Origin of the sequence: Klebsiella sp. w6 (assembly GCF_033100215.1) — a bacterium.
Classification (GTDB): Bacteria; Pseudomonadota; Gammaproteobacteria; order Enterobacterales; family Enterobacteriaceae; genus Klebsiella; species Klebsiella variicola.
Genome location: NZ_CP136907.1, coordinates 2,453,065 through 2,564,720, shown reverse-complemented (window position 1 = coordinate 2,564,720; position 111,656 = coordinate 2,453,065). Strand labels below are relative to the sequence as shown.

Sequence of the window (111,656 nt, the reverse complement as noted above, 5' to 3'; positions counted from 1 at the left end):
CCCGACGGCAGTTTCCTCCATACAACGGCCTGATTCGTTCATGCTCGCCGCCCGCACGGCCGGCCATCATCGAGCCGGCGACGGCGTGGCTTAGCAATGACCCTCCCCTATTAAAATCAGTGGGCTCAAAGCGATAAACGCCCAATTGATCTCAACTTAACTTGAGGTTGTAAAGTCTCCCCATCATTCACCTCTGGAGAATCATCGATGCACACTGTTGATGTCGGTTTTACCCATGTCGCCTTTACCGTCCGCTGTCTGGCCAGCAGCATTGATTTTTATACCCGCTATACCGCGATGACCGTCATTCACCAGCGCGAGCTCAGCGCGTAAGGTGGCGTGGCTCAGCGATCGCACCCGGCCCTTCGCTCTGGTGCTGGTGCAGAGTGACGATCCGGCCGACACGCCGCTGGGCCCGTTCGGCCATCTCGGCGTCGCCTGCGCCACCCAGGCGGAGATCGATGAGAAGGTCGCTCAGGCGCGGCGGGAAGGCGTTTTGCGGCGGGAACCGGAACAGCTGGGCGATCCGGTGGGATACTTCGCCTTCTTTGCCGACCCGGACGGTAACACCCTCGAGCTGTCATGGGGGCAGCGGGTGGGGCTGGAAGTCATTGCGGCGGGGAACGCCAGCTAGCCCGTCCCCTGCACGAATATTTTCCACCGCCTCGCCGGCGAAGGATTACACTTCAAAGGGATACCTCGGCAACACGGAGCATGGCGATGGGTAATAAGAAAAACGGTAATCCGGTCGACGCGGCGGTGAAGACCGCCCCGCTCGACAATAAAGCGTATGAGAAGGCGTTGCGCAAACTCCATGTTGAGCTGGTGAAACTGCAGCGCTGGGTGGTGCATAAAGGGCTGAAGGTGTGCATCGTCTTTGAAGGCCGGGACGGCGCCGGCAAAGGCGGCACCATTAAGGCGATCACCGAGCGCGTCAGCCCGCGTATCTTCCGGGTCGTCGCCTTGCCCTCACCCACCGAGCGTGAGAAAAGCCAGCTCTATTTTCAGCGCTATATCAAGCACCTTCCGGCTGCTGGCGAGATTGTGATTTTCGATCGCAGCTGGTACAACCGCGCCGGCGTCGAACGGGTGATGGGCTTTTGTACGCCGGAGGAGGTGCAGAAGTTTCTCGACGGTGCGCCGATGGTGGAGCGCGGCATGGTCGAATCGGGCATAATTCTGCTCAAGTACTGGCTGGAGGTCTCTCCGCAGGAGCAGGAGCGCCGCCTGCGGGATCGCATCGACGATGGTCGTAAAATCTGGAAGCTCTCGCCGATGGACATTAAGTCTTTCAACCGCTGGGATGAATATACCGCCGCCCGCGACGCCATGTTCGCCGCCACCGATACCGCCTGGGCGCCGTGGTTCGTCGCCCGCTCGGAGGATAAAAAGCGCGTACGTCTGAATATCATCACCCATCTGCTGTCGCAGATCCCCTATGAAGCTTTACCGGTGGAGCATGTGACGCTGCCGAAGCGCAAAATTGGCAAAATGAAACAGACCAATTTCCCCTTCCGCTTTATTCCCGAGAAGTTCTGATTATTCCTCGCCGCGCTGGTTAATACCAGCGCCAGGTTTATTACCACAACCATGAATATTTCAGGCTATTACTTTCCTCTGGAAGCGGCCTCGCAAAATAAACATTAAAGTTGCTGCTGGGATTTATTTTTTAGTGAGTAAAGTGAATAATCACAGAACCAACCGCAAGGAGCCGATGATGAAAAGTAATACGCTACGTAAAAGACCCACTGACGTACCCGTCCAGAAGGCGTCAGCACAGCCAGGTAAGGATTTACGAGAAGCAGATAAACAGCGACAGCACAAGGAATTCATTGCCGCAATGAATGAATTTATTGCAAAAGGAGGCACTCTTACTGATGATGAATTTTTCAGGGTACTATGATGCTTGAACAATTCAATGTTTATCGAAATTGTTCTGCTCAGACAAATAAAACCCTGCCGTATTATATGATCGTGCAGAATGATTATTATGCAGACCTGGTCACGAGAGTCATTATTCCTTTAATGCGAACACAACAGTTACCACGCTGGCATCAGCATGTCGTACCAAGGATAAATATAGAATTTGACAGCTTTTTACTTTGTACGCCAATGATCAGTAACTTAAATAATAAACGGATCCAGCCACAGGATTTCGTCTGCAATCTGAGTCATGCGCGCCAGGGCGTTATCGATTCAATCGATACACTTATCACGAACTGCTGACTGCCGGGAACCCGCTCCGACATCTCCGGAGCGGGTTTTGCGCCGTGAAGGCTTACTTCATCCCTTCGCGACTCTCTTTCATCGCCTCCAGGCGTTCGACATCGCGATACCAGCGCGGGTGATGTTTCTTCGCCCAGCGGCGGCTCACCTTGCCTTCGATCATGCCTTTAATCGACCCTTTCACCCAGAATGCCATATACATATGGATGAGGATCGCGTGGATCAGGATAATCGCCGACGTCGCATGAATCAGCAGGCTATAGCGAATCACCTGAATCGGGAAATATGCCGCGAAATACGGCCGCCAGATAATCACCCCGGTCACCAACAGCACGAAAATCATGCTCATAATGGTCCAGAACATCATCTTCTGCCCGGCGTTATATTTCCCGACGCGCGCGACCTTATGTTCGTTGCCTTTCAGCACCTCCACGATACCTTTCAGCCAGGGGATATCCTGTTTATCTGGAATATTGTGGTGGACAAAACGCACAAACATAAACATCAGCGCGACAAAAATCAGCACCCCAAAGAACGGGTGCAGGATACGCCCCATCTGCGGGGTGCCGAAGGTTTCCGTTAGCCACTGCAGCGTCGGGAAGAAAAACGATATTCCCGACAGTGCCACGAGGAAGAAACAGATAACCACCGTCCAGTGACAGGCGCGATCGATAAACGTCGTGCGCACAATCATCTTCGATTTACTCATCATGCTCCTCCTCGTCGTCATCAACTTCCTTGTTCGGCCCGATACCGATGTAGTGGTAGATAAGCCCGGCGAAGGTGGCGATAAAGCCCGCCGCCGCCAGCGGTTTCAGCGCCCCCTTCCACAGACTGATACTGGTATCGATCTGCGGTTCCTTCGGCAGCTTGTGATACAGCTCCGGCTGGTCGGCATGATGCAGGACGTACATCACGTGGGTGCCGCCTACGCCCTGCGGGTTGTAGATCCCGGCGTTGGCATAACCGCGTTTTTTAAGCTTATCCACCCGCTCCTCGGCCACCTCCAGCATCTCTTTTTTCGTGCCGAAGTGGATCGCGCCGGTAGGACAGGTTTTCACGCAGGCCGGTTCCTGACCGACGCTGACCCTATCCACACACAGCGTGCATTTATAAACCCGGTTATCCTCTTTATTGAGGCGCGGAATATTAAACGGACACCCGGCAATGCAGTAGCCGCAACCAATGCAGTTTTCCTGCTGGAAATCGACGATGCCGTTGGCGTACTGAATAATCGCCCCGGCGGAGGGGCAGGCTTTCAGGCAACCCGGCTCCTCGCAGTGCATACAGCCATCCTTGCGGATAAGCCACTCCAGCTTGCCGTTCTGTTCGGTCTCGCTAAAGCGCATGACCGTCCAGGACTTGGCGCTGAGATCCGCCGGGTTGTCATACACGCCGACGCAGTGCCCCACTTCATCGCGAATGTCATTCCACTCGGAACAGGCCACCTGGCAGGCTTTACAGCCTACGCAGGAGGAGACATCGATAAGCTTGGCGACTTCGGCCTTATAGTCCCGCGCGCGTGGCGCGGGAGTTATCGGGTTGGTCGCGGAGCGTTTAATAATGTCTTGTGTTTCCATCGCCATTGAATCGCTCCTTACGCTTTCTCGATGTTGACCAGAAACGCCTTATACTCCGGCGTTTGCGAGTTGGAATCGCCGACGTTAGGCGTCAGGGTGTTGGCGATATAGCCTTTACGGGCCACGCCTTCAAAGCCCCAGTGCAGCGGGATCCCGACGGTTTCGACCTGCTGGCCGTTGACGTTCAGCGTGCGCAGTCGGCGGGTCACCACGGCAACCGCGCGAATAAAGCCGCGTTTGCTGCTGACTTTCACCCAGTCGCCGTTGGCGATACCTTTGCTTTTCGCCAGCCCTTCGCTGATTTCGACAAACTGTTCCGGCTGCGCGATGGAATTGAGCAGCGCATGCTTGGTCCAGGTGTGGAAATGCTCGGTCAGACGATAGGTGGTGCCGACATACGGGAACTTATCCTTCTTACCCAGGCGGATGGCGTCCTCTTCATACAGACGCACCACCGGGCTGGAGACCACCTTCGGGTGCAGCGGGTTGGTGCCAAGCGGGGTTTCCATCGGCTCGTAGTGCTCCGGGAACGGCCCTTCCGCCAGTTTATCGAGCGCAAACAGGCGGCCAAGTCCCTCCTGCTGCATGATAAACGGCCCGGTGTTGCTCCCCGGCGGCGCAGTATTGAAGTCCGGAATATCATTTCCGACCCACTTGCTGCCGTTCCACTGGATCAGCATCCGCTTCGCATCCCACGGCTTGCCGTTAATATCAGCCGAAGCGCGGTTATACAGCACCCGACGATTGAGCGGCCACGCCCAGGCCCATCCCAGCGTATTGCCCAGGCCCGAAGGATCGGCGTTATCACGATTCGCCATCTGGTTACCCTGCTCGGTCCAGCTGCCGGTATAGATCCAGCACGACGACGCGGTGCTGCCGTCATCGCGCAGCAGCGCGAAGCTATTGAGTAGTTGGCCTTTTTTCGCCAGCAGAGCGCCATTTTGATCGTAGAGATCCGCCAGCGCGTAGCCGTTGTTCTCTTTAGCCACTTCTGCCGATTCCGGGTGATCTGGCTGCTTATAGCTCCAGCTCATTTTCAGCAGCGGTTCCGCGCCCTTCCCGCCTTCGCGACGGTACAGCTCGCGCAGACGATGATAGATCCCAGCCAGGATTTCGCCATCGTTGCGCGCTTCCCCCGGTGCGTCCTGGCCTTTCCAGTGCCACTGCAGCCAGCGACCGGAGTTGGCGATCGAGCCATCTTCTTCAGCAAAGCAGGTCGACGGCAGACGGAAGACTTCGGTCTGAATCGCGGCCGGGTCGACATCATTAGACTCGCCGTGGTTCTGCCAGAAGGTCGAGGTTTCGGTCACCAGCGGATCGATAACCACCAGATACTTCAGCTTGCTGAGACTGCGGACCACTTTGTTTTTGTCCGGGAAGGACGCTACCGGGTTGAAGCCCTGACAGATATAGCCAGTGACGTTGCCGTTATCCATCATATTGAAGTACTTGATAACGTCGTAGGCCTGATCCCATTTCGGCAACCAGTTGAAGCCCCAGTCATTCTCTTTCTGCGCCGCCTCGCCATAGAACGATTTCATCAGGCTGACGAAGAATTTCGGGTAGTTGCTCCAGTAGTTCACCTGGTCGGGCAACGTCGCTTTCGGCGTGTTGGCGCTAAGATAACTTTGCAGATCGCTCTGTTTATCGGATGGCAGCGTCAAATAACCCGGCAGACTGGTCGACAACAGGCCCAAATCGGTCAGCCCCTGAATATTGGAGTGGCCGCGCAGCGCGTTGACGCCGCCGCCGGCCATGCCCATATTGCCGAGCAGCAACTGGATCATCGCCATGGTGCGGATGTTCTGCGCGCCGACGGTGTGCTGCGTCCAGCCCAGGGCATACAGGAAGGTGGTGGTGCGGTCCGCGGCGCTGGTTGACGCCAGCACCTCACACACTTTAAGGAAGTCCGCTTTCGGCGTACCGCAGATATTCTCCACCACTTCCGGCGTGTAGCGGGAAACATGCTGCCTGAGCAGATTCCACACGCAGCGCGGATGGCTGAGCGTTTTATCGCGTTTGGCGTAGCCGTTTTCATCGAACTGGTAGTTCCAGGACGATTTATCGTACTGACGTTTTTCGGCATCGTAGCCGCTGAACAGGCCCTCTTCGAAGGCAAAATCATCCCGCACCAGCAGACTGGCATTGGTGTAATGCTTCACGTACTCGGCATTGATCTTATTATTTTCGATCAGGTACAGCAGCACGCCCGACAGGAAGGTAATGTCGGTACCGGAACGAATCGGCGCATAGATATCGGCCACCGACGCGGTACGCGTAAAGCGCGGGTCGACGACGATAAGCGTGGCATCGTTATTGTTTTTCGCTTCCATCGCCCAGCGGAATCCCACCGGATGCGCTTCGGCGGCGTTGCCGCCCATCACCACCACGACGTTAGCGTTTTTGATATCAACCCAGTGGTTGGTCATCGCACCGCGACCAAATGTTGGAGCAAGACTTGCTACCGTTGGTCCGTGTCAGACGCGTGCCTGGTTGTCTACCGCCAGCATGCCGAGCGAACGCACAAATTTTTGCGTCAGCATGCCAGTCTCATTGCTTGCCGCCGAGGCGCACAGCATGCCGGTGGAAAGCCAGCGGTTAACCGTCACGCCCTGCTCGTTCTTTTCAATAAAGTTGGCGTCGCGGTCGGCTTTCATCAGTCTGGCGATGCGGTTAAAAGCTTCATCCCAGGAGATGCGCTGCCATTTATCCGAGCCCGGGGCGCGGTATTGCGGATAACGCAGGCGGTTTTCACTGTGGACATAGTCCAGCAGGCCTGCGCCTTTCGGGCACAGCGCGCCGCGGCTCACCGGATGGTCCGGGTCCCCTTCAATATGGTAAATCGCTTCTTTGGCGTTTTTCGCGCCGTCGCCGAGGCTATACATTAATAGCCCACAGCCCACGGAGCAGTAAGTGCAGGTGTTGCGGATCTCTTTCGCACGCAGCAATTTGAAATTGCGTGCCTGAGCCAGCGCCATTTTAGGGGCAAAGCCCAGGGCGGCGGCTGTGGTTCCGGCCATACCGCCTGCGCAGATCTTAAAGAACTTTCTGCGGCTGACGTCCATTGCATTCCTCCATGCAGGATGTTGATTCATCGCGCGGAGGAAACTAACAGCAATACCTTTGTTTTATTTGCGTCAAATCAAGGTCGAAAACGCTCGCCCCCTTAATAGTCAGCGGCGACGAGTTTGACTAATACCAAAGAGTTAACGCCGGCGGGAAATATCGACCATCGACCGGCAAAAGATGTTATAAATTCCGGCTGCGTTTGCGTCACTATCAGGTTAAATATGCAAAAAAAGAGAGCGACATCAATCGGCTTCGCCGCCATTATCTTATGGAGCACGATGGTCGGATTGATTCGCGGCGTCAGCGAAGGGTTAGGCCCGGTTGGCGGCGCGGCGATGATTTATAGCCTCAGCGGCCTGCTGCTCATTTTTACCGTTGGCTTTCCCAACCTGCGCCAGATCCCGCGCCGCTATCTGCTGGCTGGCAGCGTGCTGTTTGTCAGCTATGAAATCTGCCTCGCCCTGTCGCTGGGGTTTGCCGCCACTCGCCAGCAGGCCATTGAAGTGGGGATGGTCAATTACCTGTGGCCCAGCCTGACGATTTTGTTCGCCATTCTCTTTAATGGCCAGAAAAGCAGCTGGCTGGTGATCCCCGGCTTATTGCTGGCGCTGTTCGGCGTGAGCTGGGTACTTGGCGGCGAGCACGGGCTCAACCCCGAGGAAATCATCAATAACGTGGTGTCCAGCCCGCTGAGCTACATTCTGGCATTTGTCGGGGCGTTTATCTGGGCGGCGTACTGCACGGTGACCGCGAAGTACGCCAAAGGTAAAAATGGCATTACCCTCTTTGTCCTGTTAACCGCCCTGACGCTATGGCTGAAATTTCTCGCCAGCGACCAGCCGCCGATGCTCTTTAGCTGGCCGGTAGTCATTAAGCTGATCACGGTCTCCGTGGCGCTGGGGCTGGCTTACGCGGCGTGGAACGTCGGCATCCTGCACGGCAACGTCAGCCTGCTGGCGGCCGCGTCGTACTTCACGCCAGTGCTCTCTTCCGCGCTGGCGGCAGTCCTGCTCAGCGCCACGCTATCGTGGTCCTTCTGGCAGGGCGCCGGGATGGTGTGTCTCGGCTCCCTGCTCTGCTGGTACGCCACCCGCCGCTAACCGAGATCGCCCCCCGCCACCGGTAGCGTCACGCCGGTGATATAGCTGGCTTCATCGCTGGCGAGAAACAGGATCGCGTTCGCCTGTTCCGCCAGCGTGCCGTACCGGCGCATCAGACTGCTCGCCACCGTCTGATCGACCACCTGCTGATACCACGCCTTTTCCTGCTCGCTCGGCTGCTCATCGTTGCGCGGCGTCAGGCGCGGCGGCGCCTCCGTCCCGCCTGGCGCGACGGCGTTAATCCGAATGCCGCTGCCGCTGTACTCCATGGCAATCGACCGGGTCAGCGCATTCACGCCGCCTTTCGCCGCCGAGTAAGGCACCCGGTTCACTCCTGCCGTCGCCACCGACGAGATATTGACGATGCTGCCTTTCCCCTGCTTCAACATCCAGGGGAGCGCCGCACGGCAGCCCCACAGCGTGGGGAACAGCGAGCGGCGGATCTCTTTCTCAATTTGTTCTGGCTGATATTCAGCGAAAGGTCGCGCCCAGATGGTGCCGCCGACATTGTTGATGAGCACGTCGAGGCGGCCAAAATGAGCGACCCCGGCGGCAAACGCCTGTTCAGTACTCTGCCACTGCTCAAGGTCAGCCTCCAGCGCCAGTACCTGACTTCCGGCCTGGGCTAAAACGGCAGCCAGTTCGTGCACGTAAGGCGAGCGGTCAATCAGCAACAGGGCGGCGCCTTCAGTTGCCGCCTGCTCCGCGGTCTGGCGACCAATGCCCTGCGCCGCGCCGGTAATAGCGACGACTTTATCGGTAAAACGCATCATGCCTCCTTATGCCGCCGCGCTCTGGCTGGCGATAAATTTCTCATACCAGAACCCTGCCGGGGAAATTCCTCTGTCGCGCAGCGCCGTGGCGACCGCGTTCACCATCGGCGGCGGCCCACAAAGATAGATATCGACGTCGCCGTTATTCAGCATGGCGTCATCCAGATGGTCGGTCACAAAGCCGCGCTGCGGGCAGGTACTGTTTTCATCCGCCACCACCGGCAGCCAGCGATATCCCGTCAGTTGTTGGTTAAACGCATCCAGCGCGTCGGTTTTCACCAGATCGCAATCGCGGGTCACGCCGTACAGTAGCGTTACCGGGCGCTGACTGCCCTGTGTTTGCAGGGTATGTAACATGGAGAGCAGCGGCGCCAGCCCGGTGCCGCCCGCCAGCATGAGCAGCGGGCGTTCGCCGCTGCGCAAATAGAAGCTGCCCATGGGGCCGCTGAGGGTCAGGCGATCGCCGGGCCGCGCCTGCTGGGTTAACCACTGGCTCATCATGCCGCCAGGCACGTTACGGATCAGAAAACGCCCTTCGAGAGAACCCGGCAGCGAGCTAAATGAGTAGGCGCGCACATGAGGCGTGCCCGGTACCTGAATGTTAATGTACTGTCCCGGCAGAAAAGCCAGCGGCTCATCCAGCGCGACCACCAGTTCGATGGCGGTATCGGACAGACAATTCACCTGTCGTACCTGCGCCCCGGTGTTGGTCAGCGCGGTTTTGCACTGGGCGGCGGCCACCGGCACGTCGATCACACAGTCGCTGGTCGGGACCATCTGGCAGGTCAGCACCTGGCGGGCCTGCGCTTCGTCGTCGCTTAACGCCTCGTCGAGATAATCCTCCCCCAGATCGTATTCACCGCTGGCGCAGTGGCATTTGCAGGTGCCGCAAACGCCGTCCGAGCAGTCCATCGGCAGATTCACCTTCTGGCGATAGGCGGCATCCAGCACCTTCTCCCCGGCATGGCATTGAATAAAGCGGGTAATGCCGTCCTCAAAATTAAGAGCAATATTGAAGGTCATAAGCGCCTCTTAAATGTGGTAAACGTCAATCACCTGACGGATATAATCGTTATTCAGGCGCACGGTTTTGCGCACGATCTGCGGTCTGCCGTCCTGCTCAATTAGCGTGCAACAGGTAGAGCCGAAATAGGTATCCGTGTGTTGATAGCGGTGGCTCCAGGTGACCCAGTTGTAGCGCACCTCCAGCCCCTCGTCGCTTTCGCCCATCAGTTCAACATTGCTGATGATGTGGGTGGTGCGCGGCTCCGGCGTACTGGCGCCGGAACGTTCGGTTTTAATGCGATAGACGCGATCTTCCAGGCCTTCACGGTTGGGATAATAGATAAGGGAAATCTCTTTTTGCGGGTCGCGCGTCAGCTGGTCATCGTCGCCCCACGCCGGCATCCAGTAGACCACCTGCGGACTGTAACAGCTCAGCCATTCGTCCCACTGACGATCATCCAACAGGCGGGCTTCGTAATAGAGAAACTGGCGAACGTGTTCGAGATTCAACATCAGGCCACCTCCACGCGCTGGGTAATCGACTGGTCGTAACGCTGCTGTTCCTGTTCCAGCGCCGCCAGCATGACCGTTTGCCAGTGATGGTGATGGGCGATGTACAGCGCTTCATCTTCTGATTTCACCCCGCTGAGTCGTGGCGTGAAACCGGCATGTTTGGCGTGCTCATCCGGGCCGTCGACCCAGCGCAGCGCACCGCGGCTCAGATCGCTCCATGGCAGATTTTCGCCGAGATAGCCGCGCTGACAGGCGCTGAACTCTTCCAGATCGTCCGGCGTCCCCATCCCGCTAACGTTAAAGAAATCTTCATACTGGCGGATGCGTAGCGCCCGCGCCTGGTCTGATTCACCTTTTGGCGCAAAACACCAAATGGTGACTTCGGTTTTATCGACCGCAATCGGGCGGATCACGCGGATCTGGGTAGAAAACTGATCCATCAGGTAGACGTTGGGGTACAGGCACAGGTTGCGGGTTTCATTGACCATCTGGTCGGCGCGTCGTTCGCCAAATTCCGCCTGCAGACGCTCGCGGTGGGCATACACCGGGCGCACTTCCGGGTTCAGCGCCCGGGTCCACAGCAGCATGTGGCCATTGTCAAAACCGTAGCCGCCGCCGACGCTCTTTGACCAGCCGTTGGCGTCAACCGCATGCGTCCCCTCCGCTTCATAGTTGCGGCGCGACATGGTTGAGGCATAGTTCCAGTGCACCACGCTGACGTGATAGCCATCGGCGCCGTTCTCCGCGCCCAGCTTCCAGTTGCCTTCGTATACATAGCTCGACGAGCCCTTCAGCACTTCCAGGCCGTCCGGCGCCTGATCGACGATCAGATCGATGATTTTGCGGGTTTCGCCGAGATAGGCCTCCAGCGACTGCACGTCCGCATTGAGGCTACCGAATAAGAAACCGCGGTAAGACTGAAAACGCGGCAGTTTTTGCAGATCGTGAGACCCTTCCTGTTTGAAGGTGTCAGGATAGGCGCCGGTGCTCTCATCTTTGGCTTTTAATAATTTGCCGTTATTGCTGAAGGTCCAGCCATGAAACGGACAGGTAAATGAGTTTTTATTTCCGGTTTTGCGTCGGCATAACATAGCCCCGCGGTGGGCGCAGCTATTAATTAATGCATGCAATTCATTCTTTTTATCGCGAGTAATAATAACCGGCTGCCGTCCCAGCGTCAGAGTATAATAATCTCCCGGCTCGGCAATCTGGCTTTCATGGGCGAGAAAAACCCAATTTCCTTCGAAGATATGTTTCATTTCAAAATCAAATAACTGCTGGTCGGTAAATATAGAGCGGTGGCAACGGTAAATATGATTTTCACGGTCGACAATTAACGCGTTGTTAATTTTGTCTTTAAGCGCTGATAGCGTTTTTTGCATGAGTCAGTCCCTCCTGCAGGATTCAGGATGAAAGAAACAGGGTGAATTTGTCGTTTTCGGGTGCAATGTCTGGCCCGGGCAGCGGCGTGCCCGGGGCCGATAATACCGGTTACTCTTTGGCGCGCAGGCGCGAGCCGCGGTGCTCTTCGTCGGCGTTCAGGGCTTTACACAGGGTGAAATCAAAACAGACCTCGGTGTGCTCTCCCTCAAGATCGCGCTGCGCGATGGTCTCGCGGTCGCTCACTTTTACCGGGTCGGCAATCAGACCGTCGCGGGTAGCAAAGGCAAAATCATCCCACAGATATTTATCGCCGCTGAGGTTAATCTGGCTGGTCAGATGCTTATAGCCCGGGGCGGAGACGAAGAAGTGAATGTGCGCCGGACGGTTGCCGTGGCGGCCTAACTGATCCAGCAACTTCTGGGTTGGACCATCCGGCGGGCAGCCGTAGCCGGACGGCATGATGCTGCGCACGCTGTAGCGGCCATCGGCGCCAGTGCGGATCCGGCGACGGAGGTTGTAGTCGCTCTGGCTTTTATCGAAAAACGAGTAGTTACCCAGGGTATTGGCGTGCCAGATATCAACGATGGCGTTAGCGATCGGCTGGCCCTGATTATCTTTAACCTGACCATGCAGCCACATTACTTCCCCGGCATCTGCGCCATCATCCATCCGGGCGTGGCTGTCGGCCAGCGGCGCATTGGCCACATACAGCGGCCCTTCGATGGTGCGCGGGGTGCCGGTTTCCCGGCGCGCCGCCGCATCAATGGCGTCCTGACGCAGGTCGAGGAAGTGCTCAAGACCCAGCCCGGCCGCCAGCAGCGCCGCTTCCTGACGCCCACCCAGCTCGTGTAGATAGTTCACCGCGTGCCAGAACTCTTCTTCTGTGACGTTATAGTCATCGATCAGCGTGCAGATATTCTCCAGCAAACGGTGGACAATGGCTTTAAAACGTTCATTACCGCCAGGGACATTTAACCCCGCGCCTTCACGTAATAATTTCTGCACGGCTTCTTGTTGTACGAAAGCATTACTCATAATTATTCTCTCTTATCGTTGTAGGATATTTGCCGGGTGTTCCCGGCATGAGGTCAGATGTTATTATTATTAGCTATCGTCTTCACGAACAGACGAGGGATGACGGCACAGCGCCTCGACGCGAATATCCATAAAGGGATACAGCGGCAATCCCATTAAAATTTGATGTAACTCTTCGGCATCTCGAACATCGAAAATGCTGACATTGGCGTAAAGACCGGCGACGCGCCAGATATGTCGCCATTTGCCTTCACGCTGTAATTGTTGCGAATAGGTTTTTTCGCGTTGTTTAATTTCATCCGCTTCGGCGGCAGGAAAACCGAGCGGAATATTAACGGTCATCTCCACTTTAAATAGCATTATTTTCTCCTGTTATGCTTTACGGGAATAGAAGCGCAGCTTGTCTTCATCCAGCTCCACGCCGAGCCCTGGCGTCTGCGGGAGCGCTACCTGACCATCGGCAAAGGTGAGTGGCACGCTGACAATATCGTCTTTGAGGAGCAGCGGGCCGAACATCTCGGTACCCCACTGCAGCGGCAGCGTCGACCAGGCGTGCAGAGACGCAACGGTACCGACGGTCCCTTCCAGCATCGTGCCGCCATACAGGCCAATCCCCGCCGCCTGGGCGACGCGGGCCAGCGCCAGCACGCTATTCGGTCCCCCGGCTTTGGCGATTTTCAGGGCATAAGCGCCGGTAAAGCCCTGCTGCGCCAGTTGATAACCATCGTAGGCAGTCGCGACCGCTTCATCCGCGAGGATCGCGGTTTCGATTTGCTGGCTCAGGCGCACCAGTGCAGCATTGTCGTGGGCGCTGACCGGCTGTTCGATAAGATCGACGCCCATCGCCGCCAGCTCGCGACAGCCCTTCGCGCCGGTCGCGGCGTCCCAGGCCTGATTAACGTCAACGCGAATGCTGGCGCGATCGCCTAAGGCTTCCACAATGGCCCGGGTATGACGCAGGTCGGTGGCTAATTCCCGTGCGCCAATTTTCAGCTTGAACGCCTGATGACGGCGCTCGGCTAACAGCTTTTCCCCTTCGGCGATATCTTTCGCGGTATCGCCGCTGGCTAAGGTCCACAGCACCGGCAACGACGTTTGCAGCGCCCCGCCGAGCAGCGCCGATACCGGTAGCCCTAAAGCTTTGCCCTGGGCATCAAGGAGTGCGGTTTCAATGGCAGACTTTGCGAAAGTATTGCCTCTAATGGCGCTGTTCATACGCGCCGTCAGCGCATTCAGGTTATCGGCCGGCAGCCCTTTCAACAGCGGCGTCAGATAATGGGTTATCGCCGACGAGATAGCCTCCGGGCTCTCGACGCCATAGCTCAAACCACCAATGGTGGTGGCTTCGCCGATGCCGCAGATGCCGTCGGAGCGGGTAAGCCGCACGATCACCAGCGTCTGGCAGCCCATGGTGGTCATCGATAACTTGTGTGGCCGGATGGTCGGGACATCCACTATCCAGCTCTCAATACGTTCTACGGTGGCGGTCATTTTCGGTTCCTGATGAGATGTATAACTTTTTGTACCCACATCCATAACGGGGAGGTGTGTGCCATTGACAATAGGGTTCAGCCTGGCGGCTGGTCAACGGCGATAATCGAAATGTTGTGCGATTATCGGCACGTTTGTTAAAAGGCAGTTAATAATGTGATCGCGGTGGTAAAACCGGCACAATTCAGGACGGTGCAGTTTGCGCACGGTATAGTGATGCCCCGTGAGCTTTGCATTGCAACGGAGAGGGAATCAATGCGTGACCATACCCCCACCACCTTGAGCGCCAGGCAGGCCGAGCACGACCCCAATTTTATGCTGTCTCTGGCCCGCGGGCTGGAGGTGCTCAATGCTTTTACTCCCCAGCGCCAGCGGCTGACCATTTCTCAGTTGAGCCAGAAAACCCAAATCTCCCGCGCGGCGGTACGCCGTTGCCTGTATACCCTCGCCGCGCTGGGCATGGTGCACAGTCCGGATGGCCGCAGCTATGAACTGCTGCCCCGGGTGCTGGCCGTCGGCCACGCCTATCTGGCCGGCACGCCGCTGGCGAAAGTCGCGCAGACGGCGCTGGATAGCCTTGGCAAAGCGCTCGGCGAATCCTGCTCAGCGGCGACGCTGGACGGCGACAACGTGCTCTATATCGCCCGCGCGGCGGTCAATAATTTACTGAGCATCGACCTGGGGCGCGGCAGTCGCCTGCCGGCGTGGGCGACCTCTATGGGACGGGTGTTGTTGAGCGCGCTGCCGGAGGAACAGCTTGAGGTGACACTGTCACGAGCAGCGTTAATCCGCTACACCCCGCACACTCTGTGCGATATGGCCGGGCTACGCGCGGAGATTGCCCGGGTGCGCATGCAGGGCTATGCCCTCGCCGACCGGCAGATTGAGGTGGGGTTGTGTTCGCTGGCGGTGCCCGTGCTGTCACGCCATGGCCAGGTGGTGGCCGCCCTGAATGTCGGGGTCCCCGCCGCGACGATCAGCGCCGCGGCGTTAAAAGAGAAGGCCCTCGCCCCGCTACGACGCGCGGCGATGGACCTGTCGCTACAGCTATAGCGCTGACTGCGGTTTCGCCACGCTCGCCAGGCTGCGCCAGATGCCGGCCGCCAGCAGCAGAAGCAGTACGCCCGCCGTCGCCAGCACCAGGCTGTGAGCCTGGGTAAAGGCCGCCTTCGCCGCCGCCATCAGCGCCTCAGCCATCCCGGCGGGCAGCGCCTGCGTCAGGCTGACCGCCTCGCCGATTGACGACGACGCCTGCTGCGCCATGGACTCACTCAGCCCGGACGGTAGCACAATGGTGGCGCTGTAGCTGCGGGTCAGGATCAGGCCAAACAGCGCAATACCGAGACCGGCGCCCAGCTCATAGGCCATGGTTTCGATGGCCCCGGCCGCCGCCGCTTTCTCCTTCGGCGCCGCCGCCATAATCGCGGAGCTGGAGGCCAGCAGCGCGCTGGCGACGCTGAAGCCCAGCAGCGTCATCAGCCCCCATGCCTGCCACGGTTGTGTGCTGAAATCGGTCAGCGCGAGGCCCAGAAAACTGAAGGCGCTAAGCAACATTCCGCCCGTCGCCACCTGCCGCAGCCCCAGTTTCGACACCAGCATTCCGGCAATCGGGCCGCTGAAGCCGCTGGCAACCATCACTGGCAGCATAAACATCCCCGCCTCGAACGGCGTTTTCTGATGCACAAACTGCAGCTCCTGCGCCATCAGCAGTTCAAAACCGACCAGAGTAATCAGGGCCGTCATCGCCATCATCACCCCGCTTAAAATAATACGATGGGTGAACAGCCGCATATCCACCATCGGGCGGGTCGCCGACAGCTGCTTGCGGATAAACCAGGTGAGCATCGCCGCTCCGCCGATCGCCACCAGTGCGGTGAGCCACAGCGCCAGCTGGCCCTTCAGCGCCGATTTCGCGCTAAACACCAGCATCAGGATCGAGGCAATTAAAATGAGCGCCTGCAGCAGATTGAGCGGTTGTTCGCGGCGCGCGGGCTGACGCGGCACCACTTTCGCGTTAATCGCGATAACCACCAGCACGATCGGCACGTTGATCAGGAATACCGACCCCCAGTAGAAATGCTCCAGCAGCATGCCGCCCACCAGCGGGCCAAAGGCCGCGCCGCCGGAGCCCACCGCCGCCCACAGACCCAGCGCCATATTGCGCTGGCTGGCCTCAGCAAAGGTGCTGCGGATCCCGGCCAGCGTCGCCGGGACGATCATCGCCGCCCCCACCGCCAACAAAGCGCGTGAGGCAATCAGCGTCAGGGCCGTCGGCGACAGCGCGGCGCACAGCGAGGCGACGCCAAAAATGGCGCTGCCGAGCAACAGCAGGCGCTTGAAGCCGATTTTATCGCCGAGGGCGCCCATCGGCAGTACCATCCCGGCCATCACTAATGAGTAGATATCAATGATCCACAGCAGCTCATTGCCGCTGCTACCCAGCGCGACGCTGAGCGTCGGCGCGGCCACATGTAACACCGTGGCGTCAATCGCCACCGGAATATAAACCAGCAAAATCGCCATCAGCGTCATCCATTGCCGTGACATAGCTTGTACCTCAATGTTGGAAATTGGACACACGTCCAGGATGGCGATCCTGCCGGAATGTTGAACGCATGTCCAACTTTTTGTTACACTCGGCCAAAGCCAGATGACAGCGGGGTTCTATGCACTATTTACAGCGGGATGCACGACGGGAAGGGATTATGCAGGCCGCCATGCGCCTGGCGCTGCGCGGCGGCTTTGCCGCCATGACCGTGCGACAGATCGCCCGCGAAGCCCAGGTGGCCGCCGGGCAACTACACCACCACTTCGCCTCCATCGGCGAGCTGAAATCACAGGTTTTCATCCGTCTGATCCGCGAGATGCTCGATATGCCGCTGGTGGCCGAAGACGCCAGCTGGCGCGAGCGGTTATTCTCGATGATCGGCAGCGAAGATGGCCGGCTGGAGCCCTATATCCGCCTGTGGCGCGAAGGCCAGGTGCTGGCCGACAGCGACCCGGACATCAAAGCGGCCTACCTGCTGACCATGAACATGTGGCATGAAGAGACCGTCGCCATCATCGAGCAGGGCCTCGCCTGCGGCGAATTTCATTCGTCTGAACCACCGGCAGATATCGCCTGGCGTTTTATCGCCCTGGTGTGCGGCCTCGACGGGATTTATGCCCTTGGTACCCAGGCCCTGGATGATGCGGCGTTTAGCCGTTATTTGAATAAGATGATTACTCTGGAGTTATTTTAGCTATCTTTACATTTAGTAACAATTAATTCCACTACGCTTACCACGTGCTCTCTGTCAGCACGTTTTTTTTATCTACGCTTCATAGATAACGCAGATTAAGCGTTATTCACCATCCCCTTGTATTCAGCTGTTGACCTTATTTATTTACTCCTTTCCGGGCAAGTAGAGGGCAATATGTCGGTACAGAATGAGAAAGATAATCATTACCTTTTGATGAATTGGCGGCCTGAAAACAAGGCATTCTGGGAAAATAAAGGTCAAGCCATCGCGAGAAGAAATCTATGGATATCAGTAACCTGCTTACTGCTTGCTTTCTGCGTATGGATGTTATTCAGCGCCGTGGCGGTCAATCTCAATAAGGTCGGTTTTCATTTCACTACCGACCAGCTTTTTTTATTAACCGCCCTCCCTTCACTTTCCGGCGCGATATTACGGGTGCCCTACTCCTTTATGGTACCCCTTTTGGGAGGGCGCAACTGGACCGTATTAAGTACCGTGATCCTGATTGTGCCTTGTATTTGGTTAGGGGTGGCGATCCAGAATATTACTACTCCGTTCTGGGTATTTATTGTTATTGCACTGCTATGCGGTTTTGCCGGCGCGAATTTTGCTTCCAGCATGGGAAATATCAGTTTCTTTTTTCCCAAAGCCAAACAGGGCAGCGCGCTGGGGGTCAATGGCGGCCTTGGCAATCTCGGCGTCAGTGTGATGCAGATGGTCGCCCCGGCGGTGATCTTCCTGCCGCTCTTCACCTTCCTCGGCGTCCATGGCGTCACCCAGCCCGATGGTTCGACAATCACCCTGAGTAATGCGGCGCTCGTCTGGGTACCGCTGCTGCTGCTCGCCACCGTCGCAGCCTGGTTCGGCATGAACGATATCGCCGGTTCAAAGGCCTCGATTCGCGATCAGCTTCCCGTACTCAAGAGACCGCATATGTGGCTGTTAAGCCTGCTCTATCTGGCGACCTTCGGCTCGTTTATCGGCTTTTCCGCCGGCTTTGCCATGCTGGCGAAAACCCAGTTTCCCGCAGTCGATATCCTCAAACTCGCCTTCTTTGGGCCGTTCATCGGCGCGCTGGCGCGCTCGTTCGGCGGGATCATCTCCGACCGTCTGGGCGGCGTGCGGGTGACGCTGGTCAACTTCGTCCTGATGGCGCTGTTTACCGGCCTGCTGTTTCTGACCCTGCCAGGCAGCGGCTCCGGCAGCTTTCTCGCTTTCTACGTGGTGTTTATGGGGCTCTTTTTAACCGCCGGTCTGGGAAGCGGCTCCACCTTCCAGATGATCGCCGTCATCTTCCGCCAGCTCACCATCGACAGCGTAAAGCAGCGCGGCGGCAGCGATGAAGAAGCGCAGCACGAGGCGGTGACCGATACCGCTGCCGCGCTGGGCTTTATCTCGGCGATCGGCGCCATCGGCGGCTTCTTTATTCCAAAAGCCTTCGGCACCTCGCTGGCGATGACCGGCTCGCCGGTCGGGGCCATGAAGGTCTTCTTTGTTTTTTATGTGGTTTGCGTGCTGGTGACCTGGCTGGTCTACGGCCGCCGTAAACCCGCTTAACCATAACGATTTATCTGCCGGATGGCGGCTTACGCCTTATCCGGCCTACGAGTTCGTTCGCTCATCCGGCCGGGTGGCACGATGCCGGACATCATCGGAGCAGGAGAAATGTCATGAGTAAATTACTGGATCGCTTTCACTACTTTAAGCAGAAAGGCGAGACCTTTGCCAACGGCCACGGCCAGGTCTACAACAACAACCGTGACTGGGAAGATAGTTACCGTCAACGCTGGCAGTTCGACAAAATTGTCCGCTCCACGCACGGTGTGAACTGCACCGGCTCCTGCAGCTGGAAAATTTACGTCAAAAACGGCCTCGTTACCTGGGAAACCCAGCAGACCGATTATCCGCGCACCCGGCCAGATCTGCCAAACCACGAACCGCGCGGCTGCCCGCGTGGCGCCAGCTACTCCTGGTATCTCTACAGCGCCAACCGGCTGAAGTACCCGCTGGCGCGTAAACGGCTGATTGAGCTGTGGCGCGAAGCCCTGGCGCAGCATCCCGACCCGGTACAGGCCTGGGATAGCATCATGCAGGATCCGCTAAAAACCCGCAGCTACAAACAAGTCCGCGGCAAAGGCGGCTTTGTTCGCTCCAGCTGGAAAGAGTTAAATCAACTGATCGCCGCCGCCAACGTCTGGACCATCAAACACTACGGCCCGGACCGCGTCGCGGGCTTTTCGCCGATCCCGGCGATGTCGATGGTCTCCTACGCCGCGGGCACCCGCTATTTATCGTTGATCGGCGGCACCTGCCTGAGCTTTTATGACTGGTACTGCGATCTCCCCCCCGCCTCGCCGATGACCTGGGGCGAACAAACCGACGTGCCGGAATCCGCCGACTGGTACAACTCCAGCTACATTATTGCCTGGGGCTCCAACGTCCCGCAGACCCGAACCCCGGACGCCCACTTCTTTACCGAAGTACGCTACAAGGGCACCAAAACCATCGCCATCACGCCGGACTATTCGGAAGTCGCCAAGCTCTGCGACCAGTGGCTGGCGCCAAAACAAGGCACCGACAGCGCGCTGGCGATGGCCATGGGCCACGTGATCCTTAAAGCCTTCCACCTCGATAACCCGAGCGATTACTTTCTTAACTACTGCCGGACCTACACCGACATGCCGATGCTGGTGATGCTCGAGCCGCGCGACGACGGCAGCTATACGCCGGGCCGTATGCTGCGTGCTTCCGACCTGCTTGACGGTCTCGGGGAAAGTAATAACCCGGAATGGAAAACCGTCGCCTGTAACGCCGACGGCGAACTGGTGGCGCCGAACGGCTCCATCGGCTTTCGCTGGGGCGAAAAAGGCAAATGGAATCTCGAACAACGGGCAGACGGCAAAGATGTCGAGCTGAAGCTGTCGCTGCTGGATATTCGCGACAGCGTAGTGTCGGTGGGCTTCCCCTACTTTGGCGGCAACGAAAACCCGCATTTTCGCAGCGTAGCGCAGTCACCGGTGACCTTTCACCCGCTACCGGCGAAACAGCTGACGTTGGCCAGTGGTGACAGCGGCCTGGTGGTCAGCGTCTATGACCTGATTCTGGCCAACTACGGTCTGGATCGCGGGCTTGACGATGTCAATGCGGCGAAGGATTTCGCCGAGGTCAAAGCCTATACCCCGGCATGGGCGGAGCAGATCACCGGCGTACCGCGTCAACATATCGAACAAATCGCCCGCGAGTTCGCCGAGACGGCGCATAAGACCCATGGCCGCTCAATGATTATCCTCGGCGCCGGGGTGAACCACTGGTACCACATGGATATGAACTACCGGGGGATGATCAACATGCTGGTATTCTGCGGCTGCGTCGGCCAGAGCGGCGGCGGCTGGTCGCACTATGTCGGTCAGGAGAAACTGCGCCCGCAGACCGGCTGGCTGCCGCTGGCGTTCGCCCTGGACTGGAGTCGTCCGCCGCGGCAGATGAACAGTACCTCTTATTTCTACAACCACGCCAGCCAGTGGCGCTACGAAAAACTGACCGCGCAGGAGCTGTTGTCGCCGCTGGCCGACGCCAGCAAATTCAGCGGCAGCCTTATCGACTTCAACGTCCGTGCGGAACGGATGGGCTGGTTACCCTCTGCGCCCCAGCTCAACGTCAACCCGCTGACCATTAAGCAGCAGGCCGAGGCTACCGGGCTCTCCCCCGCTGAGTTCACCGTCCAGTCCTTAAAATCAGGCGATATTCGCTTTGCCGCCGAGCAGCCGGATAGCGGCAAAAACCATCCGCGCAACCTGTTTATCTGGCGTTCTAACCTGCTGGGATCGTCCGGTAAGGGGCATGAGTACATGTTGAAATACCTGCTCGGGACCGACAGCGGTATTCAGGGTGATGAACTGGGCGCCAGCGATGAGGTAAAACCTGAGGAAGTCGAGTGGCAGACCGCGGCGATTGAGGGCAAACTCGATCTCCTGGTGACCCTCGATTTCCGCATGTCCAGTACCTGTCTCTTCTCCGATATTGTCCTGCCGACCGCCACCTGGTATGAAAAAGACGATATGAACACCTCGGACATGCACCCGTTTATCCACCCGCTCTCCGCCGCCGTCGACCCGGCCTGGGAGGCAAAGAGCGACTGGGAGATCTACAAGGATATCGCTAAATCCTTCTCGCAGGTCTGTGTTGGCCATCTCGGGAAAGAGACCGATGTGGTGCTGGTCCCACTGCAGCATGATTCCCCCGGCGAACTGTCGCAGCCGTTCGAGGTGCTTGACTGGCGCAAAGGCGAATGCGATCTCATTCCAGGCAAAACCGCACCGTCCATTGCCCTGGTGGAACGCGACTACCCGGCCACATGGGACCGCTTCACCTCTCTCGGCCCGCTGCTCGATAAGCTCGGCAACGGCGGGAAAGGCATTGCGTGGAATACGCAAAGCGAAGTCGATTTCCTCGCCAAGCTTAACTACGTCAAGCCCGACGGTCCGGCCAAAGGCCGGCCGCGGATCGACAGCGCCATTGACGCCTCTGAAGTTATTCTCAGCCTCGCGCCGGAAACCAACGGCCAGGTGGCGGTGAAAGCCTGGCAGGCGCTGGGAGAGTTTACCGGCCGCGATCATACCCATCTGGCGCTGAATAAAGAGGATGAGAAGATCCGCTTTCGCGATATTCAGGCGCAGCCGCGCAAAATTATCTCCAGCCCGACGTGGTCCGGACTGGAAAGCGAGCACGTCTCCTACAATGCCGGTTATACCAACGTGCATGAGCTGATCCCCTGGCGCACCCTCTCCGGCCGCCAGCAGCTGTATCAGGACCATCCGTGGATGCGCGCCTTCGGCGAAAGCCTGGTGGCCTATCGCCCGCCCATTGATACCCGAAGCGTCAGCCAGATGAAGGCCGTGCCGCCAAACGGTTTCCCGGAAAAAGCGCTGAATTTCCTGACGCCGCACCAGAAGTGGGGGATCCACTCCACCTATAGCGAAAACCTGTTGATGCTGACGCTGTCGCGCGGCGGGCCGATCGTCTGGCTTAGCGAAACCGACGCGAAAGAACTGGGCATTGAAGATAACGACTGGATTGAAGCGTTCAACGCCAACGGGGCTCTCACCGCGCGGGCGGTGGTGAGCCAGCGGGTGCCGCCGGGGATGACCATGATGTACCACGCTCAGGAACGGATTATGAATATCCCGGGTTCGGAAGTGACCGGTCGTCGCGGCGGTATTCATAACTCGGTAACCCGCGTCTGTCCGAAGCCAACGCACATGATTGGCGGCTACGCCCAGCTGGCCTATGGCTTTAACTACTACGGCACCGTCGGTTCGAACCGCGACGAGTTCATCATGATCCGCAAAATGAAGAATATTGCCTGGCTGGATGACGAAGGTCGCGATCAGGTACAGGAGGCGAAAAAATGAAAATCCGTTCTCAGGTTGGAATGGTGCTGAATCTGGACAAATGCATCGGCTGTCACACCTGCTCGGTCACCTGTAAAAATGTCTGGAGCAGCCGCGAAGGCATGGAGTACGCGTGGTTCAATAACGTGGAGACCAAACCGGGCATTGGCTACCCAAAAAACTGGGAGGACCAGGATCAGTGGCAAGGCGGCTGGATCCGCGGCATTAGCGGTAAACTGACGCCCCGTCTCGGCAATCGGGTCAGCGTATTATCGAAGATTTTCGCCAACCCGGTGCTGCCGGCGATCGACGATTACTACGAACCCTTTACCTACGACTACCAGCATCTGCACAACGCGCCGGAGGGCAAATATCTGCCGACCGCCCGCCCGCGCTCGCTGATCAGCGGCGAGCGTATGGATAAGATTAACTGGGGCCCTAACTGGGAGGAGCTGCTCGGCGGCGAATTCGAGAAACGCGCCCGCGACCGTAACTTCGAAGCCATGCAAAAAGAGATGTACGGCCAGTTCGAAAATACCTTCATGATGTATCTGCCGCGCCTGTGCGAGCACTGCCTCAATCCGAGCTGCGTGGCCACCTGCCCGAGCGGCGCGATCTACAAGCGTGAGGAAGATGGCATCGTACTGATCGATCAGGACAAATGCCGCGGCTGGCGGATGTGCATCAGCGGCTGTCCGTATAAAAAAATCTACTTTAACTGGAAGAGCGGCAAGTCGGAAAAATGCATTTTCTGCTATCCGCGTATTGAGTCCGGGCAGCCAACGGTCTGCTCAGAAACCTGCGTTGGCCGCATCCGCTACCTTGGCGTGCTGCTGTACGACGCGGACCGTATCGAAGAAGCGGCCAGCACTGAACATGAAACCGACCTCTATGAGCGCCAGTGCGAGGTGTTCCTTAATCCAAACGATCCGGCGGTCATTGAGGAAGCGCTAAAACAAGGGATCCCGCACAACGTCATTGAGGCTGCGCAGAAGTCGCCGGTCTACAAGCTGGCGATGGACTGGAAGCTGGCCCTGCCGCTGCATCCGGAGTATCGCACCCTGCCGATGGTCTGGTATGTGCCGCCCCTGTCGCCGATCCAGTCGGTTGCCGACGCTGGCGGCCTGCCGGGCAACGGCAACATCCTGCCAGCGGTTGAGAGTCTACGCATCCCGGTGCAATACCTGGCGAATCTGCTGAGCGCCGGCGATACCGGCCCGGTCTTGCGCGCGCTGAAACGGATGATGGCGATGCGCCACTACAAGCGCTCGCAAACCGTCGAGGGCGTCACCGATACCCGGGCCATTGAAGAGGTGGACCTCAGCGTTGAGCAGGTCGAAGAGATGTATCGCTATCTGGCGATCGCCAACTACGAAGACCGCTTCGTGATCCCCACCAGCCATCGCGAACTGGCGGAGGATGCCTTCCCGGAACGCAACGGCTGCGGCTTTACCTTCGGCGATGGCTGCCACGGGTCAGATACGAAATTCAACCTGTTTAACAGCCGGCGGATCGACGCCATCGACGTCAGCGGCGTGCGTAAGCATGGGGAGGGCGAGTGATGCGGATCCTGAAAGTGATCGGTCTGCTGCTGGAGTACCCCGACGAGTTACTGTGGGAGAACCGCGACGACGCCCTGGCGCTGGTCAGGGCCGATGTCCCTTCCCTGACGCCGTTTGTCAGTGAGCTGCTGACGGCTCCGCTGTTGGATCGCCAGGCCGAGTGGTGCGAGGTGTTCGAGCGCGGGCGCGCCACCTCGCTGCTGCTGTTTGAACATGTGCATGCCGAGTCGCGAGACCGCGGCCAGGCGATGGTCGACCTGATGAATCAGTATCAGCAGGCGGGTCTGCAGATCGATTGTCGCGAGCTGCCCGATCATCTGCCGCTGTATCTGGAGTACCTCAGTATTTTACCCCCCGCGGAGGCGCGCGAAGGGCTGCAGAATATCGCGCCGATTCTGGCGCTGATCGGCGGCCGCCTGAAGCAGCGAGCCTGTCCGTATTATCAGCTGTTTGACGCCCTGTTGGCGCTGGCTAAAAGCCCGCTCACCAGTGACAGTGTCACAAAACAGGTGGCGGGAGAAAAGCGCGACGATACCCGTCAGGCGCTGGACGCCGTGTGGGAAGAAGAGCAGGTGAAGTTTATCGAAGATAACGCGACCGCTTGCGACAGCTCGTCGATGCAAGCTTATCAACGACGCTTTAGTCAGGATGTGGCGCCGCAGTACGTTGACATCCGCGCCGGAGGCCCGAAATGATCCAGTATCTGAACGTCTTCTTTTATGATATCTACCCTTACCTGTGCGGCACCGTGTTTCTGGTGGGCAGTTGGCTGCGCTACGATTACGGGCAGTATACCTGGCGCGCCTCATCCAGCCAGATGCTGGATAAGCGCGGGATGGTGCTATGGTCGAACTTATTTCATATCGGCATTCTCGGCATCTTCTTCGGCCATCTTTTTGGCATGCTGACCCCGCACTGGGTCTACTCGTGGTTCCTGCCGATGTCGCAGAAGCAGCTGATGGCCATGATCCTCGGCGGCATCTGCGGCGTGCTGACCCTGGTCGGCGGTATCGGCCTGCTGATGCGCCGCCTGACCAACCCGCGCATTCGCGCCACCTCCACGACCGCGGATATTTTGATCCTGTGCATTCTGCTGATTCAGTGCGCGCTGGGGCTGACGACCATCCCCTTCTCCGCCCGGCATCCGGACGGCAGCGAAATGCTCAAGCTGGTGGACTGGGCGCAGGCGGTGGTCACCTTCCACGGCGGCGCCTCAGCGCATCTGGACGGCGTGGCGTGGATTTACCGCGTCCACCTGGTGCTGGGGATGACTATCTTTCTGATCTTCCCCTTCACCCGTCTGGTTCACGTCTGGAGTGCGCCGGTGGAGTATTTTACCCGCCGTTACCAGGTGGTACGCTCCCGCCGCTGAAGGCTGGCGGCCCCAGCCATGCCCGTTTACCGGTAGCCCGGACGAGGCGCTCGCGCCGACTCCGGGTCATATTTTTCAGCCCCGGTTCCAGCCTTTATGCCGGATGGCGGCTACGCCTTATCCGGCCTACAGGGGCCTCTCAAAGGCTCATACCTCCCAGGCCCGCGCAAGCGCAGCGCCGCCGGGCAAGATATCAGGCACGGCACCTGTAATTTCGCCGGGTGGCGGCTGTCGCCTTGCCCGGCCTACAGGGTCGTCTCACAGGCCCGGTCAGCGCAGCGCCACCGGGTATCAGGAAATTTACTTCCCGGCTTCCGGATGGGTATCGAACGCCGCCATTACCGCCGCCAGCGCCGCTTCACTAAAGCCATGTTTAGGATCGTCCACGCCCAGCCCGAAGCGGGTCTGCAGCCCTTCATATAGCGCGGAGACATCGGCAAAATCGACCTTCTCCACCACATGGTTATTCTCCCAGTGGGTAAAGTGGAAGTTGGTGAGGGTCATTTTGCCGCCGTCCGGCAGATGACGGCACATCAGCAGATGGTGACGGAAGTGGGACTGCGGCCAGTGCGCCGACCAGAAGTTGCCCATCACATAATCAGACGCATACTGGCGGCCTAAATCGAAATGGTACATCGACTGCCAGTGTTCGTGATGGTTGAACTGCAGCGTCCACTCATCGCCCTCATGCACCAGACGATAGCTGCCATGCGGCGTTTGCTGCGGGATATCGGCCAGCAGTTTGATCGGCGCGGTCAGCGTCTGGCCGCCGAAGCCGACGTCGGCGATCCAGCGCTCGCCCGCCACTTCCACCAGCAATAAACGGTGAGTACGCGGCGGCATCTGCGGCGGATTGGCCAGCACCACGCGGCCCAGCAGGCTGCGGACGTTAAAGCCTATCTCGCGCAGCGCGCGCTCCAGCAGGCCATTCTGTTCAAAACAATACCCCCCGCGGCGGGCGGCGATCAGCTTTTCTTCCAGCGCCCGATCGTCAAGGTGGATCTCCCGCGGCAGCAGGACGTCGAGGTTTTCAAAGGGGATGGCGCTGTTATGCTGCAGATGCAGTTCCCGCAGGGTATCAATGGATACATCAGGCTCACCCGTCCAGCCCAGACGGGAAAAATAGGCGCGTAAAAAGGGACTCATCAAGGCCTCCAGCTGTAGGTGTCCGACATTTATAGCCTATTTTTCCGCGCCGACCGTCTTTTTTGTGCGCTTGTCGTTAACCGCGCGTGCTGCGCTGCATCAGCGCCAGCGCCGTCAGCATCACGACCAGACCGGTCAACAACGTCAGGCTGGCCATCGCCATGCCCTGACCGACGGAACCCTGTTCGAACTGGCGCCAGATAAACACCGCCACGGTTTGCGTACCGGCTGGAGAGAGCAGCAGCGAGGTCACCAGCTCCCGGGAGGCCACCGCGAACACCATCAGCATCGCCGCCAGCAGCGCCGGAAAGACCAGCGGCAGGACAATCAACCGCAGCGCCTGCAGTGGCGACGCCCCGTGCACCCGGGCGGCGGACTCAAGATTGGGGCCCAGCTGGCGCAGCGCGCTGCCGACATAGCGCACCGGCCAGGGCAACAGCAGGCAGCAATAGGAGAGCAGCAACATCCACAGCGTGTTATAGGGCGAGCGCGGCCAGAAAGGCTGATTCCACAGCAGGATCAAACCGACGCCTACCACCACGCCCGGCAGCGCCGCCGGCATCAGCGACAGCGCGTCCACCATCCCGCGCCCTTTAATCTTCTGCACCATCACCAGCCAGGCGGCCAGCAGGCCCAGCACGCCGACGATCAGCGCCGAGCCCAGGGCCAGCGACAGGCTGGTGCCGAGGGCCGACAGGGCATCCCCCTGCTGGTCAAACAGCGCCGCGAAATGACGTAGCGTGACATTCTCAACACTCACGCCCCCTGAGAGCGTGCCCATCACGCTGGTGAGCATCATCGAGGCGGCAGGGACGCCGACCGCCAGGCCGCCGACGGCCGCCATCACCAGCACGGCGGGCAGCGTCATCCAGCCCAGCGATGCCCCGCGGTTTTCTCCCGGCTTACCGGTGACGCTGGTGACCTCTTTCTCCCCCACCAGCCGCTTTTGCAGCCACCAGGCGAACAACGCCACCGCCATCAACAGCAGCGACAGCAGCGCGGCGCCGGTAAGGTCCACCGGCCAGTCGGCCAGCTTTTTCTCAATACCGACCGTCAGCATCACCACTCCCGCCCGGCTGCCCAGCGCCGCCGGTACACCAAACTCCTCGATAGCGAGGGTAAACGCCAACAGCGTGCCCGCCGCCAGCGCCGGGGAGAGCATCGGCAGTGTCACGTGCCAGAAGGCGCGCCAGGCGCTGGCGCCATGGACGCGGGCGACCACCGCCAGCCGGGTCCCGCTCGCCAGCAGGCTGCGGGAGACGGCAAAGTACACCACCGGGAAAATATTAAAGGTCATCACCAGCACGATACCGCTGCGGCTGAACAGCAGATCGTTCAATTGCCAGCCGGTCAGCTGCTGCAGATAGCCCTGGCTTTGCAGGGCCAGCATCCAGGAGAGCGCCGAGATATAGGGCGGCGTCAGAAAGGGGATCAAAAACAGGAGATCCCACAGTCGGGGCAGCGGCAGCGAAAACATACCGCGCAGGATGCCGAGCGGCAGGCCAATCATTACGCTGACCAGCGCCACGCCGGCGGCGATCCACAGCGTACCGCCGAGCATCGCCGGTAACTGGGGATCGGCCAGCAGCACTGAGACGCCGCCAAAGGCGTCCCCGAGCGAACCGGCGCTAAAATGGGGAAAAATCGCCTGCAGCAGAATAAATACTAACGGCAACGCGACCAGCATCACCAGGGCGGCGAGGGTCGCGCCGGAAAGGAATGTTTGTTTCACAACCGGTTCCTGAAGCTGAGGGGTCCCCCGGCGGCCAGCGCCGGAGGAACAGGAGCAATTACTGCGCGTACAACTGACTGAAGCGGGCGAGCACGGCCCCCCGTTCGCTGCTGCCTTCGCTGGTGGTGGGCAGCACCTTCAGCGCGTCCAGTAGCGGACGTTTGGCCGCCACGTCGCGGCGGGCGGGCATCAGCCAGGCATCGGCAACCCTCGCCTGACCTTCCGGCGACAGAACATAATCGATAAAGGCTTTGGCATCGTCGGCATGCTGGCTGGTTTTGAGGATCATCATCGGGCGCGGGGCAATCACCGTTCCGCTGGCCGGGAAGATCACCTTCAGCGACTCGCCCTGCTGAATATTGCCGTAGGAGACATAATCCACCGCGCCAAACACCGCCGCTTTCGCCCCCTGCATCACCGGCGTCACCGCCTGGGCGTTGGGTCCGCTGACCACCATGCCGTTCTTTTTCAGATCGTCAAACAGTTGCCAGGCCTGGTCGCCCATGCTGTTTTGCAGCCCGATCAGCAAATCCAGCGACGCGCCGGAGAGCGCCGGGTCGGGGGTTGTCACCTTGTCTTTAAACGCCGGCTGGGTGAGATCCCGCCACTCTTTCGGTTCCGGGGTACCGCTTTTACTGTTCCAGACAATGCCCAGGGCGGAGACGCCCTGGGCGATATAGTCCGCCGATTTCAGGTTCGCCGGTACCTGGTCGGCATTGGCGCTCGCAAAAGGCAGCAACCAGCCCCGCTGGTGCAGATCTTCGGCGGTATCCCACGAGGCGGAGATCAGCACATCCGCCTGCGGGTTGGCCTGCTCGGCCTCCAGTCGGGCCATTACTTTGCCGGTGGTGGCCTGGAAAACCGTCACCTTCACCCCGGTCTGTTGTTCAAAACCGCTGGCCAGGCTTTTCGCCAGCGAGCCGGGTCCGGCGGTGTAAACGGTCAGCGCATGGGCGCTGGAGAGCATCATGGCGGAAAGAGCCATCGCGAGTACCACTCCTTTCTTAACGGTCATAACGGTGTTCATGCAACTTCCCCTGAGGTTGGCGTAACGGCGCGGACAGCGGCCACGCGGCCCGCGGATAAATAGACAATCTGGTCAGCTAACAGCTCGGCTTCACGTCGATCATGGGTGACATACACGGCGGTGATGCCGAGCTGTCGCAACAGGCGGCTCATTTCGCCGCACAGCGATTCGCGCAGTTCGCTATCCAGGTTGGAGAGCGGTTCATCAAACAGCAGCACCCGCGGCGCGGCGACGATCGCCCGCGCCAGCGCCACCCGCTGCTGCTGACCGCCAGAAAGACCAGAAGGTTTACGTTCGGCGAAACCGTTGAGGCCTACCCGCGCCAGCGCCTCGCTCACCCGGCGCTCGCGTTCGCTACGGGAGACACCTCGCATGCGCAGCGGAAAGGCGACGTTCTGCGCCACGCTCATATGCGGCCAGAGGGCGTAATCCTGAAAAACCATGCCGATATCGCGCTGCTCCGGGGGCAATCCCCATCCTGCGCGAGCGACCAGCCTGTCGCCAAAGCGGATTTCGCCGCTGACCGGCACGCTCAGCCCGGCCAGCAGACGCAGCAAAGTGCTTTTGCCGCAGCCGGACGGACCCAGTAGCGCCACGATGCGGCCGGGTTCGATATGCAACGAGAAACGGTCAAGAACGGGAGTCTCTGCGAAGGCAAAAGAGACCTCCTGCAGGGTGATAGGGGTCAGCGTGCGCATCATCGCCCTCCCTTTCGGGACAGCGAGACCTGCCCGGCGGCCGACATCCGACGGGGCACGCTCACCTGGGATAACATCAGGGGAGCCAACATATTGTGATCCTCTTTGGGACTTAGTGCTGGCGACTATAGTCAGACGAGATGACGTATTGATTACATTTTCATTGCGGCTTAACGTGTTACCTGCCAACCGACCCATTATTCAAGGAACGCCTATGAGCCGCTTTCGCCACGTTGAACTGCAGTACGCCAGCCGCCTGCTCAACCACGGCCCGACCATTTTGATCACCAGCTACGATGCCCCGTCTGACCGGCGCAACGTCATGGCCGCCGCCTGGTCAATGCCGGTGGAATTCGCCCCGCCGCGGGTGGCTATCGTGGTGGATAAAAGCACCTGGACGCGGGAGATCATCGAGCGCAACGGCACCTTCGGCATTGTGGTTCCCGGCGTCGCCGCCGCCAGCTGGACCTACGCCGTCGGCAGCGTCAGCGGCCGCGATGAGGACAAATTCAATGCCTGGGGGATCCCGGTAGTGACCGGTCCGGAGCTGGGGTTGCCGCTGATCGAGGAGAAGTGTCTGGCATGGATGGAGTGCAGACTGCTGCCGGCGACGGCGGCCCAGACCCAGTACGACACCCTGTTCGGGGAGGTGGTGTCTGCCGCCGCCGATGAACGCGCGTTCGTCACCGGACGCTGGCAGTTCGACGACGATAAGCTCAATACCCTGCATCATCTTGGCACCGGCAATTTTGTCGCCAGCGGTCGTCATGTGCGGGCAAACTCCCTCGACGAATAAGCGTGACCTGCCGCGGGTGGCAGATTTTTCCCCTGCCCAGCCTGCGGCCCCCCTTTTAACCCGGTGGGCGGCGGCGATCGGCGCTGGGGGTCAGGCCAAACACTTTTTTATACAGAGTGGTAAAGTGGTTGCTGTTGGCGAAGCCGCACAGATAAGCCACTTCGGTAATGGACATCTCCGTTTCACGTAATTTGACCCGCGCGGAGACCAGTCGCAGACGTTTCAGATAATTATCCGGCGTTAAGCCCGTGGCCTCTTTAATATGGCGAAACGCCGTGCGGGTGGTGAGATGAAATTGCTCCGCCAGCTGCTGCCAGTTATGTTCTTCGAAACAGTGCTCCTGCAGCCAGGTGAGTAATTTATGCAGTTTATAGCGGGTGCTGCTATATTCGGCTTCCGACTCGGCTGTAAGAATGGTGGTCACCAGCTGGAAAAAGAGAGACTCCCGTTGCGGGGTATTATCCGCCGCCCTCAGCGCCGGGGAAAATATCTTTTCCACCAGTTCCCGACAATAGCTGCGGGTCTCCGGCGCCAGCCAGCCATAGCAGGCGGCGCGCTGCGCCGATAATTGCTGCAGCAATCCCTCCATCTGCTGTAAATAGCGAAAGGCCACCGCCGGATTAATTAAGACATTAATCAGCTTCAGCGTCCCCAGTTCATCATAATAGTGGACATCGCCAGGCTGGACGTAAAATACATCGCCCTGCTGGATGTACAGCGGGCGGCCATTAATAACGTGTAATCCATGCCCCTCCTCGACGATCACCAGCTCGGCAAACTCGTGGCCATGCTCCTGGCTATTATCTTCCGGGTCGCTGGCGTACATGCCGAGCTTATCCTGGGGATGGGTGAAATAATACTCAACGGTCAGTGTCATCATTACAGCAAATCCTGAACAGCCTGGTGCGCAGGGGCACGATAATCTATTCCGGCCTTCGCCACGCGCCCGATGTGCGGATTTGTGATCGCCAGCGCCCCCACCTCATTATTCCTGCCATTTTCACTGACGGTTTGGCATTGCCAGAGTGGTGGCGCCGCCAGACGACGGCCTATGCTGCGCCTAACCTAATGGAGAGGACGCAGTATGTCACAGGCAATTCAATACAATTCCAGTGTGGCGATGACCCGCCATCCGCATTTATTACAGCGTGCGGCCGCCCTGACGCCCGCGCTACATCGTCAGCGCCAGGCGCCGCAGGCCATCGTCGAAGCCGTCGCCGATCCGGCGGCGCTGAACGGCTGGCGGGGACACACCGTCTGCACGCCTGAGCAGTTTTATCAGCAGCCGCTTCGCGTCGGCGACAGCATCATCATTGATTTTGGCAGCCATTTTGTTGGCTACCTGCAGTTCAGCTGCCGCAGCGTCGGCAGCCCGCCGGATGCCCCGGCCCATCTGCACTTCACCTTCGGCGAAACGCTGAGCGAAGTCTGCGAGCCGTTCAGCGAGTACCAGGGGTGGCTGAGCAGTAGCTGGTTGCAGCAACAAGATCTGTGGCTCGACGTTCTGCCCGCCCGGGTTGACCTGCCGCGTCGCTACTGCCTGCGCTACCTGAAGGTGGAGGTCAAAGCGCTGTCGCGCAAATTTCGTCTGCAGTTCGATGAGATAGCCCTGGAAACCGTTACCTCAGCCGGCAGCCCGCAGCCGGCGGTCATCGCCGATCCGCAGTTGAAAGCCATTGATAGCGTCGCGGTTCGCACCCTGCAAAACTGCATGCAGGAGGTATTTGAGGATGGGCCGAAACGTGACCGTCGGCTGTGGCTCGGCGACCTGCGCCTGCAGGCGTTGGTCAATGACGTGACCTTCGGCCACCACGATCTGGTCCGCCGCTGCCTGTACCTGTTTGCCGGCCATACCCGGGAAGACGGCATGGTCTCCGCCAATGTCTTTGTCCAGCCTGATGTGCGCGCCGATGACACCTTTCTCTTTGATTATTCATTATTTTTTATCGACGTACTTTATAACTACCTGCAAAGCACCGGCGACACGGAAACCGTCGGTGAGCTGTGGCCCACGGCGCGGCGGCAAATCGAGCTGGCGCTGACCCGCTGCGATCCCCACGGCCTGGTGCGCGACAGCGATGACTGGTGGGTATTTATCGACTGGCAGGCGGATCTGAATAAACAGGCGGCGGCGCAGGGGGTGCTCATCCACTGCCTGCAGCGCGCCCTCTGGCTGGCGCAGCGTTTTGAACCGCAGCGGGTAGCCGACTACACCGCTACGCTCGCGCAGCTGAAAGAGGCCGCTCAGCAGCACCTGTGGGACAGCGAGCGGCAGGTGTTTATCAGCGGCGCCGCGCGCCAGGTCTCATGGGCGTCGCAGATCTGGCTGGTACTGGCGGAGGTTGGCACCGCCGGGCAGCGGCAAGCGCTGATGCGCCGCCTGCAGCAACAGCCGCCCGCCATTGCCATGAATACCCCGTACTTGCGCCATCATCACATTGTCGCCCTGCTGCAGTGCGGCCTGCGCGAGGAGGCGGTGGCGGAGATCAAAGCCTACTGGGGAGCGATGGTTGACTACGGCGCCGACACCTTCTGGGAAATTTTCGACCCACAGCATCCTGACTTTTCCCCGTATGGCAGTAAGCTCATTAACAGTTACTGCCATGCGTGGAGCTGTACCCCGGCCTGGTTTATTCGCCAGTACGGACTTTAACAACAACGATAAGCGAGTGATTTATGGCAGAAACAACGTTTACCCTGTGGCGGCAGCGCCTTGGCTATGGCATTGCCGATCTCTCCTGCAACCTTGTGTGGCAGATGATCTCTCTGTATCTGATGTTCTTTTACACCGACGTGATGGGCCTCCCGGCCTATTACGTTGGGCTGATGTTCCTGGTTACCCGGCTGGTGGATGGCGTGGCCGACGTGTTGATGGGGCTGGTGATCGACAATACCGCCACCCGCTGGGGGCGCTGCCGTCCCTGGCTGCTGATTGGTGCCCTGCCTTTTGGTCTGCTGTGTATTCTGGCCTTCTATGTGCCGGATTTCGGCACCACCGGCAAACTGCTGTACGCCTTTATCACCTATCTGTGTCTGTCGTTCCTCTACACCCTGGTGAACATTCCGTTCTGCGCCATGCTGCCGTTTTTAACCAGTGATTCCGCAGAGCGCACCACGCTGTCGGCGGCACGTATTCTGCTGGGATCCCTCGGGGCCACCATCGTCGCCGTGGCCACCCTGCCGCTGGTCGGCATGCTGGGCAAAGGCGACCAGCAGCAGGGGTTCCTCTATACCGCGGTGATTTTTGGCGTACTGGCGGCCTTTTTCCTGCTGGTGAGCTTTCGCAACGTCGAAGAAAAGATCACCCTCACCGGGGAGCGCATGACCCTGAAACGCGCCTGGATTAGCCTGCGCGCCAATCGTCCGTGGTGGATCTTCGCCAGCAATATCTTTCTGATGTGGGGGGCATTCTTCTTTCAGACCGGAGCGCTGGTGTACTTCTTCCACTATTACGTCGGGAATACCGAGCTGACGGCGGTTATCGCCGGGGTCTCCACCTTCGTTCCCCTGCTCGGCACCCTCACCGTCCCGCTGCTGGCCCGACGCATGAAAAAACGTCATGTCTATCTGGTCGCCAGCGCGGTCAATCTGCTCGGGATGGGGATGATGATGCTGTCTGGCACCTACGCCCTGGGGCTGATCGTCGGGGCGGTGATCCTCTCCCTCGGTGCCGGTCAGCGCACGGCTATCTATTTCTCGATGCAGGCCGACCCGGTGGATTACGGCGTGTGGAAAACCGGCATTAATACCGCTGGGATCCTGACCTCGATAAACGGCTTTCTCGGCAAGGTGGCGATGGCCGGCGCCGGGGCTATCACCGGGGCACTGCTCTCCTCCGGCGGCTATATCGCCAACCAGGCGCAAAGCGACAGCGCCCTGTTGGCCATCAAGGCCTGCTATCTGTATATTCCGGCGCTGTTGATCCTCGCCTCGATGCTGTGGATGGGCCGCTTCTACCGCCTCGACGATCACTATGAGCAGATCCGTGCCGACCTCGATGCCGGACGCGGCGCCTCGCCAGCCCCGGCCCCGACCACCGGAGAATCCCCCGCCATGTAAGGCGCCCCGCTGATTTAACCTCTGGATAAATTAAGGACTTTTATGCGTATCTCTGTGATTAGCGCAGCGGTTTGCTGCGCCCTTTTTCCACTCACCAGCGCCGCCGGGTTGAGCGTCGAACAACGGCTGGCGCAACTTGAAGCGCGCCTCAATCTCGCCGAACAGCAGGCCAGCGAAGCCAGCCGCCGCGCGCAGCGGGCAGAACAGCAAACCGCCGCCGCCGAACAGCGCGCGGCGGCGGCGGAGCAGCAGGTGCAGGCGCTCAGCCAACAGACCTCGGCTCGCGAACAAAAACAGCAGGCCACCAATCAGCAACTGAGCGAGCAGCTGGCGAAACGCGCCCCGGACGATGGCTTTACCTTTAACGCCTACGCCCGTTCCGGAATGTTAGTCAACAGCCACGGCAAAGGCGCCCGCGGCGGGCCAGGCATCTCCCCGGCCAGTTCGCTCAACGGCGATGCCCACGTTGGTCGTCTCGGCAACGAAAAAGATAATTACGCTGAGCTGAGCTTTGGCAAGAAGCTCACCTTCAACGATGGCTCATGGGCGCGCTTTAAGACCATGCTCGCCGATGGGGCCACCAACCCGGATCCGTGGGTTCAGGACAACGACAGCCACCATCTGAACATTCGTCAGCTGTACGTCGAGATGGGCGACTTCGCCGAGTTCACCGGGCCGTTAAAACGCGCCTCGATCTGGGCTGGCAAACGCTTCGATCGGGATAACTTCGATATCCACTTTACCGATAGCGACATCATGTTCCTCGGTGGCACCGGCGGCGGGATCAACGATGTCGACTGGGGAAGCGGCCTGCGCGGCGATTATTCGGTATATGCGCGTAACTTCGGCGACCTTGGCAGCGATAATTACGCGGATAATGACATCCAGAATCTGCTGTTCACCGCCAACCATTTTTACGGCAACTGGCAGCTGATGACCACGGTGATGACCGCCCAGGGCAACGATGACCTGAAAGATAATACCTCGACCACCGGGAGCTATGCCCTGCGCAGCGATAACACCGCCAAAAACGGCTACTACGCGATGCTGGCCCTGCACGACAAACAGCAGTTCTACGGCCTGGCGCCAGGGGTGTCGGAAAGCGCCCTGCAGTACGGCGTCGGGCTGGGCGCCGAAGCGCGTCAGCCGGGGAGCGATGGCGACTTGACCGAGAACGCGGCCTCCCTGCGCTTTGCGTCGTACGGGATCCTGCCGCTGGGGAAAAACTGGCAGCTGGCGCCGTCGGTGATAGCCCAGCACAGCGAAGACCGCTATCGCGACGGCGACCGCTACGACTGGGCGACATTTAACCTGCGGGTATCGCAAGGGATCTCCGCTCACTTCGCCCTGCTGTATGAGGCCTCGTGGCAGTATATGGATCTCAATCCGAACGGGCGCAGCTATCGCTATAATGACAACGTTTATCAGTATCAGGCGGTGCGCGGTGATTTCTACAAGCTGACCTTCGCCCCCACTTTTAAAGTGGGCGATGTGTTTGATATCAAAGCGCGGCCGGAGATACGTTTCTTTGTCACGTGGATGAACTGGGATAAAGACCTGGATCGTTATGCGATCAACGATGATTTCGGCAGCAAAGGCTTTACCGCTGGCGGGACATGGAACTTCGGCGTGCAGACGGAGATTTGGTTCTGACCGGTCGTCACTGGCGGACATCATGCCCGCCAGTGGCAACTACATGCTATAACCCGGCTTCTTAATCAACTGCGCCATCTGCGGGGCGATCTCACTGTCCCACACCGCCTGCCACGCGTCCGGCTCAACCTGAGTCAGCGCGACGCTGACGGCGCTCTCTTTGCTGTTCAGATGGCGGATCAGCACCTCAGTGATGTCGGCGGCCAACGCGGTTTTTTGTTCGTCAGTCAGTTCACGGGGAAAACATTTAATATCTACATGCGGCATAGCAAAGACTCCTTGTGGTCAGAGCCATAACGCTACCACAGAATGGCCGTTCTGGTTGGCATCGCGTGCGTTAAATCAGCTTGTTACGGCGCAGCGCCGCGGCCAGCTCCGGTCGCTGACAGACCGCCCGGGCGATGGCGGCGAATTTTGGCGCGTGGTCGTCAAACCACGCCTGTCGCGGCCCCCAGCTGTACATCGCCGCGATATAGCAATCCAGCAACGTTACCGACGAGCCCAGCGCCCACGGCCCGGCGGCCAGCTGCTGTTCGAACCAGAGATAGAGATTTTTCCGGTACTGGCGACAATTCTCCACCAGCTGCTCCGCGGCGGCGGGCGCCCAGCGTTCCGGGTAATCGGCATAAGTAAAGGTAGGATAGACGTTGGCCACCAGCCAGACCAGCAGACGCTGGAACTGTTGACGCTGCGGCGTCCCCGGCGCGGGGGCCAGATCGGGACGCTGATCGAGGATCATCAGCGCGATGGCGGCGGTTTCGGTCATGATGCTCCCATCGGCCAGCTGCAGGGTGGGCACCTGGCACAGCGGGTTAATCTGCCGCAGACGCTCGCGCGCCGGACCGGGCTGGTCAAAGCCCTCCACGTCAACCACCTCGTAGGGAATATCGGCCAGGGAGAGCATCAGCTCGCTAATCGTCGAGCCCCATCCCGGCACGCCATAAACGGTAATCATGGTCTGCCTCCAGGGTAAAGCCTAAGTGTAGGCAGAAATTTGCCGCTCACCCACCCGGCACACCATGCCCTGAAAAGGCAGGCCTACGCCGATTCTCGTGCCACCAGCTGAAAGCCGATATCTATAATCACCCCGCTGTCTTCTCCCCCTTCGATGCGGTCAGCCAGCAGCGTAGCGGCCCGTTCACCGATGGCATGACGGTCGACGCTGACGGTAGTGATAGCCGGACGATTGCTGGCGGCGAAATCCAGATCGCCAAAACCGATCACCGCCAGATCCTGCGGTACGCGTAGCCCCCGGCTTTCGGCTTCCATAATCGCCCCCTGGGCGAGGGTGTCTGAGCTGCAGATGATCACATCAAACTCGCTGGCGGCGAGCAGCTCCGCCAGACCGCGCCGCCCCAGCGCCAGCGACGCAGGGAGCGGCACTTCAACCTGAGGCGCATCGTCCAGCCCTTTTTTAGCCAGTCGGGCACAGAGCCCCTGCTTACGCAACATCGCGCGCGCATCGCCCGCCCACAGCAGGCCTGGTCGCTGGTAGCCTTTCTCCAGTACATACTCGCCAATGGTTTCGCCAACTTTTTCATGGGAAAAACCGACCAGCATATCCAGCGGCGTCGGGGTGAGATCCCAGATTTCCACCACCGGCGTAGCGGCGTTAAGAATCGTTTTCTTTAACAGCGGCGCATGCTGGATGCCGGTTAACACCACGCCATCAGGGCGCCGCGAAAGCAAGGTAGAGACCAGCTCGGCCTCGGTCTGCCGGTCATAGCCCGCCACGCACAGCAGCATATGGTAGCCGCGCGCCGCCAGGGTATCGCTCAGCGCCTGGATGGTATCGACAAACATATTGTTATTGATTTGCGGTACCACGACCGCCACCAGCTTGCTGCGCCTGGAGGCGAGGCCGCCGGCCAGCGCATTGGGGATATAGCCCGTCGCCTGCACAGCCTGCATCACTTTCTCTACCGTTTTTGGCCTGACCAGCTGGGGCGTATTCAGCGCCCGACTGACCGTCATCGGCGACAACCCGGCGCTGCGAGCCACATCCTCCAGCGTCGGCGCCCGCGTCGGTTTTTTGCTTTTCACGGCTAAGCCCCTGTGTTAAGTCGTTTCCTGTGGGCATTATTGATGATGCCCCACGCAATTGCCAGCGCCCGCCGCGTCTCCCCTAACAGAATCAACGACCTGCAATATAAAATGTTATCGCTATCATTATGACTTGTCACTTTTCACAAACTGTTTTGGATTGTGACCTGCACAGCAAAGTTTTCGCCTTTATAACGGCCAATTGTGATCGTTTGTACAAATTAAAACCACTAGCGTAGCGTCAAAAGCATTTCACCATTACAAATGATAGCGCAATCATTTTTTTATCAAAAAGGACACTACTATGACCTCAAGCGCCAATTCCGAGTCCGTAACCTACGCCAAAGCTTTCGGCGTCAAAACCGCCGCTGAAACCGGTGACCGCATTGACCACGTTAAACTGTCGCTGGCTTTTCTGCCGCTGGCCACCCCCGTCAGCGATGCCAAAGTGCTGACCGGTCGCCAAAAACCGCTGACCGAAGTGGCGATTATCATCGCGGAAATTCACTCCCGGGATGGATTCACCGGCGTCGGCTTTAGCTACTCGAAACGTGCGGGCGGCCAGGGCATTTACGCTCACGCCAAAGAGATAGCCGATAATCTGCTTGGCGAAGATCCGAACGACATCGACAAGATCTACACCAAACTGCTGTGGGCCGGGGCTTCCGTCGGCCGTAGCGGCATGGCGGTACAAGCTATCTCCCCTATCGATATTGCCCTGTGGGATATGAAAGCCAAACGCGCCGGTCTACCGCTGGCCAAACTGCTGGGTTCACATCGTGATTCCGTGCAGTGCTACAACACTTCCGGCGGCTTCCTGCATACCCCCCTGGATCAGGTGTTGAAAAACGTGGCTATCTCCCGTGAAAACGGCATCGGCGGGATTAAACTAAAAGTCGGTCAGCCTAATACTGCCGAGGATATCCGTCGTCTGACGGCGGTGCGCGAAGTGCTGGGTGATGACTTCCCGCTGATGGTCGATGCCAACCAGCAGTGGGATCGCGAAACCGCCATTCGCATGGGGCGCAAAATGGAGCCGTTCAATCTGATCTGGATTGAGGAGCCGCTGGATGCCTATGACGTCGAAGGCCACGCGCAGCTGGCCGCCGCGCTGGATACGCCGATTGCCACCGGCGAGATGCTGACCAGCTTCCGCGAACATGAGCAGTTGATCCTCGGCAACGCCAGCGACTTCGTGCAACCGGATGCCCCGCGCGTCGGTGGGATCTCCCCGTTCCTGAAAATAATGGATCTGGCCGCGAAGCACGGTCGCAAGCTGGCTCCGCACTTTGCCATGGAGGTGCACCTGCATCTCGCCGCCGCCTACCCGCTGGAGCCATGGCTGGAGCACTTCGAGTGGCTGAACCCGCTGTTTAACGAGCAGCTAGAACTGCGCGATGGCCGGATGTGGGTTTCCGAACGCCATGGTCTGGGCTTCACCCTCAGCGAGCAGGCCCGCCGCTGGACCCAGCAAAGCTGCGAGTTTGGAACTCGCCCGTAATGACTTTTCCCGGATGACGGCGTCCACGCCTTATCCGGGCTACCGGTCCGCAGACCACTGAGAACCCGTAGCCCCGGTAAGCGCAGCGCCACCGGGGATAAACCTCTGACCCGCTGTACTCGCAATACACGAAATCCGTCAGCAAGCATCAAAGCGGCATGAAAGATGACGTGTCTTCACAACCCTGCAAAGGAGTTGAATAACATGCAACAGCAAATAAAACGCAGCAACGTGCGTTACGGTATATTGGTTTTTTTATTTCTCGCGACCGTATTTAATTATGCTGACCGGGCCACCCTGTCCGTTGTCGCGCCGATGATGAGTAAAGAGTTAGGTTTTGACCCTGAAGCAATGGGCCTGGCCTTTTCGGTGTTTGGTATTTCCTACGTCATTATGCAAATCCCCGGCGGCTGGCTGCTGGATAAATATGGTTCGCGGTTGGTCTACGGCTGCGCGCTGATTGGCTGGTCGGTCGTCACTATGTTTCAGGGCACTGTTTATCTGTTTGCCAGTCCGCTGGTGGTGCTGGTGCTCCTGCGTCTGATGATGGGGGCCATTGAAGCACCCGCTTTTCCGGCCAACAGTCGCCTGAGCGTCCAGTGGTTCCCCAATAAAGAGCGTGGATTTGTCACCTCGGTCTATCAGGCCGCGCAGTATATTTCGCTGGGCATTATTACGCCGCTGATGACCATCATTCTGCATAATTTAAGCTGGCACTATGTCTTTTATTATATTGGCGCTATCGGGGTGGTGCTGGGAATATTCTGGCTGGTAAAAGTTAAGGATCCTTCACATCATCCTAAAATTAACCCGCAGGAGCTCGATTATATTCGTGAAGGCGGCGGCGTACCGGAATTAGGTAGCCAAAAAACGCCGCAAAAATTAACTCTCGCGCAGATTAAAAGCGTCTGCGTCAATCGCATGATGATCGGGGTTTATATCGGCCAGTTCTGCGTCACATCGATTACCTGGTTCTTCCTCACCTGGTTTCCGACTTACCTCTACCAGGCCAAAGGCATGTCAATCCTCAAGGTCGGGTTTGTCGCCAGTATCCCGGCCATAGCTGGATTTATCGGCGGCCTGCTGGGCGGCGTATTTTCGGACTGGCTGCTGAAACGCGGTTACAGTCTGACCACCGCCCGTAAGCTCCCGGTGATCTGCGGCATGCTGCTCTCCTGCGTCATTGTCGTCGCCAACTACACCTCTTCGGAAGTGGTGGTGATCGCCGCCATGAGTCTGGCGTTCTTTGCCAAAGGTTTCGGGAACCTCGGCTGGTGCGTGCTGAGCGACACCTCGCCGAAAGAGATGCTCGGTATTGCCGGTGGCGTGTTCAATATGTGCGGCAACCTGGCGAGCATCATTACCCCGCTGGTCATCGGGGTGATCCTCGCCAACACCCACTCGTTTGATTACGCCATCCTCTACGTCGGTTCCATGGGCGTGCTTGGCCTGTTCTCCTATCTGTTTATCGTTGGGCCGCTGGATCGCTTGACGCTCACTCCGCGCACCGTTTGATTGAAGACCCTGGCGAGCATTCGCCTCCGCTGTTTCGCGTCGTACTCCGGCGAAACAGCGGTTTTTTAGTAGGTTATCCCCGGCGGGTTGACCACCGACTGCGCCACCGCCTCGCCCTGCTCTCCCCAGCGCGCCAGCACCTGCTGATATTCACCGCGGGCAATCGCCCCGTCGAGGGCTGCCTGCAGGGCAAAGACCAGGCCGTTGCCTTTTTTGGTGGTTGTCGCCACCCACGCTTTTTTCGGCCCCAGGCCCACCACCCGGGTCTGGCCGTTAAGGGCGGCCTTATAGGCTGCCACCGACTGCGGGCCGAAAAAGATATCCGCTCGCCCGGACTGGATATAGAGGTTGCCGGAGGCATCATCGGTCAGGTAGACCGGCTGGGCCTGCGGCCGTCCGGCGGCACGGTTGTCCTCATTCCAGCCCAGCAGGATCCGCTCCTGATTGGTGCCGGACCCGACGATCACTTTGCGCCCGGCGAGGTCGGCGGGTCCGTTTACCGCGGCGATGTCGCTGGTGGATTTCACCGAGAAGGCCAGGGAGTCCACCCGGTAAGTCGCAAAATCGAACTTCTCTTTGCGCTTCTCGGTTACCGCGATATTGATCAGCGCCACATCGTAGCGGCCGGAGGCGATGCCCAGCGGCCAGTCCTCCCACGCGGTGGGCACCAGCCTGAGTTTCAGGCCAAGGCTTCCGGCCAGCAGGCGGGCCATATCCGGGTCGCTGCCGATCCGCGTGCGGTTGTCGCTGGCCAGCAGCGCCAGCGGCGGCGAATTGAGCGCCGAGATCGCCACCGTCAGCGTCCCCGGCTCGACGAAGCGATAGCCCGGCGGAATTTTCGCTATCGCCTGCGGGTCGCGGGTGACCGGCAATGGCTGCTCATTGGCACGCAGATCCAGCGCCGCGTGAGCGCTCATGGCAAAAGCGCTGAGAACAAGGGTCATTAGCGCTCTGTTCATGACGGCAGTACCCTGGATAAAAACTGTCGGGTACGCGGATGCTGCGGATGGTTGAGCACCTCGTCGCTGCTGCCCTGCTCGACGATCCTGCCGTCGACCATAAACACCACCTGGTCGGCCACCTCGCGGGCAAAGCCTACCTCGTGGGTCACCACCACCAGGGTGGTACCGGAGCGCGCCAGCTTCTTGATGACATCCAGTACCTCGCCCACCAGCTCGGGATCCAGCGCCGAGGTGGGCTCATCAAACAGGATCACCCGCGGGTCCAGCGCCAGCGCCCGGGCAATCGCGATACGCTGCTGCTGGCCGCCGGAGAGATGCCGCGACCAGGCGTCGGCTTTATTGCGCAGGCCGACGACGTCCAGCAGCTCATAGGCGCGGGCAATGGCCTCTTTGCGCGTGACCTGCTTGTGGGCGATCGGCGCTTCTATCAGGTTCTCCAGCACCGTCAGGTGCGGAAACAGGTTAAAGTTCTGGAACACGTAGCCGACGTTGATCCGCTGGCGGAGGATCTCCTTCTCTTTCATCTCATACAGCTTGTCGCCTTTGCGGCGATAACCGATATAGTCGCCGTCAATCTGAATAAATCCCTCATCGACACGTTCGAGGTGATTGATGGTGCGCAGCAGCGTCGACTTGCCCGAGCCGGAAGGGCCGAGGATCACCGTCACCGTGCCCGGGGGGATCTCCAGCGACACATCGTCCAGCGCCTTGTGGCGGCCATAGTATTTGCTGACCCCGGTGATAGAGATATGGCCATTATGAGAGCTGGGCATGAACGGCCTCCTGCGGCTGTGGTTGACGTGCGGGTTGATTCAGACGGCTGCTGCGGGCGCTGTTTACCGCCGAGCGGCGCTCGCTGCGCGCCAGGGCGCGTTCCACCAGATACTGAATGGCGGAGAGAACGCTGGTGATCGCCAGATACCAGGCGGCGCCGACCATCAACAGCGGGATCACCTCCTGGGTACGGTTGTAGATCATCTGGATGGTGTAGAACAGTTCCGGCATCGCCAGGACGTACACCATCGCCGTTCCCTTGGCCAGACTGATGATCTCATTGAAGCCGGAGGGCAGGATGGTGCGCAGCGCCTGCGGCAGAATAATGCGCAGCGTACGTCGCCAGGCGGGAAGCCCCAGTGCAGCGGCGGCTTCATACTGCCCATGGTCGACCCCTAAAAAGCCGCCGCGAATAATCTCCGCGGTATAGGCGCTCTGCACCAGCGTCAGGCCCACCACCGCCGTGGAGAATTGCCCCAGCACGTTAATGGTCTGATAGCTGGCCCAGGTGACGCCGGTAAAGGGGATCCCCAGCGACAGGGTGTCGTAGAGATAGGAAAAGTTGTACAGAATAATCAGCACCACAATCAGCGGCAGCGAGCGAAACAGCCAGATATAACCCCAGGCGAGGCTGCTGAGCAGCCACGATGAGGATAAGCGGGCCAGCGCCAGCAGGCCGCCGAAGATCACGCTCAGCACCGTGCCGAGCAGGGTCAGGAGCAGGGTTTGTCCCAGCCCCTCGAGGATCACCGGGTCGAAGAACCAGCGGGCGAAGACGCCCCACTCCCAGCGCGGGTTAAAGGCCACCGACTGGATCACCACCGCCAGCACCAGCAGGGCGACCAGGGCCCCGACCACCCGCAGCGGATAGCGCGCCGGCACCACTTTTATTGTTTCAGATGAATGCATCATGCCTCCTCAAGCGCTGTGACTGAAGGCGCTCACCGCCAGCGCTTTAGTGAACCGCAGCCGGCCATCGTACGGCGGCTGACTGTACTCTTCCGGGTCTCGCGTGAGGTCAAACTGCGCCTCATACCCCTGGCTGAGATAGAGCTTTACCGCCTCCGGCTGACGGAAGCCGGTGGTCAGGTAGATATGGCTGTACCCGGCCAGCACCGCCCGCCGTTCCAGCTCCTGGACCACCTTCGCCGCCAGCCCCTGCTGGCGCAGACGGCGGTGCGTCCAGATACGTTTGATCTCCGCGGTGTGGCGATCTTTCGGTTTATAAGCGCCGGTGGCGATAATTTCTCCCTCACGCTCAAGGACGATAAACAGCCCCTGCGGCGGCAAATACCACTCAGTCAACTCCACTTCCGCATCGCGGGAAAAATAGTCGCCGTAGCGGGCGGCATATTCGGCAAACAGCCCGCTAATAATCGGCTGCAGCTCCGGTGCGTCCGGAGAAATATCGCGGAATGCTTCGCTCATCGCGCCTCCTGTCAGTCGCCCAGTCCGGGTGGGTTGATTTCTGATTGCGGAATACTCTCCACCCCTTCGCCCCAGCGGTTAAGCACTTTGGCGTAATCGCCGCTGGCGATAGCGCCGTTCAGCGCCGCCTGGACGGCATTCACCAGCCCGCTGTCTTTTTTCAGCGTCACCGCGATATGCGCCGCTTTCGGCCAGCCGCCATCGACGCTGCCCACCAGTTTGGTTTTGCCGGTCAGCGCCGCCTTCCATGCGCCAATCACGTTGGGGCCGAAAAAGGCGTCGGCGCGCCCGGTCTGCAGGGCCAGCGTCTGGGCGGCGTCATCCTTGGTGTAGACCGGGGTAAACGGCTTCAGCCCCTTCTTGACGTTCTCCGCGTTCCACGCCAGCAGGATCGCCTCCTGGTTAGTACCGGAGCCGACGATAATCTTCAGCCCGGCGATGTCCTCCGCCTTGTCAATTTTGTTCAGCGGACTGGTGCTTTTGACGTAGAAGCCCAGCGAGTCTTTACGGTAGGTGGCGAAATCGAACTTCTCTTTGCGCTCTTTGGTGACGGTAATATTGCTGATCGCGGCATCATATTTGCCGGAGGTAACCCCCAGCGGCCAGTCTTCCCATGAAGTAGGAACCACGTTCACTTCCAGTCCAAGGCTCTCCGCCACCAGCCGGGCGATATCCGTCTCGCTGCCGAGCAGGGTTTTGTTGTCATCGGCGAAGACCGTCAGCGGCGGTGAGTTCAGGGCTGCCACCGCGACGGTGAATTTCCCCGGCACCGCCAGATGCAGATCTTTCGGCAACAGCGCAATGGCCTGTGGATTTTTCGCTGTGTGAATCGGCGTTTTGTTGGCCTCCAGGCTCACCCCGGTGCCATTGATCTTGACGTCCTGGGCCCACGACGAGGCGCTAAATGCCAACGCGACGGCCAGCAAGAGTGTTGTTTTCTGCATAGCGTGATTCTCTTTTATTATTTTTGGAATTGATTAGCAGGTAGCGCCAGACCCAGACTTTCCCGCAGGGTGGTGCCCGGATAGTCGCGACGGAACAGGCCGCGCGCCTGTAACAGCGGAACCACCTCATCCACAAAGCGCGGGAAGGTTTCCGGCGTGCCGCCCTGAATAATGAAACCGTCCGCCGCGTGCTGTTCGAACCACAATTGCAGGCCATCGGCGACATCGCTGGCGGTGCCGGTAAAACGCGGACGCGGACTCGCTGCCTCCAGGGCCACCTGGCGCAGGGTTAATCCCCGCTCGCGGGCGTGACGTTTAATCTCGTCGGTGGTGCTGCGGAAGCTGTTTTGTCCGAGGTCGCCAATATCCGGGAACGGTTCATCAAGCGGATACTGCGAAAAATCATGATGTTCGAAATACCGCCCCAGATAATTCAGCGCATCCTCGATGGAAACCAGCGCCGCGGTAGTCTGGTACTGACGTTCCGCATCCTCGGCGTCATCCCCGACGATGACGCTGACGCCCTGGAAGATATGCAGTTGGTCCGGGGTGCGCTGATATGCGCTGAGTTGGCTTTTGACATCCTGATAAAATGCCTGCGCCTCGGCCAGCGATTCCTGATGGGTAAAAATGGCATCGGCGTGGCGTGCGGCTAATTTCTTGCCGTCGTCCGACGCGCCGGCCTGGAAAATAATCGGCCGTCCCTGTGGCGTGCGGGCAATATTTAGCGGCCCGGCCACTTTAAAGAAATCGCCATGGTGATCGAGCGTATGCAGTTTATTTTTATCAAAGAACTGGCCAGTCTCCTTATTGCGCACAAAGGCGTCTTCTTCCCATGAATCCCATAAGCCTTTCACCACCTGCAGATATTCATCGGCAATGCGATAGCGCAGCGCATGATCCGGATGCTGGGCCCGGGAGAAGTTTTTCGCCGACCCTTCCAGCGGCGAAGTGACGACATTCCACCCCGCCCGTCCCTGGCTTAAATGGTCGAGGCTGGCGAACTGGCGGGCGGTAGTAAACGGCTCGCTGTACGAAGTGGATAAGGTCCCCACCAGTCCCAGACGCCGGGTGACCGCGGCCAGCGCGGAAAGTACCGTTAAAGGTTCGAAGCGATTTAAAAAATGGGGAATCGATTTTTCATTGATATATAACCCGTCGGCGACAAAAATAAAATCCAGCTTCCCCTCTTCCGCTTTTAACGCCGTCTGCGTGACAAAGTTAAAATTAATACTGGCGTCCGCCTGCGCCGCCGGATGACGCCAGGCGGACATATTTCCCGATGCGCCATGTAATATCGTTCCCAGACGCAATTGTCGATTTTCAGACATAGTTACCCCTTCCCCTGTCATCCATTAAATATGTTGTAATGCCTGTTCCGCCAGCTGAGAGAAATAGTGCGCTGCGGGCGCAATAAGCCGTTCGTCCGGATTAAATGCCGGATGGTGCAGACCATATTCGCTGGCGCTGCCGATGCTGACGAACGCCCCGGGAATATGCTGAAGATAGACCGCAAAATCTTCGCCACCGAGATGCAGATCGGCGTGATGGGTGCGGTACCCGGCCTGGGCCGCCACGTCGCTGGCGAAGTCGGCCCAGCGGGCGTCATTGACCAGCGCCGTCGGGCCGGCATACCAGAAGACGTCAATCTGTGCGCCAAAGGCGCTGGCGAAACCGGCCGCGATCTCGCTGACCCGGGCCTTGACCCGCTGCTGCACTTCACTGCTGTGAGTGCGCAGTGTTCCTTCCAGCTCGACGCTCTCCGGCAGCACGTTCCAGGTATTGCCTCCCTGGATCCGCGTCACGCTGAGCACCACCGAGTCGAGGGTGTTCACTTCCCGGCTGGCCACGCTCTGCAGCACCGTCACCAGCTGGCTGGCCAGCAGGATCGCATCCTTTCCTTCATGTGGGCGGGCGGCATGCGCCCCCTTCCCGGTCACTTTGAAGACGAAGCGGTCGACGTTGGCGTAGAACGCGCCGCCGCGGGTGGCAAATTCGCCCACCGGCAGGCCGGGCTCATTGTGCATGCCAAAGATCGCCGACACGTCCTCCAGCGCCCCGGCGCGGATCAGGGTTTTCGCGCCGCCAAAATTTTCCTCCGCCGGCTGAAACAGGATCCGCACCCGCCCCGGGAGTTCCGCTTCCCGCTCCTTCAGCAGCAGCGCCGCCCCCAGCATCACGCTGGTGTGAATATCATGGCCGCAGGCATGCATCACCCCTTCATTTTGCGAGCGGTAAGGCAGACCGGTCGCCTCCTCGATGGGCAACGCGTCGATGTCCGCCCGCAGGGCAATCACCTTGTCGCCGCTGCCGACTTCGGCGACCAGCCCGGTTTTCAGATCGAAAGGCAGCAGAGTCAGCCCGCCGCTCTGCAGCCAGTCGCGGATCCGCGCGGTGGTGGCTACCTCCTGCAGGGAGAGTTCCGGGTTCTGGTGCAGCTCGCGCCGCCAGCTAATCAGTTGTTGTTCAAAGGACATTCAGCACCTCCTTGCCGTAGTGAGCCTGCGCCAGCAGGCGCAGGGAGTGCAGGCGCGCTGGCCCGTCGCTAATGGGGGTATCAATGATTAATTCATCCAGCTGATCTTCCGCCTGCAGCGCGTCAAGCCGGGCTTTAACCTGTTCGGGAGTACCGGAGATCAGTGAAGATTCGCGGCGGTGGATGCGTGTCGGCCGGCTGCCAGCCTGGCGGGCAAAGGCGACGGCCTGAGCCTCACTGCCGACGGTCACCCGCTGGCCGTTCTCCAGCTCGACGCCCCACACCTCGACCTGCTGCGCCAGCGCGGCGGCGGTGGCCGGATCGTCAGCTACCACCACCTGCACGGCGACGATCGCCTCACGCGGGCTCAGCTCGCGCCAGCGGTTGATCACCGTGCGGCGCAGCGCGCTGTCGCCATTGAGATGGGCCGCAAACACGAAGTTCCAGTCAAGACGGGCGGCCAGTTCCGCACTCTCCAGGCTGGCGCCGAGCAGAAATCCGTCGGCCCGACGCGGCGGGATCGGCGTGGCGCGCAGGCTCTCCTCTCCCCCTGGCTCAGTCAGCGACAGCCAGTTATCCAGCTGCGCCAGCTGATCGGCAAAGGTGCCTTTCTCCTCCTGATGCAGGCCCTGCTGCAGGGCGCGGGTGGAGAGCGGCAGGCCGCCAGGCGCTTTGCCGACCCCGAGATCGATGCGACCCGGGGCGATGGCGGCCAGCAGGTTAAAGTTTTCCGCGACTTTATAGGGGCTATAGTGCTGGAGCATAACGCCGCCGGACCCGAGGCGAATGCGCCGGGTGTGGCCCAGCAGCCAGGCGATAACCAGCTCCGGCGAGGGGCTCGCCAGCTGATCGGTATTGTGGTGTTCGGCGACCCAGAAGCGGTGATAGCCCCAGGCTTCGGCGTGTTGCGCCAGCGTTAATGTTCGCGCCAGCGCCTGCGCGGCGGTTTCCCCGGCGGCAAGCGGACTTTTATCCAGGATACTGATTCGATAAGACATTTCGCAGGCTCATATGAAAGTACGTGCCTGCATTATTAAAATCTCTGCTAACTATTGAGAAACAATTAATTCACATGTGTACTGCTGAAAATTAGATATGCCCGCCTGATCGCTGCGCTTCCAGCTCGCGGAGCAGCGCCTCAGCCTGCCGCGGACTGCGCACCCGGACGAAGCGAATATGACGATATTGCGGATCCTGCATATCGGCCAGATAGCGTCGGCGATTCTGCCGCCAGGTTTTCAGCGTCCAGAGGATAATGGATTCCCGGCTGCAGAACGAACGGCGAAAGCTCTCGCGGTTGCCCGTGCCCGGCCACAGCTCCTGATGTCGCCACGCCCGGCTCGCCGCCCGCCACACCGCCTGGCGCAGCGTCCGCCAGAGGCTATAGTCGACCCAGATCACCAGATCCACCTCGCGCCATTTGACGCTGCGGCTGCGATTGTAATTGCCATCCAGCACCCAGCCCGGCGAGGCCGTAGCGGCGGCAATAGCGGCGAAAAACGCCTCATCCGGCGTGCCCTGCCAGTTCGGCCGCCAGTACAGGCGATCGAGCTCGATCCAGGGTAGTCCCAGCCTGTGCGCCAGGCGCCGGGCCAGAGTGGATTTGCCTGAGCCGCTGGTGCCGACCACGTTGATGTTCATCTCTGTTTCTCCCTGGTAGCCAAACGAATACTTATTTCAATGTTAAATGGCGTATATAGTAGTGATGTTTATCAATGATAAAAGGTGTTTTCAGGATGAACCCCTATGAAGCCCGCTACAGACAACTGTTAGCCAACGGAGCCAGCGCCTGGGCGGGTGATGGTTTTGCCAGGGCAAAGATACAACAAGAAAAAATATTTCATTGGCTGGATGCCCATGGCTATTTACCCGCTCCCGGCGCGCCGGTACTTGAACTGGGATGTGGCAATGGTGCCATGGCAGCCCAGTATCTGGCGGAAAGAGGCTATGCCGTATCAGGTGTTGATGTGTCCGAAACGGCGATCCGCTGGGCGGAAGACCGTTTTCAGCAAGCGGGTCTGGACGCCACATTTTTCGTCGGCAACGTCTGTCATCTTTCTCAATGTGAGGATGCCCAGTTTGCCTTAATCATTGATGGCAGCTGTTTACATTGTCTGCTGGAAGATGAGCGTCGCCGTTTTTTCGCCGAGGCGAGAAGATTGCTGAAACCCGCAGGCCGGCTGGTGATCGGCTCGATGTGCGGGCTTCCTCGTTATGCTGAAGACCTCGCCACTTACGATCCTGTCAAGCATCATCTCCTGAAAGAGGGGCAGCCCTGGCGTACGCTTAAACCCCTCCCGGCTTTACTGAATGAGATACAGCAGGCGCAGTTTAGCGTCCTTGCCACCGATGTTAAGCACAATGCCTGGTGGGATCATGCCACCATCGTTTGTTCGGCAAACGGGCCGTCGGCTGATCCTCAGGAGAGTTAATTTCAGGCTGACCGCGCCATCTGTTATGCAGCGCCAGTGAAGATGGCGCTGCCGCCAACAAAGCAGTCTTTATCCAGCGTCAGGCTGGCGATTTTATGCACCGGGCCACGCATACGGACCTGAAAATCCGCGTCGAAGGTGATGTGCAGCTGACCACCAGGCATGTTGACATCCACCCGATCGTCCACCTTCCCTAACCGGCGCATCGCGCTGGCAGCCGCGCAACTGCTGCTCCCGGAGGCCATCGTGAACCCCGCGCCCCGCTCCCAGATACCAATCTTTAGCGTATGGCGATCGATAACTTCCACGAACTGGACATTGGTGCGTTTGGGGAACAAGGAATGGTTTTCGATTTGCGGCCCTAAACGATGAACCTGCGCCAGGTCGAGCTTATCGACGAGGACAACGCAGTGGGGATTGCCCATGGAGACCAGCACGACGGACAGGGTTTCATCCGCCAGCGGCAAAGGATAATTCACCGCCTCAGGCAAATTCACTAAGGCGGGCAGCGCCGCCGGATTGAAATTCGCCCGCCCCATGTCGACGCTAATCTGATGAACATCGCCATGCACAGTGCAATAAACGTCACCGCCCGCCGTGTGTACCAGAAAGGGCTCATGGCCAACACGACCGATATCAAAAAGATAACGCGCATAGATCCGTAGCCCGTTACCGCTTTTCTCCGCCTCAGAGCCGTCCGGATTGATAATACGCAGTGTGGGATTGATCTGATCGCCGCTGTCGATCAGCAGACCATCCGATCCCACGCCATAGTGGCGATGGCACAGCATTTGAATATGCTCGTTGCTCAACTGTTCGGCAACGTCGCGATGGCATACCAGGTAATCATTACCCAGCCCGTGATATTTATGAAAGTGTAAGGGTGTCATTGTGTGGGTTCGCCTGGCGCTGCAGTTTTTTGGACATCTTACATTACATTCACCGTCTTGATGAATTAAACCCTGCGTTGTTAACCGTCGTGATCATTCTGCTCCACTGCGTCCGGCTATCAGACTGGCGCCTCCCCTCCGTCGGGCTTACACTCTGCGTACCTGTGAGCGGTATTCATCAATCCGGAAAGATTATGCTAAAAGAGAACGTAAACGATCTGCTCTCCTTTATGGTGGTGGCGCGTGAGCGCAGCTTTACCCGCGCAGCGGCCCAGCTCGGCGTGTCACAGTCGGCGCTCAGCCATGCCATGCGCCATCTCGAAGCGCGTCTCGATGTGCGGCTGCTGACCCGCACCACCCGCAGCGTGGTACCGACCGAGGCGGGTGAGCGACTCATTCAGCGCCTCGGTCCGCATCTGGAGGAGATGGAGCGGGCGCTGACCGCGCTGCGCGATACGCGCGAACGCCCGGCGGGCAACCTGCGCATCACCGCCGGGGAGCATGCCACCAGCACCGTACTCTGGCCGGCGCTAAAGCCATTTATGCTGCAATATCCGGATATTAACATCGAAATCACTGTTGATAATGGCCTCACGGATATCGTGGATGGCCGGTTTGACGCCGGGGTGCGACTCGGCGAACAGGTGGCGAAAGAGATGATTGCCGTGCGCATTGCCCCGGATATGCGGATGGCGGTAGTGGGTTCGCCAGCCTATCTACAGCAGGCCGGTACGCCGCAGACGCCCTGGGATCTTGCGCAGCATCGCTGCATCAATCTGCGCCTGCCGACACGAGGTGGACTTTACGCCTGGGAGTTTGCCCGCGACGGCCGGGATATCCAGGTCCGGGTGGAGGGGCAAGTGATCCTCAACAGCCTGCCGCAGCGCATCGATGCGGCGGAGGCGGGCCTCGGTCTGGCCTACGTTCCGGATGACTGCGTGGCGGAGGCCTTAGCCAGTGGCCGGCTGGTGCAAGTGCTGGCGGACTGGACCCCCACCTTCCCCGGCTACCATCTCTACTACCCCAGTCGACGCCAGCATACCAGCGCTTTCACTCTGTTGCTGGAAACTCTGCGACGCTGATCTCATTGATAAATCTGTCAAATGCTATCGGTAAATGTTTTAGGTGCGTAACTATTACGTTACGTGTAGGATTCAGCGCCATGTCTGAGCTTATCTCCTACGTCAGAATGATGAGAAAGCCAGCATAATGTGCCAGCCGTCATCCACTCCGGCTGCAAACATGGGCATTGACAGGAAACTGATACATCAATGAATACGAAACACGACACTGCAGCGGAGCACCATGCTGCGAAACGCCACTGGCTCAACTCACATGAAGCGGGTTATCACAAAGCGATGGGCAACCGTCAGGTACAGATGATCGCCATCGGCGGCGCTATCGGTACCGGTTTGTTCCTCGGTGCCGGGGCACGTTTACAAATGGCAGGGCCAGCGCTCGCCCTGGTCTATCTGGTCTGCGGCATCTTCTCCTTCTTTATTCTTCGCGCCCTCGGCGAACTGGTTCTCCACCGCCCCTCGAGCGGCAGCTTCGTCTCCTATGCCAGGGAATTCCTCGGTGAAAAGGCCGCTTACGTGGCCGGCTGGATGTACTTCGTTAACTGGGCCATGACCGGGATCGTCGATATCACCGCCGTGGCGCTGTATATGCACTACTGGGGCGCGTTTGGCGATGTGCCACAGTGGGTCTTCGCCCTCGGCGCGCTGGCGATCGTCGGTACCATGAACATGATCGGCGTAAAATGGTTCGCCGAGATGGAGTTCTGGTTCGCGCTGGTCAAAGTGCTGGCGATCGTTGCGTTCCTCGTGGTCGGCACCATTTTCCTCGGCTCTGGTAAGCCGCTGGACGGCAATGCCACCGGCTTCCATCTGATCACCGATAACGGCGGCTTCTTCCCTCACGGCCTTCTGCCGGCGCTGGTGCTGGTGCAGGGCGTGGTCTTTGCCTTCGCCTCCATTGAACTGGTGGGCACCGCGGCCGGCGAGTGTAAAGATCCGGAGTCGATGGTACCGAAGGCCATCAACAGCGTGATCTGGCGTATCGGCCTGTTCTACGTCGGTTCGGTGGTGCTGCTGGTGCTGCTCCTGCCGTGGACCGCCTACCAGGCAGGACAGAGCCCGTTCGTCACCTTCTTCTCCAAACTGGGCGTACCGTATATCGGCAGCGTAATGAACATCGTGGTGTTAACCGCCGCCCTCTCCAGCCTCAACTCCGGCCTCTACAGCACCGGACGTATCCTGCGTTCCATGTCGATGGGGGGCTCCGCGCCGAAGTTTATGTCGAAAATGAGCCGTCACCACGTCCCTTACGCCGGGATCCTGGCGACGCTGGCGGTGTATGTGGTGGGGGTGTTCCTCAACTATCTGGTGCCGTCGCAGGTGTTTGAGATCGTGCTTAACGTCGCGTCGCTGGGGATCATTGCTTCCTGGGGCTTTATCGTGGTGTGTCAGATGCGTCTGCGCAAAGCGATCAAGGAAGGAAAAGCGGCGAAGGTGAGCTTCAGAATGCCGGGGGCGCCATTCACCTCCTGGCTGACGCTGCTGTTCCTGTTCAGCGTGCTGGTGCTGATGGCCTTCGATTATCCGAACGGCACTTACACCATTGGCTCAATTCCACTGCTGGCGGTGCTGCTGGTAGCTGGCTGGTTTGGCGTGCGTAAACGCGTGCATGCGATCCACAGTACGGCGCCGACGCTCAGGAAGTAACTGGCAGGACTCCCGGTTTGCCCGCGACGGACAAACCGGGAGGTCAGGATTTAGTTATCCTCAACCAGCTGCGACACGTCGCTACTGTTAATTTCCCGCTTATTACCAGACTCATCGATATAGCTGGTCATCCCCGTTTCTTTATCCAGCTGCGGCTTGCCGTGGGTGACGATCGTCTGACCGCTTTTGGTGGTCATAACGTAGTTGGACGAACAGCCTGCCAGCAGCGCCAGCATCGCACCGGCGCAAATCACCATAAATGGCTTTTTCATTTTATCTCCACTGATTACCACTGCCCGCGCAAGGCGGGAAAGCGTTAAGTGTATAACCATCTGGTTTATCAGGCCAATACGCGTTTGTAACAGAGGGTGAGGTGCCGGGCGGCATGCGGGGCGCGACCTTGACCGATCGTCGTCGCCCCGGGCATCTTACAGCGCGATGCGGATCACGTCGTCCGGCGCGGTGGCCTCTTTCTCACGGCTGGAAGCCTGTTTCACGCTGACATACAGCGTTTTGCCGTCATCAGAGAGCGCCAGGCTGTTGGGGTGAGTCGGCGTTTTAAAGGTCTTCACGATCTTGTAGCGCTTACCGTCGATAACGCTGACTTCCCCGGCCTTACGGTGCGTCACATAGGCTTCATTACGCGTCGGGTTAAACAGCACCGCCAGCGATTCCGGCGCGGCGATTTTCTCCAGCACCTTACCATCGCGGGTATCGACCACCAGCACTTCCGGCTGCTTGCTGTCGGTAATAAAGGCGCGGTGACCGGCGGTATCAAGGCTCAGGTTTAAGTAGAAGTGCGCTTTGCCATCGTCCTGCAATTTCTTGCGCGACACAATGGTATTGCTCTCGCTGTCGATGGTCAGCAGTTCGCCGTCGGCATTGGTGGTATAGAGGCGTTTCGCCTGCGGATCGATCGCCAGACCCGTCGCCATTGCCCCGGTGCCGGTAATAGTGGTTTTCAGCTTCAGGGTCGCGCCATCTACCACCCAAATCACGCTCTCTTTGCCCAGACCGGTAATGTAGACCGTGTTGGTCTGCTCATTGACCGCCAGCTCGCGCGGTTGCAGTGGGCGTACGGTTTCACTGCGCTGACGCTCGTCCAGCACCAGACGCCCTTTCACGGCGCCGGTTTTGGCGTCAATGGCGGTGACGGTGCTGTCGACGGTATTGCCAAACCACAGCGTGCCGGTGGCATGGTTGATAGCAGCGCCGAACGGCTTCAGATCGTTGTGAATAATCTGCGTCACGTCCAGGGTGGTGGGGTCAAGACGATAAACAATACCGCCCTTGTCCAGTGAGCGACTCTGCGACGTGGCGACCCATAACGCGTTCTCCTGCTGGCTGTAGGCCATTTCGTAGGCCCCTTTTCCGACGGCCTTACGCAGCATCTCATCCGCAGCGTGGGCGCTAAAGCTACCTGCCAGCAGCAGAGAGGTGAATAACAGTGAATGGCGCAGACGCGGCGCGGCAAAATGACGTAGTGACATGACGACTCCCTTTGATAAACCAGTATGTGCTGACCCGACATCGCTTCCGGCGGTAAAGTCCTGGCTTTACCCTTATTTTTGAATGCGAATAGTAATCATTATTTATCTCAAAGTGGAGCGCTAATTGTTGTTGTTCGGTAAATTCATCAGCAAGAAGCACTATCCGTTAACCAACGGCGGTTAATAATTTTCAAATGTTTTACAAACGGGGTAACATATCTACATATGTTCCATTTGGTTCGTCTCCCGAGTACTATCGATGAAAATCCTGTCCGTGCGTCACGCCGCCCTGCCGGCGCTGCTGCTACCGCTGATTGCCGCGGCCCAGACCGCTGATGAACAAACCATGGTGGTGACCGCCGCGCCAACCACTGTTTCTGAACTGGATACCCCCGCCGCCGTCAGCGTGGTCAATGGGGATGAAATGCGCCAGGCCGCACCGCGCGTCAATCTCTCTGAATCACTGGGCGCCGTACCGGGCCTGCAGGTGCAGAACCGGCAAAACTATGCCCAGGATCTGCAACTGTCGATTCGCGGGTTTGGCTCTCGCTCCACCTATGGCGTGCGCGGGCTACGCATCTATGTAGACGGCATTCCGGCGACCATGCCCGACGGCCAGGGGCAGACCTCGAATATCGATATTGGCAGCGTCGACACCATTGAGGTGCTGCGCGGCCCCTTCTCTGCCCTGTACGGTAACTCGTCCGGCGGGGTGATCAACGTCACCAGCCAGACCGGCACCCAGCCGCCCACCGTGGAAGCCAGCAGCTACTATGGCAGCTTCGGTACCTGGCACTACGGGATGAAGGCCACTGGCGCCGTTGGCGACGGCAGCCATGCAGGCGATGTGGATTACACGGTCTCGACCAACCGCTTCACCACTCATGGCTATCGCGATCACAGCGGCGCACGCAAAAATCTGGCGAACGCCCGACTGGGGGTGCGCATCAACGATGTCAGTAAGCTGACGCTGCTGCTGAACAGCGTGGATATCAAAGCCAATGACGCCGGCGGCTTAACCGCCGACGAATGGCGCGATAACCCGCGCCAGTCGCCGCGCGGCGACCAGTATAATACCCGCAAGAATACCCGGCAGACCCAGGCCGGCCTGCGCTATGAGCGCCAGCTGAGCGCCCAGGACGATCTCAGCGTCATGATGTACGCCGGTGAACGTGAAACCACGCAGTTCCAGTCGATCCCGCGCACGCCGCAGCTGAAACCGAGCCATGCCGGCGGGGTGATCGATCTCACCCGTCACTACCAGGGAATCGATACCCGCCTGACCCATCGCGGAGAGCTGCTGGTGCCCGTCACCCTGACCGCCGGTCTCGATTACGAGAACATGAGCGAGCGCCGTAAAGGGTATGAAAACTTTGTGATGGTCAACGGCGCGCCGCAGTATGGCGAACAGGGTGCGCTGCGCCGTAACGAACGCAACCTGATGTGGAACATCGACCCCTACCTGCAGACCCAGTGGCAGTTAACGGACAAACTCTCGCTCGATGCCGGGGTTCGCTACAGCTCAGTATGGTTCGACTCGAATGACTACTACATCACCCCAGGCAATGGCGATGACAGCGGTGATGCCAGCTATCACAAGTGGCTGCCCGCAGGCTCGCTGAAGTATGCTCTGACCGACGCGTGGAACGTCTACCTCTCCGCTGGCCGCGGCTTCGAGACGCCGACCATTAACGAACTGTCATACCGCTCCGATAACCAGAGCGGCCTTAATTTCGGCCTGAAGCCCTCCACCAACGACACAGTGGAGATCGGCAGTAAGACGCGGCTCGGCAATGGGCTGCTCACCGCCGCCCTGTTCCAGACCAATACCGATAATGAGATCGTGGTCGACAGCAGCAGCGGCGGGCGCACCAGCTATAAAAACGCCGGCAAGACCCGTCGTCAGGGGATGGAGCTGGGGCTGGATCAGCAGTTTGGCGAGAGCTGGCGTCTGAAGGCGGCCTGGACCTGGCTGGACGCGACCTATCGCACTAACGTCTGCGATGACGCCAGCTGCAACGGCAACCGCATTCCGGGGATCGCGCGCAATATGGGCTACGCCTCCTTTGGCTATCAGCCGGAGCAGGGCTGGTACGCCGGCAGCGATATTCGCTACATGAGCGACATCATGGCCAATGACGAAAACACGGCTAAAGCGCCTTCCTGGACGGTGGTTGGCCTGACGACTGGCTATAAATGGAGCTACGGCAGGATGGACATGGATCTGTTCGGCCGCGTCGACAACCTTTTCGACCGGGAGTACGTCGGGTCCGTTATCGTTAATGAGTCCAACGGGCGCTACTACGAGCCTGCTCCCGGACGCAACTACGGCATCGGCCTGAACCTCGCCTGGCGCTTCGAATAACACGCCCCTTCCCCGCCGGCGGTGATTGGCGGGGAAGGCTTAACGATGTGGCGTTTTCCCCACGGACGCGGGTTAAAGCAGATTTCGCAGGGATAACTCGAAAATGATCTTTTCCGCCTGGCAGGAGAAAGCGATGGCGAGATCGAGTTTAACCTCGTCGCCAGCGGCGGCGATGGTGTAATCGACCTGCGGCGGTTCACTGGCCGGCGCCGCGGCGGCAGCACGTTCGCGCACAGCGGCTACGGTGGATTCCGCTTCTTCGCGGCTCGGGAACATTTTCTCAGCCCGGTAGACGCAGTCCTCGTTATCAATGATCGTCCCGACATCAATGGCGCAACCTTTGGTGCTGCATTTATCTACTACATCTTTCATCGTAATAACCTCTCGAGTTTTCTTAAGGATAAGAATCCGCTCACCGAAAAGCAAACCATTAATATCCGTAAGGATTAGCAATTTTTCTATTATATCGCGCCGCGGCGGGCGCCAGCTTGCGCCATCGCAAGGTGAGGCAATATGACTGCCGACGATCGCCTGACGATACGCGATGCCATCGCAGCAATCGTGGCCTCCATCACACTATTCTGCACACCATCTCGTCTGCCTCGCCTCGCAGCGTTAGTCTGGTCACAGAACAACGCCAACAAGGAGCTGCTATGGCACTGCCGATGATGATTGATTGCGATCCGGGACATGATGACGCGATCGCCCTGGTCCTCGCCCTCGCCTCGCCGGAGCTGGAGGTGAAAGCCGTCACCGCTTCCGCGGGCAACCAGACCCCGGAGAAGACCCTGCGCAACGTGCTGCGTATGCTGACGCTGCTGAACCGGCCGGATATCCCGGTGGCCGGCGGCGCGTGGAAGCCGTTGATGCGCGATCTGATCATCGCCGATAACGTGCACGGCGAGAGCGGACTGGATGGCCCGAGCCTGCCGGAACCAACCTTTGCCCCGCAGAACTGCACCGCCGTCGAGCTGATGGCCAGGGTGCTGCGGGAAAGCCAGGAGCCGGTGACTCTGGTGGCCACCGGGCCGCAGACTAACGTGGCGTTGCTGCTCGCCAGCCACCCGGAGCTGCACGCGAAAATCGCCCGCATCGTGATCATGGGGGGCGCAATGGGGCTGGGCAACTGGCAGCCGGCGGCGGAGTTTAATATTTTCGTCGATCCGCAGGCGGCGGAAATGGTCTTTCAGTCCGGGATCCCGGTGGTGATGGCGGGGCTGGATGTTACGCATCGGGCGCAAATCCTTCCCGCCGATATCGAGCGATTCCGCCAGATTGGCAATCCGGTGTCGACCATTGTCGCCGAGCTGCTCGACTTCTTTATGGCCTACCACAAGGATGAAAAGTGGGGCTTCGACGGCGCGCCGCTGCACGATCCCTGCACCATCGCCTGGCTCCTCAAGCCGGAGATCTTCACCACTATCGAACGCTGGGTCGGCGTGGAAACGGAAGGAAAATATACCCAGGGGATGACGGTGGTCGATTACTACCATCTGACCGGCAATCGGCCCAATACTACCCTGATGCTGGATGTCGACCGTGAAGCCTTTGTCGATCTGCTCGCCCAGCGGTTAACCTTTTACGCCTGACACGCCTCCCATGCCCCTTTTCCCTCACGGGAAAAGGGGCAGAGTAAGTTGGATCCGCCGGACTAGTCGTCGGCCGCGACGCGGATCACCACTTTACCGAAGTTCTCACCTTTCAACAGGCCGATCAGCGCCTGCGGCGCCTGATCCAGACCGTCGATCAGCTGTTCGCGATATTTAATTTTCCCCTCTTGCACCCAGCGCCCCATCTGCTGCTGGAATTCCGCGATCCGATGCCCGTAATCCTGGCCGATAATAAAGCCCTGCATCCGGATGCGCTTCTTGAGGATGGTCGCCATCAGCAGCGGCAGACGATCCGGTCCGTCTGGCAAACCGGTGGCGTTATAGCCGCTTACAAGCCCGCAGACCGGTACCCGCGCTGCGGTATTCAGCAGCGGCAGCACCGCGTCAAAAACCTTGCCGCCGACGTTTTCGTAGTAAACGTCAATGCCCTGCGGGCAGGCCTGGGCCAGCTGTTCGGCAAAATCATCCGCACGATGGTCAAGGCAGACATCAAAGCCTAACGTCTCAACCGCATACCGACACTTCTCCGCGCCTCCAGCGATGCCGACGGTGCGGCAGCCCTTAATTTTGCCGATCTGTCCGACCGTGGCGCCAACCGGCCCGGTCGCCGCAGCGACCACCAGCGTTTCGCCCGCCTTCGGCTGGCCGATGTCCAGCAATCCCATGTAGGCGGTGAAGCCCGGCATCCCCAGAACTCCCAGCGACCATGACGGGTGTTGCGGGTCGTCACCCAGCTTCACCAGTCCGTTGCCGTCGGAGAGTTCATAATCCTGCCAGCCGCTGTAGCCCAGCACCCAGTCGCCGGGTTGATAATCGGCATGATTTGAGCTGACCACGCGACTCACGGTCCCTCCCACCATCACCGCGCCAATGGCCACCGGTGGCGAATAAGAAGGCGCGTCGCTCATGCGCCCGCGCATATAGGGATCGAGCGATAAAAAAACGGTACGCAGCAGAACCTGCCCCGGCCCCGGCGTCGGCACCTCGCTCTCTTCCAGGCGGAAATTCTCTGCCGTCGGTTCACCATGGGGGCGGGAAGCCAGTACCCAGCGGCGATGGCGTTGCGGTTGATCTGTCATAGCAAACTCCTCTTGTTAGCAGACAGTACTGAGGCTAGCTGCTTTATGCGCAACGTGCTTTACCATTAAGAGCCGGATGGCGATTGATTAAGGCGAACCACCAGATAGACGCAGGTCTCCGCGGATTCATTGATAAAGCGACAATCGTTGGGCGGGCCAAGCTCCAGACAATCCCCCTTCTGCATCTCATGACGGGTAGTCCCTTCGACGAACACCAGCTCGCCCTGCTGCAGCCAGATCAGCTGGCGGGCGAGCGCATAGGAAGAGGCCGGCATGGGCACATCGCTGCCGGGCGGCAGCTCAATCTGCACCAGATCTATCGGCAGATCGCTGCGCGGCGAGACGTGGCGGCGGAGATAGTGGCTTTGCGGGTCGTGCCACACCGGCTGGCTGGCAAAGCGCAGCAGCTTACCCTCCTGCATTTCCGCCCGGGCGATCAGCGTCGACATACTGATGCCGAAGGCGCCGGAAAGACGGCCCAGCATCGAGGCCGTCGGGCTGCTTTCGCCGCGCTCGATTTTATGGATCATCGCCCGCGAGGCGCCGGCCCGTTCGGCGAGGTCGTTCAGCGACCAACCGCGGGACTCACGCTCGATGCGGATGCGCGCACTGATGCGCTGATTGAGGTTGTCTTCTATAGTATTCATAACGTAATACTATAGTGTGCACCCACCCATTACACAACTGCTCGTCGGGCCGCGTGCTTACCGGGTCATCCGTAAAAATTATGCGGAAAACGGATGACAGCGCGATGTTCATTATTGTAATAATATCGTACTACTATAGTGTACAAAAAACTGAGGTTTGCTATGTCCATCCGCCCTGCCATTAAAGACGACTGTGCAGCGATCGCCGAAATCTATAACCACGCCGTCGTGCATACCGCCGCCATCTGGAATGATAAAACCGTGGATACCGACAACCGTATCGCGTGGTTTGAAGCCCGCCAGCTGGCCGGCTTTCCGGTGCTGGTGAACGAGGAAAACGGCGTCATCACCGGCTATTCCTCGTTTGGCGACTGGCGCGCGTTTGACGGTTTCCGCCACACCGTGGAGCATTCGGTGTACGTTCACCCCGATCATCAGGGGAAAGGGCTGGGTCGCAAACTGCTGGTTGCGCTGATCGCCGAAGCGCGTCGGCTGAATAAACATGTGATGGTCGCCGGTATTGAATCGCAGAACCACGCTTCGCTGCATCTGCATGAAACGCTGGGCTTTATCACCACCGGGCAGATGCCGCAGGTAGGAACCAAATTTGGTCGCTGGCTGGATCTCACCTTTATGCAGCTGCAGCTGGATGAGCGTCAGGACCCGGACGGCAAGGCATGAATGCATCGCTCACCCTCGCCTGTCTGGTCGCCGCCGGCGTTGGTCTCGTGGTGCAGAATACCCTGATGGTGCGCATCACCCAGTCGGCGTCGACGATCCTTATCGCCATGCTGCTCAATTCGCTGGTGGGGATCGTTATTTTCGTGACGATGTTACTGCTGCGCCAGGGCGTCGCCGGCTTTCAGGAGCTGGCCCTGAGCGTGAAGTGGTGGACGCTGATCCCCGGCCTGCTGGGGTCCTTTTTCGTCTTCGCCAGCATCAGCGGCTATCAGACCGTGGGCGCGGCCACCACCATTGCGGTACTGGTCGCCAGCCAGCTGGTTGGCGGGTTGATCATGGATTTAGTTCGCGCCCACGGCGTGCCGGTGCGGGCGCTGATCGGGCCGGTATGCGGCGCGGTGATGCTGGTGGTGGGCGCCTGGCTGGTGGCCAGGCGCCAGTTCTGAGCGCATCTTCAGAGGATCGCGCCGCCTTTCGTCAGCTGCTCGCGGCGTGCGTCCTGCTCTTCCTGATGCTGTCGCCCATGGTGGGCGATGGCAGTGCGCAGGCGCTGCTGCTGGGTATAGCGTTCCTCACGACTGAGTTGTGGATCATCGCTCAGGGCGATCAGCAGCTCATTCATATGAGTGATAACGCCCTCGGCAAGGGTGTCATCGACTTTGACGATAACCTCATCCAGATGTGCCATCCGGTTCTCCTTTCGCTTAATTCAGCTTCGCTTTGGAAAAATCGCTCCCCATCATGCTCACGCGGTAGCCGCTGACGTTGCTACGGGTGGCATAGAAGGTCTTGCCGGTCGCCAGGGTGATCCACGGCGCCTGCTGGTAGAAGATCTCTTGCGCCTGTTCATAGAGTTTGGCACGCGCCTGCGGATCGCTCACCAGCAGCGCTTTCTTCACCAGCGCGTCATAGGACTTATCGCACCAGCGAGCGGCGTTGGAGCCGGTCTGGATATTATCACAGCTGAGCAGCGTGCCGGCAAAGTTGTCCGGGTCGCCGTTGTCCGACATCCAGCCATACAGGGCGCTGTCGTGCTCCCCTTTGCGCATACCGGCAAGGTATTCGCCCCATTCGTAGCTGACAATCTTCGCTTTGACGCCCACTTTAGCCCAGTCGTTTTGGATCATTTCGGCGATCCGCTTCGAGTTCGGGTTGTACGGACGCTGGACCGGCATCGACCACAGGGTTACTTCCGCTCCTTGCTCCAGACCCGCCTGCTTGAGCAGCGCTTTGGCTTTCTGCGGATCGTAATCATAGTCCGGGAGATCTTTCTTATACCCGAGCATCGTCGACGGGATCGGTGATTTCGCCACGCTGCCGGAATCGAGGAATACCGCCTTGACGATCGCCTGCTTGTCGGTGGCATAGTTTAATGCCTGGCGCACCAGCACATTATCAAACGGTTTTTTCTCCGTGTTGAACGCCAGATAGCCGACATTCAGCGCCTCAACCGCATGCAGCGCCAGATCTTTATTGCCCTTAATCACCGGGAACTGAACCGGCGAAGGCGCAGGAATAATCTGGCACTCGTTGGTCTGCAGTTTCGCCAGACGGGTCTCGACGTTCGGCGTAATGGAGAAGATCAGGTGCTTAGTCGGCACCTCGCCTTCCCAGTAGTGGGGATTGGCGATATAGCGGATTTGGGAATCCACTTTATACTGCTGCAGGGCATACGGCCCGGTACCGACAGGCCAGTTATCAACATTCTCCGGCGTCCCTTTCTTCAGCATCGCCTCGCCATACTCCGCCGACAGAATAGAGGCGAAGTCCATGCCCCAGTCGGCAAGAAACGCCGCGTTCGGCTCGTTAAGCACGAACTGGACGTGATAGTCATCGACCTTTTTCACCGACTTAATCAACTTATCGAGGCCCACGTCGTGGAAGTACTCATAGTTCCCCTGCGACACCTTGTGATAGGGATGCTGAGGATCCATCTGGCGCAGCACGGAAAACAGGACGTCGTCGGCGTTAAAATCGCGGGTTGGTTTGAAGAATTTGTTGCTGTTGAACTTCACCCCCTGACGCAGAGTAAAGGTCCAGGTTTTGCCATCCTCAGAGACGTGCCACTCGGTGGCCAGCGACGGGATCGGCGTGTTCTTCACCGGGTCAAAGGTGACCAGGCGGTTATACAGCACCTGCGAGCTGGCGACGAACGACGGGCCGGAGCTGGCGATTTGCGGATTAAAGGACTCCGGAGAGGCTTCTGAGCAGTAGACCAGTGTGTCATTGCCTGCGGCCCAGGCGGCGCCGGCCGGCAGCAGTGCGCTCAGCAGCAGCGCCAGCGTGGTTTTCCCTGTAGACATGGTTATAAGTCCTGATTATTGATTATAAGAACCGTAATATCAGCACAGGCGCCCGCCCCCGGCAAATAATCAATGGCTATCACCTTATGCAAATCACGCTGAAATCGCTGGTTTAATCGGCGTAGCGCTGTTTTTTACGCCAGCAAGTGTCGGGATGTTGTGAGCCACACATAATTCCTGCAAAAAAATGTGCGATAACCGCCCTGCTCACGCTCACTGTCAGTAGTGCCCGGTACACTGGGGGAACCGCAGAACAAGAGGTTTCCACCATGACAATCACCTGCAATCTGTACATTGACGGCCAGTGGCACGATGCCGAAGGCCGCCGCACCTTTACCCGACGCCACCCGGCCCACGACGACGTCGCCTCGGTGGCCGCGGCCGCCAGTCTCGCCGACGGCAAACGCTGCGTCGAAGCCGCGGCCAAAGCCTTCCCGCTGTGGCGTGATACCTCTCCGGCGGAACGACGCCGTTTACTGCTCGACGCGGCGGAACATATGCTGTTGCGGGAGGCTAAATTTATCGCCGCCATGGCGGCGGAGACCGGCGCGACCGCGCACTGGGCCGGCTTTAACGTTCATCTGGCGGCCGATATCCTGCGCGAAGCGGCGGCGCTGACCACCCAAATTGAAGGGCAAATTATTCCCTCCAACGTGCCGGGCAACCTGGCGATGGGCGTCCGCCAGGGGGCGGGGGTGGTACTGGGCATGGCGCCGTGGAACGCACCGCTGATTCTGGCTACCCGGGCGCTGGCAACGCCGCTGGCCTGCGGCAACGCAGTGATCCTCAAGGGCGCGGAGCTGTCGCCGGCCACTCAGGGACTGATTATCGACGCCCTTGACGCGGCGGGCTTCCCACCGGGGGTGGTGAACTATCTTACCTGTGCGCCTGAAGATGCGCCGGCGCTGGTGGAATCGCTGATCGCCCACCCGGCGGTGCGGCGCGTTAACTTTACCGGATCCACGCCGGTGGGGCGGATTATCGCCCGCACCTGCGGGCAATATCTTAAACCGGCGGTGCTCGAGCTCGGCGGTAAAGCGCCGCTGCTGGTGCTGGACGATGCTGATATCGAGCAAGCGGCGGCGGGCGCGGTTTTTGGCGCCTTCGCCAATGCCGGCCAGATCTGCATGTCCACCGAGCGCATTATTGTCGACAACGCCGTAGCGGAGGTGTTTATCCCGCTGCTGGCCAGGCGCGCCGCCGCCCTGCCCGCCAGCCTGACGGGGCCGGTGGTTGATATGAACACCATCACCCGCTGCAACGCCTTAATCGACGATGCGTTAGCCAAAGGCGCTCGCCTGCTAACCGGTGGTAAAGCCAGCGATACCCACATGGCGCCGACCTTGCTGGACGGCGTGACCCGCGACATGCGGCTGTGGAACGAAGAGTCCTTCGGCCCGGTAAAAGCGATTATTCGGGTTAAGAATGAAGAAGAGGCGCTGACGGTAGCCAACGACAGTGAATACGGTCTTTCCGCTGCGGTCTACAGCCGCGACAGCGCCAGAGCGTGGAACGTGGCGCAACGTCTGCAAACGGGCATTTGCCATATCAATGGCCCAACGGTGCATGATGAAGCGCAAATGCCGTTTGGCGGCTGCAAAGCCTCGGGCTATGGCCGCTTTGGGGGTCGGGCCGGCATCGCGGAATTCACCGAGCTGCGCTGGATAACACTCCAGACCCAGCCCCGCGAACTCCCTTTCTGAGCCGGTATTCTTTTAACCCTGGCTGGCGATGATCTGCGCCAGCCCTTGCGGATTCTCCCACGCCATCGAGTGCCCCCCGCGGGGCACAATCCCGACCGGGATCCCTTGCGCCTCAGCCAGGTCAATATCGGCATAAGGCAGCGAGAGCTCGCCAACGATCAGCCTTTTTTGACAGTGCAGCTGGCAGAGCTGAGTAAACCAGGGGGTATCGCTGCCGCGCATCAGGCTGCTGGCGGCCCGCCAGACGGCCCAGGGCGCGCTGTTTTGCAAACAGCCAGCCCATGGCGAGCGCTCCTCAGCCAGCATTCTGGCATAGCCTTCGGCAATAAAGGCCGCCTCTGTCTGCGCCGCAATGCGCCTGCTGTACTCACCGCCGCCGGCAAACAGATTGGGTTCAGAGACCAGCAGCGTGGTCACGCGCTCGCCCAACAGCCTCGCCGCTTCGATGGCGATGCTTCCTCCCATGCTATGACCGAACAGCGCGAAGCGCTGCAGGCGCAGATGGTTAAGTAGCTGCTCCACGACTTGCGCCTGAATATGTATGTTGTAACTAAAGTCGTGCGGTTTATCGCTGTAGCCGAAGCCTGGCAGATCGATGAGTATTTTACGCCGTCCGTTCAGCGCAGGATCGCTGGCGACGCGGGGATAATCGTAGGATGACGCGCAGCCGAGACCGTGGATAAACACCACCGGGAGGCCATCTCCCGGAAGATCGAGCCAACGCAGCGTGGCGCCTGCGACGGAAGAAAAGAAACCGTTCACCTGTATGCCTCCATGATAAAATTACTGGTTTTTTATACAGTAACCTTACCCTTTCCGCCACCCTTTTCTGCCGTCCGGCATCTGGGGTTAAAACAGCGAGACGAGCAGCGCCATCGGGAAGCTGAACGGCCAGGTGGCGCCGATCAACAGGGCCGCCAGCAGGCGGATCACCCGGCTCTCTTTGGTCAAAAACCAGCTAATCACGGCGCATATCACGCCCATAATGGCGTAAAACACCAGCATTTTTTGATATAACGTCATTCTTACTCTTCCTTCCCTGAGGGGCGTTCCATGGTGGGATGATTATCTGCCATGACGTCGTGATTCAGAGATACCTGTATAACAAATTCTGAAACGGGCTGAATATTGAGAATAAAGCCTGATTCGTCTTAATCCGATAGCGCAACCGCAGGCGCCGTACTATACCTTTATGGACTTACTCATTAAGGTGGCGTTATGGATGTCTCCAGCAAAACCGTCATTCTGATTAATGTCTGCGCCGCGTGCGTACTTATCAGCCTGCTGTCCGTGAGATTTGGCTGGTTTTAATGATTTTACTCAGCAACGAAACCTAAAAAAGCAGCCCCCAGGGGCTGCTTTTTTACGCGCGAACACGGGCGATATTATAAAGGTTATAAGCGACAGGTGTTGCCTGGCCTGCCGCAATAACCTTATTAAGCTCCGGGTTATAGTGCGGCAGAAAATTCATCTGTTCGCTATCCCATTCGGCGGCAGCGCAGACGGCCTGCCCCACTCCCGCGCTCTCACAGCCCTGAATGCGTTTTGCCGGGGCGTTACCATAGCTCAGCGTCACAGCGCCGATAGCCAGCAGAATAAAAGCCAAAATTTTCACAACGACATCAACGTTAAAACCTAATATGCGCTAAATGATCGCATGAGCAGCGACGGAAAGTCAAACCCGGGAGCACCCGCAACCCGCCTGCAGCCCGCATTTTGGCCGGACTCACGGAATATTTAATATTCAGAACAAATATCATGCAATAACAGCAAATATTAAATCCTTATTTATAGTCGTGAAATAATTTCGGTTCAGGGCAATTCCATTGGTCTGATAAAGATAATATGTCCCCGTTCTCAGGGGGAAAAGATTGTCGCCGCATTCACCAAAAATGCGATATTCCGCGCAGGGCCTCCATCTTAATACGATAAAAGGCCGCTACAAGCCGTTGTTACATAACCCCTTCATTGTGGATCTCGCGGTTAATCGCCAAAAATAGCGCTAAATGACAACAAATATCATTTGCCTTCCATTCAGATAATACTTACATTCATAACTATTAGTAATGTTTTGGCGCCAGGGCGCTTTTTATATTTCGAGGTGGATATGTCCGGAATCATCACGCTGGTCATCGCGCTGATCCTGCTGGTCGCGGCGGTGTATAATCTTATTTCCTATATTCGTGACCGTCGTAGCGCCAGTTTACCGAGCAAAAAAACCAAGCGCTGAATGGCGGCCAGACGATGCGTTTCCTGATGGTCATTCGGTCTTCATCCCGCGATGCGGCGGGCATAAAAAAGCCCCTGCCAACAGGCAGAGGCCAGTATACGGTCGCGAACCGCGACGCTGTCGCCTCACCCGCCGGGCGCGACGCGCCCAGGGTGACTGGCGGACCCCATCCGGCGCTTATCTCCGGCACTCACATTGGCTTAGCTCTTGAAGGGGCATCAGAATAATCTCATATCCCCCTCGTAGAGTTTTGACAATTTTTGCCATTGTGACTATTAGCGAACTAACACAACCGTCGCGCAATCATCGCCAGCCACTAAAGGGTCAATGCTTTAGCCATGCTTAACCATGACATGGCGGACCACCGTGTAATCCTCAAGGCCATACATCGACATGTCCTTTCCGTAGCCCGACAGTTTCTGGCCGCCGTGCGGCATTTCGCTCACCAGCATAAAGTGGGTGTTGACCCAGGTGCAGCCATACTGCAGCCTGGCACTAAGCCGGTGGGCACGGCCTACATCTTTCGTCCATACTGAGGACGCCAGACCATACTGGGAATCATTCGCCCAGCTCAGGGCCTGCGCTTCATCGCTGAAAGGCGTCACACTGACCACCGGGCCAAACACTTCGCGCTGCACAATGGCGTCTTCCTGCCGGGCGCCGGCAAGCAGCGTCGGCTGGAAGTAATAGCCCGCGCCGTCAGCCCGGCGACCGCCGGTGACCACCTTAATATGCGGTAGTGCCTTTGCGGCTTCCACTGCGGCACTAACCCTTTCAAGATGCGCCAGCGAGCTCAGCGGTCCCAGCTCGGTAGAGGCATCCTCTGGCGCACCCATTTTCAGGCTGGCCACCGCCGCCCCAAGTTTCTCCACCAGTTGGTCGTAAATACCCTGCTGAGCGTAGATCCGGCAGGCAGCCGTGCAGTCCTGGCCGGCGTTATAAAAGCCGAAGGTTCGTACCCCGTCGACTACCGCATCGATATCCGCGTCGTCAAACACAATCACCGGCGCCTTGCCGCCCAGCTCCATGTGGGTGCGTTTGATCGACGAGGCGGTATGGCTGATGATATGGGCCCCGGTGGCAATCGACCCGGTCAGCGACACCATTCGCACTTTGGCATGCGAGGTCAGCGGGTCGCCTACCGTTTTGCCGCGGCCAAACAGCACGTTGATCACCCCTTCGGGGAAGATATCTTTTGCCAGATCCGCCAGCTTCAGCGCCGTCAGGGGGGTGATCTCCGAGGGTTTTATCACCACGCAATTGCCTGCCGCCAGCGCCGGGGCCAGCTTCCAGGCCGCCATCATCAGGGGATAATTCCAGGGGGCGATAGAGGCCACCACGCCCACCGGGTCGCGGCGGATCATTGAGGTATGCCCTTCGAGATACTCTCCGGCGGCCATTCCCGGCAGGCAGCGGGCGGCGCCGGCGAAGAAGCGGAAGACGTCCGCAATGGCCGGCATCTCATCGTTAATCACGCAGTGCAACGGCTTGCCACAGTTCAGCGACTCCAGCTGCGCCAGGGTCTCCGCCTGCGCCGCGATAGCGTCCGCCAGCTTCAGCAAGCATTCCGAGCGCGTTTTCGGCGTTGTCTGGCTCCAGGCATCGAACGCCCGATCCGCCGCCTCAACGGCGGCATCGACCTGGGCCGCTGTCGCTTCGGCAATCTCCAGGATCACATCGCCGGTCGCAGGGTTGTATACCGGCACCTTTTCGCCTTCACCTGCCACTAACTTACCGTTTATCAAAAGGTTGTGTTGCATAGCATTATCCTGTTTCATGGTTTTATTTCCCGTTTCCGGCGTCGTTATCGCCGTCGCGGGTGAGCCACCAGGCCCCTAAGATTGGTATCGTCGTTACCAGCATCACCAACAGCGCGACAACGTTGGTGACGGGCACATCGCGCGGCCGCCCCAGCTGATTCAGTAACCACAGCGGCAATGTTCGCTCATGCCCCGCGGTAAAAGTGGTGACGATAATTTCATCAAACGACAGGGCGAAGGCCAGCATTCCCCCCGCCAGCAGCGCCGATCCCAGATTGGGCAACACCACGTAGCGAAAGGTCTGCCAGCCGGTCGCGCCCAGGTCCATCGAGGCTTCCACCAGGCTCCACGAGGTCCGACGAAAGCGGGCAATGACGTTGTTAAAGACCACCACCACACAAAAGGTCGCGTGCCCCACCACAATGGTCAGTAGCCCCGGCTCGAGACCGACGGCTTTAAACGCCGTCAGCAGCGCCAGGCCGGTAATGATCCCCGGCAGGGCGATCGGTAACAGCAGCAGTAGCGATACCGCATTCTTACCAAAAAAAGTGCTGCGCCACAGGGCACCTGCAGCCAGCGTGCCAAGTACTAAGGCAATGGCCGTCGACAGGGCGGCAATTTTAAGTGACAACGTCACGGATTCGAGAATATCGCTACGCCCTGCTGCCTCGCTAAACCAGCGTAGCGTCAGCCCCTGCGGCGGAAAGCTGAAGGCCGCATCCTCCGTATTAAAAGCATAGATGGCAATGATCAGCAGCGGGAAGTGGAGGAACACCACGCCGCCCCAGGTCGCCAGTTGCAGATACCAGGGTGCGCGTTCAGAGTGCATCGAAGGCTCCCAGACGTTTCACGAACGCCAGATAAAGGGCAATCAGCACGATCGGCACGAGGGTGAACGCCGCCGCCATCGGCATATTGCCTATCGCCCCCTGCTGCGAGTAGACCATGTTGCCGATAAAGTACCCCGGCGGCCCGACCAGCTGCGGCACGATAAAGTCGCCCAGCGTCAGCGAGAAGGTGAAAATCGATCCGGCGGCAATACCAGGGATAGCCAGCGGCAGAACCACATAGCGGAAGGTCTGTCGTGGCCCGGCGCCAAGATCGGCCGACGCCTGCAGCAAGGAGCCCGGAATGCGCTCCAGCGCCGCCTGCACCGGCAGGATCATAAACGGCAGCCAGATGTAGACGAACACCAGAAAGCGTCCCAGCCCGGAGGTGGACAAGGTGTTGCCGCCGATCGCCGGGACGGTCAGAAGCGCATTCAGCGCCCCTTCCAGTCCAAGATGGCCCAGAAACCACTGCGCCACACCATCTTTGGCCAGCAGCAGTACCCACGCGTAGGCTTTGACGATATAGCTGGCCCACATCGGCAGCATCACCGCGATATAAAAGAAAGCCTTCATTTTGCCGCTGGTATAGCAAGCCATGTACCAGGCCATCGGCAGCGCCAGCATGGCGCTGGCGAGCGTCACACTCAGGGCCATTACCAGGGTACGGACAATAATGTCGTAATTGGCGGGATTGAACAGCGCCCGCAGGTTGGCCAGCGTAAAGTCGCTGGTCACCGACATGGTGAAGTCGTCAAAGGTATAAATACTCTGCCACAGCAGGGTCAGGAGCGATCCCAGATAGACGATACCAAACCACATCAGCGGCCCGAGCAGCAGTAAAAACAGGCCCAATGCTGGCCGACGCCAGAAGATCCCGGATACGCGCCCGGCCTGCGCAGGAATCATCGCCATGGTCATCTCAGCCTCCGCTTTCCAGCGGGGTCATCGCCGACCGCGACCATGACGCCAGCACCGTTTGCCCCATTCGCGGGGCGCTGGCTGCCGCCGCGCCATCGATATTCGCCTGGCTGACCAGCAGCTTGTCCCCCTCCGCCAGCCTGAGCTCAATCCGCGTCGCCGCCCCCTGATACTGTACCGCCTGCACTACGCCCTGAACCTGAACCTCGCCGCCGCCCTGCAGGCGAACATGCTCCGGACGCAGCGACCAGCTACCCGGCATGCCGCACAATCGCCGGGCCGCCTCGGCTTCAAAAACGTTGGCGGTGCCGACAAAGCCAGCGACAAACGCGGTCTTCGGATGCAGATAGAGATCCTGCGGCGCATCCACCTGTTCGATGCGCCCATTGTTAAACACCGCCACGCGGTCTGACATCGACAACGCTTCGCTCTGGTCGTGGGTCACGAAGATAAAAGTTATCCCCAGCGACTGCTGCAGCTTTTTCAGCTCCACCTGCATCTGCTCGCGCAGCTTCAAATCCAGCGCACCCAGCGGCTCATCGAGCAGCAGCACCCGCGGCTGGTTCACCAGCGCCCGGGCAATAGCGACCCGCTGCCGCTGGCCGCCGGAGAGCTGAGAAGGCTTACGATGATGAGCAAAGCCAAGGGCCACCTTTTCCAGCGCTTCCTGGGCGCGGGCATGGCGCGCTTTCTTCGCCATGCCTTTGACCATCAGGCCGTAGGCGACGTTGTCGAGGATCGACATATGGGGAAACAGCGCATAGTCCTGGAACACCGTATTCACATCCCGCTGCCAGGGCGGCAGTTCGCTGGCCGGCTGACCGAAAATACGGATGGTGCCGCCGGAGAGCTGCTCGAAACCGGCAATCAGCCGCAGGCAGGTGGTTTTACCCGAACCGGAGGGCCCCAGCATCGAGAAAAATTCCCCATCGCGAATGCCTATGCTAACCCCATCTACGGCCCGCACATCGCCGTACAGGCGCGATACATTCTGAAACTCGACCGCGTACGTCATTGTCTGCCTCCCGTCCTTAGCGGCCGCCCATTATCGCAATATAGTCCTGAGTCCATCTGCTGTAGGGCACGTATTTCCCGCCTTCGGCAACCGGCGTTTTCCAGAAATGGATCCGGGTAAACTGGTCATAGCCGTTGGTTTCACAGCCTTTATCACCGAGCAGCGCGCTGGCTTTACACCCCTCTGGCACCACCGGGAGCGAGCCGAACCACGCCGCCACATCGCCCTGTACCTTCGGCGTGAGCGACCAGTTCATCCATTTGTAGGCGCAGACCGGATGCTTCGCTTCGCTGTGCAACATGGTGGTATCCGCCCAGCCGGTCACCCCCTCCTTCGGAAACACGGTGGCGATGGGCTGGCCTTCAGCCTTCAGGCCGTTGGCCTGATAGGGCCACGAGCTGGAGGCGGCCACCCCTTCGTTTTTGAAGTCGTTCATCTGCACGGTAGCGTCATGCCAGTAGCGATGGATCAGCGGCTGCTGGTCGCGCAGTACTTTCAGCACCGCGTTATACTGGGTTTCGGTCAGTTGATAGGGATCTTCGATCCCCAGCTGCGGCTGGGTGGCTTTGACAAACAGCGCGGCGTCAGCGATATAGATCGGGCCATCATAGGCCTGCACGCGTCCCTGATTGGTTTTGCCGTCCGGCAGGTTCTGTTTAACGAAGACCACGCTCCAGCTGTCCGGCGGCGTCGGGAATACACGGGTGTTGTACATCAGCAGGTTCGGCCCCCACTGATACGGCGTGCCGTAGGCTTTACCGCCGACGTTAAACCATGCCCCTTGCGCAATGCGTGGATCGAGGGTGCGCCAGCCGGCAATCAGCGCGGTATTAATCGGCTGAACGCGTTTGCCCATGATCAGACGCAGCGAGGCATCGCCCGACGCGGTCACCAGATCGTAGCCCCCCTTGGCCATCAGGCTGACCATCTCGTCAGAGGTAGCGGCGGTTTTGACATTAACCTGACACCCGGTCTCTTTTTCAAACTGAGTGACCCAGTCGTACTGCTTGTCTGTCTGGCCGCGTTCGATATACCCCGGCCAGGCAATAATATCGAGCCGCCCTTCCGGTTTATCCAGCGAGGTGAGTGGCTCTGCCGCCTGCACGGTCAAACAGGCCATGCTCAGCACATAAAGGCTGCAACGGGCAAATTTTTTGCTCATCAGGTGTTACTCCTGTCACAAGGTAATTAGCGGCAGCCGTGCCGTAAAAATATCTCCTGAAATAAGGGTAGTCAGCGGATTAACGCCCCCTGGGGAATTTATTCAGGTTGTGACCCGGGACGCATTACGCAAAAATCGCCAACACAAGCAGGACTTTATGGATTATAGACAACGAGTTAGAGAAAAAGGAGGGGTATGCGTATTTCCTATGATGAGCGCCGGTAAAATAATGACCGGCCTCAATAAAAACTCACCCGCGTTTATTTTTGTCGAGAGTTGATGGCGACGGAAAATAGCCTGAGTCGTCAGGTAAGCTGCTCACGAATAAGTTCACCCAACCGCCTCACCCCCTGCTCTTCGCGTTCCCCCCAGCCCCAGGCGGTATTAAAACGGAAAAACGAGGTCCAGCTGGCGGAGGTGGAGAACATTTTTCCTGGGGCAATGCTGATGTGCGAGGCCAGCGCCCGGGCGCTTAGCTCACTGGCGTCGGCCCCTTCCGGCAATTCAATCCACAGAAAGTAGCCGCTGTCGCTGTGGTGGACGATAACCTCCGGCGGCAGATGGCGCAGCAGCGCCTGCCAGGCCAGCTGTTTACGCTCCGCCAGCTGGCGGCGCAAACGGCGCAGGTGGGCGTCATAGCGCTTGGTGGACAGATAATCCACCAGGGCTAGCTGCATCGGCGAGCTGGTGGAGAGCGTACTCATCAGCTGCAGTTGCTGGATCCGCCGCGCCTGTTTGCCGGCCGCCACCCAGCCGATACGAAACCCGGGCACCAGACATTTTGAAAACGAGCTGCAGTGCAGCGTCATATCCTGATGGTCCCAGTATTTCGCCGGGAGCGGTTTCTCGCGACCAAAGTAAAGCTCGCTGTAGACATCATCTTCTATCAGCATCACGTTATAGCGCGCCAGCAGCGCCACCAGCGCCGCTTTTTTTTCGGCGCTAAGCGTAAAGCCGAGCGGGTTCTGCCCGTTGGTCATTAACCAGCAGGCCTTGACCGGGTAATTTTGCAGGGCCGCTTCCAGCGCCGTCAGGTCAATGCCCTCTTTGACGTCGGTCGCCACCGACAGCGCCTTCAGGCGCAGCCTCTCCAGCGCCTGCAGGGCGCCGTAGAAACAGGGGTTTTCCACCACCACCCAGTCGCCCGGCTCGGTCACTGCCTGCAGACTGAGGTTAAGCGCCTCCAGCGCCCCGGCGGTAATCACGATCTCGTCCGGCGAGATGTTCATCCCCTGCAGGGCATAGCGTCGGGCAATGGCGTGCCGCAACTCCGCATTGCCCGGCGGCAGGTTCTCAATGACGCTCATGGCGGTGGCGGTTTTGCTCACCTGCGCCAGCGAGCGGTTAAGCTGCTGCAGCGGGAAGAGACGCGGGTCCGGAAAGGCCGAGGCAAAGGGCAGCATCGACGCCTGGCGGCTGGCCTGTAGCACCTCAAAGATATAGGTATTGATATCGACAGCTTCATCGCGGGTCACCTGGGCAGGCGGCGCCGGCTGTCTAAGCTTCACCGGCTGAGGGGCGACATAATAACCCGACTGCGGACGGGCGACGATGCGCCCCTGGCTTTCCAGCAGCTGATAGGCATGGCTGACGGTCATAAAGCTCATGCCGCTGCTGATCACCTGCTCGCGCAGCGACGGCAGCCGATCGCCAGGCAACCATACGCCAAGCGCGATCTGTTCGGTCAGCTGTTGCGCCAGCTGTTGATACTTTTTCATTGCGGCCGTCCCCGTACGATAACCTCCCATTATCATATATCAGTTATAAAAAAATCATAGTTTGCTGTAACTGTTATATCTGCAGCGGCAGTCGCGTCCCGTCATAGCACGGGATAGGTTTAAAATATCACCACCCAGAATAGTGAGATTAACGCAAACCAGAAGATAATCATCACGCCGAGCGTAATGCACAAACTCTGTAATCCTTTTTCAGACATGGGCATTCCTTTTTATTTATTCCCGAGCGCATACAGTACAAATTACCCACGGAGTCGACAATTTATTATTATTTAATTTACGATTAACCCGCTCAGCGTTTTTACTTATTCTCATACTAATGCGTGAGAATAAATGACGCTAAAACTCGTTGTGCATTATCGCAAGAATTAATACAGCACCGTGTGATATTCGGGATATATTATTCCGGCCAGAAACAGTGCCGTGCCGGCGGCCGAGTCCGCCGATCAACCGCTCCCGGGATAACGGCCAAATCTCCGCTGGTCTGTTGGTTAAGCGACCCACCCCATCGGTATTTATTCGTACCGGCCGATGATCTGGACGCGAGGTGAAAAATCATAACAGAGGCCAACTGTTATGATAAAAAATGGCGCGACTGCCTCTGCCCCCCAGCCACCACCCTGCCTAAAATTGCGCTGAATCAATTTTGTAGTGGAGTCCTGCATGTTCGGTCTTGATGCATTCCATCTTGCGCGAATTCAATTCGCCTTTACGGTCTCATTTCATATTATCTTTCCCGCCATTACTATTGGGCTGGCCAGCTACCTGGCGGTACTCGAAGGTCTGTGGCTAAAAAGCAAAAATCCCACCTGGCGTTCGCTGTACCACTTCTGGTCGAAAATCTTCGCCGTCAACTTCGGCATGGGGGTGGTTTCCGGGCTGGTGATGGCCTATCAGTTCGGCACCAACTGGAGCGGTTTCTCTCAGTTCGCGGGGAGCATTACCGGCCCCCTGCTGACCTATGAAGTCCTGACAGCGTTCTTTCTGGAAGCGGGCTTTCTCGGGGTGATGCTCTTCGGCTGGAACCGCGTAGGGCCGGGGCTGCATTTTTTCGCCACCTGCATGGTGGCGCTGGGCACCATCATCTCGACCTTCTGGATCCTCGCCTCCAACAGCTGGATGCAGACCCCGCAGGGGTTTGAGATCGTTGACGGCCAGGTGGTGCCCGTCGACTGGCTGGCAGTGATCTTTAACCCGTCGTTCCCCTACCGCTTACTGCATATGACAGTGGCGGCGTTTCTCAGTAGCGCGCTGTTTGTCGGCGCCTCGGCGGCCTGGCATCTGCTGCGCGGCAATCAGTCGCCGGCGATCCGTAAGATGTTCTCGATGGCGCTCTGGATGACGCTGCTGGTCGCCCCCGTCCAGGCGCTGATCGGCGATATGCATGGTCTTAATACCCTGAAACACCAGCCGGCGAAAATAGCCGCCATTGAGGGCCACTGGGAAAACCCGCCGGGCGAGGCAACGCCGTTGCTGCTGTTTGGCTGGCCTGATATGGCGCAGGAGCGCACCCGCTACGGGCTTGAGATCCCGGCCCTGGGCAGCCTGATCCTCACCCACAGCCTTGATAAACAGGTGCCGGCGTTGAAGGAGTTCGCTCCTGAGGATCGCCCGAACGCTACCGTGGTGTTCTGGTCGTTTCGCCTGATGGCCGGTCTTGGCATGCTAATGCTCCTGCTCGGCGTACTGGCCCTGTGGCTGCGTCGCGGCGGCCGACTGTACCATTCCCGGCCATTTCTGCGCTTTGCGCTATGGATGGGCCCTTCAGGACTGATTGCTATTCTCGCCGGCTGGGTAACCACCGAAGTGGGCCGTCAGCCATGGGTGGTGTATGGCGTTCAGCGCACTGCAGACGCCGTTTCCGCCCACGGCGATCTGCATATGTCGGTCAGTTTATTGACCTTTATCGTGGTCTACAGCGCCGTCTTCGGCGTCGGCTACAGCTATATGCTGCGCCTGATCCGCAAGGGGCCGCAGGAGGTGCAGCCCGCGACAACCGGTACGCCAGCCCGCCCGCTGTCCGCCGCCACTGAAGGTTATCTGCAGAAGGAGTCCCGCTAATGGGTATCGAATTATCGGTGATTTGGTTCGTGATTATCGTCTTTGCCACGCTGATGTACATTGTCATGGATGGCTTTGATCTGGGCATCGGGATGCTGTTCGGCACAGTACGGGGCAGCACCGAGCGCGACGTAATGGTCAACAGCGTCGCCCCGGTGTGGGATGGCAATGAGACCTGGCTGGTACTGGGCGGCGCTGGTCTGTTTGGCGCTTTTCCCCTCGCCTACGCGGTGATAATCGACGCCCTGTCGATCCCCCTGACCCTGATGCTGATCGGCCTGATTTTTCGCGGCGTCGCCTTTGAGTTTCGCTTCCAGGCCACGCCGTCGCACCGACCCTTCTGGGACCGTGCCTTTTTTGGCGGTTCCCTGCTGGCGACCTTCAGCCAGGGCGTGGTGGTCGGGGCGGTGATCAACGGTTTCCCGGTCAGCGGCCGAAGCTTCAGCGGCGGCATGTTTGACTGGCTGACCCCGTTCAGCCTGTTTTGCGGACTCGGGCTGTGCGTGGCCTATGCGCTGCTCGGCGCCACCTGGCTGGTGATGAAAAGCGAAGGCGCGCTGCAGCAGCGGATGCGAAGCGCATCGCGGCAGCTGCTGGTTACCCTGCTGGCGGTGTTTGCCGTCATCAGCCTGTGGACTCCGTTGGCGCACCCGGCAATTGCCGCCCGCTGGTTCAGCCTGCCGAATCTCTATTTCCTGCTGCCGGTGCCGCTGCTGGTGATCCTCATCAGCGGCTGGCTGTGGCGTACGCTGCATCAGCGCGACCGCCATGTTTCGCCCTTCACGCTGACGCTGGGCCTGGTCTTTCTCGGCTTTAGCGGACTGGGGATCAGCATCTGGCCGCATATTATCCCGCCGGCCATCACGCTGTGGCAGGCTGCCGCTCCCCCGCAAAGCCAGGGCTTTATGCTGGTGGGCGCACTGCTGATTATTCCGGTCATTCTTGGCTACACCTGCTGGAGCTATTACGTGTTCCGCGGCAAAGTTCAGCCCGGGGAGGGATATCACTGATGCATACTGCCTGGCCTAAACGTCTGCTGTGGCTGATCGCGCTCTGGGGAGGCAGCGTACTGACGCTGGCCGCCATCAGCCTGCTGTTTCGCCTGCTGATGACCGCCGCAGGGCTAAAAGTCTGAGTGGGATGCAGAGAAGTCCGAAAAGGGATTTCTCCATCTTATCTTCACTTTTGCCTGATGAAATACGGCGATACATCAGAAGAAAGGATATTGCTATGAAGAAATTAGCTTTACTGTCCGCCGTGATGACGCTGGGAATATCGTCATGGGCGTTCGCTGCCGACAACCCGCCACCGCCGCCAGAAAAAGGCGCGCAGCATCAGGGTAAACCGCTGGCGAAAAACGGCCAACACGATGGTAAGCAAGCGCAACACAACGGCAAGCAGCCACAACGAGATGGCAAGCAGCCACAACGAGATGGCAAACAGCCGCAGCGTGACGGCAAGCAGCCACCAAAAGGCGGCGAGCACAGCGGGAAACCGCTGCCGCCAAAAGCATAACCCCTCAGGCCTGGCCTTCTGCGCCAGGCTTTTTTTCACCTTCTTTCAGCTGACATTGACAAACTCTTGCCCTTCTTTGAGAAGCCGAGAAAAAAACCTGCACAACGCCTGGCATAGTAAGCCCACCCCATTGATTCGCAGAGTAAAGGTATGTTGAGGAGAAGCATGAGCGCGCTGCTGTTGCTGTGCGCGCTGTTTTCAGGACATCTGCTGGCCCACCGCCAGGGGCACGATTACTTTCCGGTGCAGAGCCTCGAACAGCAGCTGCTGCACGAGGCGGACAGCGACGAGCTTCGCAGCCAGTGCGAGGAGGCCGCCGCCGATCTGAACGAGCATCACCGCTGGCAGGATGCCCGCAAACCGCGGGCGCCGCATTGCCCGTAGCGTCGCGCTGGATCAGGCTCCTTTGCGCTTCGGCAGGGTCTTCATCAGCTCATCCGGGCTGACGGAGGCGACGATGCTCCCGGGAAGCGGCATTTTGAGGATGTGGTTTTTAATCTTCCCGACGACATGCATTTCGCACGGGCGACAGTCAAACTTCAGGGTCAGCACTTCATCGCCGTGGATCAGCTGCATCGGCGTGGCTTTCCAGCTCTTGATGGAGCCTTTCGCCTGTTTCGGACAAAGATTAAACGCAAACCGCAGGCAGTGTTTGGTGATCATCACCGGCACATCGCCCTTCTCTTCGTGCGCTTCATAGGCGGCGTCAATCAGCTGCACGCCATAGCGCTGGTAAAAGGCCCGCGCCTTATGGTTATAGACGTTGGCGAGGAAGGAGAGATGGGTCTCCGGATAGACCGGCGGCGGTACGGAGACCGGCTTGCGGGTGCCGCGTTGCCAGGCGTTGAGGCGCGCTTCGTCCAGCATTTCAGCCGTTTCACGACGCAGCTGGTTGAGCAGACTGTTGGGGACAAACAGTGGCGGCAGGTTGACCTGCACGTCGCGTGGGTAGTAAATGGTCTGTCCCAGTTTTGTGACGCCGTCACGCAAATTGGCCAGCGCTTTTTCTGCCTGATTGGCTTCGGCGAACGCTCCGTCGAGAGTATGGGTCACGCTGACGCCATCTTCACAGGTCATGGTCAGAACCAGCTGTTCCTGCCAGCCGCTCAGCGTAACGTCCACGGCGATGCGGCGTTCGCTGGAAGTCTTCAGAAGCGCCTGCTGCCAGTTGTGATCGAGGTTACGGTTGAGCGCCTGGTGCGGACGCGCTTTGTGCAGATCCGCCGGCATCTCGTTCGGCCACACCCGATAGCGATTTTCGCCGGTTTTCTCCACCGTATTGGCACGGAAGCCCACCACTTCACGCTTGATCATCACGTTAAGGCCATCGCCGTTGGTTAACGGTTCGCTCACTTCGACATCAAGATGGTCTTTCCCCACCTTCAAGACTTCGCCCACCGGCAGCCCGATAAATTTCGGCGAATCAAACGCGCCGATATCGCCTTTGCGGGCATTGACGAAGTAGTCGGTACTGCCGCGATGGAAGGTTTTATCGGTAGAGGGAATGAAGAAGTGCTCGGTACGCCCTGCCGAGGCGCGCGCCAGATCGCCGCGGTCTTCGATAATGGCATCCAGCATTTGACGGTAGTGCGCAGTGATGTTTTTCACATAACTCATGTCTTTGTAACGGCCTTCAATTTTGAAGGAACGTACCCCGGCGTCGATCAGCGCCGCCAGGTTGGCGGTCTGATCGTTGTCCTTCATCGACAGGAGATGTTTTTCATAGGCCACCACCCGTCCCTGATCGTCTTTCAGGGTATACGGCAGGCGGCAAGCCTGCGAGCAGTCGCCCCGGTTGGCGCTACGTCCGGTCTGGGCGTGCGAAATGTTGCACTGCCCGGAATAGGCCACGCACAGCGCGCCATGAATAAAGAATTCAATGGTGGCGTCGGTATGGTCATAAATAGCTTTGATCTGACTGAGATTCAGTTCACGCGCCAGCACGATCTGGCTGAAGCCGGCGTCGGAGAGAAATTTCGCTTTTTCCACGCTGCGGATATCACACTGGGTGCTGGCGTGCAGCTCAATCGGCGGCAGATCCAGCTCCATGATCCCCATATCCTGCACAATCAGCGCGTCAACGCCCGCCTCATAAAGATCGGTAATCAGCCGCTGCGCCGGCTCCAGCTCATCATCATGCAGAATGGTGTTCAGCGTGACAAAGATTTTGGCGCCATAGCGATGGGCAAAAGGCACCAGACCGGCGATGTCGCTCAGGCTGTTGCTGGCATTGTGACGAGCGCCAAAGTCAGGCCCACCGATATAAACGGCGTCGGCGCCGTGGAGGATCGCTTCGCGAGCGATACCGGCGTCGCGGGCAGGACTAAGAAGTTCAAGACGATGATTGTGCAGGCGCATACGCGTGTTGTTATCCAGTATAAGGGGGTCGAAATGGCGGCTATTGTAGTCAGAACCGGGTACAGACGAAAACCTTTTCCACCGTCGCGCGACGACGAATTTTCATTTTTCAGCAAAGTATTGACGGAAAAGATAGTTCCTTCACATCCTCGCGCAGCGTACTGTCATCTCGTATTCCGGATTTTCCTCGTCACGTTGTGAGTGGTTATCATCAGTCATCTTGTCTGGCCGCGGGTTCGCCCGCGGTTTTTTCTTTTGGATAATGGATAAGAGAATGGAAATGGGCCGCCTGAACGCCGCGGTTACGATACGCATGCGCCTCATCGCCGGCGAAGCGCCGTCCCTCCCCTGGCTGCAGTAAATGCCACTCCCCCTGTAAACAGAGATCCAGGGCGCCGCTAATCACCACCACATGTTCAATCACCCCTTTCTCATGCGGCGTCGATTCGCTCAACGCGCCGGGGGCAAGGGTTATCGAAAAATGGTCAAAGCGCAGCTCCGGGTCCCACGGGAAGACCGGGGTCACCACCATCGCCTGCTGCTGCGGATCAAAAGCGGAAGGCGCTGCGCTGGCGTCCGGAACGATAAACGCCGAAAACGGCACGTTCAGCCCGGTGGCAATCTTCCACAGCGTCGCCACCGTCGGGCTCGATTCATTACGCTCAATCTGCCCCAGCATGGCTTTCGACACCCCCGTCTCTTCTGCCAGACGCGAGAGACTCCAGCCACGCTGCTGGCGCAGGGTTTTGAGCGTTGCCGCCAGATGTTGCGCAATATTCATCCTACCTCCTGACTTGTACAGGCAAGAGTATATCCCCATTTGCCTGATTCTACAGGGCGTTTCTCGGCATATCACCGTGAGAACAGGTGTCTTACGCTCTCCACATCCGCACCTTGTGCGCTATAACGCACAGTGATAGAGTATTTGTATGTTATAACGCACAAGAGAATCCTATGCGCTCGTTTACCCTTCCTCTTCCCACTCTGTTGGCGGGTTTCGTCGCTGTACTGGTGGGCTACGCCAGTTCAGCCGCCATTATCTGGCAGGCTGCTGCGTCCGCTGGCGCTACCCCCGGGCAGATCGCCGGCTGGATGACGGCCCTTGGCCTCGCCATGGGTATCAGCACCCTTGCGCTGAGCGGCTGGCGTAAAGTTCCTGTGCTCACCGCCTGGTCAACGCCGGGCGCCGCGCTGCTGGTCAGCGGTCTACAGGGAGTCACCCTCGCCGAGGCCGTGGGGGTGTTTATCTTTGCCAACGCGCTGATCGTCCTTTGCGGCGTGACGGGCCTGTTTGCCCGGCTGATGAAGATCATTCCCCATTCACTGGCCGCCGCGATGCTGGCCGGGATCCTGCTGCGTTTCGGTTTGCAGGCCTTCGCCGGCTTACAGGACCATCTGCTGCTGTGCGGCGGCATGCTCGCCGCCTGGCTTCTCTGTAAAGCGCTGTGGCCCCGCTTCGCGGTAGTCGCCGCGCTGGTGGTGGGGGCGCTGATCGCGGCGGCCTCCGGGGACGTCGCCAGGACGGCCGTACCGCTGGCCTTCGCGGCACCAGAGTGGATCGCGCCGCAGTTTACCCCGGCGCTGCTGCTCAGTGTCGGCCTGCCGTTTTTCCTCGTCACCATGGCCTCGCAGAACGCCCCCGGGTTCGCCACGCTGCAGGCATCCGGCTACACCGTACCGGTATCGGCACTGCTCGTCGCCTGTGGAGGTCTGGCGTTGTTGCTGGCGCCGTTTGGGGTCTACTCCATCTGCATCGCGGCGATCACCGCTGCGATTTGCCAGAGTCCGGAGGCGCACCCGGATCCGCAACAGCGCTGGCTGGCGGCCATGGCCGCAGGCGGTTTTTATCTGCTGGCGGGTCTGTTCGGCGGGTCGATCACCGCCCTGATGTCGGCTTTACCCGCGGCGTGGATCCAGATGCTGGCCGGCCTGGCGCTGCTCGGCACCATCGGCGGCAGCCTGTTTCAGGCGGTACATCAGGCCAGTGAACGCGATGCGGCAGTACTGACCTTTCTGGTCACCGCCAGCGGCGTGACGCTGGCGGGAATTGGTTCGGCCTTCTGGGGCGTGGTGCTTGGTGGGGTAAGCTATGGCGTGTTATCCGCGCTGCGCCGCCCTTAGCTGGGACGGCGTCAGGCCGGTGGCCGCTTTCACCCGATGGCTGAAATGGCTGGCGGAGCTGAAGCCGCAGACCAGCGCAATCTCCGTTAACGGCAGCGCGCTGTGGCAGAGCAGATTTTGAGCCCTGGCCATTCGCTGCTGCATCACATATTGATGCGGGGCCATATTCAACGACTGGCGGAACATGCGGGCAAAATGGAACTCACTGAGTCCCGCCTGCTGCGCCAGGTCGGCCAGGGTCAGCGGCTGATCGAGGTGGGCATCGATCCAGGCCAGCACGTGACGCTTCACGCCCGGCGCCAGCCCTCCGGTGACCGTCGGCAAACGCCACTGCACGGTGGAGTAGTGCTGGATCAGATGGGTGAGCAGTAAGCTGCTGGCGGCGCTGAGGGTCAACTGGTTCGCCGGCTGTCGCCAGTCATTGGCCAGTAAAAACTGGCGGTACACCGCGGTGATTTTGTCATCGCTGGCGAAGGTTTTTTCCTGCAGGGTGAAGTTTGCCGGGCTACGATCCCACACCTCTTCGCCGACGCGGCGCAGGTGCTCATCGGTACAGTAGAGATGCACAAAAGACAGATCGCCGCGGATATCCCAGACGCTCTCATCCCCTTTCGGCATCAGACAAAAGCGATCCGGGCCGCCGCCATTTTTCCAGCCGTGCGGCGTCTTTTGATAGCTTTCATAGCCATCGGCGACGTACAGGCTCAACGTATGGTGATCGCTGCGCACCGTCACGGTATCGCAATTGTTGTACCAGGCGGCCAGTTGAATTCCGGAATTCAGCTCCACCGTGCCCCGCAGCACCGCGTTCTGTCGCCGTAATGTTTCAAACGTCCCGTAACCCATTGCCTTCACGCATCTGCCCGTAAAAGCTCTAGTCTAGGGAGACTCCGGCGCGGTTTCCAGTCCTCACCGCAGGCGAATGACAAATAAGCGCAAGAATTTGCAAGCCGACAACAAGCGGGTGAAAGCTGCCGGTTGCGACAGGCGGCATACTCCTCCCTTCAACAAGCAGAGGAGAGTCAGGGTGAACGCATTACTTTATGCACTCGTTGTCGTGATCTGGGGTACAACGTGGATTGCGATTTTTTTACAACAAGGGCCGGTGGCGGCGCCGGTATCCATTTTTTGGCGCTTTGCCGTGGCCAGCATCACGATGCTGACGATTCTGCTTGTCACGCGACGGCTACGGCCGCTGGGCGCGAAAGATCACTTTTGCTGCCTGCTGCAGGGCTGCTGCGTCTTCTGCTTTAATTTCTGGTGTTTTTATACCGCCGCGGCCTGGATCAACACCGGTCTGGAATCGGTGATCTTTTCCATGGCCGTACTGTTTAACGCCATTAACAGCTTTCTTTTTTTTCGCCAGCAGCCGCCGGGCCGCTTCTGGGCCGCCGCCGCACTGGGCCTCGCCGGTATCGTCACCCTGTTCTGGGATGACCTGCTGGCCAATGGGCTAAACGCCTCGCTGCTGTGGGGGATCGGTCTGAGCGCCCTGGGCACCTACGGCTTTTCACTGGGCAATATGTTCAGCATTCGCCACCAGCGGCGAGGGCTGGAAACCCTCACCACCAACAGTTGGGCGATGCTCTACGGGACGCTGGTGATGGGCGCGATCGCCCTGCTACGTGGCGATAATTTTATGCCGGAGTGGACCGTCAGTTACCTCGGCGCCCTGCTTTACCTGGCGCTGTTCGGCTCGGTCATTGCCTTTGGGGCCTATTTCACTCTGGTGGGGCGCATTGGCGCCAGCAAAGCCGCCTACAGTACGCTGCTCTTTCCGCTGGTCGCATTATCCATTTCCACCGTCTATGAAGGGTATGTCTGGCACAGCAACGCTGTGATCGGGCTGGCGCTGATCCTGCTGGGTAACCTGGTGATGTTTGCCAAACCGGAACAGCTGCTGCTGCGCCGAAGGCTGGCCTGAGGAGACAGAAGAGAAACAGCGCCGTCGTCAGACGGCGCTGGCACGATTAACGCTGAGAGGGATCGAATTTGACGGCGTCGACCGCCATATCATCGATCACCTGCTTCAGGGTATCGACGGTCAGCGGCGTATTCTCATTCGCCAGGGTTTTGCCTTCCCCTTTACGAACGACCTTGATGACCGGCTTATTGGTGCTGGCGTCAATGACCTCCGCCTCAAAGTACAGATCGGTGTCCATGGTACGATGGCCGGTGGCGGCCTGGGTGCCGGCGACAATCATAGCGACCGGGATCACTTCATAGAACTGCAGCCCCTCTTTGCTGGAGTCCACCCCGGTGATCGCCCCGCGGAAGATGAGGCTGCGCTTGCCGGCGGTAGTGGCCAGCGGTTTACGCTCGGAAATAGCCTGTTTCAGCTCTTTGTTGGTGTAGTTAAGAATATCCTGCAGCGCCTTTTCCCCTACCTGGGTGGTCGGCTTCGGTACCGGATAGTAGGTCACCGGGTGATAAACGATATTGTCATAGTTGGCTGGATTGAAGTTCGGATCGATCCAGCGCAGCTCCGGCTTGCCGGAGGCAGAGGTCGTTTCTTTCAAACTGGAATAATCTTTTAAGAAGCCCGAATACTGATTCGGTTGCGCCACTTTCGCCGCACAGCCGGTCAACGCCAATATTCCCGCCAGAGCGGCGACTTTCAGTAAAACGCGAGTACGCATAGAGAGATCCCTGTAAATGCAGTTTTTTTCGGCAGACGTTATAGCAAATAGGACCCACTAGTTTTGTGACAAAAAAAGGGCTTCGTCAAGGAAGATTTATAAATATTGATAGGATGAACATTACGTTATTAAATAATCACTTAAAAAGCGTATTGCGCGGTTTTCCAGGCTCATTTTCGCCGCAACGGATCTCTGTCTTGCCCACGCTTTGGCGGGGAATGCGGCGCGGGCCATGCTCAGCTTCCCACGCCGCCGCGTATCAGGCAGGCTTGCGCGCCAACAGGGTGGCGAAGCGCAGTTTGACGCGATTGCCGTTGGCGTCGGTGCGATGCAGCTCGCCGACGTCCTCATTGTATTTCAGCAGCTCCCAGCCCTGGTAATAATCACGAAGCTCATCGGGTTTAAAGGCAAACGGGAAGCCGACGGTGCAGGGATAATCTTCGGTATCCATTGCCGCCACAATCAGGTTATAGCCGCCGGCGGCGGTGCAGTGCTGCATATTGGCGATCAGGCCCGGGATGGTGTCAGGCTCCAGGAACATCATCACCACGGTGGAGAGGATCAGGTCATACTCCCCGTCAAAGGTCAGGCTATTGAGGTCGGTTACCGCGGTGCGGAGATTTTCCAGCGCCTCGGCAGCGCGAATACTTTCCAGATTATTGATGCTCATCGGATTTTTATCCCACGCCGTCACCGTGAATCCGTTCGCCGCCAGATAAAGGCTGTTACGCCCGTTGCCACAGCCCAGATCCAGCGCCCGCCCCGGCGGCACCACTGTCGCAGCATGCAGCACCTCGGAATGGGTGCGTGTCAGGCCATATTTATCACTAAAATAATCCGCGTCACGCGTTGTCATGATCCTTCCTTCTTATTCAGGAGTGTTTCCCGGTCGACCTGTACCAGCAGTTTCCCGCTCACCAACAGCAAAATTGTGCGCAGTAACAGCAGGCCGACAACCAGATTGCTAAAAATAAACAGCGGCATTGCCAGATGGTGAAAAAAGCCGTCCGCCCTGGCCTGGCCGAGATGCAGGCCGGTAGTGGCCAGCGCGGAAATACCGAACGAGAAGCTCCAGAAGGAAGCATTGAACGGCTGGCGAAGATACCAGGGCATCAGGCGCAGCATGAACAGTAGCTGCAGCAGGCCGTAACCAAACAGCAGCTTCGCGAAGGTATCCGCTTCCCCACCGTTGACGCTGAGCCAGGCGCTGCAGGCCACCAGCGCAGGCGCCAGCTGGATCCCCAGCGAGGTGCGCAGCGGCGTCGGCAGCTCGCCCGCGCTGCGCAGACGCTGGAGGATCGCCGGCTCGAGGCTCAACCAGGAGAAGACCCCGGCGCCGAGGAACACCAGCCCCGCGTCGGTAAATCCCAGCGCGCCGCAGGCCATCGCGCTAATGAAATTATTGGCCACCGTGGGCAGATAGAGCCCCGGCGTGGTGGCCTCGTGAGGATGCGTCCCCCGCCACAAGCCGCCACTTTGCCAGGCGGCATAGGCAAGCTGCAGCGCCACCCCCGGCACAAACAATCCCAGCGCCAGCGGTCGCCACCAGGGCACTAGCCCGATCGCCACCAGCAGCGTAGTGGCCGGAAACAGGCTGACAAAGCTGCTGCTGACCGGATGACGCATCTCCCGTAGCACGCTCGCCGGAAAGCGAATTGCCCGGCTGATAAACGCCATGCTGAGCAGCGCCCACATCGCAATCGCCAGCATCACCAGACCATCGCCGATGCTGCGGCTAACCGGCCAGAGCGTGCTGGCGTAGCGCCAGGCGAAGCCCATTCCGATGGTGCCGAGCACCATACCAAAATAGCCTGCCGGCAGGTTCAGCGTCTGCCGCGGCGTTTGCTTACTCTTCATTTTGTTGATGATATCAATTTAATTTGAAGTTGCATTTTAAAGGAACCTTATCCCGCGCGCTACGGCGATCTTTGCTATGTTTATGTTAACCATAAGTAATGAGGATCGGGAATGCGTAAATACCGTCTCAGCGAACAGACCCGGCAGTATTGTTACCAGGAAGAGGCTGGCAAACAGAGCGTCACCCTGCGCCAGATAGTGGCGCTTATCGATTTCGCTGACGTCAAAGCAGGCAGCGAAGGCGGTTGGGTGGACGCGGAAAGCGCTCTCAGCCAACAGGGAGAGTGCTGGATCTACGATGCCAACAGCGTGGTTTTCGCCGGGGCAAGTATCCGCGACGACGCTCGCTTAACCGGGCCCTGCGTGGTCAGCCACGAGGCCGCCATCGGCGGACGGGCATGCATTCATGCCTCGCACATTAGCCATCACGCGCAGATAAGTGACAACGTCACGATTAATCATAGTCTGGTGCGCGGTTACTGTCGCCTCGCCGACGAGGCGCGTCTCCTGCCCCACTGCCAGGTGATTGCCGCCCGCGGGCTGACCGCCGATCGCGACAAAGTCCTGCAGATTTATCAGCGAGCCACCGTTAGCGCCTCGCGTATTCTTCATCAGGCGCAAATCTACGGCGATGCCTTTGTCGAGCACGCTTTTGTCGAACATCGGGCAGAAGTGTTCGACCAGGCAAGACTGGAGGGGAACGAAGAAAACGACGTCTGGGTGTGCGATAACGCCCGGGTTTATGGTCATGCGCGACTGATCGCCGGTCGCGGAGAGGATGCCATTCCCACCGTGCGCTACAGTTCGCAGGTGGCGGAGAATGCGGTGATTGAAGGCAACTGCCTGTTAAAGCACCGGGCGATGGTCGGGGGCGAGGCGCAGCTGCGAGGTGGTCCGATTCTGCTCGACGACGATGTGCTGATCCAGGGGCGGACAGTCATCATCGGCGATGTGATCGTTGAGCACCAGGTCTCCATCAATGACGAGGTGCAGATTGCCGCACAGGAGGGAGAGGCCATTCATCTGCGCGGCCCGAAAACGCTTGACGGCCAGCAGCACATCACCCGCACGCCGCTGTTAGGCGCCCTCTAGCGCCTCGTCGCGGTCAATAATGCGCGCGTAAATATTCTGATCGTCATAGCTGCCGTTCAGATACTCAGCCTGCCTGAGGCAACCTTCAAGAACGAACCCATTGCGCAACGCCACCTGGTTACTGCGGGTATTGGCCACCCGGCATTTGATCACAAACCGGCGCACCAGCCCGCTGCGGGCATAATGGTGGATAAAGGCCTGCAGGGAGCGGGAAAGCAGCCCCTGCCCCTGGTGATCTTCATCGATCCAGTAGCCGATATAGGCCGTTTTGTTCTGCGGCTCGATCTGGTTGAACGACAGGACGCCCACGAGTCGATGGTCGAGAAACAGCAAAAACATTTTGGCGTAATCCCGCTGATGCAGAATCACGTTACCCTGCACATGGCGGCGGGTCTCCTCTTCGCTGTTCACTTCGGCGGGCCAGTTGAGCGATTGCTGCAGCCAGTGGCGGTTTTTCACCACCAGCTGGTGCAGATCGCTGACGTAGCGCTCATCAATCGCGATAAGCGTCAGTGCGTCGGTCACCGGGATCGTCTCAGGTACTGCGGGAATGTCTGTAGTCATGGGGCTCTCTACTGGCCCGCAGGCGTTGCCTGCGGGCCGCGGCTGTCACGGGATTATTTCATGATCCGGTCGTCAACGTAGTTACGTTTATCCGGCGCCGGCGGGAAGTACTGATAGAGCCAGGTTTCGCTGATGGCTTCGCCCTGACAGCGCAGGAACAGGCGCATCTCCACCGGGTCGGTCGAGTCGGAGGTCGGATACCAGTCGAAGAGGATCCGGTAGCCATCGAACGGCTCGACGTAGAGGATCTCAATCTGCTTCGCTTCCCCGCTGGAGAGGGTGATCACCGGTTCAATACCGCGCGGCGCGGCGGCCTTCAGATCGCCGCCGACAAAATCGATGGCAAAACGACGCGCCCACTTATCCGGATAGTGCTCGCCCGGCGCCCAGCCTTCCGGGAAGCCCCCCATCCCGGTGCGGGTGGCGAGCACACGCGCCAGCGGGGTGCTCACCGGCGGCTGCGCGCTCCAGTAGAGACGGTAGCGGAAGTCCAGTTCGTCGCCCGCCTTCACCGCTTTTTCCGGCTGCCAGAAGCAGACGATATTATCCAGCGTTTCGCCGGTGGTCGGGATCTCCATCAGGCTGACCGCCCCTTTCCCCCACTGGTTACGCGGCTCAACCCACAGGCTGGGGCGCTTGTTATACCAGCCCATCACGTCCTGGTAATGGGAGAAATCGCGGTCCAGCTGCAGCAGACCGAAGCCGCGCGGGTTCTTGTCCTGGAAGGCGTTGAACTGCAGCTTCTGCGGGTTATTCAGCGGCCGGCAGACCCATTCGCCGTTCCCCAGCCACATCGACAGCCGATCGGAGTCGTGGATCTGCGGGTGGATGGTATCGCACATCCGGCGCTCGTTGTTGCCGCAGCTGAACATACTGGTCATCGGCGCGATACCCAGCTGTTTGATGTCCTTGCGGGCATAAAGGTGGTTTTCCACGTCCATGATGACCTGGGTATCCTGGCAATGGATGGTGAACTTGTAGGCCCCGGTGATGCTCGGGCTATCCAGCAGCGCGTAAACGGTAAAGACCGTGGCGTCCCCTTTAACCGTTTCGAACCAGAAGGAGGTGAAATCAGGGAACTCTTCCGGGGTATCGGTAAAGGTGTCTACCGCCAGCCCACGAGCCGACAAGCCGTACTGGTAGGTGCTGTCTACCGCGCGGAAATAACTGGCGCCAAGGAACGCGACGATATCGCGGCGCGCCAGCTCCGGCGCTTTAAACACCCGGAATCCGGCGAAGCCGAGGTCGGACTGCCCTTCCAGCTGGCGGGTGTCGACCCCGGCGTCATTGTACTTAAACAGCTCAGGGCGGAAATGGATCTCGCGCGCCTGCTGAGTGGCGGCGTCAAGAGAGAACATCCGCACGCGGCGACGGAACCCCATCCCGACGTGGAAAAACTGGATGTCCAGTTTGCGTTCTTCGATGTTGTTCCACAGCGAGTGGTTGGCGTCATACTGGATGCTGTTATAAGCCTGCGGAGTCAGATTGGCCAGCGTCGGCGGCAGATCGCGCGGGGCGCCGCCCCATGGCTGGCGCGCCAGATCGTGGGCCATCGCCTGCAGCACGGTGTAATCGAAACGACGCGTTTGCCCGTCGGCAATACCCGCGTCTTCGGCAAAAGCGGCCTGACTGAATAAGGAAGCGACTCCTGACGTCCCGCATACGGCGGCAACAGCCATGGAAGATTTAAGAAAACGTCTGCGGTTCATGCCTGAGAAAGCGTCCTTCTGCACGGGTGAATTGATTCGCAACGCGTCATCACGCTGCTTGATAAATTCCGCCCACTCTAGACAAAAACGATTAATAATCCAATTGTTGCCCGCAGAAAAAAGGTAAAAAAGCCCTGTCTACCGGAACAACCCGTTTTTTTACTTTTCCTTCGACGTGCGGCCGGGGAAAGAACAGACTGCCGGCCGCTTTTTCGCCTGACCATTGAGCGGATAGCTCTTCCTCGCTGCGGTATATTCATCACACCTATGCCCCGCCGCCCTGCGTTTTTTTTAGGCACGATTGGCGCAAATTTCCGCCACATCCGGTGCTAACTTTTCACCGGTAACCGCTATATTTCTTCATGTTAGCGGCCAACACGGGAGAGCCGTTCGGGCTGTCCCTCCACGCTCTCCAGGGAATTCATTCAGGAGTCATGCCATGCAAGTGAAAGCAGCCGTCACGCTGGGCTACCAGCAACCTTTTGTCATCAAGGATGTCGACGTCTCCCCTCCGGGGAAGGATGAGATATTAGTGAAAATTGTCGCCACCGGGGTCTGTCATACCGACGCGGTGATGCGCGATAACCCGGGAGTGGTGCCTATGCCTGCCATCCTCGGCCATGAAGGCGCCGGGATCGTCGCCAGCGTCGGGGAGGCAGTCAACGGTATCAGAGTCGGAGACCACGTGGTGCTCAGCTATGCCGCCTGCCACCATTGCGAAAATTGTTTAAGCAACCACCCTTCAGCTTGCGAAGATTTTAATACGCTTAATTTTGGCGGCCGACGCGAGGATGGCACCACCCCCTATCGGCTGGGCGATCAGGATCTGTCCCTGTTCTTTGGCCAGTCGTCCTTCAGCCAGTATGTGGTCACCCGCGCCAGCAACGCCGTGGTGGTCGACCCGGAGGTCGATCTCACCCTGCTCGGCCCGCTGGGCTGCGGCATCCAGACCGGCAGCGGGACGGTGCTCAACCGCCTGAAACCGGTGATTGGGGAATCGATTGTGGTGTTTGGCTGCGGCGCCGTGGGGCTCAGCGCCATCATGGCGGCGAAATTAACCGGCTGTTCGCAGATCATCGCTGTCGATATTCATGCCAGTCGCCTCGCCCTGGCGGGCGAACTGGGCGCCACCCATCAGATTAATGGCAAGGAACAGGATGCCGTCGCCCTGATCAAACAGCTCACCGGCAAAGGCGCTCACTACGCGGTGGAAACCACCGGCGTATCGGCCATCGTGCTGCAGGCCGTGCACGCGGTGAAACCATTAGGTACGGTGGCCATCGTCGGCTTTACCGGGGATATCACCTTTAACGTGCAGAACGATCTGATGGCGGAGGGCAAGTCGCTGGTCGGGGTGATTGAAGGCGATGCCGTCCCGGCGCTGTTTATTCCGCTGCTGGTGCAGCAGTACAAGCAGGGGAAATTCCCCATCGATAAGCTTATCGTTCGCTATCCGCTGGCCGATATCAACCAGGCTTTCGCCGATTCGGCGTCTGGCAAGGTGATAAAGCCCGTGGTTGTGATGTGAGTGAATGCCGCCACCAACCGGTGGCGGCAGTTGCTCAGCCGCACCTCAGCGCATTTACTCCAGCGTCACGTGATGCTTCATCACCCGGCGAAACAGCGCCAGCCGGGCGCGCATAAAGCGATTTTCCACTTTAAAGCCGGCACGCTTATGCAGGCCAATGCGCAACAGACGATCCCGTCCGCGCAGGCACGCTGGCCAGCGTACCGCGCCGGCAAGCGCCTGGTCGCCGCTGGCGACGCGGGCAAACTGGGCCCAATAGTCAGCCACCTGAGCGGCGAAGGCCAGATCCGCTTCGCTGGCATACTGACACACCGGGTCGGTCAACCGCAGGTTATCAAACACGTAGGGCACCTCGTTGCCATGCCAGGCGCCGTGCGGATAGGTGTCATGCTCCGCCTCCGCAACATAATCAAACCAGTAGCGCCAGCACGGCTGCCCCACGCGCTGCTGCGCCTGCATCACCACATAGCCGAGGGTGGTGAAGGCCATGTCGCGGCACACTTCCCGCCCCAGCGCCTCATCGCCCTTCACGCCGGGATAAAGGAGTTTGATCAGCCCCAGTCCCAGGCGGCGCTCACGGCGCAGCTTCTGGATCTGCCCGGCGATATCGACGCCAAACACTGCCATCACGCTGGCTTCATCGCTGTTGGAGCCGATCATCACCGGCATTGGATGCTGGCGCCCGGCAAAAAAGGTCTCCAGCATCGGTTGCGGCAGCACCGCGTCGCCGACGATGGGGGCCGGCCCTGTGTTCAGCGGCGCGGTGAGCGACCAGAAGGCCTCCGCCGGGATCGCCCGCAATTCCTCAGCGCTGGCTTGCGGTAAGGCAAAGTGTTCCGCCAGCAGGCGGCCTTTCTCCAGCGCCTTCTCTCGCGGCAGGTCGGGTAACGTATACCCGCTCTGAATAATCGCTTTATGGAACAACCCTTTCGCTTTCGGCGAGGCCATCAGCGACAGCACGCTGCGCGCCCCGGCGGATTCGCCAAACAGCGTGACGTTGGCGGCATCCCCGCCGAAGGCGTGGATATTCTCCTGAACCCACTGCAGGGCGGCAATCTGATCGAGCAGCGCGAAATTATAGAGACGTTCGCCCGCCTCTTCTTCCAGCGCCGGATGGGCGAAAAAGCCGAGATGGCCCAGCCGGTAGTTGACCGTCACCACCACCACATCGCGGCTGGCTAACGCTTTGCCATCGTAAGGCGGCAGGCTGCCGGCGCCGATGGTAAACCCGCCGCCGTGCAGCCAGACCATCACCGGCAGCGGCTGCGCCGCAGCAGCAGGTGCCCAGATATTGAGATATAAGCAGTCTTCGCTGAAAGCGCCGGGATCGCCGCCGCCGAGCTCACGGCAGTAGTCAATGTCCTGCCAGCTGGCGGCGGAAAAGGCGTCGGCCTGGCGGACGCCCTGCCAGCGGGCAGGAGGCTGCGGCGCGCGCCAGCGCAGCGGGCCCACAGGCGGCGCGGCATACGGAATGCCGCGCCAGATATGGATCCCCTGCTCTGCGCTCCCGGATACGGTTCCCTGGCGGGTTTTCGCCAACGGTTTCGACGGATGTTGCATAACCTGCTCCCTGTAAGGCTGATGCCAGCAGGGTACTGATTTTACAGCAGACCGCAACGTCGTTTGCTGCGCTCCTCCGCCTGTCGGTACAGGGCAAACTCATCCTCCACCGGGCAGCCCAGCGCCGTCTCAAAGGCTTCGCGGCTGGCATTCCCGTGGCTGCGCGCCTGCGTTTCGTTGCCCAGATTAGACTGAAAAATGCCCGCCGCGCTGACCGGTAAAAAATCTTCATAAATAATCGGCTGGGCGACCACCCACCCGCGCTCAATCAGCGGCTGCGGATCGTCCCCCGGGCGAAACGCCTGGCGATGCGCCTCGCCGGCGGGCGTCAGGCGGTAGCGAAACCAGGCCAACCCCTGCTGACGGAGCAGAAATTCGCTGTCGGGGAATTCGCGGAATACCTCCTGCAGATGCAGCTGATGGCTGAGATTGTCCTTTCCTGTCCCTGCCGCCTGCAGCAGTCGGTCGTACAGTGCGCGTCCTTTTGGCGTTAGCGCAATGCCGCGTTGCTCAATTTCGCCAAAGCGGGCGCTGTGGGTGCCTTTATGCTCACCGGCGAACATCACCGGCTCCTCAAGCGCCTTAAAGCTGGTCTGCCGCAGGAGGATCGGGACCTCCCGGCGCGGTGGCCCTTCAATCAGCGCTTTGGGTTCAATACCACACTCGGGCATCAGGGCCTGGGCGCGGTCAATATCCAGCGTCCGCGGCGTGAGGTGATTGATATGGCATCCCGGAAAGCAGACCACATCGGCAATCAGGCGGTGCTCGCGATGCAGAGCATGGTAGGTCTCCTCATCGACGGTGGCATGCCGGTGCCAGCGGAAGGTCTCCAGCGCCTCCTGCACAAACTCGCGCGCGTCGGCAGAGGTGAATTCGCCCTCAGCTTCATACTGCGCAATCAGCGCCAGACAGCGGGGGGTAAAGATTTTGCGCCGGGCAAGGATGGCCTCGGCCCGCTCGCGCAGGGCGCGATTTTCAATCAGCTCCAGGCGCAGCAGCGAGGTGAAAACCCGAAACGGATTGCGCGCCAGCGCGGCATCGTCGATGGGACGAAAGGCCGTGGAATGGACCGGCACGCCGGCCTGTGAGAGATCGTAATAGCTGACGGGATACATCCCCATGATGGCAAACATGCGACGCAGCGTCGCCAGTTCCTCCGCTGTGCCCACGCGGATTGCGCCGTGGCGCTCCACGTTTAAGCGCGCCAGCTCGTCGGCATTGGCCAGTTGTTCATGCAGCTGCGGATTATTTTCCAGTACCGCGAGATTGACGTCAGCCACCAGCTCCAGCAGCGTCCCGTATTGCGGAACTTCCTGCTGGTACATAGCCGACATGGCCTGCGAAAACTGCTCCCGAATCTCATCAGCCGTGATGGTGTTCGCCATGATGTGTTACCTCCAGTGAATACTTCCTGGAGTGTAGGAAAGCTGCCTCCTGGCGGGGGGAAGAATTTACAAACTGTGATGGCGATAACCTGCTTCCGCTAGCAGTCATTGCACAAAACATAACCCACGGTTATGAAAAACACCCGGTAATTTCACTTTAAATTAACAATACATTTACACACACTGTTTCTGGCGACATTACAACAACATGCCCCTCTACCGTCTACACGGAGTACCCGATGAACGACAAATGGTCCCCGCGCGAGGTTATCCATCGCGATTACAGTAGCCACCCGCCCGCTTACGCGCCGGGCTATAAAACCAGCGTCCTGCGCTCACCGAAGAATGCCCTGATCTCCCTGCAGAACTCATTGTCAGAGATCACCGGGCCGGTCTTTAGCCGTGACGATCTGGGCCCTCTGGATAACGATCTTATCCTTAATTACGCCAAAGAAGGCCTGCCGATTGGCGAGCGGATCATTGTGCACGGTTACGTGCGCGATGGTTTTGGCCGACCGATGAAAAACACCCTGGTGGAAGTCTGGCAGGCCAATGCCGGCGGCCGCTACCGACATAAAAAAGATCAGTATCTGGCCCCGATTGACCCGAACTTCGGCGGCTGCGGCCGGGTGCTGACCGATGAAAACGGCTATTACTGTTTTCGCACTATCAAGCCCGGCCCCTACCCGTGGCGTAACCAGGCCAGCGACTGGCGTCCGGCGCATATTCATTTCTCGCTCTCGGGTGAAGCCTGGGCGCAGCGCCTGATCACTCAGATGTATTTCGAAGGCGATCCGCTGATCAAACAGTGCCCGATCGTCCGAACCATTAATAATGACGACGCCGTGCGCACGCTGATCGCCGAGCTGGACATGCACGCCGCCGTACCGCTGGATTGTCTGGCCTACCGCTTTGACCTTGTTCTGCGCGGCCATCGCGCCACGCTGTTTGAAAATCGCACTCAGGGGGCCGCCCGATGAAAGAGTATCTGCCTGAAACCGCCTCGCAGACGGCGGGACCCTATGTTCATATCGGTCTGGCGCCTGACGCCGCGGGCTTTCATATTTTTGAGAAAAACTTTGGCCCGGTCCTCACCACCGCCGATACCACCGGGGAGCGGATCACCATTGAAGGCCGGGTTATCGACGGCTCCGGAACACCGGTCCGTGATGTGCTGCTGGAGATCTGGCAGGCCAACGCCGCAGGACGCTATAACCATCCTGACGACCGTCAGCAGCAGAAAGCTGTCGACCCGGGCTTCCGCGGCTGGGGGCGTACCTGCTCTGATTTCACCTCCGGCGTCTGGCGCTTTGACACCATTAAGCCGGGCCCGGTTGTCGGCCGCGATGGCCGCCTGATGGCGCCGCACGTCAACCTGTGGGTGGTCGCCCGGGGGATCAACATCGGCCTGAACACGCGGATGTATTTCGCCGATGAACATGAGGCCAACGCCAGCGACCCGGTGCTGAATCTGATCGAGTGGGAAGTGAGACGCAAAACCTTAATCGCCGAACGCGAGGTTCGTGGTTCGGAAGTGGTCTATCGCTTCGATATTTATCTGCAGGGCGAAAACGAAACCGTCTTTTTCGATATCTAGCGGCCACGCCGATAAACGCCTTCCCCTCGTCCTGCGGGGGGAAGGCGTTTTAAACCGTGGGGAAAGATCTTGTAATGTAATCAGGTCAAATGTTAATAATATTTTGCTATCTGGTTATCAAATTTAAACAAGGCCGCTTGTCTCTTTCACCGCTGTGTTTTTAACATCATCTACTATGGAAAAAAATGGTCTCTTCAGTCAGCGCATTCGCTTGCGCCATCTACACACCTTCGTGGCCGTCGCTCAACAGGGAACGCTGGGGCGCGCGGCTGAAACTTTAAATCTGAGCCAGCCTGCACTCTCGAAAACGCTTAACGAGCTTGAACAGCTAACCGGTACCCGGCTGTTCGAGCGGGGCCGCCTGGGGGCGCAACTCACCCTGGTCGGCGAACAGTTTCTGACTCATGCCGTTAAGGTACTTGATGCCCTTAACTCAGCGGGTCAGGCGCTGAACCGTAAAGAGGGGCTGAATAACGACATTGTGCGTATCGGCGCGCTGCCTACCGCCGCGCTGGGGATCCTGCCAACGGTGATCGGCCAGTTCCATAAGCAGCAAAAAGACATCACGCTGCAGGTCGCCACCATGAACAACACCATGCTGCTGGCGGGGTTAAAATCCGGGGAGATCGATATCGGTATCGGACGCATGTCCGACCCGGATCTGATGAGTGGACTCAACTATGAACTGCTGTTCCTCGAATCCCTGAAACTGGTGGTTCGCCCGGGACACCCCCTGCTTCAGGAGACCGTGACCCTGAGCCGGGTAATGGAGTGGCCCGTCGTCGTTTCGCCGAAGGGCACCGTACCGCGGCAAAACGCCGAAACGTTGCTCCAGAGCCAGGGCTGTAAAATGCCCGCCGGCTGTATCGAGACCCTCTCGGCTTCGCTGTCACGCCAGCTGACGGTCGATTTTGACTATGTGTGGTTCGTACCTTCCGGAGCGGTGAAAGACGATCTTCGCCGGGGTGTGCTGAGCGCCCTGCCGATTGCCACCCAGGGCGCCGGAGAGCCCATCGGCATTCTGACCCGCGTCGATGCGACGCTCACGCCAGGTACGCAAACCTTGCTCAGCGCCATCCGCAAGTCAATGCCTGCCTGACCCCGCTTTCTCCCCGGTAGCCCTGCCGGGGAGCCTACGTACGTCGATGTGGTGCGACGGACGGCGCAACACATTTAGCAAAATAATCATTTAGTGCGAAATCATTCATTAACAATTGCGTAAATTTCTTTAACAGATCTATCATATCGCGATTTCACCAAATGGTTCATTTGAAATCACATCAAGCAATAAACCTGCGTTTATGAAGGTACAAACCTCTTCATTCAAAAATAAAACAGAAAACACCTGTTTCATTTGGTTCACGATGAAGTGGCGGGAGTGGTTAAGGAGATTACATGGCAACTGGCAACGCGCCGCGCGGATTCCCCCGGATCCTGCAGTGGCTTCTCGCCGGACTGATGCTCATCATCGGTCTGGCTGTGGGTATTCTTGGGGCAAAACTGGCCCTCGTCGGCGGTACACTGTACTTCGCGCTGATGGGCGTGGTCATGGTCATCGCGGCGGTGTTGATTTTCCGCAACCGCCGCGGCGGTATTCTGTTATACGCCGTGGCGTTTATCGCCTCGGTGATCTGGGCGATTAGTGACGCTGGCTGGAGCTACTGGCCGCTCTTCTCGCGCCTGTTTGCGCTCGGCGTCCTGGCCTTCCTTGCCGCCCTGGTCTGGCCTTTCCTCGCCAGCCCACCGGCAAAAAAAGGCCCGGCATATGGCGTCGCCGCCGTTCTCGCCGTGGCGCTGGCGGTGAGCTTTGGCTGGATGTTCAAATCCGAACCACTGGTGAGCGCCACTGAAGCGGTGCCAGTGAAGCCCGTCGCGCCGGGCGAACAGCAGAAAAACTGGGCGCACTGGGGTAATACCACCCACGGCGACCGTTTCGCCGCGCTGGACCAAATCAACAAACAGAACGTCAACCAGCTGCAGGTGGCCTGGGTGGCGCATACTGGCGATATCCCGCAGAGCAATGGCTCCGGGGCGGAAGATCAAAACACCCCGCTGCAGATTGGCGATACTCTCTACGTCTGCACCCCTTACAGCAAAGTGCTGGCGCTGGATGTGGACAGCGGAAAAGAGAAATGGCGCTATGACTCCAAATCCTCTTCGCCCAACTGGCAGCGCTGCCGCGGCTTAGGCTATTACGAAGATAGCCAGGCGCAAACCGCGCCAGCGTCAGGCACGCAGCCTGCCGCCTGTTCCCGTCGTCTGTTCCTGCCGACGATCGACGCCCGCCTGATCGCCATTGATGCCGATACCGGCAAACTGTGCGAAAGCTTCGGCGATGGCGGTATTGTCGACCTCAGCGTCGGCATGGGTGAAGTGAAAGCGGGCTACTATCAGCAGACCTCCACCCCGCTGGTAGCGGGCAATGTGGTAGTGGTGGGCGGCCGCGTCGCGGATAACTACTCCACCGGCGAACCGCCGGGCGTGGTCCGCGCGTTTGACGTCCACACCGGCAAACTGGCGTGGGCGTGGGATCCCGGCAATCCAGCGCTGACCGGTGTTCCGCCGGAAGGCCAGACCTATACGCGCGGTACGCCAAACGTCTGGTCGGCGATGTCCTACGACGCGAAGCTGAATCTGATCTATCTGCCAACCGGCAACGCCACGCCAGATTTCTTTGGCGGCGAGCGTACCGCGCTGGACGATAAATACAGCTCCTCTATCGTGGCTGTGGATGCCACCACCGGCCAGGTGCGCTGGCACTTCCAGACCACGCACCACGACCTGTGGGACTTTGACCTGCCGTCTCAGCCGCTGCTGTACGACCTGCCTGACGGCAAGGGCGGTACCACCCCGGTGCTGGTGCAGACCAGCAAGCAGGGCATGATCTTTATGCTCAACCGCGAGACCGGCGAGCCGGTGGCCAAAGTGGAAGAGCGTCCGGTACCGGCGGGCAACGTCAAAGGTGAACGCTACTCTCCGACGCAACCTTACTCGGTAGGGATGCCGATGATCGGCAACCAGACGTTGACCGAATCCGATATGTGGGGGGCGACACCGATCGACCTGCTGCTGTGCCGTATTCAGTTCAAAGAGATGCGCCATCAGGGCGTCTTTACCCCGCCAGGTGAAGACCGTTCCCTGCAGTTCCCGGGCTCGCTCGGCGGCATGAACTGGGGCAGCGTTTCGGTGGATCCGAACAACAGCCTGATGTTCGTCAACGATATGCGTCTGGGTCTCGCCAACTATATGGTGCCGCGCGCGAAGGTGGCGAAAGACGCCAGCGGGATCGAGATGGGCATCGTGCCGATGGAAGGTACGCCGTTTGGCGCCATGCGCGAACGTTTCCTGTCGCCGCTGGGCATTCCGTGCCAGAAACCGCCGTTCGGCACCATGTCCGCGGTGGATCTGAAAACCGGGAAACTGGTGTGGCAGGTACCGGTTGGCACCGTAGAAGATACCGGGCCGCTGGGGATCCGGATGCACATGCCCATTCCGATCGGCATGCCGACCCTTGGCGCGTCGCTGTCGACGCAGTCCGGACTGCTGTTCTTCGCCGGTACCCAGGATTTCTACCTGCGCGCCTTTGATACCGCGAACGGGAAAGAGATCTGGAAATCGCGTCTGCCGGTCGGTAGCCAGTCCGGCCCGATGACCTACGTCTCACCGAAAACCGGTAAGCAGTACATTATTATCAATGCTGGCGGCGCCCGTCAGTCACCGGATCGCGGCGATTACATCATCGCCTACGCGCTCCCGGATCATCACTGATCGACCTAAGCAAAAGGGCCCATCCGGGCCCTTTTTTATCGGTGACGATACGCCATCAGCGTTAGCGATTACTGGTCGCCAAAGTGGATCACGGTGCGAATCGATTTGCCTTCATGCATCAGATCAAAGGCCTCGTTAATCTGCTCCAGCGGCAGGCGATGGGTAATAAACGGGTCGAGGCGAATTTTACCAGCCATGGCGTCCTCCACCATTCCCGGCAGCTGACTGCGCCCTTTCACGCCGCCGAAGGCGGAACCGCGCCACACGCGGCCGGTTACCAGCTGGAACGGACGGGTCTTGATCTCCTGGCCAGCACCGGCTACGCCGATGATCACGCTCTCACCCCAGCCTTTATGGCAGCACTCCAGCGCCGCGCGCATCACGTTGACATTGCCGATGCACTCGAAGCTGAAATCCACCCCGCCGTCGGTCAGTTCGACAATCACATCCTGAATCGGCTTATCGTAGTCGTTCGGGTTGATAAAGTCGGTTGCGCCCATCTCTTTGGCGAGGGTGAACTTATCCGGGTTGGTATCGACCGCCAGAATGCGTCCGGCCTGCGCCTGCACCGCGCCCTGGATCACCGCCAGGCCAATGCCGCCCAGACCAAAGACCGCGACGCTATCCCCGGGCTTGACCTTCGCCGTGTTGTGCACTGCGCCGATACCGGTGGTGACACCGCAGCCCAGCAGGCACACTTTATCCAGCGGCGCCTGCGGATTGACTTTCGCCAGCGAGATCTCGGCGCAAACCGTATATTCGCTGAAGGTGCTGGTGCCCATATAGTGATAAATCGGTTCGCCGTTATAGGAGAAACGGGTGGTGCCGTCCGGCATCAACCCTTTGCCCTGGGTGGCGCGCACCGCCTGACAGAGATTGGTTTTACCCGACTTACAGAACTTGCACTCGCCGCATTCGGCGGTATACAGCGGGATCACGTGGTCGCCCGGCTTAAGGCTGGTGACGCCCTCGCCCACTTCCACGACAATCCCGCCGCCTTCATGGCCCAGTACCGCCGGGAAAACACCTTCCGGATCGTCGCCGGAGAGGGTGAAGGCATCGGTGTGGCACACGCCGGTGTGGGTGATTTTCACCAGAACTTCGCCTTTCTTCGGCGGCGCGACGTCAATCTCAACGATTTTTAACGGCTGGCCAGGGCCAAAGGCAACTGCTGCGCGTGATTTCATAACTGTCTCTTCCTCGTCGTGATGTTATTTTAAATAGGATCGTAGCAGATGACCGACCTCTGCCATTCTCGCGGCCCGCTGGTCCGGGGTGGTCTCGCCGCTAACCAGCTCGTCCTGCAGGTGGATCTCCACCATTTCGCCCATCAGGCCATTTGCCGCACCGCGAATCGAGGCAATCTGCTGCAGGATTGTCATGCAGGGTTCGCCGGACTCCAGCGCGCGCTCGAGGGCCTCGACCTGGCCGCGGATGCGGCGTACGCGACTGAGCGCCCGTTTTTTATCTTCAGGTGAATGTGGCACGATTACGCCTCCGCATCATATAGGGGGGTATACTATATTTTATTACCCATAAAGGCAAAAAAAACCCCGTCGCGGGACGGGGTCAGGCAAAAAGGGTAACGATCATTTAGCGCTTACGAGGCATCATCCGCAGCAGGGTATTATCTTTCCACCAGTAATGATGGACCAGCGCGGCAAGGGCATGCAGGCCAATGACGAAGTACCCGGCGTTGGCTAACCATTCATGGATCGCCTTCAGGGTATCCACCCGCTCAAAATCGCTCTGTGGGGCATACGGCATGGTCAGGCCAAAGGCGTACCAGGGATTTCCGCGCCAGTACATCATCACCATCCCGATCAGCGGCAAGGCAATAAATAGCAGATAGATAACCAGATGGCCGAGATGAGCAAAACCGGTCATCATCGGCGACGGTTTCGGCACGATCGGCGGCGCTGGCGACTTCAGCCGCACCAGCAAACGCGCCACCATCAGCGCGCAGATGGTGATCCCGCAGGAGACATGAATCATATTAATCAGCGGCCGGTCACTACGGGGAAAAAATCCACGTAGCTCCATTGCCGCATAAGCCACCACCACCAGCAAAAAGACCAACCAGTGAATACCGATCTGCAGGCCCGAATATTTATCGCGCATGGAATTTCCTTAATGGAAAGAGTGATATCGCCAACATAGCGGCCTTCTCTTAAATTTTCATTAACCTTTACGTTGAATTAACAATTGATTACCGCATTGCGCCGACCCGGGAAGGCGCAGCATGCCCCGACGTGCTGAAGCGAACAGGCAACCGGCAGTCGGTACGCTATTACAAAATTAAACAGTTTTGTCACCTTCCACCGCCCTGTCCTTCTCTATAGTAGAGAGCATCTGTCGAGCCACGTTGCGCATGGAGATGAGAATGAAGAAAATCGGCTTACCGCTATTGTTGCTGGCGTCGCTGGCTGTCCCGGCTTCCGCTGCGGACTGCCAGCCTAACGGCATTGGCGGATCATTTTGCATAAACGATGATGGCACCACCACCGACACGGTACCGAATGAAGTGAATGGTATGGATACTTACTCAAACAATGGCGGGTATACCAGCTCCCTACCCGATCAGTCGGGGGCCGATGAAGCGCTGGAAGGCTCGACGATGTCGACGCAACAGGATACGGTCGCCAGCAGCGGCCAGGGCGATAGCGCGCTGGCTGGCCGCGACTGGCATGCACCGTCCAATCTCAATGATGGCGCCGCCACCTCCAGCATGAGTCTGCTGGATAAACCCTGAGATCGGATGCTAAGCGAGACTCCAGCCTGCGGCGCCGATAGCGACGGCGAACAGCAGGCAGGCCAGCGCCGTTTTACGTAACAGCATGGTATAGAATGAAATCGCAACGCCAATAAAGACCACAATCAGAATCGGCCACATGCTTAATAGCAGCAGCAGAAAACCCTCAATATTGTTATGGATTACGCTCTCCACATCCGCATCCTTGCCTCATCGTCGATAAAGTAAGCAGAATTTAATATGTAACATGAATACATTCAAATAAAATATAAATGCAAATTATTATGCACAGCATTCTGCGGCGGACGGAGGCTCGCCTGTCTCGGCGTCCTGGGGGTGCCATCAGGAGCCGCCACGAAAAGAGACGTCAGGATGGTTCCAGGACCACTTAGTGGTACGCTCGTACTCTTGCTGGGATCGCGCTCCCCTTCAGACCTTCATTCGCCGCTGATATCCGACACTACGCGCCGGCGATGGCAGTCGCCTGGTTGCAGTTTATCCCCCTGAGCGGAACGCACATCCAGATACTGAAGCGGCTGACCGTGTTCGTTATCCAGCAGGACAGAATAGGTTTCCCCCTGATCAAACATATAACGCTCTCCCCATTGCCGCATCGCCACAACAATGGGAAACACAGATCTCCCCTTTTCAGTCAGGACGTATTCCTTGTAGGCGCTGCCATCCGATGCCGGTAAAATCGCGAAAATACCGATATCGACCAGGTGCTTCAGCCGCGAGGCAAGGATATTTTTGGCCAGCCCTAGATTCTTTTGAAACTCGCTGAATCGCCGCACATCGTCAAATGCCTCGCGAATAATCATCAGGCACCAGCGTTCTCCAATTGATTCCAGCGTTCTTGCCACCGGACATTCACTGGTTCTGAGTGATTCCTGTTTCGCCATCTGCGTGCTCTCCGTCTATCAGTCTGCTGTTGCCAGCTTAATCTCCCCTCGTAGCAGTTGCAAAAGAAAACCACTATGGCTAGTTTTATAAGCATACTAGTTTTAAAAAGCAACCAGAGTGCAGGCCTCTTATGAAATGCAAGGCAAGTTTGTGTACCGAGCACGAGATCCCGACCGCGTCCGCCCCTGTCACGATGCTGACTGCGGGGATAACGGCGCTGTTTTCATTGACCTGCGCGCTGGCGGTAGCCAACGTTTATTCAGCTCAGCCTTTACTCGACTCGATGGCGGTCAGCCTGAAGGTGTCGCCCGGTATGATTGGCAGCGTCGTCACGGCAACGCAGGCGGGCTATGCCATTGGTTTGCTGTTCCTGGTTCCGCTCGGGGACGGGTTGAACCGTAAATACGTGGTGTTGACTCAGCTGTTGCTGTCAGTGGCGGCGTTAGTCGTGGCAGGGTTATCCCCTAATATCGCGATCCTGCTGGGTGCCATGCTGATCGTCGGGCTGATGGCCGTGGTGGTGCAGTTGATGGTGGCGTGGGTGGCGATACTGGCGACGCCGCAGAAACGAGGTCAGGCGGTAGGTACCCTGACCAGCGGCATTGTTTCAGGCATTCTGTTATCTCGTTTTATATCAGGGGCGATCGCTGATATCGCCGGCTGGCGAGCCGTTTATCTCACGGCTGCCTGTCTGATGTTGTTGATTGCCGGCGTCGTCTGGAAAGTCATGCCTTCGCCCCCGCCGCAGCCGCAAAAGCCCACTTATCTATCCTTACTGAAGTCAGTTTTTCAGCTGTATCTCACTGAACCGCAACTGAGAAAGCGCGGGATCCTGGCGCTGCTGATCTTCGCCGCTTTCAGCATGCTGTGGACGACCATGGTCATGCCGCTCACCGCTCTTTCCCTGTCGCACACCCAGACAGGGATGTTTGGCTTAGCCGGCATCGCTGGCGTGCTGGCCGCCTCAAGGGCGGGCAGATGGGCTGACCAGGGATGGGCGCAGCGCACGACCGGCCTGGCGCTGGCGCTGCTGGCGCTCTCCTGGCTGCCTATCGCCTGTGCCGAAACCTCTCTGCTCTGGCTGATAGCGGGCGTTATCGCACTGGACTTTGCGGTGCAGGCCGTTCATGTCACCAACCAGAGTCTGATTATTGCCGCCAGGCCTGCAGCGGCAAGCCGCCTGGTTGGGGCTTACATGTGTTTTTATTCGCTGGGCAGCGCGGCAGGCGCTATCGTCGCCACCCAGCTCTATTCTCACTGGGGATGGCAGGCGGTTTGCCTTGCCGGCGCCGCGGTCAGCGCCTGTGCTTTTCTGGTCTGGTCAGGATCGCGTCAATCATGAACGTCGTGCTCGCTGTAAAATGGCGCAGCGAAAAAGAGCGGAAAAGTGACCAGAGAAGCCCCAGCTGTTTGTATCGAATGGATTTTTTCAATGCTTTTAAACAGTTATGTACATGTTGTATAATGACGTGCACTTTAACTAAAAAAAGAGTGCGACCATGATTGATTCTTCATTGCCATTAACCGACATTCACCGCCACCTTGACGGTAACATCCGGGCCCAAACCATCCTCGATCTTGGCCGCGAGTTTAATATCGCCCTTCCCGCTTCCACCCTCGACACGCTGCGTCCCCACGTCCAGGTCACCAGCCTTGAGCCCGATCTGGTCAGTTTTCTTGCCAAGCTCGACTGGGGGGTAAAAGTCCTTGCCTCACTGGAAGCCTGCCGTCGCGTGGCATACGAGAACGTCGAAGACGCCGCGCGCAATGGCCTGCACTACGTTGAGCTGCGCTTCTCTCCCCGCTATATGGCGATGACCCACCAGCTTCCTGTCGACGGCGTAGTAGAGGCAGTGATCGCGGGCGTACGTGAAGGCAGCCGCGATTTTCAGGTCGACGCCCGCCTGATCGGCATTCTGAGCCGCACCTTCGGTGAAGCGGCCTGTCAGGAAGAGCTGGCGGCGCTGCTCGCTCACCGCGAGGGCATCACCGCGCTGGATCTGGCCGGTGATGAGCTGGGCTTCCCGGGCACGCTGTTCCTCAACCATTTTAATCAGGCCCGCGACGCTGGCTGGCATATTACCGTCCACGCTGGCGAAGCGGCCGGACCGGAAAGTATCTGGCAGGCCATCCGCGAGCTGGGCGCGGAGCGCATCGGTCATGGGGTCAAAGCGGTAGAGGATCCGGCCCTGATGGACTACCTGGCCGAACATCAGATCGGCATTGAATCATGCCTGACCTCGAATGTACAAACCAGCACCGTGGCTTCGCTGGCCCAGCATCCACTGAAGCAGTTCCTTGAGCACGGCGTGCTGGCGAGCCTCAACACTGACGATCCGGCGGTGCAGGGCGTCGATATCATTCACGAGTACACCGTGGCGGCGCCGGCGGCGGGCCTGAGCCGGGAGCAGATCCGTCAGGCACAGATCAACGGTCTGACCCAGGCGTTTCTGAGCGAACAGGAAAAAGCCGCTCTCATTCAGCGGGTGGCGAAAGGTTGATCACCGGCCCGGCGGCAGCGCTGCCGGGCTCCCCCTCACACCAGGCTGAGCGTGGCGCGATGTCTGGCCGACTCGATACCCAGCTCAATCAACGTCATGATCTGAATCGCCTCGCTGGCCGGGACCGGGTTTTCTCCCTCCCCGTTAAGCGCATCGCGAATGGCGGCATAGTAGGCGGGATAGTTGCCCGGCAGCGTCAGCCATGTCTCCTCGCTTCGTTCGTCGCCTTCGGCGCGGGTCAGAGTACCGTCGCGCATATCATACCCCCAGTCCTCCTGCGGCAGTCGTTCACCGTTTTTTAGCCGTTCCTCCTGAGGATCAAGGCCGAACTTAATATAGCTGGCCCGCGAGCCGTGGACGATAAAGCGCGCGCTCTCCGCCGCAGCGAGCAATGTGCCATGCAGCACCACCCGCCGCTGGGGATAGGCCAGCACGGCATGAAAATAGTCGGTGGATTGCGCGCCGGGGCGAAGTTGAGCGAGATCGACTGTGATACTCACCGGCAGGCCAAAGAGCACCACCGCTTGATCGAGCAGATGTGGCCCCAGATCGTACCAAATGCCACTTCCGGGACCACCCTGCTCACGCCAGCGCTGACGCACCTGGGGGCGGAAGCGATCGAAATGCGACTCAAAGTAACACACTTCCCCCAGCTGACCTTCGTTAATTAACGCCCTGACGGTTAAGAAGTCACTGTCCCAGCGGCGGTTATGAAACACCGACAGCACCCGGCCGCAATGCTTCGCCAGACTCTCCAGCTCGCGTGCTTGTGACAGTGTCACGGTAAAGGGTTTATCCACCACCACATGTTTGCCCGCTTCCAGCGCCGCTTTCGCCAGCGGAAAGTGGGTATCGTTCGGGGTGGCGATGACCACCAGCTCAATATCAGGATCGTTGAGCAAGTCCTTTGCCGCACTCACCACCCTGACCCCCGGCCAGTCGGCATGGACTTTGCCAGCCTCGCTGCTGGAGACCCTCGTCAGCGCCATGCCCGGCGTGCCGCCGATCAGCGGCGCGTGAAACGTTTTGCTGGCGTAACCGTAGCCTATCAGCCCTACCCGGATCGCGTCACTCATGTTACCGCCTCACTTATTCAGCTAATGTCAATATCGCATAGATGAGAATAATCTTACAAACAATGAGCAAAATTTATCATTTGATTCACAGCTGTTTTCCCGCATGCGTGCAAAATCAGACAGATACCCCTTGTGATCTGCTCACCATGGAGTAACATTTCCCACTGTGTTCAAAGGATACTGAAGTGTTATGACGACTGTTTTTACCCGTATTGTAGAACTTATTGGCTGGATTGTTTTTGGGATTTCCGCACTGCTTTTGGTTATCGCCCACCATATTGATAACTACCAGTCGCCACCGCCAGCGGATGTGGTGCAGACAAAGTAGCGCCGCCGTGAAACAGTGACCCGCCTCGCAACTGTGCAACCGGTTTCAGAAACCGGTTGCACAGCTATCCTTGCTTTGATTACACTCCCTCTATCATCAGACTGGGAGCTTTTTCATGGCCGCTTTTCCGCACAATTTTTTATGGGGTGCCGCTACCGCAGCGTATCAGGTTGAAGGTGGGCACGACGCAGACGGTAAAGGACCGTCAATCTGGGACATCTACTCTCACCTGCCGGGTACCACCTTTGAAGGCACCACCGGCGATGTCGCAGTCGACCACTATCACCGTTTTCGCGAAGACGTTGCGTTAATGGCCGAAATGGGCCTGCAAAGTTATCGATTCTCCATCTCCTGGCCCCGGCTGCTGCCCGCCGGGCGCGGCGAAGTGAATGAAGCCGGCGTACAGTTTTACAGCGATCTGATCGACGAACTGCTGGCGCACAATATTGAGCCGATGATCACCCTCTATCACTGGGACCTGCCGCAGGCCCTGCAGGATGAGGGTGGCTGGGAAGCACGCACTACCGCCGAGGCCTTCGCCGAGTACGCCCGCCTGTGCTATGCGCGCTTTGGTTCACGGGTGAAGCTGTGGGCGACCTTTAACGAAACCATCGTGTTCATTGGTCACGGCTACATTAATGGTCTGCATCCCCCGGCGGTGCGCGATCCGGCGCGTGCCATTCAGGCCTGTCATCACGTGTTTATCGCCCATGCGCTGGCGGTCAAGGCATTCCGCGAGATGAATGTGGCGGGCGAGATTGGCTTCGTCAATGTGCTACAGCCGCATACTCCGCTCACCGACAGTGAGGCGGACAAAAAAGCCACCGAACTGGCTGACGCCATCCACACCCACTGGCTTTACGACCCGGTACTGAAAGGCACCTATCCTGCCGCCCTGCTGGCGCAGACCCAGGCTCTGTGGGGGGTACCGCGCTTTGCCCCGGACGATGACACACTACTGCGCGAGAATCGCTGTGACTTTATCGGGCTGAATTACTATCGCCGGGAAACGGTGTCCGCCCAGCCGCCCAACATCCCCACCGGTGGCGAACCTGGCGTGGAGGGGTTGTTCTATTTCGTGCGTAATCCGCAGAGCACCTATACCGAATGGGGATGGGAAATCTGGCCGCAGGGGCTGACGGACGGCATTATGATGATCAAGGAACGCTATGGCGATATCCCGATCTATATCACCGAAAATGGCCTGGGAGCGAAAGACCCGATAATTGCCGGAGAAGTGGTCGACGATCCGCGAATCGACTACCTGAGCAGCCATATTGGCGCCCTGGAAAAGGCGCTGGCGCTGGGGGCGGATGTGCGCGGCTATTATCCCTGGTCGTTTATCGATCTGCTGAGCTGGCTCAACGGGTATCAAAAGCAGTACGGCTTTGTCTATGTCGATCACCAGCAAAATCTGGCACGCAAACGAAAGAAGAGTTTTTATTGGTACAAATCTGTTATTGCCAGTCACGGCGAACAGCGTTAATCTTCTCTTGCGGGCGCCATTCGGCGCCCGGTCTGGTTTTAGAATATTCTTAAACTTCTCCCTGCTCTTCAAGGTCGGCTCTCGCCCCTTGTCATGGGTTTATATAACCTGAATCATTCCACCCGGCCCCATTCAGAAGGCGCCGTTGGTTGAGAGTAGGTTTAGTGAATGCTGATAATATTCAACATAATTATTCCGATTATAAAATGGATACGAAAATGACCGTTCTGGACTATTTATTAAAATTCCGCAAAATCAGTTCGCTCGAAAGTCTTGAAAAACTATTTGATCACCTTAACTACTCCCTGACCGACACCGAAGAGATCGTGAATATGTATCGTGCGGCCGACCACCGCCGGGCAGAGCTGGTCTCCGGTGGTAAATTGTTCGATGTGGGCCAGGTGCCTAAATCCGTTTGGCGATTCGTGCAGTAAGGCTGTCATCCTTCACGCCAGTTGCTTATACTTCCCGGCCTGATTTTCATTACTGGCGTTGAATAGGGGAGTAACATGACGTCTCAATCTGCAGAACGCATTGGCGGATGGCTGCTGGCACCGCTGGCCTGGTTGCTGGTGGCGCTGCTGAGCGCCTCCTTATCGCTGCTGTTTTTTGCTAATGCTCTCATGTCGACGCAGACGTATGCCCTGCTCCGCGCCATGAGCACCGGACATCTGGCGCTGTGGCTCGCTTCGCTGCTGTTTGCCGTAGCCATGTGGTATTACACGCTCTGGCTGACCATCGCGTTCTTTAAGCGGCGCTCGCTGGTCCCTAAGCACTATATTAT

Annotated in this window: 108 protein-coding genes and 2 pseudogenes (1 of these 110 running past the window's edge); 49 read left to right on the top strand and 61 right to left on the bottom strand. The window is 58.9% G+C overall.

The features are described 5' to 3' along the window. Positions 1-207 precede the first annotated feature (207 nt). From R0140_RS12615 to R0140_RS12600, 4 genes and pseudogenes are all read left to right on the top strand, one after another. Positions 208-634, top strand: a pseudogene (locus R0140_RS12615) (VOC family protein). A gap of 86 nt (positions 635-720) precedes the next feature. Further along, on the top strand, positions 721-1,539 hold the full coding sequence (gene ppk2 / locus R0140_RS12610; RefSeq protein WP_012541603.1) for a polyphosphate kinase 2: 819 nt from the start codon (positions 721-723) through the stop codon (positions 1,537-1,539). Between the two features lie 178 nt (positions 1,540-1,717). Continuing rightward, positions 1,718-1,903, top strand: coding sequence for a hypothetical protein (locus R0140_RS12605; RefSeq protein ID WP_025711567.1), 186 nt, complete (start codon positions 1,718-1,720; stop codon positions 1,901-1,903). Then, positions 1,900-2,226 carry a CcdB family protein gene (locus R0140_RS12600; protein ID WP_032740519.1) on the top strand — a complete coding sequence of 109 codons (327 nt, stop codon included), beginning with the start codon at positions 1,900-1,902 and terminating at the stop codon, positions 2,224-2,226. The genes R0140_RS12605 and R0140_RS12600 overlap by 4 nt, the downstream gene beginning before the upstream one ends. Before the next feature lie 52 nt (positions 2,227-2,278). Here R0140_RS12600 and fdnI read toward each other — a convergent pair whose 3' ends face one another. Genes fdnI through fdnG form a run of 3 tightly spaced genes read right to left on the bottom strand, consistent with a single transcriptional unit; the run spans position 2,279 to position 6,871 of the window. Next, on the bottom strand, positions 2,279-2,935 hold the full coding sequence (gene fdnI, locus R0140_RS12595; RefSeq protein ID WP_032740518.1) for a formate dehydrogenase-N subunit gamma: 657 nt from the start codon (positions 2,933-2,935) through the stop codon (positions 2,279-2,281). Then, positions 2,928-3,812, bottom strand: coding sequence for a formate dehydrogenase subunit beta (fdxH, locus tag R0140_RS12590; protein WP_032740517.1), 885 nt, complete (start codon positions 3,810-3,812; stop codon positions 2,928-2,930). Before fdxH ends, fdnI begins: the two co-directional genes overlap by 8 nt. Positions 3,813-3,823: 11 nt before the next feature. Beyond that, positions 3,824-6,871 (bottom strand): formate dehydrogenase-N subunit alpha, encoded by a 3,048-nt coding sequence (gene fdnG, locus R0140_RS12585; protein WP_089503828.1) that lies wholly within the window; start codon positions 6,869-6,871, stop codon positions 3,824-3,826. 225 nt (positions 6,872-7,096) lie between these two features. On the opposite strand from fdnG, the gene yddG reads away from it, so the two are divergent. Beyond that, positions 7,097-7,975, top strand: a complete 879-nt coding sequence (yddG, locus tag R0140_RS12580) for an aromatic amino acid DMT transporter YddG (protein WP_023297693.1) — start codon at positions 7,097-7,099, stop codon at positions 7,973-7,975. On the opposite strand, the gene R0140_RS12575 is transcribed toward yddG, so the two are convergent. The 7 genes from R0140_RS12575 to R0140_RS12545 all read right to left on the bottom strand — a co-directional run bounded on the left by R0140_RS12575 (position 7,972) and on the right by R0140_RS12545 (position 14,220). Continuing rightward, positions 7,972-8,745 carry a 1,6-dihydroxycyclohexa-2,4-diene-1-carboxylate dehydrogenase gene (locus tag R0140_RS12575; protein ID WP_023297694.1) on the bottom strand — a complete coding sequence of 258 codons (774 nt, stop codon included), beginning with the start codon at positions 8,743-8,745 and terminating at the stop codon, positions 7,972-7,974. The two genes, yddG and R0140_RS12575, sit on opposite strands and share 4 nt — an antisense overlap. Before the next feature lie 9 nt (positions 8,746-8,754). Beyond that, positions 8,755-9,771, bottom strand: coding sequence for a benzoate 1,2-dioxygenase electron transfer component BenC (gene benC / locus R0140_RS12570; RefSeq protein ID WP_032735739.1), 1,017 nt, complete (start codon positions 9,769-9,771; stop codon positions 8,755-8,757). A gap of 9 nt (positions 9,772-9,780) precedes the next feature. Then, entirely contained in the window at positions 9,781-10,266 is a 486-nt protein-coding gene (gene benB, locus R0140_RS12565) for a benzoate 1,2-dioxygenase small subunit (RefSeq protein ID WP_317704039.1), read from the bottom strand. After that, positions 10,266-11,648, bottom strand: coding sequence for a Rieske 2Fe-2S domain-containing protein (locus tag R0140_RS12560; protein WP_012541595.1), 1,383 nt, complete (start codon positions 11,646-11,648; stop codon positions 10,266-10,268). Before R0140_RS12560 ends, benB begins: the two co-directional genes overlap by 1 nt. 109 nt (positions 11,649-11,757) lie before the next feature. Next, complete coding sequence (gene catA / locus R0140_RS12555) at positions 11,758-12,684, bottom strand: catechol 1,2-dioxygenase (RefSeq protein WP_048268472.1); 927 nt, start codon at positions 12,682-12,684, stop codon at positions 11,758-11,760. Between the two features lie 69 nt (positions 12,685-12,753). Next, entirely contained in the window at positions 12,754-13,044 is a 291-nt protein-coding gene (gene catC / locus R0140_RS12550) for a muconolactone Delta-isomerase (RefSeq protein WP_048268473.1), read from the bottom strand. A 12-nt stretch (positions 13,045-13,056) separates the two neighbouring features. Next, positions 13,057-14,220, bottom strand: a complete 1,164-nt coding sequence (locus R0140_RS12545) for a muconate cycloisomerase family protein (protein ID WP_165455206.1) — start codon at positions 14,218-14,220, stop codon at positions 13,057-13,059. A 171-nt stretch (positions 14,221-14,391) separates the two neighbouring features. Here R0140_RS12545 and R0140_RS12540 point away from each other — a divergent pair, with 171 nt between their 5' ends. Then, the gene (locus tag R0140_RS12540; protein WP_162494449.1) at positions 14,392-15,228 is read left to right on the top strand and encodes an IclR family transcriptional regulator domain-containing protein; all 837 of its coding nucleotides are present in this window, start codon (positions 14,392-14,394) and stop codon (positions 15,226-15,228) included. On the opposite strand, the gene kmrA is transcribed toward R0140_RS12540, so the two are convergent. After that, a complete protein-coding gene (kmrA, locus tag R0140_RS12535) occupies positions 15,223-16,722 on the bottom strand; it encodes an efflux MFS transporter KmrA (RefSeq protein ID WP_048268475.1) in 1,500 nt (499 codons plus the stop codon). The genes R0140_RS12540 and kmrA overlap by 6 nt on opposite strands. Positions 16,723-16,841: 119 nt before the next feature. On the opposite strand from kmrA, the gene R0140_RS12530 reads away from it, so the two are divergent. The 6 genes from R0140_RS12530 to narI all read left to right on the top strand — a co-directional run bounded on the left by R0140_RS12530 (position 16,842) and on the right by narI (position 25,741). Beyond that, on the top strand, positions 16,842-17,417 hold the full coding sequence (locus R0140_RS12530) for a TetR family transcriptional regulator (RefSeq protein WP_048268476.1): 576 nt from the start codon (positions 16,842-16,844) through the stop codon (positions 17,415-17,417). A gap of 174 nt (positions 17,418-17,591) precedes the next feature. Beyond that, the gene (locus R0140_RS12525; RefSeq protein WP_048268477.1) at positions 17,592-18,974 is read left to right on the top strand and encodes a NarK family nitrate/nitrite MFS transporter; all 1,383 of its coding nucleotides are present in this window, start codon (positions 17,592-17,594) and stop codon (positions 18,972-18,974) included. A 113-nt stretch (positions 18,975-19,087) separates the two neighbouring features. Continuing rightward, the gene (locus tag R0140_RS12520; protein ID WP_064160422.1) at positions 19,088-22,828 is read left to right on the top strand and encodes a nitrate reductase subunit alpha; all 3,741 of its coding nucleotides are present in this window, start codon (positions 19,088-19,090) and stop codon (positions 22,826-22,828) included. Continuing rightward, positions 22,825-24,369 carry a nitrate reductase subunit beta gene (gene narH, locus R0140_RS12515; protein WP_048268479.1) on the top strand — a complete coding sequence of 515 codons (1,545 nt, stop codon included), beginning with the start codon at positions 22,825-22,827 and terminating at the stop codon, positions 24,367-24,369. The genes R0140_RS12520 and narH overlap by 4 nt, the downstream gene beginning before the upstream one ends. After that, on the top strand, positions 24,369-25,064 hold the full coding sequence (gene narW / locus R0140_RS12510) for a nitrate reductase molybdenum cofactor assembly chaperone (protein ID WP_004180106.1): 696 nt from the start codon (positions 24,369-24,371) through the stop codon (positions 25,062-25,064). Before narH ends, narW begins: the two co-directional genes overlap by 1 nt. Beyond that, the gene (narI, locus tag R0140_RS12505; protein WP_009484267.1) at positions 25,061-25,741 is read left to right on the top strand and encodes a respiratory nitrate reductase subunit gamma; all 681 of its coding nucleotides are present in this window, start codon (positions 25,061-25,063) and stop codon (positions 25,739-25,741) included. The genes narW and narI overlap by 4 nt, the downstream gene beginning before the upstream one ends. A 300-nt stretch (positions 25,742-26,041) precedes the next feature. Here narI and nhoA read toward each other — a convergent pair whose 3' ends face one another. The 4 genes from nhoA to R0140_RS12485 all read right to left on the bottom strand — a co-directional run bounded on the left by nhoA (position 26,042) and on the right by R0140_RS12485 (position 30,347). Then, complete coding sequence (nhoA, locus tag R0140_RS12500; protein WP_048268482.1) at positions 26,042-26,887, bottom strand: N-hydroxyarylamine O-acetyltransferase; 846 nt, start codon at positions 26,885-26,887, stop codon at positions 26,042-26,044. A 76-nt stretch (positions 26,888-26,963) separates the two neighbouring features. Further along, entirely contained in the window at positions 26,964-28,619 is a 1,656-nt protein-coding gene (locus R0140_RS12495; RefSeq protein ID WP_117122267.1) for an ABC transporter permease, read from the bottom strand. Between the two features lie 58 nt (positions 28,620-28,677). After that, a complete protein-coding gene (locus tag R0140_RS12490) occupies positions 28,678-29,646 on the bottom strand; it encodes an ABC transporter substrate-binding protein (RefSeq protein WP_008804721.1) in 969 nt (322 codons plus the stop codon). Further along, positions 29,643-30,347 (bottom strand): ABC transporter ATP-binding protein, encoded by a 705-nt coding sequence (locus R0140_RS12485; protein WP_008804720.1) that lies wholly within the window; start codon positions 30,345-30,347, stop codon positions 29,643-29,645. The genes R0140_RS12490 and R0140_RS12485 overlap by 4 nt, the downstream gene beginning before the upstream one ends. Positions 30,348-30,558: 211 nt before the next feature. On the opposite strand from R0140_RS12485, the gene R0140_RS12480 reads away from it, so the two are divergent. Then, entirely contained in the window at positions 30,559-31,140 is a 582-nt protein-coding gene (locus R0140_RS12480) for a flavin reductase family protein (RefSeq protein ID WP_004151228.1), read from the top strand. Positions 31,141-31,195: 55 nt separating this feature from the next. Here R0140_RS12480 and R0140_RS12475 read toward each other — a convergent pair whose 3' ends face one another. Beyond that, positions 31,196-32,020, bottom strand: coding sequence for a helix-turn-helix domain-containing protein (locus R0140_RS12475; RefSeq protein WP_008804719.1), 825 nt, complete (start codon positions 32,018-32,020; stop codon positions 31,196-31,198). Between the two features lie 204 nt (positions 32,021-32,224). Between R0140_RS12475 and R0140_RS12470 the strand changes: the two genes are divergently transcribed. From R0140_RS12470 to R0140_RS12460, 3 genes are read left to right on the top strand one after another with little or no spacing between them, the layout of a single operon-like run. Then, on the top strand, positions 32,225-33,793 hold the full coding sequence (locus R0140_RS12470) for an alpha-L-rhamnosidase-related protein (protein ID WP_032735754.1): 1,569 nt from the start codon (positions 32,225-32,227) through the stop codon (positions 33,791-33,793). Positions 33,794-33,816: 23 nt separating this feature from the next. Further along, the gene (locus R0140_RS12465; RefSeq protein ID WP_032754507.1) at positions 33,817-35,199 is read left to right on the top strand and encodes an MFS transporter; all 1,383 of its coding nucleotides are present in this window, start codon (positions 33,817-33,819) and stop codon (positions 35,197-35,199) included. Between the two features lie 42 nt (positions 35,200-35,241). Beyond that, positions 35,242-36,852 carry a carbohydrate porin gene (locus R0140_RS12460; protein WP_046878750.1) on the top strand — a complete coding sequence of 537 codons (1,611 nt, stop codon included), beginning with the start codon at positions 35,242-35,244 and terminating at the stop codon, positions 36,850-36,852. Positions 36,853-36,891: 39 nt separating this feature from the next. Here R0140_RS12460 and pptA read toward each other — a convergent pair whose 3' ends face one another. From pptA to R0140_RS12445, 3 genes are all read right to left on the bottom strand, one after another. Next, positions 36,892-37,119 carry a tautomerase PptA gene (gene pptA, locus R0140_RS12455; protein ID WP_002906690.1) on the bottom strand — a complete coding sequence of 76 codons (228 nt, stop codon included), beginning with the start codon at positions 37,117-37,119 and terminating at the stop codon, positions 36,892-36,894. 70 nt (positions 37,120-37,189) lie between these two features. After that, positions 37,190-37,807, bottom strand: a complete 618-nt coding sequence (locus R0140_RS12450) for a glutathione S-transferase family protein (protein ID WP_012968089.1) — start codon at positions 37,805-37,807, stop codon at positions 37,190-37,192. An 83-nt stretch (positions 37,808-37,890) separates the two neighbouring features. Continuing rightward, positions 37,891-38,895, bottom strand: a complete 1,005-nt coding sequence (locus R0140_RS12445) for a LacI family DNA-binding transcriptional regulator (RefSeq protein ID WP_016161162.1) — start codon at positions 38,893-38,895, stop codon at positions 37,891-37,893. Between the two features lie 304 nt (positions 38,896-39,199). Between R0140_RS12445 and R0140_RS12440 the strand changes: the two genes are divergently transcribed. Continuing rightward, on the top strand, positions 39,200-40,396 hold the full coding sequence (locus R0140_RS12440) for an L-talarate/galactarate dehydratase (protein WP_012541576.1): 1,197 nt from the start codon (positions 39,200-39,202) through the stop codon (positions 40,394-40,396). A gap of 204 nt (positions 40,397-40,600) precedes the next feature. Next, positions 40,601-41,911 (top strand): MFS transporter, encoded by a 1,311-nt coding sequence (locus tag R0140_RS12435; RefSeq protein ID WP_012968087.1) that lies wholly within the window; start codon positions 40,601-40,603, stop codon positions 41,909-41,911. Positions 41,912-41,976: 65 nt separating this feature from the next. On the opposite strand, the gene R0140_RS12430 is transcribed toward R0140_RS12435, so the two are convergent. The 8 genes and pseudogenes from R0140_RS12430 to R0140_RS12395 all read right to left on the bottom strand — a co-directional run bounded on the left by R0140_RS12430 (position 41,977) and on the right by R0140_RS12395 (position 50,136). Beyond that, positions 41,977-42,828, bottom strand: coding sequence for a transporter substrate-binding domain-containing protein (locus R0140_RS12430; RefSeq protein ID WP_162494483.1), 852 nt, complete (start codon positions 42,826-42,828; stop codon positions 41,977-41,979). A 38-nt stretch (positions 42,829-42,866) separates the two neighbouring features. Beyond that, entirely contained in the window at positions 42,867-43,646 is a 780-nt protein-coding gene (locus R0140_RS12425; RefSeq protein ID WP_008804710.1) for an amino acid ABC transporter ATP-binding protein, read from the bottom strand. Next, entirely contained in the window at positions 43,630-44,556 is a 927-nt protein-coding gene (locus R0140_RS12420; RefSeq protein ID WP_008804709.1) for an amino acid ABC transporter permease, read from the bottom strand. The genes R0140_RS12425 and R0140_RS12420 overlap by 17 nt, the downstream gene beginning before the upstream one ends. A gap of 9 nt (positions 44,557-44,565) precedes the next feature. Beyond that, positions 44,566-45,075: a GNAT family N-acetyltransferase gene (locus tag R0140_RS12415; RefSeq protein WP_008804708.1), complete on the bottom strand. Its 510-nt coding sequence runs from the start codon at positions 45,073-45,075 to the stop codon at positions 44,566-44,568. A gap of 11 nt (positions 45,076-45,086) precedes the next feature. Beyond that, a pseudogene (locus R0140_RS12410) lies at positions 45,087-47,350 on the bottom strand (NtaA/DmoA family FMN-dependent monooxygenase). A gap of 24 nt (positions 47,351-47,374) precedes the next feature. After that, positions 47,375-48,496 (bottom strand): M20 peptidase aminoacylase family protein, encoded by a 1,122-nt coding sequence (locus R0140_RS12405; RefSeq protein WP_032735767.1) that lies wholly within the window; start codon positions 48,494-48,496, stop codon positions 47,375-47,377. Beyond that, complete coding sequence (locus R0140_RS12400) at positions 48,486-49,493, bottom strand: MsnO8 family LLM class oxidoreductase (protein ID WP_023297714.1); 1,008 nt, start codon at positions 49,491-49,493, stop codon at positions 48,486-48,488. Before R0140_RS12400 ends, R0140_RS12405 begins: the two co-directional genes overlap by 11 nt. Before the next feature lie 91 nt (positions 49,494-49,584). Beyond that, positions 49,585-50,136 carry a P-loop NTPase family protein gene (locus R0140_RS12395; protein WP_023297715.1) on the bottom strand — a complete coding sequence of 184 codons (552 nt, stop codon included), beginning with the start codon at positions 50,134-50,136 and terminating at the stop codon, positions 49,585-49,587. A gap of 95 nt (positions 50,137-50,231) precedes the next feature. Between R0140_RS12395 and R0140_RS12390 the strand changes: the two genes are divergently transcribed. Next, positions 50,232-50,927: a class I SAM-dependent methyltransferase gene (locus R0140_RS12390; RefSeq protein WP_032735769.1), complete on the top strand. Its 696-nt coding sequence runs from the start codon at positions 50,232-50,234 to the stop codon at positions 50,925-50,927. 23 nt (positions 50,928-50,950) lie between these two features. Here the strand turns inward: R0140_RS12390 and dapF are convergent, their stop codons facing one another. Continuing rightward, positions 50,951-51,817 carry a diaminopimelate epimerase gene (dapF, locus tag R0140_RS12385; RefSeq protein WP_008804701.1) on the bottom strand — a complete coding sequence of 289 codons (867 nt, stop codon included), beginning with the start codon at positions 51,815-51,817 and terminating at the stop codon, positions 50,951-50,953. Positions 51,818-52,011: 194 nt separating this feature from the next. Between dapF and R0140_RS12380 the strand changes: the two genes are divergently transcribed. Together R0140_RS12380 and ansP are read left to right on the top strand one after the other, a co-directional pair. Then, the gene (locus R0140_RS12380) at positions 52,012-52,899 is read left to right on the top strand and encodes a LysR family transcriptional regulator (RefSeq protein ID WP_008804700.1); all 888 of its coding nucleotides are present in this window, start codon (positions 52,012-52,014) and stop codon (positions 52,897-52,899) included. A gap of 189 nt (positions 52,900-53,088) precedes the next feature. After that, the gene (gene ansP, locus R0140_RS12375) at positions 53,089-54,543 is read left to right on the top strand and encodes an L-asparagine permease (RefSeq protein ID WP_008804699.1); all 1,455 of its coding nucleotides are present in this window, start codon (positions 53,089-53,091) and stop codon (positions 54,541-54,543) included. 50 nt (positions 54,544-54,593) lie between these two features. Here ansP and R0140_RS12370 read toward each other — a convergent pair whose 3' ends face one another. Beyond that, positions 54,594-54,815 carry a YgdI/YgdR family lipoprotein gene (locus R0140_RS12370; RefSeq protein WP_002906779.1) on the bottom strand — a complete coding sequence of 74 codons (222 nt, stop codon included), beginning with the start codon at positions 54,813-54,815 and terminating at the stop codon, positions 54,594-54,596. Between the two features lie 156 nt (positions 54,816-54,971). Continuing rightward, entirely contained in the window at positions 54,972-56,033 is a 1,062-nt protein-coding gene (locus R0140_RS12365) for a 7-bladed beta-propeller protein YncE (RefSeq protein ID WP_008804698.1), read from the bottom strand. A 259-nt stretch (positions 56,034-56,292) separates the two neighbouring features. Between R0140_RS12365 and pqqU the strand changes: the two genes are divergently transcribed. After that, positions 56,293-58,398 (top strand): TonB-dependent receptor PqqU, encoded by a 2,106-nt coding sequence (gene pqqU / locus R0140_RS12360; RefSeq protein ID WP_049157883.1) that lies wholly within the window; start codon positions 56,293-56,295, stop codon positions 58,396-58,398. Between the two features lie 72 nt (positions 58,399-58,470). Here the strand turns inward: pqqU and R0140_RS12355 are convergent, their stop codons facing one another. Both R0140_RS12355 and R0140_RS12350 read right to left on the bottom strand, forming a co-directional pair. Further along, positions 58,471-58,770, bottom strand: coding sequence for a DUF406 domain-containing protein (locus tag R0140_RS12355; RefSeq protein ID WP_008804696.1), 300 nt, complete (start codon positions 58,768-58,770; stop codon positions 58,471-58,473). 89 nt (positions 58,771-58,859) lie between these two features. Next, positions 58,860-59,090 carry a hypothetical protein gene (locus tag R0140_RS12350; RefSeq protein WP_046881534.1) on the bottom strand — a complete coding sequence of 77 codons (231 nt, stop codon included), beginning with the start codon at positions 59,088-59,090 and terminating at the stop codon, positions 58,860-58,862. On the opposite strand from R0140_RS12350, the gene rihA reads away from it, so the two are divergent. Then, positions 59,052-59,987, top strand: a complete 936-nt coding sequence (gene rihA / locus R0140_RS12345; RefSeq protein ID WP_016161173.1) for a pyrimidine-specific ribonucleoside hydrolase RihA — start codon at positions 59,052-59,054, stop codon at positions 59,985-59,987. The two genes, R0140_RS12350 and rihA, sit on opposite strands and share 39 nt — an antisense overlap. A 62-nt stretch (positions 59,988-60,049) precedes the next feature. Here the strand turns inward: rihA and R0140_RS12340 are convergent, their stop codons facing one another. Then, the gene (locus R0140_RS12340; RefSeq protein WP_023340241.1) at positions 60,050-61,087 is read right to left on the bottom strand and encodes an NADP-dependent oxidoreductase; all 1,038 of its coding nucleotides are present in this window, start codon (positions 61,085-61,087) and stop codon (positions 60,050-60,052) included. A 65-nt stretch (positions 61,088-61,152) separates the two neighbouring features. Further along, a complete protein-coding gene (locus R0140_RS12335) occupies positions 61,153-61,734 on the bottom strand; it encodes a helix-turn-helix domain-containing protein (protein WP_008804693.1) in 582 nt (193 codons plus the stop codon). A gap of 162 nt (positions 61,735-61,896) precedes the next feature. On the opposite strand from R0140_RS12335, the gene R0140_RS12330 reads away from it, so the two are divergent. Both R0140_RS12330 and R0140_RS12325 read left to right on the top strand, forming a co-directional pair. Continuing rightward, positions 61,897-62,415, top strand: coding sequence for a GNAT family N-acetyltransferase (locus R0140_RS12330; RefSeq protein WP_012541564.1), 519 nt, complete (start codon positions 61,897-61,899; stop codon positions 62,413-62,415). Then, entirely contained in the window at positions 62,412-62,861 is a 450-nt protein-coding gene (locus R0140_RS12325) for a DMT family transporter (protein WP_008804691.1), read from the top strand. The genes R0140_RS12330 and R0140_RS12325 overlap by 4 nt, the downstream gene beginning before the upstream one ends. 8 nt (positions 62,862-62,869) lie before the next feature. On the opposite strand, the gene R0140_RS12320 is transcribed toward R0140_RS12325, so the two are convergent. Beyond that, entirely contained in the window at positions 62,870-63,103 is a 234-nt protein-coding gene (locus R0140_RS12320) for a YdcY family protein (RefSeq protein ID WP_008804690.1), read from the bottom strand. Between the two features lie 16 nt (positions 63,104-63,119). After that, a complete protein-coding gene (locus R0140_RS12315) occupies positions 63,120-64,718 on the bottom strand; it encodes an ABC transporter substrate-binding protein (protein ID WP_022064846.1) in 1,599 nt (532 codons plus the stop codon). Positions 64,719-64,987: 269 nt separating this feature from the next. On the opposite strand from R0140_RS12315, the gene R0140_RS12310 reads away from it, so the two are divergent. Continuing rightward, a complete protein-coding gene (locus R0140_RS12310) occupies positions 64,988-66,421 on the top strand; it encodes an aldehyde dehydrogenase (RefSeq protein WP_131032857.1) in 1,434 nt (477 codons plus the stop codon). 12 nt (positions 66,422-66,433) lie between these two features. On the opposite strand, the gene R0140_RS12305 is transcribed toward R0140_RS12310, so the two are convergent. Together R0140_RS12305 and R0140_RS12300 are read right to left on the bottom strand one after the other, a co-directional pair. Continuing rightward, positions 66,434-67,183: an alpha/beta fold hydrolase gene (locus R0140_RS12305; protein WP_023297723.1), complete on the bottom strand. Its 750-nt coding sequence runs from the start codon at positions 67,181-67,183 to the stop codon at positions 66,434-66,436. Positions 67,184-67,270: 87 nt separating this feature from the next. Next, on the bottom strand, positions 67,271-67,444 hold the full coding sequence (locus tag R0140_RS12300; protein WP_008804686.1) for a GhoT/OrtT family toxin: 174 nt from the start codon (positions 67,442-67,444) through the stop codon (positions 67,271-67,273). 195 nt (positions 67,445-67,639) lie between these two features. Here R0140_RS12300 and yncL point away from each other — a divergent pair, with 195 nt between their 5' ends. Further along, the gene (gene yncL / locus R0140_RS12295) at positions 67,640-67,732 is read left to right on the top strand and encodes a stress response membrane protein YncL (protein WP_012968073.1); all 93 of its coding nucleotides are present in this window, start codon (positions 67,640-67,642) and stop codon (positions 67,730-67,732) included. A 52-nt stretch (positions 67,733-67,784) separates the two neighbouring features. Here the strand turns inward: yncL and R0140_RS12290 are convergent, their stop codons facing one another. Continuing rightward, entirely contained in the window at positions 67,785-68,036 is a 252-nt protein-coding gene (locus R0140_RS12290; RefSeq protein ID WP_012968072.1) for a hypothetical protein, read from the bottom strand. 492 nt (positions 68,037-68,528) lie between these two features. On the opposite strand from R0140_RS12290, the gene R0140_RS12285 reads away from it, so the two are divergent. Beyond that, positions 68,529-68,651: a small membrane protein gene (locus R0140_RS12285; protein ID WP_004175940.1), complete on the top strand. Its 123-nt coding sequence runs from the start codon at positions 68,529-68,531 to the stop codon at positions 68,649-68,651. A 332-nt stretch (positions 68,652-68,983) separates the two neighbouring features. On the opposite strand, the gene patD is transcribed toward R0140_RS12285, so the two are convergent. From patD to R0140_RS12255, 6 genes are all read right to left on the bottom strand, one after another. Next, complete coding sequence (patD, locus tag R0140_RS12280) at positions 68,984-70,411, bottom strand: aminobutyraldehyde dehydrogenase (protein ID WP_032733129.1); 1,428 nt, start codon at positions 70,409-70,411, stop codon at positions 68,984-68,986. 22 nt (positions 70,412-70,433) lie between these two features. Further along, on the bottom strand, positions 70,434-71,240 hold the full coding sequence (locus tag R0140_RS12275) for an ABC transporter permease (protein WP_008804683.1): 807 nt from the start codon (positions 71,238-71,240) through the stop codon (positions 70,434-70,436). Further along, positions 71,230-72,159 (bottom strand): ABC transporter permease, encoded by a 930-nt coding sequence (locus R0140_RS12270; RefSeq protein WP_317704038.1) that lies wholly within the window; start codon positions 72,157-72,159, stop codon positions 71,230-71,232. Before R0140_RS12270 ends, R0140_RS12275 begins: the two co-directional genes overlap by 11 nt. A 1-nt stretch (position 72,160) precedes the next feature. Then, positions 72,161-73,174 carry an ABC transporter ATP-binding protein gene (locus R0140_RS12265; protein ID WP_008804681.1) on the bottom strand — a complete coding sequence of 338 codons (1,014 nt, stop codon included), beginning with the start codon at positions 73,172-73,174 and terminating at the stop codon, positions 72,161-72,163. A gap of 16 nt (positions 73,175-73,190) precedes the next feature. Continuing rightward, positions 73,191-74,336, bottom strand: coding sequence for a putative ABC transporter substrate-binding protein YdcS (ydcS, locus tag R0140_RS12260; RefSeq protein WP_008804680.1), 1,146 nt, complete (start codon positions 74,334-74,336; stop codon positions 73,191-73,193). Between the two features lie 305 nt (positions 74,337-74,641). Beyond that, complete coding sequence (locus R0140_RS12255) at positions 74,642-76,054, bottom strand: aminotransferase-like domain-containing protein (protein WP_008804679.1); 1,413 nt, start codon at positions 76,052-76,054, stop codon at positions 74,642-74,644. A 681-nt stretch (positions 76,055-76,735) separates the two neighbouring features. Between R0140_RS12255 and R0140_RS12250 the strand changes: the two genes are divergently transcribed. From R0140_RS12250 to R0140_RS12230, 5 genes are all read left to right on the top strand, one after another. Continuing rightward, a complete protein-coding gene (locus R0140_RS12250; RefSeq protein WP_008804678.1) occupies positions 76,736-78,133 on the top strand; it encodes a cytochrome ubiquinol oxidase subunit I in 1,398 nt (465 codons plus the stop codon). Further along, positions 78,133-79,143 carry a cytochrome d ubiquinol oxidase subunit II gene (cydB, locus tag R0140_RS12245; protein ID WP_032735778.1) on the top strand — a complete coding sequence of 337 codons (1,011 nt, stop codon included), beginning with the start codon at positions 78,133-78,135 and terminating at the stop codon, positions 79,141-79,143. The genes R0140_RS12250 and cydB overlap by 1 nt, the downstream gene beginning before the upstream one ends. Continuing rightward, entirely contained in the window at positions 79,143-79,268 is a 126-nt protein-coding gene (locus R0140_RS12240) for a DUF2474 domain-containing protein (RefSeq protein WP_002907461.1), read from the top strand. The genes cydB and R0140_RS12240 overlap by 1 nt, the downstream gene beginning before the upstream one ends. Positions 79,269-79,363: 95 nt before the next feature. Next, positions 79,364-79,648, top strand: a complete 285-nt coding sequence (locus R0140_RS12235; RefSeq protein ID WP_032735781.1) for a hypothetical protein — start codon at positions 79,364-79,366, stop codon at positions 79,646-79,648. Between the two features lie 150 nt (positions 79,649-79,798). Continuing rightward, the gene (locus R0140_RS12230) at positions 79,799-80,032 is read left to right on the top strand and encodes a DUF2554 family protein (protein WP_012541554.1); all 234 of its coding nucleotides are present in this window, start codon (positions 79,799-79,801) and stop codon (positions 80,030-80,032) included. Positions 80,033-80,044: 12 nt separating this feature from the next. Here the strand turns inward: R0140_RS12230 and R0140_RS12225 are convergent, their stop codons facing one another. Beyond that, a complete protein-coding gene (locus tag R0140_RS12225) occupies positions 80,045-82,006 on the bottom strand; it encodes a peptidase U32 family protein (RefSeq protein ID WP_012541553.1) in 1,962 nt (653 codons plus the stop codon). Positions 82,007-82,039: 33 nt separating this feature from the next. Here R0140_RS12225 and R0140_RS12220 point away from each other — a divergent pair, with 33 nt between their 5' ends. Then, entirely contained in the window at positions 82,040-82,207 is a 168-nt protein-coding gene (locus tag R0140_RS12220; protein WP_162493250.1) for a hypothetical protein, read from the top strand. Positions 82,208-82,217: 10 nt separating this feature from the next. Here R0140_RS12220 and R0140_RS12215 read toward each other — a convergent pair whose 3' ends face one another. Further along, positions 82,218-82,787 (bottom strand): helix-turn-helix domain-containing protein, encoded by a 570-nt coding sequence (locus R0140_RS12215; RefSeq protein WP_008804673.1) that lies wholly within the window; start codon positions 82,785-82,787, stop codon positions 82,218-82,220. 173 nt (positions 82,788-82,960) lie between these two features. Here R0140_RS12215 and R0140_RS12210 point away from each other — a divergent pair, with 173 nt between their 5' ends. Beyond that, complete coding sequence (locus tag R0140_RS12210; protein ID WP_016161181.1) at positions 82,961-84,127, top strand: benzoate/H(+) symporter BenE family transporter; 1,167 nt, start codon at positions 82,961-82,963, stop codon at positions 84,125-84,127. Here R0140_RS12210 and R0140_RS12205 read toward each other — a convergent pair. Continuing rightward, positions 84,104-84,973, bottom strand: a complete 870-nt coding sequence (locus R0140_RS12205; RefSeq protein WP_016161182.1) for a helix-turn-helix domain-containing protein — start codon at positions 84,971-84,973, stop codon at positions 84,104-84,106. The genes R0140_RS12210 and R0140_RS12205 overlap by 24 nt on opposite strands. 181 nt (positions 84,974-85,154) lie before the next feature. On the opposite strand from R0140_RS12205, the gene R0140_RS12200 reads away from it, so the two are divergent. Then, a complete protein-coding gene (locus tag R0140_RS12200; RefSeq protein ID WP_016161183.1) occupies positions 85,155-86,051 on the top strand; it encodes a DMT family transporter in 897 nt (298 codons plus the stop codon). Between the two features lie 46 nt (positions 86,052-86,097). On the opposite strand, the gene R0140_RS12195 is transcribed toward R0140_RS12200, so the two are convergent. From R0140_RS12195 to tehA, 3 genes are all read right to left on the bottom strand, one after another. Next, a complete protein-coding gene (locus R0140_RS12195; RefSeq protein ID WP_004143788.1) occupies positions 86,098-86,766 on the bottom strand; it encodes a DUF3313 domain-containing protein in 669 nt (222 codons plus the stop codon). 259 nt (positions 86,767-87,025) lie between these two features. After that, positions 87,026-87,622, bottom strand: coding sequence for a tellurite resistance methyltransferase TehB (gene tehB / locus R0140_RS12190; protein WP_032735782.1), 597 nt, complete (start codon positions 87,620-87,622; stop codon positions 87,026-87,028). Next, on the bottom strand, positions 87,619-88,623 hold the full coding sequence (tehA, locus tag R0140_RS12185) for a dicarboxylate transporter/tellurite-resistance protein TehA (protein WP_032730515.1): 1,005 nt from the start codon (positions 88,621-88,623) through the stop codon (positions 87,619-87,621). The genes tehB and tehA overlap by 4 nt, the downstream gene beginning before the upstream one ends. A 111-nt stretch (positions 88,624-88,734) precedes the next feature. Here tehA and ydcK point away from each other — a divergent pair, with 111 nt between their 5' ends. Further along, entirely contained in the window at positions 88,735-89,715 is a 981-nt protein-coding gene (gene ydcK / locus R0140_RS12180) for a YdcK family protein (protein WP_008804666.1), read from the top strand. Here the strand turns inward: ydcK and rimL are convergent. Both rimL and R0140_RS12170 read right to left on the bottom strand, forming a co-directional pair. Further along, a complete protein-coding gene (gene rimL, locus R0140_RS12175) occupies positions 89,701-90,279 on the bottom strand; it encodes a 50S ribosomal protein L7/L12-serine acetyltransferase (RefSeq protein WP_008804665.1) in 579 nt (192 codons plus the stop codon). The genes ydcK and rimL overlap by 15 nt on opposite strands. 53 nt (positions 90,280-90,332) lie before the next feature. Continuing rightward, entirely contained in the window at positions 90,333-91,988 is a 1,656-nt protein-coding gene (locus tag R0140_RS12170) for a glucan biosynthesis protein D (protein WP_012541545.1), read from the bottom strand. Between the two features lie 439 nt (positions 91,989-92,427). Between R0140_RS12170 and R0140_RS12165 the strand changes: the two genes are divergently transcribed. Then, a complete protein-coding gene (locus R0140_RS12165; protein ID WP_016161186.1) occupies positions 92,428-93,516 on the top strand; it encodes an NAD(P)-dependent alcohol dehydrogenase in 1,089 nt (362 codons plus the stop codon). 54 nt (positions 93,517-93,570) lie between these two features. Here R0140_RS12165 and R0140_RS12160 read toward each other — a convergent pair whose 3' ends face one another. Continuing rightward, complete coding sequence (locus tag R0140_RS12160) at positions 93,571-95,076, bottom strand: carboxylesterase/lipase family protein (RefSeq protein ID WP_032730519.1); 1,506 nt, start codon at positions 95,074-95,076, stop codon at positions 93,571-93,573. Positions 95,077-95,117: 41 nt separating this feature from the next. Next, positions 95,118-96,461 (bottom strand): 2-oxoadipate dioxygenase/decarboxylase HglS, encoded by a 1,344-nt coding sequence (locus R0140_RS12155; protein ID WP_008804661.1) that lies wholly within the window; start codon positions 96,459-96,461, stop codon positions 95,118-95,120. 239 nt (positions 96,462-96,700) lie between these two features. Here R0140_RS12155 and pcaH point away from each other — a divergent pair, with 239 nt between their 5' ends. The 4 genes from pcaH to R0140_RS12135 all read left to right on the top strand — a co-directional run bounded on the left by pcaH (position 96,701) and on the right by R0140_RS12135 (position 101,826). Then, positions 96,701-97,441, top strand: a complete 741-nt coding sequence (gene pcaH / locus R0140_RS12150) for a protocatechuate 3,4-dioxygenase subunit beta (protein WP_008804660.1) — start codon at positions 96,701-96,703, stop codon at positions 97,439-97,441. Beyond that, positions 97,438-98,058, top strand: a complete 621-nt coding sequence (gene pcaG / locus R0140_RS12145; protein ID WP_008804659.1) for a protocatechuate 3,4-dioxygenase subunit alpha — start codon at positions 97,438-97,440, stop codon at positions 98,056-98,058. Before pcaH ends, pcaG begins: the two co-directional genes overlap by 4 nt. A gap of 175 nt (positions 98,059-98,233) precedes the next feature. Continuing rightward, complete coding sequence (locus tag R0140_RS12140; RefSeq protein WP_012541541.1) at positions 98,234-99,157, top strand: LysR substrate-binding domain-containing protein; 924 nt, start codon at positions 98,234-98,236, stop codon at positions 99,155-99,157. Between the two features lie 296 nt (positions 99,158-99,453). Then, positions 99,454-101,826, top strand: a complete 2,373-nt coding sequence (locus tag R0140_RS12135; protein WP_012541540.1) for a glucose/quinate/shikimate family membrane-bound PQQ-dependent dehydrogenase — start codon at positions 99,454-99,456, stop codon at positions 101,824-101,826. 68 nt (positions 101,827-101,894) lie between these two features. Here the strand turns inward: R0140_RS12135 and R0140_RS12130 are convergent, their stop codons facing one another. The 3 genes from R0140_RS12130 to cybB form a co-directional block, all read right to left on the bottom strand. Further along, entirely contained in the window at positions 101,895-103,013 is a 1,119-nt protein-coding gene (locus R0140_RS12130; RefSeq protein ID WP_008804656.1) for an S-(hydroxymethyl)glutathione dehydrogenase/class III alcohol dehydrogenase, read from the bottom strand. A gap of 24 nt (positions 103,014-103,037) precedes the next feature. Continuing rightward, on the bottom strand, positions 103,038-103,313 hold the full coding sequence (locus tag R0140_RS12125) for a metal/formaldehyde-sensitive transcriptional repressor (protein WP_004101746.1): 276 nt from the start codon (positions 103,311-103,313) through the stop codon (positions 103,038-103,040). Positions 103,314-103,419: 106 nt separating this feature from the next. Further along, a complete protein-coding gene (cybB, locus tag R0140_RS12120; RefSeq protein ID WP_008804655.1) occupies positions 103,420-103,947 on the bottom strand; it encodes a cytochrome b561 in 528 nt (175 codons plus the stop codon). 262 nt (positions 103,948-104,209) lie between these two features. Between cybB and R0140_RS12115 the strand changes: the two genes are divergently transcribed. Then, positions 104,210-104,578 carry a hypothetical protein gene (locus tag R0140_RS12115; protein WP_032735784.1) on the top strand — a complete coding sequence of 123 codons (369 nt, stop codon included), beginning with the start codon at positions 104,210-104,212 and terminating at the stop codon, positions 104,576-104,578. A 9-nt stretch (positions 104,579-104,587) separates the two neighbouring features. Here the strand turns inward: R0140_RS12115 and R0140_RS12110 are convergent, their stop codons facing one another. Both R0140_RS12110 and R0140_RS12105 read right to left on the bottom strand, forming a co-directional pair. Further along, positions 104,588-104,773 carry a hypothetical protein gene (locus R0140_RS12110; RefSeq protein ID WP_008804653.1) on the bottom strand — a complete coding sequence of 62 codons (186 nt, stop codon included), beginning with the start codon at positions 104,771-104,773 and terminating at the stop codon, positions 104,588-104,590. Positions 104,774-105,015: 242 nt separating this feature from the next. After that, positions 105,016-105,399, bottom strand: coding sequence for a winged helix-turn-helix transcriptional regulator (locus R0140_RS12105; protein WP_229531811.1), 384 nt, complete (start codon positions 105,397-105,399; stop codon positions 105,016-105,018). 275 nt (positions 105,400-105,674) lie between these two features. Between R0140_RS12105 and R0140_RS12100 the strand changes: the two genes are divergently transcribed. Both R0140_RS12100 and add read left to right on the top strand, forming a co-directional pair. Next, complete coding sequence (locus R0140_RS12100) at positions 105,675-106,823, top strand: MFS transporter (RefSeq protein ID WP_008804651.1); 1,149 nt, start codon at positions 105,675-105,677, stop codon at positions 106,821-106,823. Positions 106,824-106,980: 157 nt separating this feature from the next. Continuing rightward, positions 106,981-107,982 carry an adenosine deaminase gene (add, locus tag R0140_RS12095; protein ID WP_012968052.1) on the top strand — a complete coding sequence of 334 codons (1,002 nt, stop codon included), beginning with the start codon at positions 106,981-106,983 and terminating at the stop codon, positions 107,980-107,982. A 35-nt stretch (positions 107,983-108,017) separates the two neighbouring features. On the opposite strand, the gene R0140_RS12090 is transcribed toward add, so the two are convergent. After that, on the bottom strand, positions 108,018-109,058 hold the full coding sequence (locus tag R0140_RS12090) for an oxidoreductase (protein WP_032735785.1): 1,041 nt from the start codon (positions 109,056-109,058) through the stop codon (positions 108,018-108,020). A gap of 190 nt (positions 109,059-109,248) precedes the next feature. On the opposite strand from R0140_RS12090, the gene blr reads away from it, so the two are divergent. The 4 genes from blr to R0140_RS12070 all read left to right on the top strand — a co-directional run. Continuing rightward, a complete protein-coding gene (gene blr / locus R0140_RS12085) occupies positions 109,249-109,386 on the top strand; it encodes a division septum protein Blr (RefSeq protein WP_012541534.1) in 138 nt (45 codons plus the stop codon). Between the two features lie 115 nt (positions 109,387-109,501). Continuing rightward, positions 109,502-110,872 carry a GH1 family beta-glucosidase gene (locus R0140_RS12080; protein ID WP_008804648.1) on the top strand — a complete coding sequence of 457 codons (1,371 nt, stop codon included), beginning with the start codon at positions 109,502-109,504 and terminating at the stop codon, positions 110,870-110,872. 218 nt (positions 110,873-111,090) lie between these two features. Continuing rightward, positions 111,091-111,306, top strand: coding sequence for a transcription modulator YdgT (gene ydgT, locus R0140_RS12075; protein ID WP_004202843.1), 216 nt, complete (start codon positions 111,091-111,093; stop codon positions 111,304-111,306). Between the two features lie 75 nt (positions 111,307-111,381). Then, positions 111,382-111,656: the 5' portion of a DUF2569 domain-containing protein gene (locus R0140_RS12070; protein ID WP_008804647.1), read on the top strand. It continues 166 nt past the right edge of the window; 275 of the gene's 441 nt are visible here — the first part of the coding sequence; the start codon lies at positions 111,382-111,384; its stop codon lies off the right edge, out of view.

What these genes read in the sequence shown, in the direction of transcription:
- ppk2 (WP_012541603.1), top strand. Translation starts at nt 721, where the DNA reads ATGGGTAATAAGAAAAACGGTAATCCGGTCGACGCGGCGGTGAAGACC.
- R0140_RS12605 (WP_025711567.1), top strand. Translation starts at nt 1,718, where the DNA reads ATGAAAAGTAATACGCTACGTAAAAGACCCACTGACGTACCCGTCCAG.
- R0140_RS12600 (WP_032740519.1), top strand. Translation starts at nt 1,900, where the DNA reads ATGATGCTTGAACAATTCAATGTTTATCGAAATTGTTCTGCTCAGACA.
- fdnI (WP_032740518.1), bottom strand. Translation starts at nt 2,935, where the DNA reads ATGAGTAAATCGAAGATGATTGTGCGCACGACGTTTATCGATCGCGCC.
- fdxH (WP_032740517.1), bottom strand. Translation starts at nt 3,812, where the DNA reads ATGGCGATGGAAACACAAGACATTATTAAACGCTCCGCGACCAACCCG.
- yddG (WP_023297693.1), top strand. Translation starts at nt 7,097, where the DNA reads ATGCAAAAAAAGAGAGCGACATCAATCGGCTTCGCCGCCATTATCTTA.
- R0140_RS12575 (WP_023297694.1), bottom strand. Translation starts at nt 8,745, where the DNA reads ATGCGTTTTACCGATAAAGTCGTCGCTATTACCGGCGCGGCGCAGGGC.
- benC (WP_032735739.1), bottom strand. Translation starts at nt 9,771, where the DNA reads ATGACCTTCAATATTGCTCTTAATTTTGAGGACGGCATTACCCGCTTT.
- benB (WP_317704039.1), bottom strand. Translation starts at nt 10,266, where the DNA reads ATGTTGAATCTCGAACACGTTCGCCAGTTTCTCTATTACGAAGCCCGC.
- R0140_RS12560 (WP_012541595.1), bottom strand. Translation starts at nt 11,648, where the DNA reads ATGCAAAAAACGCTATCAGCGCTTAAAGACAAAATTAACAACGCGTTA.
- catA (WP_048268472.1), bottom strand. Translation starts at nt 12,684, where the DNA reads ATGAGTAATGCTTTCGTACAACAAGAAGCCGTGCAGAAATTATTACGT.
- catC (WP_048268473.1), bottom strand. Translation starts at nt 13,044, where the DNA reads ATGCTATTTAAAGTGGAGATGACCGTTAATATTCCGCTCGGTTTTCCT.
- R0140_RS12545 (WP_165455206.1), bottom strand. Translation starts at nt 14,220, where the DNA reads ATGGATGTGGGTACAAAAAGTTATACATCTCATCAGGAACCGAAAATG.
- R0140_RS12540 (WP_162494449.1), top strand. Translation starts at nt 14,392, where the DNA reads ATGCCCCGTGAGCTTTGCATTGCAACGGAGAGGGAATCAATGCGTGAC.
- kmrA (WP_048268475.1), bottom strand. Translation starts at nt 16,722, where the DNA reads ATGTCACGGCAATGGATGACGCTGATGGCGATTTTGCTGGTTTATATT.
- R0140_RS12530 (WP_048268476.1), top strand. Translation starts at nt 16,842, where the DNA reads ATGCACTATTTACAGCGGGATGCACGACGGGAAGGGATTATGCAGGCC.
- R0140_RS12525 (WP_048268477.1), top strand. Translation starts at nt 17,592, where the DNA reads ATGTCGGTACAGAATGAGAAAGATAATCATTACCTTTTGATGAATTGG.
- R0140_RS12520 (WP_064160422.1), top strand. Translation starts at nt 19,088, where the DNA reads ATGAGTAAATTACTGGATCGCTTTCACTACTTTAAGCAGAAAGGCGAG.
- narH (WP_048268479.1), top strand. Translation starts at nt 22,825, where the DNA reads ATGAAAATCCGTTCTCAGGTTGGAATGGTGCTGAATCTGGACAAATGC.
- narW (WP_004180106.1), top strand. Translation starts at nt 24,369, where the DNA reads ATGCGGATCCTGAAAGTGATCGGTCTGCTGCTGGAGTACCCCGACGAG.
- narI (WP_009484267.1), top strand. Translation starts at nt 25,061, where the DNA reads ATGATCCAGTATCTGAACGTCTTCTTTTATGATATCTACCCTTACCTG.
- nhoA (WP_048268482.1), bottom strand. Translation starts at nt 26,887, where the DNA reads ATGAGTCCCTTTTTACGCGCCTATTTTTCCCGTCTGGGCTGGACGGGT.
- R0140_RS12490 (WP_008804721.1), bottom strand. Translation starts at nt 29,646, where the DNA reads ATGAACACCGTTATGACCGTTAAGAAAGGAGTGGTACTCGCGATGGCT.
- R0140_RS12485 (WP_008804720.1), bottom strand. Translation starts at nt 30,347, where the DNA reads ATGATGCGCACGCTGACCCCTATCACCCTGCAGGAGGTCTCTTTTGCC.
- R0140_RS12480 (WP_004151228.1), top strand. Translation starts at nt 30,559, where the DNA reads ATGAGCCGCTTTCGCCACGTTGAACTGCAGTACGCCAGCCGCCTGCTC.
- R0140_RS12475 (WP_008804719.1), bottom strand. Translation starts at nt 32,020, where the DNA reads ATGATGACACTGACCGTTGAGTATTATTTCACCCATCCCCAGGATAAG.
- R0140_RS12470 (WP_032735754.1), top strand. Translation starts at nt 32,225, where the DNA reads ATGTCACAGGCAATTCAATACAATTCCAGTGTGGCGATGACCCGCCAT.
- R0140_RS12465 (WP_032754507.1), top strand. Translation starts at nt 33,817, where the DNA reads ATGGCAGAAACAACGTTTACCCTGTGGCGGCAGCGCCTTGGCTATGGC.
- R0140_RS12460 (WP_046878750.1), top strand. Translation starts at nt 35,242, where the DNA reads ATGCGTATCTCTGTGATTAGCGCAGCGGTTTGCTGCGCCCTTTTTCCA.
- pptA (WP_002906690.1), bottom strand. Translation starts at nt 37,119, where the DNA reads ATGCCGCATGTAGATATTAAATGTTTTCCCCGTGAACTGACTGACGAA.
- R0140_RS12450 (WP_012968089.1), bottom strand. Translation starts at nt 37,807, where the DNA reads ATGATTACCGTTTATGGCGTGCCGGGATGGGGCTCGACGATTAGCGAG.
- R0140_RS12440 (WP_012541576.1), top strand. Translation starts at nt 39,200, where the DNA reads ATGACCTCAAGCGCCAATTCCGAGTCCGTAACCTACGCCAAAGCTTTC.
- R0140_RS12435 (WP_012968087.1), top strand. Translation starts at nt 40,601, where the DNA reads ATGCAACAGCAAATAAAACGCAGCAACGTGCGTTACGGTATATTGGTT.
- R0140_RS12430 (WP_162494483.1), bottom strand. Translation starts at nt 42,828, where the DNA reads ATGAGCGCTCACGCGGCGCTGGATCTGCGTGCCAATGAGCAGCCATTG.
- R0140_RS12425 (WP_008804710.1), bottom strand. Translation starts at nt 43,646, where the DNA reads ATGCCCAGCTCTCATAATGGCCATATCTCTATCACCGGGGTCAGCAAA.
- R0140_RS12420 (WP_008804709.1), bottom strand. Translation starts at nt 44,556, where the DNA reads ATGCATTCATCTGAAACAATAAAAGTGGTGCCGGCGCGCTATCCGCTG.
- R0140_RS12415 (WP_008804708.1), bottom strand. Translation starts at nt 45,075, where the DNA reads ATGAGCGAAGCATTCCGCGATATTTCTCCGGACGCACCGGAGCTGCAG.
- R0140_RS12405 (WP_032735767.1), bottom strand. Translation starts at nt 48,496, where the DNA reads ATGTCCTTTGAACAACAACTGATTAGCTGGCGGCGCGAGCTGCACCAG.
- R0140_RS12400 (WP_023297714.1), bottom strand. Translation starts at nt 49,493, where the DNA reads ATGTCTTATCGAATCAGTATCCTGGATAAAAGTCCGCTTGCCGCCGGG.
- R0140_RS12395 (WP_023297715.1), bottom strand. Translation starts at nt 50,136, where the DNA reads ATGAACATCAACGTGGTCGGCACCAGCGGCTCAGGCAAATCCACTCTG.
- R0140_RS12390 (WP_032735769.1), top strand. Translation starts at nt 50,232, where the DNA reads ATGAACCCCTATGAAGCCCGCTACAGACAACTGTTAGCCAACGGAGCC.
- dapF (WP_008804701.1), bottom strand. Translation starts at nt 51,817, where the DNA reads ATGACACCCTTACACTTTCATAAATATCACGGGCTGGGTAATGATTAC.
- R0140_RS12380 (WP_008804700.1), top strand. Translation starts at nt 52,012, where the DNA reads ATGCTAAAAGAGAACGTAAACGATCTGCTCTCCTTTATGGTGGTGGCG.
- ansP (WP_008804699.1), top strand. Translation starts at nt 53,089, where the DNA reads ATGAATACGAAACACGACACTGCAGCGGAGCACCATGCTGCGAAACGC.
- R0140_RS12370 (WP_002906779.1), bottom strand. Translation starts at nt 54,815, where the DNA reads ATGAAAAAGCCATTTATGGTGATTTGCGCCGGTGCGATGCTGGCGCTG.
- R0140_RS12365 (WP_008804698.1), bottom strand. Translation starts at nt 56,033, where the DNA reads ATGTCACTACGTCATTTTGCCGCGCCGCGTCTGCGCCATTCACTGTTA.
- pqqU (WP_049157883.1), top strand. Translation starts at nt 56,293, where the DNA reads ATGAAAATCCTGTCCGTGCGTCACGCCGCCCTGCCGGCGCTGCTGCTA.
- R0140_RS12355 (WP_008804696.1), bottom strand. Translation starts at nt 58,770, where the DNA reads ATGAAAGATGTAGTAGATAAATGCAGCACCAAAGGTTGCGCCATTGAT.
- rihA (WP_016161173.1), top strand. Translation starts at nt 59,052, where the DNA reads ATGGCACTGCCGATGATGATTGATTGCGATCCGGGACATGATGACGCG.
- R0140_RS12350 (WP_046881534.1), bottom strand. Translation starts at nt 59,090, where the DNA reads ATGTCCCGGATCGCAATCAATCATCATCGGCAGTGCCATAGCAGCTCC.
- R0140_RS12340 (WP_023340241.1), bottom strand. Translation starts at nt 61,087, where the DNA reads ATGACAGATCAACCGCAACGCCATCGCCGCTGGGTACTGGCTTCCCGC.
- R0140_RS12335 (WP_008804693.1), bottom strand. Translation starts at nt 61,734, where the DNA reads ATGAATACTATAGAAGACAACCTCAATCAGCGCATCAGTGCGCGCATC.
- R0140_RS12330 (WP_012541564.1), top strand. Translation starts at nt 61,897, where the DNA reads ATGTCCATCCGCCCTGCCATTAAAGACGACTGTGCAGCGATCGCCGAA.
- R0140_RS12325 (WP_008804691.1), top strand. Translation starts at nt 62,412, where the DNA reads ATGAATGCATCGCTCACCCTCGCCTGTCTGGTCGCCGCCGGCGTTGGT.
- R0140_RS12320 (WP_008804690.1), bottom strand. Translation starts at nt 63,103, where the DNA reads ATGGCACATCTGGATGAGGTTATCGTCAAAGTCGATGACACCCTTGCC.
- R0140_RS12315 (WP_022064846.1), bottom strand. Translation starts at nt 64,718, where the DNA reads ATGTCTACAGGGAAAACCACGCTGGCGCTGCTGCTGAGCGCACTGCTG.
- R0140_RS12310 (WP_131032857.1), top strand. Translation starts at nt 64,988, where the DNA reads ATGACAATCACCTGCAATCTGTACATTGACGGCCAGTGGCACGATGCC.
- R0140_RS12300 (WP_008804686.1), bottom strand. Translation starts at nt 67,444, where the DNA reads ATGACGTTATATCAAAAAATGCTGGTGTTTTACGCCATTATGGGCGTG.
- yncL (WP_012968073.1), top strand. Translation starts at nt 67,640, where the DNA reads ATGGATGTCTCCAGCAAAACCGTCATTCTGATTAATGTCTGCGCCGCG.
- R0140_RS12285 (WP_004175940.1), top strand. Translation starts at nt 68,529, where the DNA reads ATGTCCGGAATCATCACGCTGGTCATCGCGCTGATCCTGCTGGTCGCG.
- patD (WP_032733129.1), bottom strand. Translation starts at nt 70,411, where the DNA reads ATGCAACACAACCTTTTGATAAACGGTAAGTTAGTGGCAGGTGAAGGC.
- R0140_RS12275 (WP_008804683.1), bottom strand. Translation starts at nt 71,240, where the DNA reads ATGCACTCTGAACGCGCACCCTGGTATCTGCAACTGGCGACCTGGGGC.
- R0140_RS12270 (WP_317704038.1), bottom strand. Translation starts at nt 72,159, where the DNA reads ATGACCATGGCGATGATTCCTGCGCAGGCCGGGCGCGTATCCGGGATC.
- R0140_RS12265 (WP_008804681.1), bottom strand. Translation starts at nt 73,174, where the DNA reads ATGACGTACGCGGTCGAGTTTCAGAATGTATCGCGCCTGTACGGCGAT.
- ydcS (WP_008804680.1), bottom strand. Translation starts at nt 74,336, where the DNA reads ATGAGCAAAAAATTTGCCCGTTGCAGCCTTTATGTGCTGAGCATGGCC.
- R0140_RS12255 (WP_008804679.1), bottom strand. Translation starts at nt 76,054, where the DNA reads ATGAAAAAGTATCAACAGCTGGCGCAACAGCTGACCGAACAGATCGCG.
- R0140_RS12250 (WP_008804678.1), top strand. Translation starts at nt 76,736, where the DNA reads ATGTTCGGTCTTGATGCATTCCATCTTGCGCGAATTCAATTCGCCTTT.
- cydB (WP_032735778.1), top strand. Translation starts at nt 78,133, where the DNA reads ATGGGTATCGAATTATCGGTGATTTGGTTCGTGATTATCGTCTTTGCC.
- R0140_RS12240 (WP_002907461.1), top strand. Translation starts at nt 79,143, where the DNA reads ATGCATACTGCCTGGCCTAAACGTCTGCTGTGGCTGATCGCGCTCTGG.
- R0140_RS12235 (WP_032735781.1), top strand. Translation starts at nt 79,364, where the DNA reads ATGAAGAAATTAGCTTTACTGTCCGCCGTGATGACGCTGGGAATATCG.
- R0140_RS12230 (WP_012541554.1), top strand. Translation starts at nt 79,799, where the DNA reads ATGTTGAGGAGAAGCATGAGCGCGCTGCTGTTGCTGTGCGCGCTGTTT.
- R0140_RS12225 (WP_012541553.1), bottom strand. Translation starts at nt 82,006, where the DNA reads ATGCGCCTGCACAATCATCGTCTTGAACTTCTTAGTCCTGCCCGCGAC.
- R0140_RS12220 (WP_162493250.1), top strand. Translation starts at nt 82,040, where the DNA reads ATGGCGGCTATTGTAGTCAGAACCGGGTACAGACGAAAACCTTTTCCA.
- R0140_RS12215 (WP_008804673.1), bottom strand. Translation starts at nt 82,787, where the DNA reads ATGAATATTGCGCAACATCTGGCGGCAACGCTCAAAACCCTGCGCCAG.
- R0140_RS12210 (WP_016161181.1), top strand. Translation starts at nt 82,961, where the DNA reads ATGCGCTCGTTTACCCTTCCTCTTCCCACTCTGTTGGCGGGTTTCGTC.
- R0140_RS12205 (WP_016161182.1), bottom strand. Translation starts at nt 84,973, where the DNA reads ATGGGTTACGGGACGTTTGAAACATTACGGCGACAGAACGCGGTGCTG.
- R0140_RS12195 (WP_004143788.1), bottom strand. Translation starts at nt 86,766, where the DNA reads ATGCGTACTCGCGTTTTACTGAAAGTCGCCGCTCTGGCGGGAATATTG.
- tehB (WP_032735782.1), bottom strand. Translation starts at nt 87,622, where the DNA reads ATGACAACGCGTGACGCGGATTATTTTAGTGATAAATATGGCCTGACA.
- tehA (WP_032730515.1), bottom strand. Translation starts at nt 88,623, where the DNA reads ATGAAGAGTAAGCAAACGCCGCGGCAGACGCTGAACCTGCCGGCAGGC.
- ydcK (WP_008804666.1), top strand. Translation starts at nt 88,735, where the DNA reads ATGCGTAAATACCGTCTCAGCGAACAGACCCGGCAGTATTGTTACCAG.
- rimL (WP_008804665.1), bottom strand. Translation starts at nt 90,279, where the DNA reads ATGACTACAGACATTCCCGCAGTACCTGAGACGATCCCGGTGACCGAC.
- R0140_RS12170 (WP_012541545.1), bottom strand. Translation starts at nt 91,988, where the DNA reads ATGAACCGCAGACGTTTTCTTAAATCTTCCATGGCTGTTGCCGCCGTA.
- R0140_RS12165 (WP_016161186.1), top strand. Translation starts at nt 92,428, where the DNA reads ATGCAAGTGAAAGCAGCCGTCACGCTGGGCTACCAGCAACCTTTTGTC.
- R0140_RS12160 (WP_032730519.1), bottom strand. Translation starts at nt 95,076, where the DNA reads ATGCAACATCCGTCGAAACCGTTGGCGAAAACCCGCCAGGGAACCGTA.
- R0140_RS12155 (WP_008804661.1), bottom strand. Translation starts at nt 96,461, where the DNA reads ATGGCGAACACCATCACGGCTGATGAGATTCGGGAGCAGTTTTCGCAG.
- pcaH (WP_008804660.1), top strand. Translation starts at nt 96,701, where the DNA reads ATGAACGACAAATGGTCCCCGCGCGAGGTTATCCATCGCGATTACAGT.
- pcaG (WP_008804659.1), top strand. Translation starts at nt 97,438, where the DNA reads ATGAAAGAGTATCTGCCTGAAACCGCCTCGCAGACGGCGGGACCCTAT.
- R0140_RS12140 (WP_012541541.1), top strand. Translation starts at nt 98,234, where the DNA reads ATGGAAAAAAATGGTCTCTTCAGTCAGCGCATTCGCTTGCGCCATCTA.
- R0140_RS12135 (WP_012541540.1), top strand. Translation starts at nt 99,454, where the DNA reads ATGGCAACTGGCAACGCGCCGCGCGGATTCCCCCGGATCCTGCAGTGG.
- R0140_RS12130 (WP_008804656.1), bottom strand. Translation starts at nt 103,013, where the DNA reads ATGAAATCACGCGCAGCAGTTGCCTTTGGCCCTGGCCAGCCGTTAAAA.
- cybB (WP_008804655.1), bottom strand. Translation starts at nt 103,947, where the DNA reads ATGCGCGATAAATATTCGGGCCTGCAGATCGGTATTCACTGGTTGGTC.
- R0140_RS12115 (WP_032735784.1), top strand. Translation starts at nt 104,210, where the DNA reads ATGAAGAAAATCGGCTTACCGCTATTGTTGCTGGCGTCGCTGGCTGTC.
- R0140_RS12105 (WP_229531811.1), bottom strand. Translation starts at nt 105,399, where the DNA reads ATGATTATTCGCGAGGCATTTGACGATGTGCGGCGATTCAGCGAGTTT.
- R0140_RS12100 (WP_008804651.1), top strand. Translation starts at nt 105,675, where the DNA reads ATGCTGACTGCGGGGATAACGGCGCTGTTTTCATTGACCTGCGCGCTG.
- add (WP_012968052.1), top strand. Translation starts at nt 106,981, where the DNA reads ATGATTGATTCTTCATTGCCATTAACCGACATTCACCGCCACCTTGAC.
- R0140_RS12090 (WP_032735785.1), bottom strand. Translation starts at nt 109,058, where the DNA reads ATGAGTGACGCGATCCGGGTAGGGCTGATAGGCTACGGTTACGCCAGC.
- blr (WP_012541534.1), top strand. Translation starts at nt 109,249, where the DNA reads ATGACGACTGTTTTTACCCGTATTGTAGAACTTATTGGCTGGATTGTT.
- R0140_RS12080 (WP_008804648.1), top strand. Translation starts at nt 109,502, where the DNA reads ATGGCCGCTTTTCCGCACAATTTTTTATGGGGTGCCGCTACCGCAGCG.
- ydgT (WP_004202843.1), top strand. Translation starts at nt 111,091, where the DNA reads ATGACCGTTCTGGACTATTTATTAAAATTCCGCAAAATCAGTTCGCTC.